Genomic DNA, 115343 nt, shown 5'->3' with positions numbered 1-115343 from the left:
TCGGCGAATTGGGCGGCATTGCTTCGCCTTGCGCCCGCAGTGGTGGTGGGCCTGCTGCTCGGTGTGGGGTTCTTGTATCTCGCGAACGACCTGTGGGTGAAGCGAACCATCGGCATCATTCTGCTCGCGGTGATCGCCATCACGTTGCTGCGCCGGCGAATGCAGTCCACGGTGTCAGATGCGGCCCCTCACCGCGTTGCGGCTGCGACATATGGCACTCTCGGCGGCTTCACCACTACGGTCGCCAATGCTGGCGGTCCGGTGATGTCGATGTACTTCCTCGCGGCACGGTTTTCGGTGAAGGAGTTCCTGGGCACGGCCGCTTGGTTCTTTGCTCTGGTGAACCTCGCGAAACTGCCGTTTTCGATCAGTCTGGGGCTGGTAACCCCCACGGGACTGCTGCTTGACCTCGTGCTGGTGCCGCTGGTGGTTGTCGGAGCCCTAGGCGGCCGCTGGCTCGCCAGCCGACTGAACCAGCAGGTCTTCGAACGCCTGGTGATCGGTTTCACGATCGCGGGCGCGCTTTACTTGCTGTTGTCTCCCTGAACAGTCCCCCGGGCCAGTACCGCCGTGGTGCGAGGCCCAAGTCCTAGGCGCTGCGCGAGGCCAAGATGCTCGGCCGTGTCGACATCGCGGCGAAGAGATGATTCGCCGGGCACATCGAGCGGGGCGTGGCGCATAGCAAGGTGCCTGGCGAACGAGCCCTCACCAAAAGCTGTCTTCCACGTCGCCCCTGCTTGCATCGTCACCAGCGTCGAACCGGTGCCATCCGCATCCGCGACTACGCCTTTATCAGCGGATGCTGCGCTGTTGAGCGCTCGCTCCAGATCACGCGGTTGCAGCGCCGGTAGATCTGCGAGCAGCGCTGCCCGCAGCATCCCTTCGGGCACGGTTTGGATACCGAGATCGATCGCGTCATTGAGCCCGTCGGCATCGCCCTCGTCAACGAATCGCAGCCGCGGGATATCGGCAGCGTGTATGGCCAGGGTGGGGTCGTCGGTGACCACGACGATGCGCGTGACCACGGTGCAGGCGGCAACGGCCGCGATCGTATCGAGCGCGATCGCGCGAGCGAGCGCAACGCGGTCGACGCCCGACACATCAAGGCGCGATTTGCCGCGCGTTGCAGCCTTCACCGGAATGACGACCGCCCACCCGTCGGGTGAGTGGTCGTGGGTCACGAGGTGAACCGGGCGCGCAATCTCGGCAGAATCTCAGCGCCGTACATGCGCAAGAACTCTTCTTGGTCGTGCCCAGGGTCGTGGAAGACGAGGTGACGGAACCCGAGGTCGACGTACTGGGCAATGCGCTCGACGTGCTCGTCGGGATCGGTCGAGACGATGAAGCGGGACGCGGCGCGTTCGACGGGCAATTCTGAGGCGAGCCGCTGCATCTCGATCGGGTCGTGCACGCCCATCTTCTCTTCTGGCGACAGGGCGAGCGGGGCCCAGAACCGCGTCTTCTCGAGCGCAGTGGCGTGATCGGGGTGGTATGACACCTTGACTTCCATCAGCGTGTCGATCGACCCAGCGTCGCGGTCAGCTTTCGAGAGACCGTCTTTGAGTGCGGGCAGAAGCGTCTCGGAGTAGAGGGCAGGGTCTTTGCCGCTGGTGGTGATGAACCCATCGGCGATACGGCCCGCTAGGCGCGTAGCGGCCGGGCCCGCTGCACCGATGTAGATCGGCACTTTGTTCTCAGGAGAAGGACGGTCGTAAACCGTGGCATCTTTCACCGAGTAGTAGGTGCCGTCAAAGGTGACGCGCTCGTCGTCCCAAAGCTTCTCGATCAGTGTGATGGCCTCTTTCAACCGCTGAAAGCGCTCTGGTGGCTCGGGCCACTCAAGGCCCAGCGTCACTTCGTTGAGCGCTTCGCCCGTGCCAACGCCGAGCACGATGCGACCCGGGTACATCACACCGAGAGTTGCGAAGGCCTGTGCGATGACGGCCGGGTGATAGCGGAACGTCGGGGTGAGCACCGAGGTGCCCAGCACCACTCGCGAGGTGCGCGCGCCGGCGGCGCCGAGCCAGGGGAGCGCGGCGGGCGCGTGGCCGCCGTCGTGCATCCACGGCTGAAAGTGGTCAGAGAGAAATACGGAGTCAAACCCCATCTCTTCAGCGAGAACGGTGAAGTCAACCAGCTCGCTCGGGCCGAACTGCTCGGCAGAGGCTTTGTACCCGAAGCGCAGGGGAATGGTCATGATGGTCCCTTCTCTGTGCGCACATCGGCGCGTGTGTTTACATCGACGAACTCTGAGCCATCTGCGCGGGCGAGTCGCGCGCGGAACGCGTCGACCGTGCCGGGCCAAAGCAGCGTAAGCCGCCCTGAGCGTTCGTCAACGTACCAGTTGCGGCAGCCGCCGACCATCCAGGGGGTGGATGCTGCGGCCTCGGAGATCTCTTCGCTATAGGCCCGCTCGGCATCCGGATCGACTCGCAAGACCCCGGAACGAGAGCGCACCAGCCCGCGCACCGCGTAGGCGGCCTGCTCTTCGATCATGAGCACTGACGACGAGTGACCAAGAGCGGCATTGGGGCCGTCGAGCACGAACATGTTGGGAAAACCTGCGACGACAGTCGACCCGAACGACGTCATGCCCATCGACCAGTGCTCGTCGAGGGTTTCGCCCTCTTCTCCCGTAACCAATTCCGCGTACGGCTGACTGGTCGTGGCGAAACCCGTAGCGAGCACCAGCGCGTCAGCCTCATATGACTCGCCGCTGGCTGAGACCAGAATGTTGCCGCGGATCGATGTGAGCGCGGACGCTTCGAGGGTGACCGCGTCTGAGGCGACGGCGGGATAGAACTCATCTGAGAGCAACACGCGTTTGCAGCCGAAGTCGTAGCCGGGGGTGAGCGCCTCCCGCAGTGCGGGGTCTGGCACCTGTGCTGCGAGGTGGGCCGTCGCAGTGGCCTGGGCGGCCGCGGCAGCTTCAGCATCCCCTGAGCGGGAGGCGAACCGGGCCTCGCCCTCGGCATACAGTTCCGCGCGCAGGCGAGCCAATTCTGCCGGACGAGATGCGAAGCGTGCGCGCTGATCGTCGGAGTAGGGTACCGCTCCGCGTGGCACGATCCACGCCGGCGAACGCTGAAACAGAGTGACGTGCGCCGCTGTGCGCGCGAGTTCTGGCACGAGCTGAATCGCGCTGGCTCCAGTGCCGACAACGGCGACGCGAAGGCCAGCGAGATCGGCGGAATGATCCCACCGTGAAGAGTGGAAGATCGGGCCCGCGAACGAGTCGAGGCCGTCGAGCTCGGGGATGGACGGCTCTGTCAGCCGACCGCAGGCTAGAACGAGGGCTCGCGCTGTGATTTCAGACGATTGAGTGGTGATGCGCCAAAGCTCTGCTTCAGCATCCCAGTTCGCCTGAAGCATGGCGGTGCGCAGGTGCAGACGCTCGCCGAGGCCCTCGTTGAGGGCGACTGTTTCGAGGTAGGCGCGAATCTCGCTGCCCTGAGCGTAAAGGCCCGACCAGTCGGGGTTGGGGTGGCTGGCGAAGCCGTAGAGATGCGCGGGCACGTCGCAGGCAACACCGGGGTAGGTGTTGTCGCGCCAGGTGCCTCCGACCGAGGCGGCACGCTCGAGCATGACGAAATCGTCGATCCCCGCGCGCCGAAGCGCAATCGCCATGCCCAGCCCCGCGAAGCCAGCGCCGATGATCGCCACGTCGTGGGTGCGCGTCATCGCCCCACCTCGCGGTAGTCGGTGGTGCGTTGGCGGAACGGCCGAAACAGGCGCGCGGTCATTGCCCTCGCGTCGTGCACCGGAAGCTCTTGACCGCACTCGATGCCAGCTTCGGGCTTCACCCTGCCATCGAGCAATGTGCCGCCCAGATCGTCGCCACCCGAGCGCAACAAGACGGCAGCGATTTCGCGGCCCACTCGGGTCCATGGAATCTGAATATGGGGGATGCTGCCAGAGAGCATCAGACGAGATACGGCGACCATCGCTCGATGCTCGTCAACAGGCGCACGGCCCGTGACCAGAGAAACTCCCCCGGCGGGCCCGGGCAGAGGGATCGGCACGAACTCGTTGAAGCCTCTCGTAGCGCCTTGAATCTCACGAAGCCCGCGCAGGTGTTCGACGCGCTCGACCGCCGTTTCGACGTGGCCGTAGAACAGCACCGATGTCGATTGGAATCCGGCGCGGTGTGCAGCGGTGATTCCTTCGATCCACCGGTCGATCTCGAGGTCGCCGGGTGCCACCAGAGCACGCACGCGCTCGCTCATGACCTTCACCCCGGTGCCCGGGACCGTGTTGACCCCGGCATCCCTCAGCGCGGCGAGCGCACCGTCAAGACCCAGACCCCCGCGGTCAGCCAGATCGAAGACGTCTTGGGGGCGATAGGCGTGCAGATGAACTTCGGGGGCCGCGTGTCGCAGCGATCGCACGAGAGCGAGGTAGTCGGCAGGGTCACTTTCGGCCGGCAGCAGACCCTGCACGCAGATTTCGGTGGCGCCGAGTTGCACGGCATCGAGGGCGATTGCTGCGGCGTCGTCAAGAGTGAAGGTTGCCGGGTCGTTCGACGCCACCGCGCGCAGTCCGCTCGAGGTGAGGTTGCGGTTGACCACGAGGCTCACCGCCTCACCCACGGTGTAGCGACGTACATCATCGGCGGTGGCCGTCAGCGCATCAAGGTCGGAGCCGGTGGCGCAAAGCAGCGTCTGCCACTCGGTGTTGTCAAGGGTCAGCGGCTCTGACGCCGCGGCCTCGGCGAGTTGGCGCACCGAGTTGCCTGACAGGGCCCGTCTCGGCTCTTGCGGCGCGGTCGCCCGAACTCCCTGCTGGGCCGCCGGGTTTTGCGCAAGCCCGGTTCGAGGATCAGCCAGCGCCGCCACCGGCTCGCGCATGGCCGGGTCGAGCCAGGTGTCACCTTCTCGAATGAACTCGGGGTGAGCGGTCAAGCGTTCATGCAGCGCGAACCCCAACTCGGCCGTGCGCGCCGCGAGATCGTCAAGGTGCGGCCACGGGCGCTCGGGATTGACGTGATCCGCTGTGAGCGGCGACACCCCGCCCCAATCGTCAGCCCCCGCCCGCACGAGCAGGTCGAATTCCGCCGTGTCAGAGAGGTTGGGCGGCACTTGGATGCGCATGTTCGGCCCCATCACGACGCGCGCTGTCGCCACGGCAGCGACGTACTCAACAAGCGCTGCATCGGGTGCAGCCTGCATGGCGGTGCGGGGTTTGGCGCGGAAGTTCTGCACGATCACTTCTTGCACGTGGCCCTGGCGACTCCCATCGTCACGAGTGACCATATGAGCCTCGTGTGCATCGCGGATCGCAATCAACGACTCCGCCCGATCGTGCAGCGTCTCGCCGATGCCGACAAGGATGCCGGTGGTGAACGGAACCCGCTCGCGCCCCGCGTCTGCGATGACCGCCAACCGCACGGCCGGGTCTTTATCCGGAGAGCCGTAATGCACCTGCCCCGGCTCCTCGAAGAGGCGGCGCGAGGTGGTCTCGAGCATCATGCCCATCGATGGCGCGGTGGAACGCAGCTTCTTGATCTCGTCCGCGGTCATCACGCCCGGATTCAGGTGCGCGAGCATTCCGGTTTCGGCAGTGATCAGGCGAGCGATGTGACCGACGTAGTCGATGGTCGAGGCGAAACCGTGTTCGTCGAGCCAGGCACGCGCCTCAGGCCAGCGGTCTTCTGGACGATCGCCGAGCGTGAGGAGTGCTTCTTTGCAGCCGAGGGCCTGCCCCTGCCGCACAACGGCGAGAACCTGTTCCGAAGACATGAACGCTGGTTTGCTCTTCTTCAGCAGTTGGCCCGGCGTGTCGACGAAGACACAGTAGTGGCAGCGGTCACGGCACAGAGTGGTGAGGGGAACGAAGACCTTGCGTGAATAGGTGATCACTGCGGCTCTGCCCGCGTCGCGCAGCCCCTGGTCGCGAAGTGAGCTCGCGAGCTCGAGCAGCGCGTCAAGGCTGTCGCCAGTAGCGGCGAGGAGAAGTTCAGTCTCGGCGGTGCTCAGGCGCTCGCCGTTGCGCGCGCGTTTGATCGCGTTATGGAACGACGCGGGTAGCGCCTGCGGTGGTTCGAGCAGGGTCACCGAACCAGTCTTGCACCGCCTGAGGCCATCGGGTTCGCACGATCGTTGTCTTCCTGAGAGCAAAATGCCTCAAATCTTTCGCGCGACGCTGGCAGGATAGGTGCATGGTGACTCTGTTCCTTGACTCAACGCGACTCGAAGTCGTGCTGAGCGGCGCGGAGCGCCTCATGGCCTTTTACAAAGGAAACGTGGCGATCGAGCGGTCGACGATCGTTAAAGTGCAGCTGATCGACGACGCCTGGATGTGGCTTCGCGGAGTACCCAGCCCTGGAACGCATCTGCGCGGGGTGGTTGCTATGGGCACCTGGCATTCGACTGCAGCCGATGACTTTGTGGTTGTGCGTCGGCACCGCCCGGGAGTGGTCATCGACCTCGAGGGGCACCCCGAGTTTCAGCGCGTCGTTCTCACCACTCGGCACGGGCTAGAGCTCGTTCAGTCGCTTCGCGTCGACGCCGGTGATGAGCGCACCGAGGTCACGGTGATTGCGGCTGAGACGGGAACGATACCGACCGTCGTCGAGAAGAAGCCCCGCGCTCGCAAAGCCAAAGCGTCGATCGCTGGTTCCGAGTCCTAGCCTGCAGCTCAGCGCAACTCAGCGCAGCTCAGCGCAGCTCAGCGCAGCTCAGCGCAGCTCAGCGCAGCTCAGCTCAGCTCAGCGCAGCTCAGCTCAGCTCACGTCACGACGCCAGCTGACTAGTGCGCCGAGCGCGAGCAGCGCGGCCGCGTACCCGAGCAGAACGAGCCCGCCAGCCCACCACTCGAGGCTTTCGCCCGTGCCGCCGGGGGATGCCATTGTCAAGATGCTGGCCCCGACGAGAGCATCGCTGGCGGCTCCCGGCAGATACTGCGTAACCGCCGTCATGCCCTCGACGAAAGCGGCCGCGGTACGCGCGATCGGCTCGATGAACTGGGTGAACACCAGAACTCCCACGATCGCACCCACCTGATTGCGCACAAGCGAGCCGACGCCGATTCCCACGAACACCCACAACAGGGTGGCGATCATCATGCGGCCGATCATCGCCCACGTGTCGGTCGAATCGAGCTCAGTGTCGAGGCCGTACGCGGCAAGAAGCGCGGCCGATGGCCCCACGGTGGCGAGTACTCCCAACGCTCCGTACAACACGCCCAGCGGAACACTCGCGATCAGCTTGGCCCAGAGCACGCGGCCGCGGCGCGGCACCGCGAGGAAAGTGGGGGTGAGTGTTTTGTGGCGAAACTCACCGGTGACCAGCAGCGTTCCGATCAGCAGCGGAAAGACATAGCCCAATGAGGTCGCGGCGCTGTAGAGAACGGGGGCGATCTCGGATGCGGGCAGCTGCGGCGCTTCACCGGGGAGCGAGCCCGACGCAGATGCCGCGAAAACGAATCCGAGTGCCCCCGCGCTCGAGCCGACATAGAGCACGAACACGATCGCGAGCACCCACCACATTGAGGTGGAGAACTGCTTTGTGGTTTCGGAGCGGGTGGCCGCGATGAGGCTCATCGGGTGGCCTCACCCTCGTCGTTGCGTGAGAGACGGCCCGCGTCGTCGAACGATGAGAAGAAGGCGTCAGCTTCTTCATCGGCATCGGTGCGAACGTAGTCTTCCCACGGGCGATCGTCGTCGGACGGTTCGGGTGGGTCGAGATCTGACTCGGGTTCGAGTTCAGGTTCGGGCGCTGACTCCCGTTCGGGTTCAGGGTCGGGCGCTGACTCCCGTTCGGGTTCGGGTTCGGGTGCTGACTCCCGTTCAGGCTCGGGCGCTGACTCCCGTTCGGGTTCAGGTTCGGGGTCTGCTTCGGCTTCGGCTTCGGGTTCTGGTTCTGGTTCTGGTTCTGGCGCTACTTCGCCTTCGGGCGCTGGTGGCGGCTCTGTGCCAGCCGAACGCTCTTCGGCTTCACCCGTCGCGACGGTTCCGTCAGCGCTCGGGTGCGTGCGAGTGCCGTTTGCGAGCTCGAGGAACACCTCTTCTAGCGCCGGGCCGCGCCGGTGCAGCGACGATAGAGCGATGCCCGCATTCGCGGCAACTTGGCCGACCTGAGAGCCATCGAGTCCAGAGACAGTCAAGCCGCTGCGCAACACGTCGAAACTCACATTCGCCGAACGCAGCGCATCTGTCAGTGCGGCACGATCGGGCGCGTCGACGACGGTCGTGTATTCCGCCGGGTCGGTGAGTTCGTCCAGTCGGCCCTGGAACACGAGCCTTCCCCGCGAGATCATCACCAGTGCATCGACGGTCTGCTGCACTTCGGCCAGCAGGTGTGACGAGACGAGCACCGTGCGCCCTTCGCGCGCGAGCTGTCGCAGAAATCCCCTGATCCACTTGATGCCCTCGGGGTCGAGGCCGTTGGTCGGCTCGTCCAATACCAGCACCCCCGGATCTCCCAGCAGCGCGGTCGCCAGCCCCAGCCGCTGCCTCATACCAAGGGAATACCCGCCCGCGCTGCGCCCTGCAGCATCCGAAAGTCCGACAAGGCCGAGCACCTCATCGACACGTTTCTTCGGTAGGCCAGCCGCACGGGCATAGACCAGCAGATGGTTTGCGCCCGAGCGTCCAGGGTGAAAACTCGATGCTTCGAGCACAGCGCCAACGGTCTGCAACGGATTCGCCAGCGACCGGTACGCACTGCCACCGATTGTGGCGGTGCCTTCACTGGCACGCACCAGGCCGAGCAGAATGCGCAAACTGGTGGTCTTTCCAGCCCCGTTCGGCCCGAGAAATCCGGTGACTTGGCCGGGCTCCACGCGAGCAGTCAGCCGCGAGACTGCGGCGATGGTTCCGAAACGCTTGGTGAGCCTCGAGAATTCGAGCACCTGTCCATCCGGCATGCGAACCCCCTCTTCGTCGCGAGTGCTTCACCATATCTTTGCGGAGAGTTCGCCATTCGTGCGCGAAAATGTTGTTCGACGCGTCTTCACTGTGCCATCGGCAGTCGATCCTGAACGTGCTCGCGCAAGCGACCAAGCTCCCGCGGGTAGGGTGGCGCTCGTGAGCGAAGCGTCCGAATCCACTGTGATCACCCATACTCGAGCCGGTGTGGGGCGTCTTACCCTCAATAGGCCAAAAGCCATCAACGCCGTCGATATCGGCATGGTTCGCGCCTTGGCGAAGGTTCTCGATGACTGGGAGAGTGACACCGACGTCGAACTGATCGTGATCGACGGCGCAGGTGATCGTGGCCTGTGTGCGGGCGGTGATATTCGCGATCTTTCCGCGCGGGTGAGCTCGGGAGCGATCGATGATGCGGCCGAGTTCTTCCGCGCTGAGTACGCACTGAACGCGCGTATTGCCGAGTACCCGAAGCCCATCGTCGCTTTCGCCGATGGAATCACGATGGGCGGAGGCGTGGGGTTGGCGGGCCATGCTCGCTTGCGCATCGTCACCGAGCGCTCGAAGCTGGCAATGCCTGAGACTCGCATCGGCTTCACTCCTGACGTAGGCGGCACGTGGCTGTTGTCGAAGGCTCCTGGGCGAATCGGTGAGTTCTTGGCCCTGACGAGTGGGGTAATGGATGCTGCTGACGCGCTGTATGCCGGGTTCGCTGACCAGCTGGTGCCCGCAGATCACTTGCACGCGCTCTACGACGCATTCGAAACCCGCGCCGATCCCGCGAGCCCCGCCGAACTGGTGTTGCTCTTTGACGAGACGGCTCCCCCCTCGAAGCTTGAAGCTGCGCGCGAGTGGATCGACGACACGTTCTCGGCTGACACCGTCGCTGAGATCATCGAGCGACTGCGCGAGCGCACCGAAGATCAGGCGGCAACGACTGCCGACCTTCTGGAAGAGCTCTCGCCGACTGCGCTCACCGTGACGCTGGCGTCTGTGAGGCGAGCACGCCAACTCGGCAGCCTGCGTGAGGCACTCGAAGCCGAATACGGACTTGTGCTTTGGTTCGCGTCGACTCAGCCAGACTTGGTCGAAGGAATCCGTGCGCAGGTCATCGACAAAGACCGCACCCCGCGCTGGCAACCGGCTTCGCTCGGCGAGATTCACCCTGACATGCTCGAATCCGCCCTCAACTATCGCCCGGCCGTGGCGCTGTGGAGCTGACGTGTTCGACAGTCCCCTTTCGGCTTCCGCCTATGAAGTTCTGCAAGTACCGCCCGACTGCGACGAAGAGACGCTGCGCAAGGCCTACCGTCTGAGGCTTCGCCAAACGCATCCAGACACCGGCGGCGACTCGGCACAGTTCATACAGGTGCAGCGCGCCTGGGAACTGGTGGGAACTGCCGCGGCACGCCAAAGCTACGATCGGGGCCACGGTTTCGGCGAGACACCCGCCCCGGAGTGGTCGGGATGGCGCCCAACGCAGACCGAAACCCGCGATACCAGACCTCGCGCCCGTTCCTTCGGCCAGCCGGGCGGATGGCGTCGCGAGCGATACCTCACACTGATCCGCGAGTGGGCGGGCAGAGGGGTCACTCTGACCGATCCCTACGACCCGGCTCTCGTGCGCTCGGCGCCGCACCACATCAGACGACTGCTCGCTGACGCGCTCGCCGAAGAAGCGACCGCGCGTATCGTTGGCGACCTCGGGATGGGATACACCGTCTGGCACGACGTCGACGCGTCGGGGCGTGACGCGAGACCCGACGTCAAGATCGACCACATCGTTCTCGGACCCAGCGGCCTGTACGGACTGCTGTCAGAGGACTTCGGCGGTGCGATCAAGATGCGGCGCGGCGAGATCATCGGCGACGCGGTGTCGGGAGCGCCGATCGGCGATCTGCTGGCACGTATGCGCACGGCCGCCCGCGCGGCCCGAGTGAAGTTCAGCGGTGCGATCGTTGTGCTGCCCGATGACGACGTGGTGCAGGTGATCGACGAGATAGGAAAGGTGCGGGGGCTGCCGGTGGCCGTCGTCGCCCAGTCAGGACTCTCGGCGGTGTTGCGCCGCGGAATCACCGGTGCTCGTTCGATGGGCGGCAACGAGGTTTTCGACGTGCGAACCCGACTGCAGCAGACCGTTCGGTTTGCCTGAGCTGATCAGTCAGCGAGTCCGAAGAGCTCGAGCGGGTGGGTGATTCTCCACCACGCTGTGGGTTCTTCGACGTCAGACTGCAAGACGAGCTCGACCGATGCGGAATCCAAGGGGCCGTCGACGCTCAGAGTGCCGACCGGCTCGCCCTCGATGCGCGAGTCGTCGAGCGCGTAGGTCGTGTTGACAGTGCCTGAGTCCCCGTTCCACAAGATCACGGCGGCATCGTCGTTTGTGATGATGTCGACCGGCTCAGCCCAGAGCGTGTGAACCTGCCCAGCGACGGTGCCCGCGGTGACCGACGGGACGAGCTGCAGTTCTGCCTCGGTTTGGTCGTATAGCGCGCGGGAGACGTCAAGTCGCTCGTCGTTGTCAGGCTGTCCGAGAACAGCGGCGTACATCGTCACCGATGTTTCACCAACTGTGACGGTCTTGGCTGAGAGCAGGTTCCACGCGGTGAGCGTTCCGGTTTTGATGCCCAGCACCCCGGGATCTGAGAGTAGATCGTTGGTGTTCTCGACCAATCCGGCTCCCGGCAGTTCGACCGATTGCTTGGCGACGATTTCAGCGATGACCGGGTCGGCAAGGGCCTTCTGCGCGAGGGCGATGAGGGCCGCAGGTGTGGCGACGTTGCCTTCGTCGATTCCGGTCGGCTCGACGATTGTGATGTCTTCGAGGCCATGAAGACTGAGCCAACTGTTCGCAGCGCTCGCAAACACTGCGTCGGACGGCCATAGGTTGCTGGCGAGAATGTCTGCGTAGTTGTTCGCTGAGCCGATGAGCATGCCTTCGAGCAGCTGATACTCGGTCAGGCTGCCGTCTACGGGCACATCAAGCGCTGATTCGCCCCGGTAGCGATATTGCCAATAGTCCGCACTGTCTGCGTAGCTGAACGAGAACGAAGGCCCCTCTTCGCCGACGTTCAAGGGCATCTCGTCAAGAACAACCAGCGCGGTGACGACTTTGGTGATGCTGGCGATCGAATCGAGCTCTCCCGTTGACTCGAGCACGCCGGGGATCCCCGCGACAGCGATCGACGCGCTGCCCTCGTTTGGCCATGCCGGCGCAGCGTTGGGTGCACCGGCCGGCTGAACCTCGCTTGCGGTGATCGTCGGGGTCACGGCGTACAGCGGCCAGAGCAAGGTTGTTGCGAGGTACCCGCCGACGACCAGAAACACCGCGAGGATCGGCACGAGAACGCTCGCCCGCAAGGGTGAGCGGCGCGGCGCATCAGCCAGCAGGTCGGCGCCCACCGGAAGGTAACCAGAGTTGGTTCCCGTGAGGTCGGCGGGTGGGTTGCCAGTGGCGATCGAGGATTCATCGACCCATGTGAGTGCCAGAGTCGTTGCGGCGGGCTCGGTGATTGGCGTCGATTCCACCCTGTCGAGCGCTTCGTTGGAGTGCACATCTGCGACGTCGGGCGAATCGTCGACAGCGCTTGACTCGTCGCTGGGAGTCGGATCATCGAGGGGCGCCGCCAGCACATCGTCGCGGTCGAATGACAGATTCTCGAACTCGGCGGTGCGACGGGAACGCCGCGTCGGGGCCGGAGCGTCATCCACAGTCACCCGATCAAGATACCTCGCCGCTGGACGCGTATACTCATCGACACAACCACGGGAGTCCACCGAGCTGGGCTGAGAGGGAGCGAATCGCGCTTCGACCGTCGAACCTGATCTGGGTAATGCCAGCGCAGGGAGGAGAGATAGATGGCTACGTCCACGTCCACATCAGCATCCAATTCTGCATCTCGCGGAACACCGAACGCACCCGAGCGGGTCTTGAAATGGCGCGTCGTCGATATCGTCGTCGCCAGCGTGATCGGTGTCGCATCCGGCCTGATCTTCTTGGCCTGGAATGTGCTCTACCAGGGACCTTCCGCGCTGCTTGAGCCGCTACTGCCAGGGTTGCAGGGGCTCTTGGATGGCCCCTGGCTGTTCGCCGGAGTGCTCGGCGCGCTCATCATCCGCAAACCCGGTGCCGCGCTTTACACCGAGCTTCTCGCCGCAGCGGTGTCAGCACTCACACTCGTGGGCAACACCTGGGGTGCGTTCCTCACGCTCGAGGCGGGCCTCATTCAGGGTCTGGGTGCCGAACTGATCTTCTTGGCATTCTTCTATCGGCGCTGGTCGCTGCCGGTGGCCATACTCGCAGGCATGGGCGCGGCTCTTGCCGGCGGCATCAACAATCTTGTGCTTTGGTACGCCGGTGCCGATCTGCAATTCGTTGTGGTGTACCTGATCAGCACTCTGATCTCGGGTGCAGTGATCGCGGGAGCGCTGTCGTGGGTTCTGGCCCGCGGTATCGCCGCGACCGGTGCGCTCGATCGATTCGCCTCGGGCCGCGAGACCCGCGAACGCGTCTAGCCGCATGAACGGGTCGGAGATTCGACCCGCCGCGGTGAGCGCGCGCGGCTGGGGATGGCGTCATGCCAGTCGCGCCGCGTGGGCACTGCGTGATGTCTCGTTTCGCATCGAACCTGGTGAGCGCGTGCTGCTGCTCGGAGCGTCGGGTGCTGGAAAATCCACACTCATGCACGCGCTCGCCGGAGTTCTCGGTGGTGACGACGAGGGAGAGGCCGAGGGCGACCTGCTCATCGACGGCGTGCCCGCGGCGGCAGCTCGCGGTCGAGCGGGGCTCGTGTTGCAAGACCCTGACTCTCAGGTGATCTTGGCGCGGGTGGGTGACGATGTCGCCTTCGGCTGCGAGAACCTGGGTGTACCGCGTGAAGAGATCTGGCAGCGCGTGGGCAGCGCCCTTGATCAGGTGGGCTTGAATGTATCGCTTGATCGCTCTACCGCGGCGCTGTCAGGCGGACAGAAGCAGCGATTGGCTCTAGCCGGAGTCCTCGCGATGCGCCCTGGGCTCGTGCTGCTGGACGAACCCACAGCCAATCTCGATCCCGCTGGCGTTGCCGAGGTGCAACGCTCGGTCGCCTCGATGCTAGAGAGCTCAGACGCCACCCTCGTGGTGGTCGAGCATCGGCTCGACGTGTGGCTGCCGCTGGTGACCCGCGTGATCGTGCTGGGCGAAGCGGGGGTTGTCGCCGACGGAACCCCGGGAGAGGTGCTCAGCGCGCGTGGGCGAGAACTGGCCGCGAGCGGCGTGTGGGTTCCCGGAATCCCCCCGGCTTTTCCGCCGGCGCCCACGCATGCACCCGGACCCGCTCTGCTGTCGGCTCACGATATGACCGTCGCGCGAGTGAAAGGGCGGGCGGTCGCGTCTGACATCTCGCTCGACCTTCGCGAGGGTGAGGCCCTGGCGATCACGGGACCCAACGGCGTCGGAAAGTCGACCCTGGGGCTCACTGTCGCCGGTCTGCTCGCTCCGAGTGCAGGTCGCCTAACAGCAGGTGCACTCCTTCGGCGCGAGGCTGCCCCCTCACCCATCAAGTGGTCATCGAAGCAACTGCTCACGCGTATCGGCACCGTGTTTCAGCATCCTGAACATCAGCTTCTCGAAAAAACCGTGCGAGCAGAACTCGAAGTCGGTCCGCGCGCGCTCGGCCTGCCAGAGGGCGAGATCGCCGTGCGCGTTGACGAAGTGCTGGCACGGTTGCGCCTCGAACAGCTCGCGCGCGCCAATCCGTACACGCTCTCGGGTGGTGAGAAGCGTCGCCTCACGGTCGCTGCAGCACTGGTGACCCGCCCCCGCGTGCTGGTGTTGGATGAACCCACATTCGGCCAGGACGCGAGAACGTGGGCCGAGCTGATCGCTCTGCTTGCGCGATTGCGCGACGAAGGCTCTGCGATCGTCACGATCACCCATGATGCCGACGTCGTCGCCGCGCTCGCGGCAACACGATTCGAGATGGCAACGGCGGTGAAGGCGCTATGACCCTGCTCGACGCCCGCGCGCGCACGAGCGCGGTCGCTCGCATAAACCCGGTGGCAAAGCTCGGCGCCGCAATGCTCATCACGGTGCCACTCGTGCTCACCCTCGACGTTGTCTCGGCCACAGTCGCGCTGGTTCTCGAGCTGATGCTTGCGCCGTTCGCCGGGCTCGGCTGGCGCGAGTTCTGGGCACGCACATGGTTGCTGTGGGTGCTTGCACCACTGACTGGCCTCACGATTGCGCTGTATGGCCGAACCGCCGGCGAGGTGTACTTCGAGTGGTTTGCCATCACCGTGAGTGATGGATCGCTCTACCTGGCGCTGGCGACCACCCTTCGCGTGCTCGCCATCGCGCTGCCGTCGGTCGTGCTGTTCGCGAGCGTCGATCCGACCGATCTAGCTGACGGCCTCGCCCAGATACTGAAGCTTCCATCGCGGTTTGTGCTGGGCGCCCTGGCTGGCCTGCGCATGGTGGGGCTGTTCATCGACGACTGGCGGTCGCTCGAACTCGCTCGACGGGCACGCGGGGTGGCCGATCGCGGAAGGTTGCGACGGTTCTTCGGCATGGCCTTCGCTCTGCTGGTGCTGTCTATTCGCCGTGGCGCCAAACTCGCCACCGCCATGGAGGCGCGCGGCTTCGGCTCGGATATCCCCCGAACCTGGGCGCGCACATCGACGTTCGGCGGGCGTGAGTGGGCGCTGATGGCGGTAGGCCTGGCGATTGCGGTCATCGCGGTGACGGCGGCGATTGCCACCGGCGCGTGGAACTTCATTCTCGGGCCAGAGTAGACGGCGCGACACGTGCAGAGGTCGCGGTGGCGGGCGAGAGTGATGGCTGCCCGCTCCGCCTTAGGCTGCTGAATGACACCCGAGGCTCGCCGTGAAACGCAGTGCCGCGTATGGTGGGATGCAGTCGCGGATTGCCCTGTAGACCGCGCGGTTCGAAGGAGAACGTATGCAGCTTTCGGGTGCTTCTGCCCTCATCACCGGTGGCGCGAGTGGGCTTGGCTTTGCCACCGCGACGCGGCTCGCAGCCGCGGGCGTTGCCGTCACGATCGTTGACCTCGCCTCATCTGCGGGTGACGAAGCCGCCGCGCAGATCGGCGGTATCTTCGCCCCCGCAGATGTGACCGACGTCGATCAGGTCGCCGCCGCGGTTGCCACCGCCTCGTCAGACGCGCCGCTTCGCATTGTCGTGAACTGCGCGGGTATCGCCCCGCCAGCGAAGGTGCTCGATCGTGAGGGCAACCCGACATCGTTGGCGGACTTCGAGCGCATCATCCGCATCAACCTGGTGGGCACCTTCAACGTCATCTCGCAGGCGTCCGCTGTCATGGCCCGCACCGAGCCGACCGCCAGCGGCGACCGCGGTGTGATTATCAACACCGCGAGCGTTGCTGCGTTCGACGGGCAGATCGGCCAGCCCGCCTACTCAGCGAGCAAGGGCGGGGTGCACGCGATGACCCTGCCGATCGCACGCGAGCTTGCTCGCTATGGCATCCGCGTGAACACGATTGCCCCCGGCATCATGGAGACCCCGATGCTGATGGGCTTGCCGCAGGCCGCTCAAGACTCGCTCGGTCAGCAGGTGCCGTACCCGCAGCGGCTTGGCCGACCTGATGAATACGCACGCTTGGCAGCATCCATCATCGACAACGACTATCTCAACGGCGAAACGATCCGTCTCGACGGCGCAATTCGCATGGCACCGAAGTAAGGGAACTCATGAGCGATTCGATCATTGTCCACATCGCCGACGGGCTTGCCCGCGTGACGTTCAATCGCCCCGCGTACCTCAATGCCATGGGGTTCGAGATGGGCACTCGGTGGCGTGAGGTTGCACACGAGATCACGACTGACTCTTCGGTCGGCGCCGTGATCCTCGACGCTGCGGGTCCGGCGTTCTGCGCCGGCGGTGACGTGTTCGAGATGGGCACCTCGGGAGCGACTGGCGCCGACGTCACCAAGATGGCGCACACCATTCATGACGGCATTCGCACGTTCGTCGAATCTGACAAACCCATCGTCGCCGCCGTGCAGAGCGCTGTCGCTGGTGGCGGTCTCGGCCTGATGCTCACTGCCGACTACATCGTCGCCGCAGATGCGTCGAAGTTCGTGTGCAAGTACGCCAACATCGGCCTTTCGCCCGACCTCGGTGTTTCGACGTTGCTCACCCAGGCTGTCGGGCAGCGCCGTGCGCTGCAACTGGTGTTGCAAGATCGTGCGCTGAGTGCGCAAGAGGCACTCGAGTGGGGACTCGTAGCCGAGGTGCTGCCTCAAGGCGAGATCGCGTCACGCGCTGAGGCGGTTGCGCAGTTCTGGCTCGACAACGCCACCGCAGCTTTCGGCCAAGCCAAGCGTCTGGTGCGCACGAGCAGCCAGCGCACGTTCCGCGAGAACCTCGATGACGAAGCAGCGTCGATCGGCGCGAGCTTCGACACCCCGGAATCGAAGGTACGTGTCGCCGGTTTCGTCGCAGCCACCGCCAAGAGCGCGGCAGGAGCAACGAAGGCGAGCTCTTGATGATGGATGCTGCGGCGCCGCAGCATCGCTAGTGGGCGCTGAAGAGCAGAATCACGCCGAGCAGGACCATCAAGCAGCCGCCGACCGCGGTGAGCGTTTCGATTCGCTTCGGCGACTTTCCGAACCACTCGCGCGCTGCCGCGGCGGTCAGCGCCCACGCGCCATCCGAGATCAACGCGATCATGAAGAAGACCATGCCGAGTTGCGCCATTTGCCAGGGCACTGAGCCCGCGTCAATGTCGACGAACTGGGGCAACACGGCGACGAAGAACGCGAGCGACTTCGGGTTCGTGATTCCCACGACGAAACCTTCCCCCAGCTGCCGCCAGGCGGAGCGAGGAATCGTGCCGCTGATCGTCGCAGACGTAGCCCGGGTGCGGTGTCGAAACGCCTGCACCCCGAGAAAGATCAAATAGCCAGCGCCGGCCAGTTTCACAATGGTGAAGAGAACCTCTGAACGCGCGACCACGCCACCCACGCCCAAAGCCACGAGCGCGATGATCGGGAGCAGGCCGAGCAGGGTACCGAGAACGCTCAGCAAGCCACCCCGTCTGCCGAGCGCAAGGGCACGCCCGATGGTGAACAGAACGCTGGGCCCCGGAATGACGATCAGCACGACCGACGCGAGCATAAACGCGAAGAGGTTATCGAGGGGGACCACCTAGCCACGATAGAGGTTGCGGGGGAAGAAACGACCCCACCAGCACCTCGACGACGCCGTTCTCACGCCACCAGAGACGCAACCGCTGATCATGATGACCGGTGAGGCTCGGTGGAATCGAGGCGGTCCTGCGCCACGCGTGCCGCCTACACGAGTTCCTGCCAGCCGCGTCGCCTACCCTGAAGGTATGACTGAGACCCGTCCGCCCAATCGCGGCATCCGCTCAACCGGCGCTTCCACGCCCCAGGTGCGTCCCGCGACCGAGGGCTGGACTCAGAAGAAGGATGCTGACGGCAAGCCGCTTCTGCAGTTCGCCTCACCCAAGCGCGGCAAACCGCCCGTGCACCTAGCCGACCTCTCACCTGAAGATCGGGTCGCCAAAGTCAAAGACCTCGGTCTTCCCGGCTTTCGCGCTGGCCAGCTTGAGAAGCACTATTTCACTCACTACACCTCTGACGCGTCGAAGATGAGCGACCTGCCTGCCGACAATCGCGAAGAGCTCGTTCACGGCATGTTGCCGCCGCTTCTCACCGAGGTGAAACGGCTTGAAACTGACCGCGGTGACACGATCAAATTCTTGTGGAAGCTGCACGACGGTGCCCTCGTAGAGTCGGTGCTCATGCGCTACCCCGGGCGAATCACTCTCTGTGTGTCGTCGCAGGCCGGCTGCGGCATGAACTGCCCGTTCTGCGCGACCGGCCAAGCCGGCCTCACCCGCAATATGTCAGCTGCCGAGATCGTTGAACAGATCGTGCGCGCCAATCGTCTTATCGCAGACGGTGGCCTTGGTGGCAAGAAGAGCACCGACCACAGCCTCGACCGAGTCTCGAACATCGTGTTCATGGGCATGGGAGAGCCGCTGGCCAACTATGCGCGGGTGATGCAGGCAATCCGTGTGATGACCGACAAGAAGCACGGCCTCGGCATGAGCGCTCGCGGCATCACGGTGTCGACAGTTGGACTTGTTCCCGCCATCAACAAGCTTGCTGCCGAAGAGATTCCGGTCACGTTCGCGCTGTCACTGCACGCGCCTGACGACACCCTTCGAGACGAGCTGATCCCGGTGAACTCGAAGTGGAAAGTGGATGAGGCGCTCGACGCCGCTCGTGCCTACTTCGACAAGACCGGCCGACGCGTGTCGATCGAGTACGCGCTCATCAAAGACATGAACGATCATGCCTGGCGTGCTGACCTGCTGGCGAAGAAACTCAACGACCGAGGACGCGGGTGGGTTCACGTGAACCCGATCCCGTTGAACCCGACCCCTGGCTCAATCTGGACGGCATCTGAGGTGCCCGTGCAGAACGAGTTCGTTCGCCGGCTGAACGAAGCCGGTATTCCGACAACGCTGCGCGACACCCGGGGCAAAGAGATCGATGGCGCCTGCGGCCAGCTCGTAGCCACCGAAGATGATCAGGCCGACGCTGAGGCAACGCCCGTTTCGGTCTAGCGCTAGCCGATCGCTACGCTGGCGCCCGCGGGCAACACGAGTGACAACAGCATGACCCACACGCAGATGAAGGCCAAGATGCCGAGGCTGTACTTGATGGTCGAGCGCAGAATCTCACCCTCGCGACCGATGAGCCCCACCGCGCCCGCGGCGATGGCAATCGACTGAGGCGAGACCAGCTTCGCAGCCGTGCCACCGGCGGTGTTCGCCGCGACGAGCAGGGTTGGATCGACCCCGATCTGCTGGGCCGTGACAGCCTGCAGGTGTGCGAAGAGCGTGTTGTTGTTGACCACCGAGCCGGTGATGAACACACCGAACCAACCAATGATCGGTGCGAACAGCGGGAAGATGAGGCCGACTCCGGCGAGCGCGTTGCCGATGCTGGCGGACCCGCCTGAGTAGTTGGCGATATTGGCGACGACGAGAATCAGAGCGATCAGCACGATCGGCTTCCACAGTTCACGGATCGTGCCGATGAACTGCTGACCAAGATCCTTCACGCTCAACTGCGGCGTGGTGAAGAAGGTGATCAAAATGGCGATCAGAATCGCCGTTCCCGTCGCATTGACGGGAGTGAACGCCCACGCCGCCGTCGTTGCCTCATCAGAGCCAGCGGGAACGATCACGCCGGTCACACCGGGGATCGGAACGGAGTACACGAGCCAAGCGAGCGGACCGTCTGCTGCGAACAGTGACTTGAACCACGGGATGCTCCACACGAAGATCACCGCGGTGAGAATGTAGAACGGGCTCCACGCGACAACGACATCGCCGAAGTCTTGCTTCACCGGCGTCGGGATCTCGCCGCCACCCTCGCGGTAGATGTTGCGGGGCTTCCACGAGCGGCACACCACAAAGACGATGACCATGGCGATCAAGCCAGGCAAGATGTCGGCAAGCTCAGGGCCGAGCGTCAACAGAATGCCCGCCTGCACGGCGCTGTAGCCGACACTCACTGCAAGAGTGATCGGCCAGGTCTCACGAACACCGCGCCAACCGTCGAGGATCATCACGAGCAAGAACGGCGTGGCCAAAGCAACCAGCTGCAACACGAGCACCATCTGGGCCGACAGCGCCATCAGCTCGACATCGCCCACCTGAGCGCCGACGATCACGGGAATACCGATGGCGCCGTAAGCGCCTGCAGCCACGTTGGCAACGAGTGACAGCATGGCCGCCTTGACCGGCTTGAAGCCGAGTTGCACCAGCAGAGCAGCACAGATCGCGATCGGCACGCCGAACCCTGCGGCGCCCTCAAGGAACGCCCCGAAGCCGAAGCTGATCAGCAGCACTTGAACGCGTTGATCGGGCGAAACCCCCGAGATGCTTGTGCGAATGATGTCGAAGCGCCCGCTGGCGACGGTGAGCTTGTAGAGCCACACCGCCATCACGATGATGTACGCGATAGGCCAGATCGCCGTGAGAATGCCGAGCAGCCCTGCGCCCGCAACAGAGGGGAGGGGCATGCCGAATGGCCAGATCGCAACGATGATCTCTAGGCCAACGGCAATGAGGGCAGCCGTGATGCCCTTCATCTTCACCACGACGAGGCACAGCAGAAAAACCATGATCGGAATGACAGCGATCAGGGCCGACAGCCACAGTTGGCCTACCGGATCAATGGTCTGGCTCCACACCGCATCTCCCCGTTCGTTCGCCTGTGCGCAGGATCAGGGTAGTGGTTGCAAGGAACAGATTGCGAGGGCAGTGCCGGATACGCTGGAGCAATGGTCAACTATCGCTATCTCGGCAACAGCGGCTTCAAAGTCACAGAGATCACCTATGGCAACTGGGTGACGCACGCATCACAGGTCGAGAACGACGCTGCCATCGCCACGGTGCACAAGGCGCTCGATCTCGGAATCACGAGCTTTGACACTGCCGACACCTATGCGAACACGGCGGCGGAATCTATTCTCGGCGAAGCGCTCAAAGGACAGCGGCGTGAGTCGCTTGAGATCTTCACGAAGGTCTATTGGCCGACCGGGCCCAAGGGCGCGAACGACACCGGCCTGTCGCGCAAGCACATCTTCGAGAGCATCAACGGCTCACTCAACCGCCTCGGATTGGACTACGTCGACCTCTATCAGGCGCACCGATACGACTACGAGACACCGATCGAAGAGACGATGCAGGCATTCGCCGATATTGTCCGTCAGGGCAAGGCGCTCTACATCGGGGTGTCGGAGTGGACAGCTGAGCAGTTGCGCGAAGGCCACGCACTCGCGAAGCAGATGAACTTTCAGCTGGTGTCGAACCAGCCGCAGTACTCGGCGCTATGGCGCGTCATCGAGAACAAGGTCGTGCCCACGTCAGAGGGCCTTGGCATGTCGCAAATCGTGTGGTCGCCGATGGCGCAGGGAGTGCTCAGCGGCAAGTACCTTCCCGGTCAGCCTCTTCCTGCAGGGTCACGTGCTACCGACGACAAAAGCGGCGCACAGTTCATCAAGAGTTTTCTGCGCGATGAAGTGCTTGAGGCGGTGCAGAAACTCAAGCCGCTCGCCGAGCAAGCGGGTCTCACCATGCCGCAGCTCGCGATCGCTTGGGTATTGCAGAACAAGAACGTCGCGGCAGCGCTCGTGGGTGCCTCACGCCCGGAGCAACTCGAAGACTCGGTCAAGGCATCGGGCGTGACCCTCGACGCTGACCTCCTCGAAGCGATGGATGCTGCGCTTGCGCCTGTCGCCATCACCGACCCCGAAGAAACCTACTCGGTGTCGCCCAAGACCCGCGTCTGAGCCAGTGGTCGCTTCGAGAGCATCATCGACGCGCTCGAAGCGACCATCGCTGCGGCCTGAGCGTCAGGGGCGCAGCAGCACCTTGCCCGCGCGGCCCGCTTCGCCATTTGCGGTGACAGCTTTCGCGATCTCGTCGAGCGAATAGATCGCCTCGACGGGCAACGTGAGCACACCCGATGCGATGCGCTCGTTGAGCTCGCCGAACAGCGCCTGACGCTTGTCTGCCGACAGCTTCGTGATGACCGTCGAGCCCCAGAATCCTCGCACGGTGAGATCGCGGAAGATGATGGGCCCTGAAGGCAGTTTCATCAGCGACGAGTCCATCGCCCCGAAGACCACCAGCGTGCCGCCTTCGCCGAGCAGCGTGAGCATCTTGCCGCTGGCTGAGCCGCCTACTGAGTCGACGGCCGCGATGATTGGCGCACCGCCGGTCACTTCGCGTGCCTGGTCAACCCAGTCGTCGGTGTCGGTAGCCACGACGCGGTGAATTCCCTGGGCGGCGAGTTCTGCGATGCCCGCTTCTCGGCGGACCAGGCCCAATACATTGATGCCGCGCGCGGAGGCGAGCTGAGCAACAAGACGCCCGACCGCTCCGTTCGCTGCATTCTGAACGAGCCAATCGCCTTCATTGAGGTTGAGGCTGTCGATGAGGCTGATGGCGCTGAAGGGCATCGCCACCAACTGCGCGGCCATTTCGTCGGGTACGCCATCGGGCACCGGAATGAGGCCGCTTGCGCGCGCGATCACGTATTCCGCCCACACTCCGAACGTGCCGGCGACCGCCACGCGCTGCCCGACTTCGAGGCTGTGCACACCCTCACCGATCGCATCGACGATTCCGACCGCTTCGGTGCCAGCCCGTGCTGGAAGGTCGGGAACGAAACCGTATTCCCCGCGTACAGTCCACAGATCATGGTTGTGAATAGGTGAGAGCACTACGCGCAGTCGCACTTCGCCCGATCCGGGTTCGATCTGCGGCACCTCCTCGACGGCGAGGACGTCTGCCGGGTTGCCGAACTGCTGCTGGACGATTGCGCGCATATGGAGCTCCTTAATTCGTTCTCCCGCCACTCTTTCACGCGCGCAGGCCCCGGGGCGCGAAAAAGGCGTTGTGAGCCGCCACTGGCTATTCCGACGGGGCGAGCTCCCGCCGACGCATCAATGACAGCGCCGCGAGTACTCCGATGGCGATGGCCGCCACGAGCCACCAGAGTCCTCGCACGTCAACGCCGTCGCCACTGACGATGGGGGCGACGCCGACCGGGGAGAGGTGCACCAACCATTCGGGCAAGCCGAAGATTGGCCCGAATAGGCCCAAGACAGCAGCAAGTGCAATGAAACTCCACCCGAGGGGAATCGTAAGGCGAGGCGCGAGCGTGAAGACAAGAGCAGTCGCCACGACGAACACGGACGCCGCAACTGCTTGTCCGCTTCCGGTCACCACAGCATCGCGCATCGCATTCCACGACGAGCCCTGCGAAGCGATGCCGACAGCAGCGCCCGCGAACGCGGCCCCCACAACGATCAGCACGACGGCAACCCCTACGGCCAGATACCCGGCGAGCCAGTGCACGCGAGCGACGGGCGAGGCGAGGACGATCTCGGCGGTGCCGCGAGTTTCTTCTTGTCGTGCCCGACACATCACCTGAACACCCGCGCATGCCGCAAGCACGCCGAGCATGGTGAAGAAGGTGGTCAAAGTCGCCTGCTCGATATCGCCGGCACCAGCAATCTGGTTGATCATCTCTTGCACCGACGGATTGTCGGCGCCGATCTCTTCGACGACGGTCGCGAGTGTTGTGGCCAGAATTCCCACCAGCAATCCGCCGACTGCCCAGCCGAGCGCGCCGCCGCGCGCGAGCCGCCAGGCGAGCCCGGTCGGCGTGGCAAGCGCCGCGGTGGCAGAGGCAGGGCCGAGCCGTTCAGCGACGAAGCTCTCGCCGAGATCGCGTCTTGATGCCAGCAGGATCGCAGCCGCTGAGAGGGCGCCCCCGAGCGCAAGGCACAGCAGCAAGGGCCAAAGGAGGTCGTCAGAGAACGGGCGCACATTCTCGCCCCAGCCGAATGGTGAAAGCCAGGTGAGCCACGAGCTTTCCATGCGGGTGAGGTCGTCACTCGGGGTTCCAATGGCGTTGCCGACCCCGCAGAGCAGAAAGGTCGTCAGCATGACCCACACTGCGACCGCATTGGCGCCGCGCGACGTGCGCATCAGCTGAGCGGCCATCAGCCCGACTCCGAGAAAGCTGATGCCGACGGCCCCGGCCGCTGCGCCAGCGATCAAAGATCCCATGGCGTCCAACCCCACGGCGATGAAGGCGACCGCGGTCAGCAACGCGAGTGCGATGTTGGCGAAGAAGCCATGAATAGCGGCCGCGAGCACCGGCCGGGTGCGGCCAGCGGGCGTAGCAGAAACCAGTTCGGCGCGCCCTTCCTCTTCATCGCCGCGGGTGTGCCGCACGGCGAGGAACAAGCTCATCATCGACGCGAGAATGGCCAGCCACGGAAAGATGAGAAAGACGATGAATGCCGCTTCGTCGGCGCCCGACGGCAATCCGCGAAATAGCAGTATGACCGGATTGGCAATGGCGGCAGCCAACAGCGCGGCGCGTTCTTGCTCGGTCGCAAAGGAGCTGACAACCCCGACGTAGCCAAGGCCTGCCATCGCGGCGGTGCCAATGACCCACATCAACAGCTGTCTAGCGTCACGTCTGGCTCGCTGCGCGAGCAGGGCGCCCATCATCGGGAGTCTGCTCGCACGTCGCCGGGGTGCGTCTCGGCTGTCGAACCATAGTGGCGCAGGAACAGCTCTTCCAGCGAGGGCGGAGTCACTCTGAGCCCGGCGACCTGCCACGAGGCCAAAGTGGGCAGCAGAGCGGTGATGCGATCGCTGTCGACGGTGAATGTGACGCGACCCTGGTCGGTGATCACGTTGTGCGCGTCAGCGAGAGCTGCTGCAGGTGCAGCATCCGAGCCTTCGAAAGAGACCTCGGTGCGGGTGAGATGACGCAGATCTGCGAGAGTGCCGCTTTCGACGATCCGCCCGGCGCGAATGATGCTCACCTGATCGCACAGCAGTTCGACTTCCGAGAGGATATGGCTCGACAACAGCACCGTGGCGCCTTCGGCTTTCACCCGAGCGATCTCTTGGCGAAAGACCACTTCCATCAGAGGGTCGAGGCCGCTCGTGGGCTCGTCGAGAATGTACAGATCGGCTGGTACCGCGAAAGCGGCGATCAGCGCGACCTTCTGCCGGTTTCCCTTGGAATAGGCTCGTCCCTTCTTGCGGGGGTCGAACTCGAGCGTGTTCATGAGTCGTTCTTTGCTCTCGAGGTAGCGGGTGCCTTTTCGGTCGGCTCCTCGCAGTCGCGCCAGGAAGTCGATCGCTTCACCACCCGAGAGGTTCGGCCACACGCTGACGTCTCCGGGAACGTAGGCGATGCGCGTGTGCAGAGATGCTGCTTGCCGCCACGGGTCGGCGCCGAAAACGTGCACTTCGCCGCCGCTCGCGCGGGCAAGCCCGAGCAGCACGCGGATGGCGGTCGACTTGCCAGCGCCGTTCGGGCCGAGAAAGCCATGCACCTGTCCTTCGCGCACCGCGAGGTCGAGACCGTCGAGAGCACGGACCTTGCCGTAGTGCTTGGTGAGTGCGCGCGTGCGGATGAGATCGCTCATGGTCGCTGACTTTACGCCGACCGCCGAGGTTTGTGAATACATGCCCTACCACGGCGCTTCAATTATGTATACGTTAAAGCAAAAAGCATTGAAGTCTGTGGCGCGCGGTGCTACTTGTGTATACACTAAATACCAGAGTCGTCCAGCGGAGGTGAGCATGCGGGCAAGTGATCGCGCCTACGCCATTCTGCTTGACGAGATTCAGTCCGGAGTGCTTGCTCCCGGCGCAGTTCTCGCAGAAGTTGAGCAGTCCACCCGCCTCGGTGTGAGTCGAACCCCGCTGCGAGAAGCGCTCAGCCGGCTGACCACTGACGGACTCGCCGTTCAGCAGTCGCCGCGAGTCACCGTGGTGAGCGATGTGGATACCAGCGACATTCGCGAACTCTTCGAACTGCGACGTGCGCTCGAAGAGACTGCAGCTCGCTTGGCGGCCGAGCGGGGCGATGCGTCCGCTTTCGCAGAGCTTGCTCTCGCTTTCGGGCAGGCGACTCTCACTCACGGTGACGACCTCGATGCCTACTACTCGCTGATTGCGCAGTTCGACGCGCAACTCGATGCGGCCGTAGTGAACGACTACCTCACTTCAGCGCTGCGCAACGTGCGCACTCATCTGGTTCGCGTGCGCCGGCTCGCGCGCGACAACCCCGACCGGCTTGCGGCATCCGTCGCCGAGCACCGCCTGATCGCGTCTGCAATCGCGGCGCGCGACGCCGACCTGGCTGCCCACGCAACCCACGTGCACCTGCACAACGCGCTGAGCAGCATCCTGACCGCTCTCGACTCGCCAACCGGCGGGTCGCCAGCAGCATCGCCATCGACCCAAGGAGCAGCATGACCGTCAACCACCATCTTCGCGCCCACCGCAGTGACGAGAATCTCGCGCGCGAGGGTCAGCTCGCTTGGCGCATCGCCGAGATCGCCGTCGACCCCGTAGAGGTTGAGCAAGCAGTGGTCGACATGATCATCAACCGCGTGATCGACAACGCCGCGGTCGCTGCCGCTTCGATCACACGTGCCCCGGTGAGCGCTGCCCGTCAGCAAGCGCTTGATCACCCGGTGTCGGTGGGGGGCAAGGGTGCGAGCATCTTCGGCTGCAACGTGGAACGTCGTACCTCTCCCGAATGGGCCGCATGGGCAAACGGCGTCGCCGTGCGCGAACTCGACTATCACGACACCTTCTTGGCGGCGGAGTACTCTCACCCGGGTGACAACATTCCGCCGATCGTGGCAGTAGCTCAGCACGTCGGCGCCGACGGTCATGCGCTCGTCCGAGGTCTCGCGACCGGCTATGAGATCCAGGTCGACCTGGTGAGGGCGATCTCGCTGCACAAGCACAAGATCGACCACGTCGCACACCTCGGACCATCAGCTGCGGCGGGTATCGGAACTCTGCTGGGCCTCGACACAGAGACGATCTACCAGGCCGTCGGTCAGGCGCTGCACACCACGACCGCCACGCGTCAATCGCGCAAGGGCGAGATCTCGACATGGAAGGCGCACGCCCCCGCCTTCGCCGGAAAGATGGCCGTTGAGGCTGTCGACCGCGCGATGCGCGGCGAGACTTCACCGTCGCCCATCTACGAGGGTGAAGACGGGGTCATCGCCTGGATGCTCGACGGACCCGACGCCTCGTACGAGGTGCCGTTGCCGACCGCAGGGGAGCCCAAGCGGGGCATTCTCGATACCTACACAAAAGAGCACTCTGCGGAGTACCAGGCGCAGGCGTGGATTGACCTTGCACGCAAGCTGCACAGCGAATCGCCCGCGGCGATGGACCCTGCCAACGTTGAGTCGATCGTGCTGCACACTTCGCACCACACGCACTACGTCATCGGCTCTGGCGCAAACGACCCGCAGAAGTACGACCCCACGGCATCGCGTGAGACCCTCGACCACTCGATTCCCTATATCTTCGCCGTCGCCCTTCAAGACGGCGGGTGGCACCACGTCGACTCGTATGCACCCTCGCGTGCGGGCCGCGAAGACACGGTGGCGCTGTGGCACAAGATCACCACCGCCGAAGACGCCGAATGGACACGTCGATACCACTCCGAAGACCCCAACGAGAAGGCATTCGGCGGACGCGTGGTGATCACGATGACCGACGGCACGGTGCTCGAAGACGAGATCGCGGTGGCCGACGCCCATCCGCTCGGCGCGCGGCCCTTCGTCCGCGAGGACTACATCCGCAAGTTCCGTCTGCTCGCAGAGCCGGTGCTCGAAGAAGCGGAGATCGAGCGGTTCCTCGATTTGGCCGAACGGTTGCCGGAACTCACCGTAGAAGAGGTGCGTGAACTGACCATCGTCGCAAAGCCCGGGGTGTTGGCGGCGGCGCCCGCGCCCAAGGGCCTGTTCTGATGCTGCATTCGACTGTTCCCGCGCACGAGAAGCGTCGCCTGTTCCGTGAGCGGCTGGCCTCTGGCGAGCTGCTGCGTTTTCCGGGCGCCTTCAACCCGCTGAGCGCCCGCATGATCGAACGCAAGGGTTTCGAGGGCGTCTACATCTCAGGCGCGGTGCTCTCAGCAGATCTTGGGTTGCCCGACATCGGGCTCACTACGCTGACCGAGGTCGCGGGCCGCGGGCAGCAGATCGCTCGCATGACTGATCTGCCTGCGATCATCGATGCCGACACCGGTTTCGGTGAGCCGATGAATGTCGCTCGCACGATTCAGACACTCGAAGACGCGGGGCTTGCGGGAACGCACATCGAAGACCAGATCAACCCCAAACGCTGCGGGCACCTTGACGGCAAAGCGGTGGTTGACGAAGGCACCGCCGTCAAGCGCATCCGTGCGGCGGTAGATGCGCGGCGAGACCCGAATTTCTTGATCATGGCTCGCACCGACATCGCGGCGGTCGACGGTATCGATGCCGCTATTGATCGGGCCAAGGCACTGGTGGATGCTGGCGCTGACGCGATCTTCCCCGAGGCGATGCGCAGCCTCGCCGAGTTCGAGGCGATGCGCACCGCTCTTGACGTGCCGATCCTCGCCAATATGACCGAGTTCGGCAAGAGTGAGCTGTTCTCAAGCGAGCAGCTTCGCAGCGCCGGAGTCAACATCGTCATCTGGCCGGTGTCGCTGTTGCGGATCGCTATGGGCGCAGCATCCCGAGCGCTCGATACTCTGCTTGATGAGGGGCATCTCACGAACAAGCTCGACGAGATGCAGCACCGGGCCGACCTTTACGAGCTGATCGACTACGAGCAGTACAACCACTTTGACCAAGACATCTTCAACTTTGAGATTGTGAAGGACTGAGATGACCGACATTAAGAAGGGACTCGCCGGGGTCGTCGTCGACTACACGGCAGTCTCGAAAGTGAATCCCGAGACGAACTCGCTGCTTTACCGCGGGTACCCGGTGCACGAGCTGGCGGCAACGCAACCGTTCGAAGCGGTGGCCTATCTGCTGTGGAACGGTGAGTTGCCCACGGATGCTGCGCTCGCCGACCTTCGCGCGACTGAGCGCGAGAACCGCGCGCTGCCCGCCGATGTGAAGGCAGCGATCGATCTCGTTCCCCTCGACGCGCACCCGATGGACGAGGTGCGCACCGCGGCGAGCCTCATCGGCGCACGTGACCTTGCCGGCAACGGCTCGGTGCTTGAAGCCGGCGGCAGCGTCGAAGACAATCTTGAGCGCAGCGTTCGGCTGTTCGCGGTGCTTCCGGCAATCGTCGCGTACGGCCAGCGTCGTCGCCGCGGCGAAGAAATCGTCGCCCCGCGCGATGACCTCGACTACGCGGCGAACTTCTTGTGGATGACGTTTGGTGAAGAAGCCGACGAACTTGTGGTCGACGCGTTCAACCAGTCGATGATCTTGTACGCAGAGCACTCGTTCAACGCCTCGACCTTCACAGCTCGGGTGATCACCTCGACCACGAGCGATCTCTACTCGGCCGTCGTCGGCGCCATCGGTGCCCTCAAGGGCGCACTGCACGGTGGTGCAAACGAAGCCGTGCTGCACATCTTCGACGAGATCGGCTCCGCCGAGAACGTCAACGCGTGGCTCGACACAGCCCTCGCTGAGAAGCGCAAGATCATGGGCTTCGGGCACCGCGTGTACAAGCGAGGTGATTCACGCGTACCGACGATGAAGGCTGCGCTCGACGCGCTCGTGGAGCACTACGACCGCCCGGAGGTTGCCGCGCTGTACGACACGCTCGAGAGCGAGTTCGTCTCACGCAAGGGCATTTACCCGAACCTCGACTATCCCTCGGGGCCCGCGTACAACCTGATCGGGTTCGACACGCTGACCTTCACCCCGCTGTTCGTGGCGGCGCGTGTCACAGGGTGGACTGCGCACATCATGGAGCAGGCTGCGGCCAACGCCCTCATTCGTCCGCTCAGCGAATACAACGGACCCGATGAGCGCCATATCGAGGGATACGTCGTGGATGCCGCGGTGCTGGCGGCCGCCGAGCGGCCCGCCGAAGCGCAGTAACCAGCGCGGCCGCGCGGCGCGCCGGTGCGCGCCGCGCGCCGGGAGGTGCGTGCGGGTGCCGCAGGTGTGTGCGGGCGGGTGTGTGCGGCGCGCGTGGGCGGGTGCCTGCCCGTTGCGGGCGACGAAACGGCCGGGGGTTTGGTGGATGCTGCGGGTTCCGGGCGACGCGCCCGGCGTGGCGTGCAATCGCCCGGCCGTTTTGCGCGTGGTAGCGCACCGCAGGGCGCGCGCCGGTGGCAGAATCGAACCATGCACACCGCCGTGATCGTCGATGTCGTTCGCACCCCTGCAGGCCGAGGCAAGCGAGGGGGAGCGCTCAGCGCGATGCACCCGGTCGACCTTGCGGCGGGAGTTCTCACGGCACTCCTCGAGCGAAACGGACTCGAATCCACGCAGATCGACGATGTGCTTTTTGGCTGTGTCAGCCAGATCGGCGATCAGTCGATGAACATCGGCAGGCAGGCCGTGCTCGCGGCAGGCTTTGACGAATCCGTTCCTGCCACCACCATCGACCGGCAGTGCGGGTCGAGCCAGCAGGCTGCTCACTTCGCCGCGCAGGGCGTCATTTCCGGTGCGTATGACGTCGCGATCGCGGGTGGGGTCGAGTCGATGTCGCGCGTGCCGCTCGGGTCTGCATGGGCTGACGCTTCACCCTCTGCCCTGATGCAAAAGCGCTACCCCGAGGGACTGGTGAACCAGGGGGTGTCGGCCGAGCTGATCGCGACGAAGTGGGGGTTCTCGCGCACCCAGCTCGACGAGTTCTCGGTCGAGTCTCACCGGCGCGCCGCATCCGCATGGGCCGATGGGCACTTTGCCTCGCAGGTTCTACCGGTGGGTGATGTCACGATCGACGAGACGGTCCGCGCCACCACAACGGCAGACAAGCTCGCTGGCCTGCCCACAGTGTTTCGAACCGACGAGCTCGCCGCGCGCTTTCCCGAGATCGACTGGGCCATCACGCCCGGCAACTCGTCGCCACTGACTGACGCAGCATCCGCTTCGTTGATCATGAGCGAAGCGAAGGCGAAAGAACTGGGCCTCACGCCACGCGCGCGCTTCCATTCATTCGCGGTTGTCGGCGACGACCCGCTGTACATGCTCACCGGGCCGATCCCCGCGACAAGACGGATTCTTGAGCGCAGCGGTCTCAGCATCGACGATATTGACGCCTACGAGGTCAATGAGGCGTTCGCGTCGGTGCCGCTCGCGTGGCTGCAGGAGCTTCACGCAGACCCGGCAAGGCTCAATCCCTGGGGTGGTGCGATCGCGCTGGGTCATGCCGTCGGCGCGTCGGGAACAAGACTGCTCGGCACGCTCGTTGCGCATCTTGAGGCCACTGGTGGACGCTTCGGGCTTCAAACCATGTGCGAGGGCGGCGGCATGGCCAACGCCACCATCATCGAGCGCCTCTAGCCCCGATCTCTCGCGACGCCAACCGCCCCGGGTGACGAGGTGGGTACCCGAGTGTGACCCGATCTGGCGACGCCGGGTGAACTGGGGGTGAGATTTGGTCTCTGACGGTCGATGACTGATTCTTCCGTGCCAGCATGCATTGAAAGTGTGAGGCAGGGTGCGGCAATGCCGACCGCGCAGAGTCACAAATCTGGATGATCGTCGGAGGGGCGAACGAATGCGCAACGTCTGGCGAATTCTCAAACGTGATGCGAGGCGACTTCTGCACGTGCCGCTGGCGATGGTGATCATCGGTGGCGCACTCATCACCCCGTCGCTGTACGCATGGTTCAACATTGCGGCGTTTTGGAATCCGTTCGACAACACAAAGAACCTCAGCGTCGCAGTCGTCAACCTCGATGAGGGGGCGTACAACGAGCTCGCCGGAGAAGTGAATGTCGGTGATCAACTCGTCGCCCAGCTCAAGGAAAATGACGACCTGGGCTGGCATTTCCTCTCGGAAGACGAGGGCATGGAATCCGTGCTCAGCGGTGAGAGCTACGCGATGTTCGTCGTTCCCGAAACGTTCTCAGCCGATCTGTTGAGCATCACATCTGGTGACTTCACGCAGCCCAAGCTGATCTACTACGTCAACGAGAAAGAGAACGGGGTCGCCCCCGAGATCACCGATACCGCGGCGACAACCCTGCAGACGCAGATCACTGACTCGTTCAACGAACAAGTGGCGCAGGCCGTCGTAACGGCGATTCAGGAGGGCGGGTCGACCGCAGAAGCCGACGCCGAGGCGGCGCAGGGCGAGATCATCGGCGACTTGCAGCAAGTCGCCGAGGTGATCGCGCAGACGCGCACCGACCTCGACGCGCTCGACGGTGAGATCGCAGACGCCAGGGCGGGGATTCAAAGCAGTGTGACAGTCATCGGGGGCATCGACGGGACGCTCGCTGATGCAAGGACGACGCTCGTCGACGTCAATAACCTCGCAGCTGAGGCGCAGGCTGAGTTGCTCCGGCTCGCCGGTGAGGCGGCGACCGGCCAAGTGATCGGGTCTACTGCAGTGGGTGAGGCGGTCGCAGGCACGCTGGAGGCCGTAGGTCGTGTGAGCGCCGCGAGCAGTTCGCTCTTGGCCGCGGTAGAGGCGCAGCAGACGATTCTCGGACAGTCCGAGGTGCTGCTGGAAGGTCTCGACTATCAACTCGAGCAGACCTCGGCCGCGCTGAGCAGCCTCGACGACAGCCTCGCCTTGCTTGAAGACGATCTGAATGTCGCGATCATCGATCTGCAGACCATTGGCAGCGCAGCGCTGTTCCAAGATCTCGCGGAGCTCACCGGGTTGAACGCTGACCAGATCGCGCAGTTCATGGCGACGCCCGTTGAAGTCGACCAGCACACAATCTTTCCGACCGCATCGTACGGCTCGCTGATGGGTGCGCTGTTCATCAACCTGTCGATGTGGATCGGCGCGTTCGTGCTCGTCGTCATCTTGAAGCTCGACGTAGACGATGAGGGCATTCCAGATGCCACCGAACGGCAGAAGTACCTGGGGCGGTTCTCGCTCTTCGCGTGCATCGTCTTGCTGCAGACGATCACGCTGAGCATCGGCAACCTGATCATCGGTGTTCAACACGTCAACGTGTTTGCGTTCGTCGTCACTCCGATGCTGATCGGGCTGGCATATCTCAGCGTGATCTACGCGCTCTCAGTCACGTTCGGATACATCGGAAAAGGACTCGCGATCATCCTCGTGATTCTGCAGATTCCAGGCGCATCCGGCATCTACCCGATCCAGCTCATGCCGGAGTTCTTCCAGTCGATGTATCCGTTCTTTCCCTTCACCTATGGCATCGACGCTATGCGTGAGGTGATCAGCGGGTTTGCCGGGTTCGCCTATTGGCGCTACCTCGGCATGTTGGCCGTGTTCGCTGCGCTGTCGTTCTTCCTCGGACTCGTGCTTCGCCCCCATGTGTCAAACGTCACGCGGCTGTTCACGAGTGAAGTACGCGACACCGAGCTCTTCGCGAGTGAGGATGGCGAACCCGCCGGCCGCGGATACCGCCTCAACCATGTGCTGCGCGCGCTCGCCGATCGCTCCGGCTACAACCAAAAGCTCAGGGAACGCTCGGTGCCGTTTGCACGGTCATACCGTGGCTATCGTCGAGCGATCGTCATCGTGGGGGTAGCGGGAGTGCTCGCGCTGACAGCACTCGGATTCATCTTCCCCGACGCGAAGCTCGAGTTCATCGGCCTCTGGGTTGTGTGGCTCTTCGTCGTCTTCATCGCGCTGATCACGCTGGAGTACATCCGTTTCAGCCTTCGTCTCTCCACTGAGGTCGGCGAGATGCCCGAAGCGGGATTGCGTGAGCAACTCGCAGAACTGGAGTCGAAGCGATGAAGGGAATCTTGCTGCAGTTTCGCTCGGATGTGCGTCGCGCGACGAGTAGCGTCATGGCGGTTGTGGTGCTGTGCGGACTGATTGCCATCCCCTCGGTGTTCACGTGGTTCAACGTGGTCGGCAGCTGGGAGCCGTTCGACAACACCAAGAACCTCAAGGTTGCCGTTGCGAGCGTCGATGAGGGTTACACCAGCCCGCTGATCCCCATCCACTTGAACGTCGGAAGCCTGGTCGAATCGGCACTTCGTGAGAACGACCAGATGGACTGGATCATCACCACAGAAGAAGATGCGATTGCTGGTACCGAATCGGGTGACTACTACGCCGCGATGGTGCTGCCAAAAGACTTCAGTGAGCGGATGCTGACGTTCTACCGAGACGGCTCGGAGCAGACCCACATCGACTACTACACGAACGACAAGTCGAACCCGCTTGCGCCGCTGATTACCAGCGAGGGCGCCGACGACCTCTCTGCCAAGATCAATTCCGAGTTCACCAAGGAACTCAGCAACATTGCACTGAGCCTGGTCTCTTCGATTGTGAAGAACTTGGACAGCGCCGATTCCCAGGCCGCGTTCCTGCGCGTAGAGGCTCATCTGAGTGATGTGGCCACGCAGTTGCGGGCGGCTTCAGGCACGGCGACGATGTTCACGGGGATTCTCGAGGCGAGTATTCCGTTGGTTGAAGGCGGGGCCAGTCTTCTTCAGAAGGTCGAGTCGGAGTTCTCGGTCGCGACTGGCAAGGTGCAAGAAGGGCTCGGCGCCGCTCAGGATGCAGATGCTGCCATCACCCAGGCGACGGCCGTGCTCGCCGAGGCTTTTGCAACGGGTTCGTCTCGTCTCGGCGTCTTCTCGTCTGAGCTCGATGAAGTGTTCTCTGGGCGTGCAAGCGACGCGGCGGCCAACATCGAACTGATCGACGACATGATTTCTGAGCTCGACGATCTCATCGCTCAGCAGGTTGAGTTGCGCGACCGCCTGATCGAAGAGATCGAGTCGCCCTCGCCCGAGGAAGAGCCCCAAGCGCCCGCAGATGATGACCCGGCTGATGATGATCCGGCTGACGATGACTCGGCTGAGGAACAATCTCAGGCTGTGGATTCAGACTCCGCCGATCTGCGCGCCGCACTGCAACTGGTCGTCGACAGCCTCAACGCCGCAATCGAGCGCGAGCAAGCTCTGCAGCTCAGTCTCGGCGAAGCAGCGGACGGCATCGCCGAGGGAAGCAGCGACATGCAGGAGTTTCACTCCGACATCGATCAGCGAATCACTGCGGCGCAGTCCTCGCTCGACAATGCCAGCGCCGTCTTCGAGAACGACCTCAAGCCTGTTCTCGATGAGCTTGCCGCAACGCTCGGCGGTCTGAGCGCTGGGCTCGGGGGTATCGCCGAAGACGTCGCTGGCCTCAGCACCTCGACGAGCGGCATCTCAGGCGTGATTGAGGATGCTGCGGTGCTCAACAGCGAACTTGCGACGACAATGGACGAGACTGCGACGGAGCTTGAGCGCGTTGTGGGTCTGCTTTCTTCAGCGATCGACACGGGCGATTTCGCCGAGGTCAGCAAAGTCATCGGCTCAGACCCTGAGCTGTTGGCCAACGCGCTGTCAGACCCCGTGGGCGTCGATCGTCGGCCCCTCTACCCGATCGTGAGCTTCGGAGCCGGCATGGCGCCGCTGTACTCGACGCTCGCGCTCTGGGTCGGCGCGTTGCTGCTCAGCGTGACCTTGCGTGTCGACCCGCCGTCACGGCCTTTCGGCAGCGGTGAAGAGCTCAAGCTGCATGAGCGCTTCCTTGGTCGATACGGCCTGTTTGCTGTGCTCGGCCTGGCGCAGAGCACACTCGTGTTCTTGGGGAACATCTTGATCGTGGGCCTGCAACCCGCACATCCGTTCCTGTTCATCCTGGTCGGCTGGGTGACGTCGACTGTATTCACGTTCATCATCTATACGCTCGTGGTGTCTTTCAGCGATGCCGGAAAAGCGCTGGCGGTGTTCCTGCTCGTCATTCAGGTTGCCGGCGCGGGCGGCGCTTACCCGCTCGTGCTTCTTCCTGAGTGGTTCCAGAACGTCAGTCCGTTCCTGCCAGCCACGCATGCGATCGATGCCTTCCGTGCCGCCATGGCAGGTATCTATCACGCCGACTATTGGATCTCGCTCGCTTGGCTGCTCGCATTTTTGCTCCCCATGCTGCTGCTCGGCTTGGTGTTGCGTAAGCCCCTGATCGGGGTCAACGAGAAGATGGAGAGCATGCTGCACTCGACAAAGCTCATGTAGCACGGCTGCCTCTCGGGTGCGCTAGTCGCACTTGCGTGGGTGCGTCAAGTCGCTGTGCGAAACCGCGATGACCAACAGAATGGGTTGGGGTGGTGATCGCATGATTCAACCGACGTCGAGTGTTGCGAGCTGGTGGCGGCAGCTGACCGATCGAGCGCGCCTTCTGCTTGCGGGTAAGGCGGCGCTCGCGGCGGCGATCGCCTGGGTGAGCGCGCCGTACGTGCCGTTCGCCGACGAGCAGTACTCCTACTATGCGCCACTGGGAGTGCTCGTCACCATGTACCCCACCGTGGCAGCCTCGGCAAAGTCGGGGGTGCAGGCGATTCTCGGGCTCGCACTGGGAATAGCGCTGGGCGTTTCGGGAGTGACGCTGGTGTTGTGGGGCGTGCCGGCGGTGATCGCCATGGCGCTGATCATCGGAGTCGGTGTTGCGCTGGGCGGTGTGCGCGCGCTCGGAGCTGGGCGCGAGTGGGTAGCGGTCGCAGCGCTGTTTGTGATGTTGCTCAGTGGGCGTGACGTCGATGGGTATTCGCTGTCGTACCTGATCACTATGGCGTGGGGGGTGCTCGTTGGTGTAGTAGTCAATCTCGTCATCGTTCCGCCGTTGTATCTCAAACGTGCCGACGCGCAGCTTTCGGTTTTGCGTGACGCCTTGCGTGGCGCGCTGGTAGAAGTGGCTGATGAGATCGAGCAACGCTCGGTGGATGCTGCCGTGCTCGTCGCCTCTGCGGAGCCGTTGAGCGGGTTGTTGCGTGAGGTTGACTCCGAAGTGCGCAGCGCTCAGGAGAGCAGCCGGGCCAACCCGCGGGCCCGTCGGCATAGAGGCGAGCAGCGCAGCAACGATCGCCGACTCAGATCGCTCGAACGCATGGCCTTCCATGCGCAGAACCTCATCGACGTGTTGGCGCGACTGGCCGAGTCGGGGGTGGTCTTTACCGACGCAGACACCCGTCGCTACTGTGCGGCGTCAGTTCGGTCTTGCGCCGACCTGATCGCGTCGTTTGACGGGACGGAAGCTGCTGAAGAACAGCGGCAGACCGCAGAGCAGATGCTGACCGAGTATCTCGACGCCCTCGGACGCGAGGAGGGTGGGCACATCACCTACCGCTCTGACCGATGGACGGCGGGATTGTCGCTGCGACGCATCATCGACGCCTCGATGCCTTTCAGCGGTGCCGAACAGACCTGACCTTGACGGCACACGCAAAGCGGCCTCGACCCGAAGGTCGAGGCCGCAAGGCGATCAATCAGTGGATGCTACGCAACCGGCCGACGACGTGCCATCAGTGCAATCGCACCCAAGGCCAGCATCAGGGCTGCCACCAACGCGATTCCCAGCGGTAGCTGCGAACCGGTCACGGCGAGAGCGCCCGGTGCCACCACAGTGACGGCTACCTCGATGTCTTGGAAGCCGTCGGACTCGATCACCAGCGTGTGTGCGCCGAGTTCGAGGTCGGTGGGAATGCTGACCACGAACGACACGGTGCCGTCGGTGCCTGCGGCGGGAATGCCGTCCACCACGATCGGGTCGCTGTAGAGAGTGGCGCCAACCTGCTGCCCCGCCTCGAGTCCCGAGATGTCAACCATCAGCGAGCCGCCCTGTTCGACCGAGCCCGATCCGATGTCGATCGTTGCCCAGTCGGTGCCGGTCGCCGGCAGCTCCGGGTCGGTCGGGTCGGTCGGGTCGACCGGGTCGGTCGGATCCACCGGCTCGGTCGAGTCGGCGAGTACCGCGCGGCCCAGCGGGGCGGGGTCAACCACATCGAACTCTTCGAAGTAGGCGATTGTCGCCTGCAGGTCGACCTGACCGGTGTCGGTGCGGTCAGTTCCCTCAGCAAAGGTGAAGAAGCTGTCGCCGCCACCCGCGAGGAACGAGTTGGTCACCACGGTGAACTCGTCATCGGCCATGATCGCGACTCCGTTGAGTGACATCGAAACGATGTGCTCACCGGCGGCCGCGTCTTCGATGTATTCATAGCTGAAGCCCTCAGAGATACCCAGATGCAGCTTGGGGCGCTCGGCGCCTGGCTGCCACTGCTCTTCGAGGATCTGCTCGAGCTGCGCACCCGTGAGAGTGACGGTGACGAGTGTGTTGGCGAACGGCTGCACGTTGGCGATCTGACGGTAGGTCAGGGTGCCGTCTTCACCGTAGAGCAGGTCATCGCGAAGCCCACCGGGGTTCATGATGCTGATCTGTGCAGGTGTGCCCGCATAGTCGTCGTTCGAGGTCGCCCAGAGGTACACATCGGCGACGGTGTTGCCGAGGGTTGACTCGACACCGCGGTCGCTACCCGATGGTGTTCCACCGCGCAGGATGTCAGCGCTGATCACGCCAGACTCAACATTCCCGAGCACGTCGGCTTCTTCTTTTGCCTCGGCCACGATTGCCGCAACGACTTCGTCTGCCGGGTAGGCGGCCGCGCCGTCAACGACGAGAGGAACCAGCGCAGTCTCGATCGAGACGAGCTCCTTGGTGTCGTTGTCAACAGTGAAGTCGAGCTTGCCCAGCGTCGTACCGTACTGGTGTGCCTGAATGACCGGGCGCTCGGCGCCTTCGCTGTCAGCAACCTCACACGTGTAGGTCTGGTGAGTGTGTCCCGAGACGATGGCGTCGATTTCGGGGGAAGCCCCGCGAATCAGCTCGCCGTACGCCGAGGCGTCAGCGGCAACCTCTGCGCACTCGCTGGTGGCCGAGCCGCTGTGGGTCAGAAGCACAATCACGTCGGCCATGTCGCCTTCGGTCAGTTCGTCTGCCACGCGGTTCGCGGCCTCGAGCTGGTCGCCGAACTCGATCGTCGCGATGCCCGTCGGGCTCACGATGTTCGCGGTGTCTTCGGTCACGGTGCCGATGAACGCTACGCGCACGCCGTCGATCGTCTCGATGGCGTACTCGTCGAGCGCGGGTTCGTTGGTTCCGATGTTGTAGACGTTTGCGCCCAAGCCCTGCGCCGTCGAGCCGAAGCGCGGCAGCACACGGTCGGTGATGTCGGCGTAGCCCTGGTCGAACTCGTGGTTACCCACGGCGCCGAGATCAAGTCCAGCGGCAACGAGTGCGTCGATGGTCGGGTTGTCTTGCGCCACGTTCGAGGTGAACGTGGACGCACCGATGTTGTCGCCGGCCGAGACGAACAGCGTGTTCGGGTTCTCGGCTTCGAAGGAGTCAACGGCACCGGCGAGCACAGCAGCACCGGCCTCGCCGCCAAAGAGGTTCTGCTCGATGCGGCCGTGGAAGTCGTTGATCGTCAACACCGTGACCTCGGTGGTCGTTGGTGCGAGCATGTCGGTGATCTCGAACAGCGTGGTCGTTCCCGACACCTCGTTGCCGACGGCGAGCAACGGTGTGCCCGTGGTCGACTCGGCAGCGGGGATGAACGCGATGCCCTCTGGGCCGAGGTCGCCAGCGGCTGCCAGATCGCCGCCATCTTCGACCGACTCAGCGAAGTCGCGGTTGTTGATGTAGGTGACGAACGTGGATGCTGCTGGGTCGGTGATGTCGTACGCGGCGATGCCGCCGACACGCTCGAAGCCGACGAACGCGTAGGTGCGGCCGCTCAGCTCGCCGATCGTGACGCTCTCAGCTTCGGGGCCCTTGTCTTCACTGCGTCCCTCGAGGTTCGACTCGGAGTGGTTCGAGTTGAAGAAATCGGGTGCGGCGGCGTAGGTGACTTCTTCAAACGAGGTACCGGAGTCCCAGACGAGGTCACCTGCGGTGGTCCAGATCGAAAATGAACGTGCTCCGAAGGCATACAGCGAGTCGTAGCATTCTGCGTCGGAGTCGAATCCGTTTTCAATCGTGACGTTCAAACGACCGAGGTCTTCGTCTTCGAGGTAGTCCGCAACGGCGCTGTCTTCACAGACCGGGCCGAACCCGTCTTCTTCGAGATCCTTGACGCGAACCGGCTCTTCGTAGTTGCCCCACTCGCGTGCGTCACCCTCGTTGGCTGTCACGAGGTAGGTCGTGTCGCCAGCGGTGTACGACGAGATCGCGTCGGGCATGTACATGCCGTACAGACCCGCGTAGGTGTCGATGTTGAACTCGGGGTTGTCTTCCGGATCGCGATCGCTCGCGTCAAGGCCGACAACGCCGTGGTCTTTGAAGCCCAAAGCTGTGACCGCGGTCACAGTGGCGGAAGCCAGGTCGACGACAGCGATCGCGTTTGCCTCTTGCAGGGTCACGTAGGCGGTGCCACCGACGACCGTTGCGTACTCGGGCTCGAGGTTGCGGCTGACGGGATAGTCATCGCCCACAGTGGGCCCGAAGACGCGCACGTCTTCGTCGAGTGCGCCGTCAGCCTCAAAAGCGTGGAAATCCGCGGTTTGCACGTCGCTCTGGGTGGGGGCAGTGAGCGTGGCCGGTACGGCAACGACGCTGACGCTTCCCTCAGGGTCAACCGCGAAGTCGTCGTCGGGTTCGCCCTCGTTCGCCGACACGACGTACGCGCCATCGGGTGAGAAGGTCACCATGTCGGGCAGAGCGCCCACGGTGACGATGCCGAGCGCGGCCGCTCCTGCATCGTCGGCGTTGGCGTCGAAGAAGAAGAGGTGGCCGGCGTCCGTCTTGGTCGGCGCCTCCATGGCGATGACGCCGAGGCCGTCTTCGCGAATAGCGACCGAGTTGGCGACTCCGGCAGAGCTGAGCGAGAAGAGCAGCTCCATCGCCTCAGGATCGGTGTAGTCGAGAACGTCGACCGAGCCAGCCTGAGCATTCACGACAAAGAGCCGGTCGCCGTAGGCCTGAACGATCTCAGCCGCCGATTCGTCGAAGATGCCCGTCTCGTAGCTGCCGATCGGAGCGAGGGAGAGTGCCGCGCCGTCGGCTGAGTACGTGGGCGGAGTGGCAACGATTGCCGCCGAAGCAGCGGAAGCGGTCGCGACCGCGAGCGAGCAGGTGAGCGCCGCCACAGCTGTCATCGCGACAGTGCGGCGGAAGGAATACAGGGGCATCGTGATCCTCGAGTTTGATGACGGAGGCGCGCGACTGCGCCCCTGAGTAATACCTGTGCATGGTGACCAGGGGGTGAACACCGAGCAACACCCGCGTGTTGTGCGCTGCGCTTGCCGCGTCCTGGCGCATTGGGCGAACGAGAGGCAAGATCGAGGAATGACGAGCAACTACGAAACCATCCTCACCGAAACCCGTGGGCGCGTCGGATGGATCACACTCAACCGCCCCGAGGCTCTGAACGCGCTCAACGCGCAGCTGATGCACGATGTGGTTCATGCCGCCACCACGTTCGACGCGAACCCCGCAATCGGCGCGATCGTTGTGACCGGATCAGAGCGAGCCTTTGCCGCAGGCGCAGACATCAAAGAGATGGAGTCGAAGTCTGGCCTCGACATGATCATGGACGATCATTTCGGACCATGGGCACGGTTCGCCGCGGTGCGCACCCCCGTGATCGCTGCCGTGTCTGGCTATGCGCTCGGTGGTGGTTGTGAACTCGCGATGATGTGCGACATCGTTCTGGCAGCTGACACTGCCAAGTTCGGTCAACCCGAGATCAATCTCGGGGTCATCCCCGGTATGGGCGGCACCCAAAGACTCCTCCGCGCCGTGGGGTATGCGAAGGCGGCGGAGCTCGTCTTGACGGGAAGAATGATGGGTGCCGAAGAAGCCGAACGCTGCGGCTTGGTGTCGCGGGTCGTTGCCGCATCCGATCTTCTTGAAGAAGCTGGCAAGGTCGCCGACACGATCGCCTCGAAGTCGCTGCCCTCGGTCTATGCGGCTAAGGCAGCGCTCGATGCGGCAATGGAAACCAGCCTCGCGGAAGGACTGCGGTTTGAGCGTCACGCTTTCGCACCGCTGTTTGACACTGCTGACCAGAAGGAAGGCATGGCCGCGTTCCGTGAGAAACGCGCACCCAATTTCGGAAACGCATAACCGAAGCGGCCATAACCTTCAGGTTCATGACCTGAAGTAACAACGCGTTTCGATCGAAAATTGTTGCGCGGTTAGTATCGACAGGACGAACGGAAGCGGAGCGCCATGAAGATTGTCGTCTTGGTCAAAGAGGTCCCGGATACGTATGGTGATCGCAAGCTCAGCCTTGAGACCGGCATTGCCGATCGTGAGGCGAGTGAGCGCGTCATTGACGAGATCGGCGAGCGTGCCCTTGAGGTGGCGTTGAGCTATGCCGACGCGAACGCGGGCACTGAGGTGGTTGTGTTGTCGATGACTTCTGAGGCGTCGGTGGCGACGGTGCGCAAGGGTCTCGCGATGGGTGCGGGCTCGGCAGTGCAGGTTGTTGATGAGGCGTTGCTGGGTGCTGATTTGGGGCTCACTGCTGAGGTGCTGGCTGCCGCGTTGACGCGCACGGGGTTTGATCTGGTGATTGCGGGCAATCAGTCGACGGATGGTTCGGGCGGGGTGTTGCCGGCGATGATCGCCGAGCTGCTTGATGTTCCGAACGCGACGTATCTGAGTTCGGTTCAGATTGCCGAGGGTTCGGTGACGGGTGAGCGTGCTGGTGATGGCGCGACGGCGCAGCTGAGTGCAGACTTTCCTGCGGTGATTTCGATCACCGAGGCGCTTCCTGACGCACGGTTCCCGAATTTCAAGGGCATCATGGCGGCGAAGAAGAAGCCGTTCGAGACGCTGTCGCTCGCGGATCTCGATCTCGACGCGAACGATCCTGAGGCGTCGCGGTCGATCATGACCGCTGTGAGCGAGAAGCCGCCGCGTGAAGCTGGCGTGAAGATTGTCGACGAGGGTGACGCGGGCACACAGCTCGCGGAGTTCCTCATTCAGAACCGGCTTGCATAGGTGGATGCCATGACTTTCGCTGAAGACTCAATTCTTGTTTTGCTTGACGTGACGCCCTCGGGCGAGCTCGCCAAGTCGGCTGCCGGTCTGTTGGGTGCGGCAGCCTCGGTGGGCACTCCGGTCGCGTTGGTGGTGTCGGATGCTGATGGTGTGGGCGCTGCGGCGGCTGAGCTGGGTGCCGAAGCGGTGCTTGTTGGCGCGCCGGGCGAGGGGCTGACGGTTCCGGTCGCAGACGCGCTGGCCGCAGCCGCTGACCTGGTGAAGCCTGACGCCGTGCTGGTGTCGCACTCGATCGAGGGTCGCGAGGCGGCCGGTCGGTTTGCGGCGCGCACGCGTTCGGGTATCGCGGTTGACGCGGTTGGTGTCTCGCGCGATGACATCGGTGTGGTCGCGCATCACTCGGTGTATGGCGGCGCGTACAACGTGGAGTCGGCTGTCACGTGGGGTGCCCCGGTGATCACGATTCGTCAGGGCGCTGTCGACGCACGTGCAGAAGCGGTTTCTGGCGCGGATGTTCAGAAGCTCGAGGTGACTGCTTCGGGTCGCCGCGTTGCGTCGGTGAGCAACGTTGACGAAGCCGTGGTGTCGTCGACTCGACCCGAGCTGCGTGGTGCGGTCAAGGTTGTGTCGGGCGGGCGTGGACTCGGCTCGGGTGACAAGTTCGAACTCGTCGAGCAACTCGCTGACGCCCTCGGAGCCGCTGTCGGCGCTTCGCGCGCCGCGGTTGATGCGGGCTACGTGCCCTACGCCGCGCAGGTCGGTCAGACCGGTGTCTCGGTTTCACCGCAACTGTATGTGGCTCTTGGAATCTCTGGTGCGATTCAGCACAAGGCCGGTATGCAGACGGCGAAGACGATCGTTGCGATCAACAAAGATGGCGACGCGCCGATCTTCGAGATCGCTGACTTCGGTGTGGTGGGCGATCTGTTCACTGTTGTGCCGCAGCTGATCGACGCGCTCAACGCGAAGAAGGCGTAACGGCGCATGGCGACGTACGGTCAACAGTTGCGGCGAGGACTGCCGCGCGTGGTGGGCGGCGAACCATGGCCTGCCGCCTCTGACGCACCCGCCGCAGCCGCGGTTGCCGAGCCTGAGGCGCCGAGCGCCGCAACTGACGCACCCGCCGCCCCGGCGGCGACAAGCGTGGCGACCGAAGCACCTTCGACTGCCGCAACAGCGCCCGTTGCTGCCTCGGCTGCGGCGGGGGCTAGCGCGGCAGCACCGACTGCGGGCCGCAGCGTGCGTCGTGGCCTGCCGCGCACGCCGGGCGGCGAGCCGTGGCCCCCCGCTTCGCTTGCCGCCCCTGCATCCGCCACTCTTGCAGAGCCCGCCGCGCCGAGCGGGTCTGCGCCCGGTCCCGCTGCGGGTACTGCCCAGGTGGCGCCCCCGGCTGCTGCCGCCCCCGAGGCACCCGACGCTGAGACACCCGCCCCGGCGCGACCGACCGCACCCGTCGCAGCTGCTCCTGCAGCCGCCGGTGCCGCAATTCGCCGCGGCTTGCCCCGTGTGGCTGGGGGAGAGCCGTGGCCGCCGGCGGGCTTCGCGCCGTCGATGGCTGAGGCCGACGACGTGGCCGGCGCGCCTCGCGAAGATGCGGTCGTGGCTGCATCCGACTCGCAGCCGGGCGACGTGAAAGCCGCTGTTGCCGAGCAACCGCGCACCGCAACCGGATACGACCTCGCAGCGCCGCTTCCGTTCACCCGCACGGTGTGGGAGGGGCGCTACGCCCGCACGCGCACCGCACCGAAGCCCGAAGCGGAGCGCGTCGGACCTTTCACGAAGATTCAGTGGGTCGGTTCGGTCATCGTCGGTGGCTTCGCACTGCTGTTCGCCGCCGCAATGGCCGTGTTTGCCGTCCGGTGGCTGCTCAGCCTCGAGGGCATGCAGAGCTTCATGGCGACGTACCCGGGCGAGTACCACCTTCCCGAAGGTGCGCCGGTTGGCTTTCCGGCATGGCTCGGCTGGCAGCACTTCTTCAACGTCTTCTTGATGGTGCTGATCATCCGATCAGGTCTCACCGTTCGCACCGAGAAACGCCCGACCGCGTTCTGGACGCCGAGAAACAACTCCAAAGGCAAGATCTCTCTCACCCTCTGGTTCCACCAGTCACTCGATATTCTGTGGCTCGTCAACGGCGTGATCTTCATCGTTCTGCTGTTCGTTTCTGGGCAGTGGATGCGCGTCATACCCACCAGCTGGGAAGTGTTCCCCAACGCCCTGTCAGCTGCACTGCAGTACGTCTCACTGGACTGGCCGACAGAGAACGGGTGGGTCAACTACAACAGCCTGCAGCAGATCGCCTACTTCGCAACGATCTTCATCGCAGCACCGCTCGCTGCAATCTCCGGCGCCCGCATGTCGAAGCTCTGGCCCGCTGATGCAAAGGGCCTCAACAAGGCGTACCCGATCGAGTGGGCACGCGCGGTGCATTTTCCGGTGATGCTCTACTTCGTCGCGTTCATCTTCGTGCACGTCGCTCTGGTGCTCTCCACCGGCGCGCTTCGCAACCTGAACCATATGTACGCCGCGCAAGGCTCGGTCGATCCGAACGCGTACGCCGACAACTGGCTCGGGTTCTGGCTCTTCGTCGCGTCACTCGTGGTGATTGCCGCAGCATGGGTGGCAGCACGCCCGCTGGTGCTCGCACCGATCGCGCGCGTGTTCGGCAAGGTCAGCGGCCGCTAGAGGCAGGTTCGCGTCGAGGTTCATTTCGGCGTGAAGCGACTTCGAGAGTCGAAGGCAACGCCCGGGGGCCGCTAGCTGTCGCGCTCGGCAACAGCCGCGGCGTAGCCATCGGCGTATGCTTCGTCAGCGCCGCGGCGAAACATATCCAACTCGGCGGGGCGCACGATTGATCGAGCCCCGGGCAGATCGAGTGGGCCCACCAGGTCGCTGCGCCCGCGCACGATCGCCACGGGCAACCCCGACGCCTTGCCTTTCACGAGCTCGGCTGCCGCGGCGATCTCGTCGGCGACGCACGGCTTGGTCACCACAAGAGGGCGCCCTTCGGCATCGGTCTGACCTCGAAGATCTTCAAATACGTGCACCCCTGCCGCGCCGATCGCGTGATCGGTCTGTCCGTCGCGCCAGGCGCGACCGAGCGTGTCTGTGATCAGCACGCCCACCTCGACGCCGAATCTCTCGCGCAGCTGTTGCGCGATTGCGCGCGCTGAAGCGTCGGGGTCAACCGGCAACAGCAGAATCGTGCCCTCAGGGGTGTTCGACGCGTCTACGCCGGCGGCCGCCGACACGATGCCGAGCTTGTTCTCGACGATGCGCGTGGTGCCAGCCGGCCCCGTGCGCCACGCCACCAGCCTGACAGTCTCTGCCGTGATCGCATCTTCGCGATCGGCGGCGACGACGAAGCGCCCCTCAGCTTTCGAGACGATCTTCGAGGTGATGACGACGATGTCGCCGTTTTCGAGCGACTCGCCGTCGGGGATCGATCCAGAACCGCTGACATCGCCCGAACCGGCGACCGCGCCGATAGCGTCGCCGATCAGCGCAGCCAGATTGGCGCCCGCATCAACTTCGGGCAGGCCAGAGAGCGCCCAAACCTGCAGCATGAAGAATCAGCGAACGAAGCGAACTTCGGTCAGCGTCTCGCCGAGGAACGGTTCGGTATGGGTGGCGCCATCGAGAGCGAAGCCATTGCGGCTATAGAAGGTGTGCGCGCGTGGGTTGTCTTCGGCGACCCACAGGTACATCTCTTCTTCGTCACCTGCCACAGCATCGAAGAGCTTCTTGCCGGTGCCGGTGCCGTGAAACGCATCGAGCAGATAGATGAAATACAGCTCACGGAATCGCGGAGCATCCTTATCGCGCGCGGGTCCCGAGCCGGCAAAGCCGACAATCTCGCCGTCAGCGAGAGCCGCGACCATCTTGAAATCGGGTCCCTGAGCAGCCCAGTGCGTCCAGAGCTCTGCGAGGCGCTTCGGTGATACAGCCTCAAGCGCCGCCTTGCTGATGAGGTGATCGTAGGTCTCGTGCCAGCATGTTGCGTGCACTCGTCCGAGCGCTTCAGCGTCGACGTCCCGCACAGGACGGACGACGATGTCGGTCTGCGTTTCAGCTTCCATGGCCAGACTCTACGCCGGGGTGGGCAAGAGCGGAAATCGAGTGGATGCAACGTGAATATCGTGTAACGAACGGGGTGAGAACCGTGAGTTTTCAGCCGCATCAAATCAACTTCCCGCCACGCTCAGCCCAGACTCCGAGCCGAGTCACGGCTGTCGAAACCCCACAACCGAATCGCGAATTCGCGCAAGCATCACTACGATCGCTCCTCGTGAACGTGATCTGGCGAACAATGCTGACCATCTTGCGCGCGAAAGCGCTGCTGCGTCGTCGCGGTCCGCTTGACCCCACGGTTGTGGGCCGCGTGAAGTTGCGCGTTCTGCCCACCGACATCGACCTGTTGCGGCACATGAACAATGGTCGGTACGCGTCATTGTTCGACCTCGGTCGCTTTGATCTGCTCATTCGCACCGGCGTCTGGGATGTCGTGAACTCTCACGCCTGGTACGCGGTAGTCGCCAGCGAGACAATCACGTTCCGCAAGTCCCTCCAACTGTGGCAGCGCTTCACCGTTGAGACGCGACTGCTCGCCCATGATGAGAAGTCGGTCTACATGGTGCATCGCGCGGTGGTGAAGGGTGAAATCTACGCAGAGATGATCGTGCGCGCACGATTCTTGCGGCGCTCAGGAGGCCTCGTGCCTCACGAGGAGCTGTTCGACGCGCTGCACCGGCCCGACACCCTGCCTCCCCTTGAGCCGTGGATGCTCGAGTGGGCCGCAGCCTCAGCGTTGCCCTCGACTCGCGCCGCGGCGCCCAGCGTCTGGAGCTAGCAAAACTCTCGCTGCGATGACCCGCACCCCGCGCAGCGGCGGACGTAGGCTGTCGACATGGCGAATGATCCTGACCGGCAAGATCCTGATCGGTCCGAACATGGCGACCAAGACGCCGACGCTCTAGAGCCGGCGGGTGCCACTGTTGACAGCGCGGTCGCGCTTGCGCGCCGATGGGTCGACGAAGCGGCAACTGCCGATGTCGACCCCGCCGCACAGCGGCTCGCCGGGGTGCTGAAAGACCCTAAAGGTCTGCCTTTCACACTCGGCTTCGTGGACGGCGTGATGCGACCGGAGTCACACTTCGCGGCAGCATCCCAACTGAACCGGATCGCGCCTTTGGTGCCCGACTTTCTGCCGTGGTATCTGCGCGGCGCCGTTCGTGCGGGCGGGGCAGTTGCCCCCGTGATCGCTACGCCGACGGTGCCAATAGCGCGGCGCGTGCTGCGCGAGATGGTTGGCCATCTCATCGTCGACGCGCGGCCCGAGAAGCTGGCCCCCGCACTCGCGCGAATTCGCGAATCGGGCGCGAGCGTCAACTTGAACCTGCTCGGTGAGGCCGTGCTGGGTGAGTCTGAAGCGAAACGTCGACTCGACGGAATTCACGAGCTTATTCGCCGTGATGATGTCGACTACGTGTCGGTGAAGGTCTCGGCGATCGTCAGCCATGTATCGATGTGGGCCTTCGACGAAGTCGTCAGCACCGTCATCGAGCGGCTGCTGCCGCTGTACCTCACCGCAGTCGACAACGGCACCTTCATCAATCTCGACATGGAGGAGTACCGCGACCTCGACCTGACCGTGGCTGTCTTCACCAGGCTGCTCGCTCACCCGCGGCTTCGGGCGATGGAAGCCGGCATCGTGCTGCAGGCATATCTGCCCGACGCGCAACCAGCCCTCGCCGCCCTCACTGCGTGGGCACGCGTGCGCGTCGACGCGGGCGGAGCACGTATCAAGGTGCGGCTAGTCAAGGGCGCGAATCTCGCAATGGAGAGAGTGGATGCCGCTGTTCACGGCTGGCCACTGGCGACGTTCGATTCGAAACTCGACACCGACGCGAATTATGTGCGCTGCCTCGACTTCGCGCTGCGGCCAGAGAACACCAGCGCAGTGCGAGTCGGGGTTGCCGGCCACAACCTGTTCGACATCGCATATGCCTGGCTGCTCGCCGGCGGCCGAGAAGTGCGAGAGGCTGTCGAGTTCGAGATGCTGCTCGGTATGGCGCAGGGACAAGTCGCTGCGATCTCACGTGACGTCGGAGCGGTGCGACTGTATGTGCCCGTAGTGAAGCCCGATGAGTTCGATGTCGCGATCAGCTACCTCGTTCGCCGCCTCGAAGAGAACGCCTCGAGCGACAACTTTCTCTCGGCAGCGTTCGACCTCGCCGATGATTCGGCCCTCTTCGATCGCGAGCGCGAGCGGTTTATCGCCTCCGTGGCGCGCGCGAACGATGAGAGCCTGCCAGTCGGAGCGCGCCGCATGCAGGATCGAGCGCGCGCTACACGTCTCACCGACACGTCAAAGCACGACAGCCCCAGTCTCTTTCGCGACACGCTCGCCGTTGATTCCGAAGTGATGGACGACGCGACGGTCGATGCTGGCCTGACACAGGCAGTGCTGGGCATCGCACGATCTGCGGCCACAGATGCCGATGAAACCGTTCCCGTGGTGCCACTCGCGGCCGAACAGCGCTTTGGCGCAGACAACTACGTCGAGACAGCGGTGTTCGCGTCGCGCCAAGGCAGCCAGACGGCAGCGGGCGCTCCGGGCTTTGTCAACACCGCCGACACCGATCCCGCGTTGCCGGCAAACCGAGCGTGGGGTCGCGAGATCATTGCCCGCATCGGCGACTCCACCGCCGGAGACGCGACGATCGCCGCCGCGCACGTCGCCGAAGCCGAGCAACTTGATCACATCGTCGCGCACGTCAGAGAAGCCGCCGAGCAGTGGGGTTCGCTTCCCGCCGCCGACCGCGGCGCCGTGCTGCGTGCCGCCGCAAGCGCACTTGAGAGCCGCCGTGCAGAGCTCATTGAAGTGGCCGCGTCTGAAACCGGCAAGGTGCTGGCCGAAGCGGACGTCGAGATCAGCGAGGCCGTCGACTTCGCTCGCTACTACGCCGCAAACGCTCGCGAGCTCGACAGCATGGGCGGCGCACTGTTCGTGCCTGATCGGGTCACCGTCGTGACCCCGCCGTGGAACTTTCCCATCGCGATTCCCGCCGGCGGTGTGCTCGCATCACTCGCAGCCGGATCGGGAGTGGTCTTCAAACCAGCGCCGCAAGCGCGCCGCTGCGCAGCTGTCGTCGCCGAAGCACTTTGGGAAGCGGGGGTGCCGCGAGACGTGCTGGCACTCGTCGACCTCGACGAAGACTCCCTCGGAAAGCAGCTGCTGTCGCACGCGGATGTTGATCGAGTCATTCTCACTGGAGGGTGGGAAACCGCGGCGCTATTCCGCTCCTGGCGGCGCGATCTGCCGATGCTGGCCGAAACCAGCGGCAAGAACGCGATGATCATCATGCCGAGCGCAGATATCGATCTCGCCGTGTCGGATGTGGTCAAGAGCGCTTTCGGTCACGCAGGGCAGAAGTGTTCGGCGGCCTCGCTCGTGATCGTGGTCGGTTCGGTCGGTCGCTCCAAGAGATTTGCGCGCCAGCTGGTGGATGCCACGAATTCCCTTCGCGTCGGGGTGCCCTCTGACCCACGCACCGAGGTCGGGCCGCTTGTAGAGCCGCCTCACGGCAAGCTCAAGTGGGCACTGACCACCCTTGGCACCGGAGAGAAGTGGCTTGTGGAGCCGCGAGAAGTGGCGACGAAAGACGATGCTGGTGACTATGAGGGTCGGGTCTGGTCTCCGGGCATCCGCACCGGCGTGCAACCGGGGTCTCGCTTTCACATGGAAGAGTTCTTCGGCCCGGTGCTCGGCATCATGCGTGTTTCGTCGCTCACTCGGGCCCTCGAACTGCAGAACGCCGTTGACTACGGACTGACGGCGGGCCTTCACACTCAAGACCCCGAAGATCTCGCGATGTGGTTGCGAGAGGTCGAGGCGGGCAACCTCTACGTCAACCGCGGCATCACGGGAGCGATCGTGCAACGCCAGCCATTTGGCGGGTGGAAACGTTCTTCGGTCGGTGCGGGCGCCAAAGCTGGTGGTCCAAACTATCTGCTCGGGCTCGGGTCATGGCGGGCGACATCGGGCGCGGCGACCTCGGCAACCCTGCACTTGCGCGGGCTGGACTCGCGGATTACCTCGGTGATCGAAGCAGCCCAGGCGACGCTCGACTACGAGGCTTTCGAATGGTTGCGACGCGCTGCGCTGTCTGATGCGATCGCATGGGACCGCGAGTTCGGCCGAGTGAAAGATGTCTCGAACTTGGGTGTTGAGCGCAATCTCTTTCGATACCGGCCGGTTCACGACGTCGATGTGCGCGCCACCGCGGATGCATCGTGGCAGGCGCTGCTGCGCATTGCGCTGGCGGGAATTCGAGCGGGCACGCGACTGACAATCAGTGCTCCGGTCGGCCTGCCAGCTGCGGTGCGCCGCGCGCTCAGCGACGAGGATGTTGTCGTTTTCGTTGAGACCCAGGAGCAGTGGCTCGAACGGATGATTGCCAAGCCGAGCAGCGACACTGACGCGTTGAGCGGCATAGCGCCGCGACCGTCGCGCGTGCGCCTGGTCGGAGCCCGAGAGACCGTTTCGGTGTTGCGGCGTGCATTGGCAGACGCAATCGAGGGTGACCCTGATGTTGCGATCTACGACAATGAGGTCACGACCGCAGGGCGCCTTGAGCTGCTCACTTTTCTGCGAGAACAGTCGATCACCATCACAGCGCATCGCTTCGGCAATCCCGACGACTGGTCCGCTGACGTGATCTGATCTACTCGGTGTCAAGAATTCTTGACACCGAGCCGATTGCCCGGTAGCTTTCTTGATGTCAAACATTCCTGACATCAAGGAGTTACTCATGGTTTACGAAGAACGCAACGTCTGGGCGGGCCTCGGCGTCACTGCCATCGCTATGACGGTCTACGTATTCGTCGTCTTTCAGCAGGCTGCCGGCGGTCCGCTCGTCGAGGTCGACTGGTGGCCGATCATGGCGTGGACGATCGGTGCGAGCATCGCAGCATCCATTGTCGTCAGCGTCGTATGGGGCATCTTCGCCGGAATGCGCGACCCCGACGGGGTCGGCAAGTCCGACCAGCGCGACCGCGACATCGCGCACATGGGCGGCAGAGTCGGCCAAGCGTTCATGGTCGTCGCGGGTCTCGGCGTCATCGTGCTGAGCGCGTTCGAAGCTGACTGGTTTTGGATCGCGAACACCATGTTCTTCGGCTTCGCGCTCTCGGCCTTCGTCGGCGGGGTCGCGCAAGTCATTGCGTACCGCCGGGGACTCATCTGATGGTCAAGCCCACCAAGGTCACCAATTCCATTCGCGCGCTTCGCGAGCGATCGAGCATGACCCAGGCAGACCTTGCTCGCCACATCGGCGTGACGCGTCAAACCCTGATCGCGATCGAGCAGGGCAAGTACTCACCAACCCTCGAGCTTGCATTCCAGATCTCGCGTGTGTTCGGCGTGGGACTCGACGATCTGTTTCAGTACCCCGAGGCGGAGGAACAATGAACCCGTTGCCCACGACCATGTCGGCATGGTGTCAAGAGCGGTACGGCGGCCCGGAAGTTGTCGTCCAAGCCCAGATCGACGTTCCGCAGGTGGGGCGTGACGAAGTGCTTGTTCGCACGCACGCTACATCGCTGAACGCGGGTGACATCTATGTCATGCGCGGTGAGCCGCTGGTCTTGCGTGTCGCCTTTGGACTTCGTCGACCGAAACAGCGCGTGCGAGGAATGGATGCTGCCGCGACAGTGGTGGCCTTAGGTGAGCGAGTGACCCAATTCAAGGTCGGTGATGAGGTGGTCGGCGAACTCGCGGGAGGGGCGCTCGCGGAGTATGCCGTGTCAACAGCCTCGCGGCTTGTGCACCGCCCGTCTGAACTCGATGTCACCGTCGCGGCGGCGTTGCCGGTCGCTGGGGGTACCGCGCTGCAGGCTGTCGATCGCGCCGGTGTCGCGACGGGGCAGCGGGTGCTGGTGATCGGGGCCTCAGGCGGGGTCGGAACCTTCGCCGTGCAACTGTGTGCCCAGCGCGGCGCGGAGGTCTGGGCGCTTTGTGGTGAGCGCAATCGCCCTCTGGTCGAGTCCCTCGGCGCGGCCGCCACCTTCGACTACAAGAAGGTGCAACCGGGGGCCACCGAGCTCGGCGAGGCTGAGTTCGACGTGGTTATCGACATCGCGGGCACAGCCAGGTTGCGCGCGCTTCAGCGTCTCGTGCGAGACGGCGGCAAAGTCGTGCTGGTGTCGGGCCAGGGAGGACGTATGCTGGGGCCGCTCGCGCGGTTGACAGCAGCATCCATCATCTCGGTGGGGTCAAAGCGCAAGCTGCTTCCCCTGGCAGCGACTGCAAACCAAGACACGTTGAACAGCCTGGTGGCGCTAGCGACGGCGGGCTCGCTCGCACCCGTGATCGAGCACGTGTCGTCGTTCGATGAAGCCGATGCTGCGTTGGCGCGCGCCGCTGACGGTCATGTGGTCGGCAAGATCGTGGTCACCGTCACGGGTTGACTACCGTGACCCCATACGCGAGTGCTTCTTGGCATCGGGAGTTTCACGACTGTGCGACTCGGCAGCCACGGGCGGCGCGATCGTTCGCTGTACCCGTTGGCCGGTGCGCACAATAGCCCGCAACGGCACACCGATCACCAGGGCGAAAAAGCCGGCAGCCGACCTGTCGAAACTGCCCAGTACGAGCTTTCGCTCCCAGGCATCGCGAATGACGCCACCTCGGCGACGCAGCGGTGGTTTCGGCGCCAGCACACCCTGGTGTCGCAGTGCAACGAGTTCGACGACGCGCGCGGCCCAGTTGTCGTCACGGGCATCATGGAGGTAGTTCTCGCGGGTCCAAAGCCGATTCGGCTGCCGAAAGCGCCGGTGCACGACGTCATCATCACTCCCGTAGAGCCCGCTTCCGTCGAAGACCTCGTTGATGAGTTCGGGTGAGACGCCAAACGAGTCGAGCGCGATCACCGGAACCCCGAGCGCAATCGCCTCGATCGCCGCGGTTGAGCTGACGGTCACCAGCCCCTCTGCAGTCGAGAGGGCGCGACGCATCGGGCCAGTCGATATGACCAGGTTCTCGGGCGCCCCACCCAGTTCGTCAATGAGGTCAGCCAGCGGCAGAGATTCCGAGTGCGTCTGGTGTTCCCCCTTCGCGCCACGGAGCTTGAGCACTACCTGTCGCGAGGGGTTCGCTTTCGCCGCTCGGATGAGCAGTGCGGCGACCTCAAGACGATCGTGGCGCTCGAGCGGAACGATTGCCTGCGCGGCAAAGACCAGATCCGTTCCGCGCGGGTGCGACGTGTCAGCAACTCGCGCTCGTGCCGCGAACGGCAACGAGGCGAGAGCGAATCTGGAATCGAAGTTCTGGGACGACGCCAAGTGAGTGAAGCTGGCGATCTCGCGGTGGGAGTGCAACACGAACAGATCGCATTGTGCGCGAAACAGCAAGGCCTTTCGCGTCGCGGGAATCGAGATGCCGGGAAGCCCCGTGACGATCACCGGACGCGGCTCGATGGTCGCTACCAACCGTGCGATGACCCGCGCAAGGGGCCCACGCGCCGCAACGAGCACGGCATCGGGGGGATCACCGGTGAGTTGCTGGTGAAACGCGTCGAGCGTGAGGCGAGACACCGCGTGTGCAGGCAGACCACTGCCGGCAAGGGCGGCACGTTGTTGCCCGGCACTGACCGCGAGAGGTGTTTCGAGCACGACGAAGCTGCTCGAGAACTGAGCGGGTGCGCCGCCTAGGAGCGCCGCGCCCCACTTGACGTATGAGTCGGTGTCGCCGACGCCGACGACCCGTATTTCAGCCTTGGTGGCGGACGCAGCCCACGTGCTCACGCCGGAACGCGGCGGAGTTTTGCCATGGGAGCAAGTTCGCCGGGGTAGACCCGCTTCACACCATCACCCAGCGCCTCTTCAATGACACGAATGTCGCGCACCAGGTGCTCAAGACCGGTCGGTTCAAGCGACGCAGCGTGATCTGATCCCCACATCGTGCGGTCGAGTGTGATGTGGCGCTCGACGGCGACAGCCCCCAGTGCCACGGCCGCCAGGGAGATCTGCAGGCCGCGCTCATGACCCGAATAGCCCACCGGAACACCGGCAAACCGATCATGCAGAGCCGGAATCATGCGCAGGTTCGCCTCGTTCGGCTCCATCGGATACGTGGAAGTGGCGTGCATGAGGAGCAGGCGACCGGTTCCGAGCACATCGACTGCCGCATCGATCTCGCGGATCGTTGACATTCCGGTCGATAGGATCACCGTCTTGCCCGTGTCTCGCAGCGCACTCAACAGGGCGTGATCGGTCAGGCTGGCCGAGGCGACCTTGTGCGCGGTGACGCCTAGGTCTTCAAGAAAAGCGACGCTCGGTTCGTCCCAGGGAGATGCGAACCACTCGAGGCCGCGCAGCATGGCGTAGTCCGAGATCTCGATGTATTCGTCGCGGCCGAACTCGACGCGGCGGCGATAGTCGAGGTACGACATTGTTCCCCACGGCGTCTCCCGCGGAATGGTTCGCATGTGCTCGGGGGTCGCGAGCTCGGGCGTGCGCTTTTGGAACTTCACGGCGTCAGCGCCGGCGTTCGCGGCAACGTCGATGAGCTGCTTGGCGATCTCGACATCGCCGTTGTGGTTGAGGCCGATCTCGGCGATGACATAGACGGGGCGGCCGCTGCCGACGACACGGTTTCCGATGGTGACAGTCACGAGGTGGACCTTTCGCTGTGGATGGATGCTGACGCTTCGCGCCCGCTCAGTGTGAGATCGGCCAGCTCGCGAACCGCGCCGGATCCTCCCGTGCTCGCAAGAGTGACGCGAGCTGCCGCCAAGACCGCGGGGTGAGCGTCGCGCACGGCAACAGGCCACCCCACGATCTCAAGACAACCGAGATCGTTGACGTCATTGCCGAGGTAGGCAACGCGAGACAAGGCGACACCCGTGGATTCTGCCCACGAGCGCAATGCCGCCGCTTTGTCATCAAGTGCCTGACGCACATCGATGTTCAGCTTTGCCGCGCGAGCCGACACGACCGGATTCTTCTCGGTCGACAGAATCACCATCGGCACGTTCGCGCGGCGCAGCAACGCCACGCCCATCCCGTCAGAGCGACTGACGCGCACCGATTCTTCACCGCGGTCATTCACCACGACGGTGTCGTCGGTGTGCACGCCATCGAAATCGGTAGCGACGGCATCGACATCCATCGGTTCGTTTGCGTCGATGCGCGCGGCGAGCAGACAAGCCATCTCGAGCTCAGCGAGGGTGTCGATCTCGATCGCGGTCTGCTCAGGCACTTCGATGATGCCGATGCTGCCGTAGAAGCGATGGCCGACCGCGACGAATGCGCGCGCGCGCATGACGTAGAACGCTCCGGTCTCGCGGTAGTGCGGCTCCCGATCCTGTCGCCTCGGGCGTGAGTCGACGTCGTGGCCCAGGGCTACAGCGCAGCCGCCATCGCCGCGGTGCCACATGAAGGCGAAACTCTCAACCGCAGAGAAGGCGACGTCGCGCCGGCGTGAGCTCACCACCCGCACAGCCTCGGCAAGCGAGGTCGAGTCGATGAATGGCGACGTGGCCTGCAGAAAGGCCAGAATCTGAACTCCGATACCGCGCGCCTCGAGTTCCGCGAGCGCGTGCAGAAGCGCACTCTCACTCGATGCCTCGTCGCCGGCGATATCGGCGGAGCGCATAACGACGTCCGCGCCCCATTCCCGTGCCACGTCAGCAATCTCGTCGTTGTCAGTAGACACGACAACACGATCAATCTCTGTGCATCGCTGCGCGGCGAGGATTGCGCGCGCGACGAGCGGGATTCCCCCGACTCGGCGAAGGTTCTTTCGCTCGATGCCCTTTGATCCGCCTCGCGCCGGAATGACTGCGACTGTTTCGCTCACGTGTTTATGCCAATCTCGGGGCCTGGGGCGCTGCTGTGCACCCTTGATCCGCTGCCGCGCAGAACGAGCGGCAGGGTCGTGTTGGTGCTGGAGGGCTGACTGAACACATCGAGAGCAGTCGGATGCCCTGCCAGGATGAGTTCGATCGGCAGCGACGTCTGCACGACTGTTACACCTGCGATGGCTTTGACGGCGTCGAGCTGGCCGGGCGTCTCACGGCGGTGGGGAAAGTACTCCACAGCGCCTGCCGCGGCGATGTGGTCGACCCAGCGGATGTAGTGCTCAATGGGCATGCGTCCGTCTACCGGGCGGGCGCTTCCGAGCACGATGCGGTTCTCACGGTGCTGCGCCGAACCCGCGCTCGAGCGCGTCCATTCGAATGAGTGATGACAAACCGAAAAGCCCAAGTTCGTGAGGGCATTCTCGCGGGCGGCCCCCAGATCGAACGCGGTGAAGATCGACGCTCGGCGATCGCGCGCGACTCGTCGCACCGTTTCAAGTGCGAAGGGACGCAGTCGAGTGGTGAGCCCGCGTTCTGCGATACCCGGGCGCGCATAGGGACGCGAGCCGGTGAGACTGTCGGCGAGCGACGTCGTGTTGGCACCGTCATCGAGAAACGTGATCTGTCGCGGACGCAATACTGACGCGGCAAGGCGAAACTGGCCGGAGAAGCCATCGCCGATGAGCCAGTGCCCATGCTGTGACAGCAGCTTCCAAGGAATTCCGAGGTACGGCGCCATCTCGCCGAACCAGGCGCGACGCGCGAGCAGCTCGTCGGCTGTCTCTGACATCTGCGCGGTGAGGCGACCAGCTACGGTCACCGCTCTGCGGTGAGCGGCACCCCACTCGGCGGCGCCGACGAGTTGCAGGGGTGACTCGACCCAAGCCAGCACTGCGTTGGTATCCATTTGTTCCTCCGGTCTCTCGACGATGCGCGATGACGGTGGCGTAGGAGAACCGATGAGGTGTCTTGTCGGCAACGAAACAGTGAACTGCTGACTTTTGGCGCGTTCGCCGCCCGCTGCCGATAGAACGAGACGGGCCACCTTCCCGTGGCAGAATGAACGTGGCGTGCCCGAATCGTTCCCTTCGCTCTTGCCTTGTTACTGAGTGCAATGCGTCGAAGGCCGTCGGGCCCCAGGACAGCGTCCGCCGCCCTTTCGCAAGGAGCACTCATGTCTACGCAGAACGCAGTGTCAGCGCCCGCTGTCGATACCCACGCTTCTCGAGTTCAGCAGCGTCGTACGTATCTGATGTGTCGTCCCGATCACTTCACCGTGAGCTACTCGATCAATCCGTGGATGGAACCGGCTAACCCGACTGACACTGCGCTCGCCGTCAGTCAGTGGCAGAAGCTTCACGACACGTACATCGCTCTCGGTCATGAGGTTCACCTGATTGACCCAATCGCATCGCTGCCCGACATGGTCTACACCGCCAACGGCGGTTTCATCATCGACGGTGTTGCGTACGGGGCGAAGTTTCGTTTCGCTGAGCGGCAGCCCGAAGGCCCCGCCTTCATGGAGTGGTTCGCTGCCAATGGGTTCGCCGTTGCCGACCCGGTTGAGGTGAACGAGGGTGAGGGTGACTTTCTGCTGGTCGGTGATGTGATCCTTGCCGGAACCGGCTTTCGTTCGACCGGCGACAGCCACGGCGAGCTTGGGCGAGTCTTCGGCAAAGAGGTCATCTCACTCAACCTGGTCGACCCGCGGTTCTATCACCTCGACACCGCCATCTCGGTGCTCGACCCCGTTGAAGGGCCGAACGGTGTTGAGAAGGCGAACATCGCCTATCTGCCCGGTGCATTCGATGCCGAAGGGCAGCGCATTCTCGCCGAGCGCTTTCCCGATGCGATCAAGGTGTCAGACGACGACGGTGCGGTGTTCGGCCTGAACTCATCGAGCGACGGTCTCAATGTCATCATCTCGCCACGCGCTAAGGGCTTTGAGAAGCAGCTTCGTGAGCGCGGCTATAACCCGGTGCTCGTCGATCTGTCAGAACTCCTGCTCGGTGGAGGCGGCATCAAATGCTGCACCCTGGAACTGCGACGCTGAACGGAAACGCCATGACTACTCCCTCATTTCACACCGAGGCCCTCCGTGTGATCGACACCGCAGAGACTCACCTCGCCAACAACTACAACCCCCTCGAGGTTGTCGTTTCACGCGGCGAAGGTTCCTGGGTCACCGACATCGAGGGCAAGCGCTACCTTGATCTGCTCTCGGCCTATTCGGCGTTGAACTTCGGACATGGTCACCCGGCAATTCTTGCCGTCGCACAAGAGCAGCTGAATCGACTCACGCTCACGAGCCGAGCTTTTCACAACGACAAGCTCGGCATCTTCGCCCAGGCGCTCGCCGCTTTGTGCGGCAAAGATCTGGTGCTGCCGATGAACACCGGCGCCGAGGCTGTCGAGTCGGGCATCAAGGTTGCACGCGCGTGGGGGTATCGGGTCAAGGGCATCCCTGCGGATGCTGCAACGGTTGTCGTCGCGCACGGAAACTTTCATGGCCGCACGACGACGATCGTCGGGTTCAGCGATGACGCGAGTGCGCGCGATGACTTCGGCCCGTTCGCGCCCGGTTTCGTGCAGGTTCCGTTCGCAGATGCTGCCGCGATCGAAGCCGCGATCGACGACAACACCGCGGCGGTGCTCATCGAGCCGATTCAAGGCGAGGCGGGAGTCATCATTCCTCCCGAGGGCTACCTGCGCGCGGTGCGCGAGATCTGCACCCGTCGCGGCGTGCTCATGATCGCCGATGAGATTCAGGCCGGCCTCGGCCGCGTCGGCACCACCTTCGCGTGCGATCGCGAGCAGGTCGTTCCTGACATGTATCTGCTCGGCAAGGCGCTGGGCGGCGGCATCGTTCCGCTCTCGGCCGTGGTCGCGAACCGGGATGTGCTGGGAGTGATTCAGCCGGGCCAACATGGCTCAACGTTCGGCGGCAATCCGCTTGCGGCGGCGGTTGGGCTGCGCGTGGTCGAGATGCTCGAGTCGGGCGAGTTCCAGACCCGTGCGGCCGCACTTGGTGAACATCTCGAAACCGGCTTGAACGCCCTGATCGGCCAAGGCGTCACCGATGTACGAGTTGCGGGCCTGTGGGCGGGCATCGACATCGACCCCGCGCTGGGCACCGGTCGCGAGATCGCTGAGAAGATGCTTGCTCGCGGCGTGCTGGTGAAAGACACGCACGGCCAGACGATTCGCATTGCGCCGCCGCTGGTGATTCGCGCGACCGAGATCGACTGGGCTATCGAGCAGCTGAGAGTCGTGCTCGCAGGCTGATCAGGTGTGGTTGCCGAATGCTAGGCGACGTTGATGCTGATCTGCTGCCACCCCGTGGCTCCATCGGGCGCGGGCGGCGCGATCGCATCGGTCTGCGTCTCGCCATTGACGTTCGTGGCGCGGCAGCTGATCGTGTGGGAACCGCTCGTGGCCGTCCACGGCATGCTCCACTGCACCCAGGTGTCATCCGAGATCGCGGTAGCAAGTGTCGTTTCGACCCACTCGCCGCCGTCGATCTGCACCTCGACCTTTGAGACCCCCACGTGAGGCTGCCAGGCGACACCAGCAATGACGGTCTCGCCCGCGGGCACACTCTGATTGCGGGTCGGAACGTCAATGCGCGACTGCAGCTTGATCGGCCCGAGTTCTGACCATCCGCGGGTAGACCAGTACGCCTTGTCTTGTTCGAACGTGGTGACCTTCAGCTCGGTCACCCATTTTGTTGCCGACACATAGCCGTAAAGGCCCGGCACCACCATGCGCACCGGAAACCCGTGTTCGATAGGCAGCGGTTCATCGTTCATGCCGATCGCGAGAATGGAGTCGCGGTCGTCGGTGAGAACGCTCAGCGGGGTGGAGGCAGTGAAGCCATCAATCGATTGCGAAAGCACCATGTCAGCGTCCGCCGTCGGCTCGGCACGCGCGAGCAGTTCGCGAATCGGATAGCCGAGCCACTTGGCGTTGCCGATCAGATCGCCTCCCACCGAGTTCGAGACGCACGACAGTGTCGTATAGCTCTCTTCGAGGGGGAGCGCGACAAGGTCGTCCCACGTGATGGTGACCTCTTGCTTCACCATTCCGTGAATGCGCAGACTCCAGCCAGAGGTATCAACCTGCGGAACGATCAGCGCGGTGTCGATGCGGTAGAACTCGGTGTTCGGTGTGATCACCGGTGCCAATCCGCTGATGGCGAGCTCAGCGCTCGTCGAAACCGCAGCGGCGGGAACCGCGGCTGCGGGCAGACCGATGGCTTGGCGCACGGCACTGACGGTGCGTGAACCTGCGCGCACCGCCGAGCCCGCGATGGTTGCGAGCACGCCAGCCGCCGTGGCGGCACCCGCCCAGACGAAGAAGGTGCGGCGATCGGGGTTCTGATCCGCCGTCGCCGGTGTCGCCGCCGTTGCCGCCGCCGTTGCAGAGGTGCCTTGCGAAACCACCGACGGCGCACCGGCGCGTGACGCACGTGCAGCAGGGCTGAGCAGGCGAGTGAGCAGGTGCAGCGCGAGCGCCGCGACTACGCCTGCCACCAGCGACGGCACCCAGGCAAACGGGCCAGCGTCTGCGCGGGTCATCGCTGCGACGACGCCCGTGGCGCCGAAGGCCCCTACCACCACGAGGCCCCACGGCGGAGTGCGTGACTGCAGCCAGCCCGCGAGAGCCGCGAGGGCGACGGCGACGATCGCGATTCCCACGAACAGCGCGACCTTGTCAGCGGTGCCGAACAGAGCGATGGCCGCGTCTTTCGCCCACGAAGGCGCAGCATCCACCAGAGCATCGCCGACCACCGCGAAAGGCGACGACTCTGGGGCGAGCACCCCGGCAGTCAATTCGCCGAGGCCCGCTCCGAGAGTGATTGACGCGATACCCGCGACCCAGGTCAGCGGGTAGGCGGGGCGATCCGCCGGTTGCTTGATTGCCACGTTCACAGCGTAGGTCGGCCAGTAGCGGCTCGCGGCGTGATCGGCCGATTCGTAAGGGTTTCACAAGGTTGCCTACCAGGTCAGATCGATACGTCAAGTGGAAACACATCGGCAACACCTTCGGACTAGGCTCGGCCCATGGGTGATCTCTTCGACGGTTACGGCTCGACTCTCGCGCCGCGCAAGACGCCCTCGGGTGTTCCCGCGTTCGATGAAATGTTTGGCGGTCCGGCGCAGCCGGGCGGCCCAGACCAATCACGCGAGGCCTACCGAGAGCTACATCAGGCGCTCGCACAGATGACACAGGAAGAACTGCGCGGGCGAACTGACTCGCTCGCCAGTTCGTATCTTGCGCAGGGGGTGACGTTCGACTTCGCCGGTGAAGAGCGTCCGTTCCCGCTCGATGCGGTGCCGAGAGTGATCGCGTACGACGAGTGGAAACGCGTCGAAGCAGGTGTGAAGCAGCGGGTGCAGGCACTCGAGGCTTTTCTCGACGACGCCTATGGTCGCCAGCACTGCGTTCGCGACGATGTCTTGCCCGCGGCGCTGATCGCTTCGTCGCAGTATTTCTACCGCCAGGCGGCGGGCATCCAATCCGCCAACGGCGTGCGCATTCACGTGTCGGGTATCGACTTGATTCGAGACGAGAACGGCGAGATGCGCGTTCTCGAAGACAATGTGCGCGTGCCCTCGGGGGTCAGCTACGTCATCTCGAACCGCCGCGTGATGGCACAGACGCTGCCCGAGTTGTTCGTCTCGATGCGGGTGCAGCCGGTGGGCGATTACCCCAACAAGCTGCTCGCCGCGCTTCGCGCCTCGGCGCCGGCTGGCATCGAAGACCCGAACGTCGTCGTTCTCACCCCCGGTGTCTACAACTCGGCATACTTCGAGCACACTCTGCTCGCCCGCTTGATGGGTGTTGAGCTCGTTGAGGGCCGTGACCTCATGTGCATCGGCGGCAAGGTGTTCATGCGCACCACTCGCGGGCCCAAGCGCGTTGATGTGATCTATCGCCGGGTTGACGATGACTTCATCGACCCGTTGCAGTTCCGCGCTGACTCGATGCTCGGCGCTCCGGGCATCATGCTCGCGGCCCGCCTCGGCAATGTGACGATTGCCAACGCGGTCGGCAACGGAGTCGCTGACGACAAGCTGCTCTACACGTACGTGCCCGACCTCATTCGCTACTACCTCTCAGAAGAGCCGATCCTCAAGAACGTAGACACCTGGCGTCTGGAAGACCCGCTGGCCCTCGAAGAAGTGCTCGACCGCCTGCCTGAACTGGTCGTCAAGCCGGTAGACGGTTCGGGCGGCAAGGGGCTCGTCGTCGGGCCGGATGCGTCACCGAAGGAGCTCGACGAGTTGCGCAAACGTCTGATCGCCGACCCGCGTGGATGGATCGCCCAACCCGTCGTGATGCTCTCGACTATCCCGACCCTCGTCGAAGACGGGATGCGGCCGCGTCACGCCGACCTTCGACCCTTCGCTGTCAACGATGGCGATGACATCTGGGTTCTGCCCGGCGGCCTCACTCGCGTGGCTTTGCCCGAAGGGCAGCTGGTCGTCAACTCGAGCCAGGGTGGTGGATCGAAAGACACGTGGATCGTGGGCGGCTCGGCTCCCGGAAGCGTGCAGTATGGGCAAGAGACCACGGCGCCGGATGTGAGCTCGGAGCCGGCGCCACAGACATCGGCGATTTCGATCATCTACCCAGAAGACGTGGCGCAGCACACGTCATCGATCCCGGTCATCTACGACGATCAGCCCGCGGTGAGTCACTCGCCGCAAGACCCATCGCCCGCTACTTCGCAGCAGCAAGAGCAGCAGCAAGAGCAACAGCAGCAACAGCGGCTCGATGCTCGGGCAGAGAGTGGTGAATCATGCTGAGTCGCATCGCCGAAAGCCTGTTCTGGATCGGGCGATACATTGAGCGCAGCGATGGAACAGCACGCATCCTCGACGTGCATCTGCAGCTTCTGCTGGAAGACCCGTGGATTGACGAAGATACCGCGTGCCGATCACTGCTGAACGTGATGGGGTCGGCACCTCCCGCTGGCGTGCAGAAGGTTAACCGCAACGATGTGCTGCAGCGCCTCGCCGTCGATGCAGGAAACCCCGCCAGCATCGCGTACGCCCTCACCGCTTCTCGTGAGAACGCACGCCGCGCACGTGAAATCGTGTCGACCGATCTCTGGGAGACGCTCAACACTACGAACGCTCGCATGCCGCGCCGCTTGCAGATCGATCAGGTGCACGACTTCTTCAAATGGGTGCGCGAGCGCTCAGCCCTTTCGGTGGGACTGGTGGATGCGTCAACCAGCCGCGACGAATCGTGGCAGTTCTTTACGCTCGGCCGAGCCATTGAGCGCACCGACATGACCGCGCGCATGCTGTCGACTCGGTCGTTGACAGAGGTGTCGGGGCCATCGTGGACGACGATTCTTCGCTCGTGCGGTGCATACGAGGCGTATTTGCGTACGTACCGGGGTATTCCGAGCGCGCGCAACGCGGCCGAGTTCTTGTTGCTTGACCGGTTGTTCCCTCGTTCGATCATCTACTCGATTCAGCAAGCCGAGCAGTGCATGCACGCGATCGACCCTCGCAACGATCGTGTTGGCCACTCGAACACGGTGTTGCGTGCACTCGGGCAGATCCGCAATGAGCTGGAGTACCGGCCCATTTCTGAGATCCTCGACGAGGTGCCGCATCACATGCAGCGAGTGCAGACGGTCACCCGCGAAGCATCCGAAGCTGTTCGCGATCGGTTCTTCCCCACGCAAGCTCAGCCGAGCTGGATCGGAGAAATCTCATGAAACGCCTCCGTATCGAGCACGAGACCGGGTTCACCTATCAAGGTGACGTGTCAGCGTCGTACAACGAGGCGCGCATGCTGCCCAGTTCAACCGACAGCCAGTTCGTGCTCACGTCTGCGCTCGATATCGAGCCGTCGACGTCGGTCAACCAGTATGTCGACTACTTCGGCACCCGTGTGGCGTCGTTCGACGTGCTGAACCCGCACAACACGCTCACGCTCACCGCGCGTTCTCTCGTAGAGGTGCGACCCCGACCTCTCGAAGAGCCGGAGATGACGTGGGATGAGCTCAAGCGCGAAGCGTCGCGCCTGATCGAGTCGGTCGAACAGCTGGATCAGACGCCGCGCACGAAGCCTCACCCTGAGGTCGCTGAAATTGCACGCTCGATTGCGTCGCAGCACGAGCGTCCGGGCGATGCCGCCCGTGCGATCGCGGTCGCCATCGGCAACGCGATGAAGTACGTGGGCGGCATCACGGGCGTGCACTCGACTGCTGTCGAAGCATGGGATGCGCGCAAGGGCGTGTGCCAAGACATCGCACACATCACTCTGGGCGCACTCCGCGAGGTGGGCATTCCCGCTCGATACGTTTCTGGCTATCTGCACTCGCGACCCGAAGCGGAGATCGGTGTTCCGGTGGCGGGTGAATCCCATGCGTGGATCGAGTGGTTCGCGGGGGACTGGCAAGGTTTCGACCCGACCAACAACCTTGAGATCACTGACAGTCACGTGCTCGTCGGCCGTGGCCGCGACTACGGTGATGTGCCGCCGTTGCGCGGCGTATACGCTGGCCCCTTCAAGGGCACTCTCCACGTGAAGGTGACCATCACCCGCGAGGCGTGAAGGTGCGCAACTCAGGCGGGGGAGTCGTCAGGGTCTAGCGCCGCGACAGTGGCCTCTTCCGCCGCGTTGTCGGCGTCGAGCTGTCCTTCGGTAGTGTCGTCGCCACCCTTGGGGGAATCGTTCTCGGGGGTTCGGCTCTCATCGCGTCGCTCGTCCATGCACCCACCGTAGGTTGCGTTGAGTCGATGCGACAGGGGCTTGCGCGAGATCAACCAGGCGTATCTAGGAGTTGGATGCTGGCATCGCGGGCGCGGCCAATCGTGTCTGCGCCAGCGCCTGACTTCATCGCGATCATTGCGCCGTCATAAAGAGCGAGGATCAGCTCGGCCTTCGACTCGTGACCGCCGACCATCTGGCTGATCTGTTCGAGCTGCATTGCGCGGTGCTTGCGCACCTGCACCATCGCAGCCTTGCTCTGTGGCACCTCGACCGCAGCGCTCGCAAACGGGCAGCCATGGAAACGTCCGAGCCGCACGTCGTCGGCGAGCTGTTCGAACATTGCGCTCAACCGACGTTGTGGAGTGGGTTCGTCTCGGTTGATCTGTTCCATCCACGCGGTGGCGGCCGTCAGGCCCAACGAAAGATACTCCGCGATGAGCTCGTCTTTGCTGCGGAAGTTGTTGTACAGCGTGGCCTTCGTCACTTGGGCCTGCGATGCCACCCGCTCGACTCCGGTGGCGTTGATGCCGTCTTCGTAGAAAAGCTCGCTCGCGGCTCGAAGCAGACGGTCGCGGGCGGGAACGCGAGGCGCTGTTGCTGTTGGCGAAGTCATGGATTTGATTGTACCGATCGGTTCAGTTATCGTCTAGCTATACCGACCGGTATGGCAAATACTTTTGGGAAATGAGTCTTCATGTCTGAGCAGAACAAGATCGCCGTTGTCATCTACGAACCCGCCTCAGGAGACATCTCCCGCGTTTACCGCGGTCTGAAAACGGCCGCTGAGTTCGTCGAGGCCGGCGACGATGTCGCCATCGTCTTCGATGGATCTGGTGTCGAGGCGCTCGCTGCCCTTACCGACACCTCCAACCCGCTGCACGCCTTGCTCACCTCGCTCAAAGACGACGTTCGCGGTGCGTGCGCCTACTGCGCTACCGGACACAAGGTCAAGGACCAGCTCGTTGCGGGTGGATGGCCGCTACTCGATCAGGCCGCTGGCGAGGCCAGCATTCGTGACCTCGTCAACGAGGGTCGCCAGGTTCTCAACTACTGAGGCGCGTACCTGCTGTCAGGGTGAAGTGACTGAGGGGTGGATGCTGCGGCATCCACCCCTCAGTCTTTGGGTACCTCGGCGTCGTGCGAGCGGGCCAGATTGGCTGTTTGGTCTGCGCCCTGTCGCCGGGCTATCGAGTTGTACCGCCTCCAACTACTCGCCCCAGTTTTTGCACATCTGCTTCCCACGCCGCTTGGCATGTTCCGTCCCACGGTTCGCTTGATGCCTTGGCGTTTTCTCTTGCGCGCTCCGGGCTCCCCATGCCGACAATGACCGAGAGTGCGCTGTACTGCGCCAGCATCCCACGCAGTATGAGTCTCTGCGCGGTGGCACCTCGTGCCGTCGCGAGTGCGGAGAGAGCGGGAAAACGAGACGGTATTGCACCTGCTTGCGATGGGCCGCCGAGGGGTGAGTAGGCAAAGAAGACCAAGCCGAGGTCTTCGGCGCGGCGCACCTCGTTTGCAGAGTCGCCCGCGACGAAGCGGTTCTGAACAGCAGTCAGCTGGCAGACAGTCGACGCGTCGTCGACCTGCGTCATCGACGCGTTGGATATCCCGATCGAACCAATTTTGCCCTCGACGCGGAGCTCTTCGAGTGTGCCGAATGCGTCGACGAGATCGAGCGGCCCATCTGCGCGGTGAAGAAAATAGAGGTCGAGCCGCTCTCGACCTAGCGCGCGAAGACTGCCGTCAACATCTTTACGGAGTCGCGCTGGGGAGTTGTCGACGCCCCAGCTGTTGTCGCCGGTGCGGAAGTGCCCTCCCTTGGTCATGATGAAAGCGTCCTCGCGTCCGCGTAGCGCCGACGCGATCAGCGACTCATTGTGAAAAGGATCGTTGACTGTAGCGTAGGCGCGAGCGGAATCGAACACTCGAATGCCCGCCTCGTACGCTGCGCTCACAGTCGCGCTCGCGTTGGCGTCATCTCGAACGGCTGCGGTCGAGAATCTACCGCAGCCTTCTGCCACTTGCTGTCGAAGTTCAGGGGCGTATGTCGTTGCCATTCTTGAATTCCATTCCAGTCATTCGGGCCCGACTACCGGGGGAGTGCACCACGAGTGACGCCGCTCTTCTCGCGCATCAGAGTGATAGGCGGCTCTGTGTCGGATCCAACGAACGACCACAGCTCGTGTTGGTTGGGAAAGGGATCTTCGAAGTAGGCCAGCCACTCCTCGAGCTTCGAGTGCAGCTTGTCTTGGATTTCACCGGTCCCAGGCCGCCCTGGAAGCGAGGTGTGGCCAAAGAGGTTGTCTAGTTGATTGGGGTCATCGACTCGATGGAAGAGCGTGTCCATCCGGCGAAGAAGAACGGTGCGGCCGACGTCGGACTCGGGGTGCGGTTCGGTGCCGTCGGATCTATCGATGTTCTCAGTCGAGTAGGTCCACTCTTTCGTGTAGACGCCGCGCCAAGGTGTGGTGAAGTAAAACAGTGGAGCTGATTCCACGGCGTCATCATCGCCCTCAAGAATCTCCGCCGAGAGGTTCTTGCCGTGCACGTGCTCTGGAACCTCAAGACCCATCAGGCCCAGGAGGGTGGGCATGAGGTCGATTGTTCCGACGATCAAGTCGGAGCGCCGCGGTTCGACGCGTCCGGACGGCAGCGTAACGATCAACGGCACTCGCGCCGAGACATCTTCGGGACTCGACTTGTGCCAATGGTTGTTGAAGGCGCCAAAGGTCTCGCCGTGGTCACTCGTGTAGACCAGGATGGTGTTTTCGCGTAGCCCCTGCTCATCGAGAGCTGCCAGGATGCGCCCGACGTTAGCGTCAACTTCGCTACACAGTGCGAGGTAACCCTGCGTCATCAGACGAGTGCGCTCATTTACGGGCACTGTTGGGCGCAGCGTCAGCGCGTCGCGATCATAGATGTCCTTAAACTCTTCCGGCGCGTCGAACGACGTGTACTTCGCATCGTCTCCGCCGTTGTGGTTGTGGGGCGCGTGAAACGATACGAAGAGTGTGAAGGGTTCATCAGGTGTCTGCTCATGAATGAACTGCACGGCCTGATCGGTCTGGCCTTCAACCTCCCAGCCGCCGAAGAGGACCTTCTCATCGCCGTCCCAATAGAAGGCATTGTCGGGGTCGTAGTTGACCGCGCAGTTGTTGGACAGGAACGTGTCGTCGAATCCGTGGCGATCAGGCCCCGCGGGGATGGGGCGGTTTCTGTCGCCGCCGTACAGATGCCACTTGCCGACGTAGCCGTTTCGGTACCCAGCGTCACGAGTGACTTCGGCGAATGAGTCACCGAGGTTGGTCGCAAGACGACGATCGTTCGTGAAGCAGTTGTTCCAGAGCGGATGCTGCCCCGAGATCAGCATGCTGCGGGCAGGGGTGCATACGGGTGAGTTCGACACTGCGTGATCGAACAGCAGACCTTCTGCTGCGAGCTGATCGAGATAGGGCGTCTTCACGTCGCTGAGGCCGTACGCGCCGAGCATGTCGCGCGATTGTTGATCGGAGAAAATGAACACGAGGTTCGGTCGTTGCGGAGATACCGCACTGGATGTGGGTGCTTGTTGTTCAGCAGTGAACCGGTTCATATGCCTGATTCTGGCACAGGAAAACCTGCGGAGACAAGCAAAGTTGTTGGTATTGCTGGAAGATACTGATCAAAATAGATGCGAACACTCTTGGGGCTACCGCGAGCACGGGTGAGCCTGATACGCTCTCGTGAATCGGTTCATTCCGATGGATTCCCTGTCCCAAGCAAAGAAGGTTGTCACAGTGGCTACTTCACCAAAATTCCCTCGTCGGCTTCTCGCCGGCAGCGGCGCGGTTATCCTCGCCGTCTCGCTCGCCGCCTGCTCGTCCGGAGAAGAGTCGTCGGGCGACGACACCACGGACTCGTCAACGGCAAGCGGCGACATTCGTGTCGGCATGATCGCATCTCTCGTTCCTCAGTTCGAGGAATATGCTGCCGTGTTCGAAGAATCGAACCCCGACATCAACGTCACAGTTCAAGCCGTGGCTGAGTCGCCGGCTGACTACACTCAGCAACTCGCGACCGAGAACCTTAGCGGCTCCGTGCCGGACGTGCTTTTCAACACGGGTGGACTCAACCAGACCCTCGACGCCAACGGGCTGCTCTGGGACATGTCCGAGTGGCTCGACGAAGGACGCTCCGGACTCGATTCTGCGGAGTTCTCACCGAACTTCCTAGGGTTGTTCGAGGGCGAAGACGGCCGCATCACTGGTCTTCCTGTGTCTGCTGACAGCGGTGTCATTGTCTACAACATCGAGCAGTTCGAAGAATACGGCGCTGAACTCCCGTCTGAAGACTGGACGTACGACGAGATGTATGACGCTGCACGCACCATCTACGAAGGCTCGGGCGGCGACGTTTTCGGTATTGTCACACCCCTCGGTGTCGCGGAGACTCCTTTCCAGTGGTACCCAGTGATTCGTGCGTACGGAAGCGACATGTATGACACGAACGCCGGGGAGTTCGTGTTCGCGAACCCCGCCGGCCTCGAAGCGTGGACGACTTTGCTCGAGCCGTACACAGATGATTTCGGCGTCCCTTACTCGACGCTGGCAAACGACCCGGGCAAGAATCTCTTTCCGAGCGAGCAAGCCGCGATGGAAGTCGCGTCGACGGCTCGCATCGCCGCATTGCGCGAGCAGATGCAAAGCGAGTGGGATGTCGCTGCGATGCCTGTCATCGACGGCACACGCACGACCGGTGGTGGCGCATACTCGCTGTCGATCGGCGAAAAATCTGAGAACAAGAGCGCAGCGTGGGAGTTCCTCGCCTGGTTCTACTCGGTTGACGGCGGTCTTGAGGTCGCGAAGGACGACGGCGTGATCCCCGCGACAACCGACGGAATTGAGAATGGCACCTGGCAGCAGAACCCGCCAGCTGTTCCGGCGAACTTCGTACCTGCTGTGCAAACCTCCATCGAGGACGCGATTCTTCAGCAGCCGTATCCCGCCGACGTCGCACCCGAGGTGTTGCCGGCGCTTCAAGAGGCGATTCAGCTGGTGATGTTGCGCGATGAATCGATTGAGTCCGCGTTCACTGCAGCTCAGGACTCGCTCAACGCGCTTCTGAAGTAATGACTGATACACGCGCTACACAGCGCATCGTCACCGGTTCGGGCGCGGGGAAATCCCCGCGCCCGGCGGGTGGCCGAGCGCGCCGACTGGACCTTCTCGCAGGCTGGGGCATGCTCACGCCCGCCGTCGTGATGTTCACCGTCTTTGTGATCATTCCGGCGATCGTAGGCATCGCCTTGAGCTTCATGCAGTGGGACTTCTTTCGTCCTCCGACTTTCGTCGGATTCGACAACTACGCCCGACTGATCGCTGATCCTGACGTATGGCAAGCGCTGGGCGTAACTATTCAGTACGTCGTGCTCGGTGTGATCCCTACGGTGCTACTCGGCTTCATGATCGCAGTGCTGATCAACGTGAACATGCCTGGTGTGCCCGTCTGGCGTGTGCTGTACTTCATTCCAGTCGTCCTGTCGGTGGCTGTTTCCGCCGTCCTTTGGTCGTTCATGTACGACCCTCGACAGGGTCCGATCGCAGCCTTGTTGCGCGCGTTTGGGCTACCGCCAGTCGATTTCCTCAACAGCGAAGCACTCGCGCTGCCGTCACTGGTGTTGATGATGGTCTGGCTCGCTCTGCCGATCGTGATCATTTTCTACCTGGCCGGGTTGCAACGAGTGCCCGAAGATATCTACTCCGCAGCAGCCTTGGACGGCGCGGGTGCGTGGCGCACGCTCTGGTCAATGACCTGGCCGAATGTGATGCCGACGACTCTTGTGGTAGTCGTTCTTCAAATCATCAACTTCGTCGCCAACTCGCTCGACGTGGCGCTCATTATGACCGGTGGCGGGCCCCTTGGGGCGACCCGCAGCCTGGCACTGTACGCGTACGAACAGGCATTCAGCTTTCAGGACGTCGGTTACGCCAGCGCGCTGTCGATCTTCCAACTTCTACTCATCGTCGGAATCGTTGCTCTCGGGCGCGTTCTGGGATCGAGGGCAAACCGATGAACTCCACGAAAACCCGTTTCGGGCGCTACACGACCATTGTCGTGCTCGGCCTCATCACGGCATTCCCACTGTTGTACTTGCTGTCTGGTTCGCTCATGTCGTTCCAGGAAATTTCGCAGTATCCGCCCAAGTTGGTGCCCACTGAGCTTGTTTGGGAGAACTACGCCGAGGCGTGGCGGTATCTCACTCCACGCACGGTGCTGAACACTTTCATCTTCGTCGTGTCGGTACTTGTCCTTCAGTTGGCCATCTGCCTTCCGGCAGGATTCGCCCTCGCCAAGATGCCACTCAAATGGACCGGATTCCTTCTGGCGATGTTCGTAGTTCCGATCTTCCTGCCCGCAAACCTGACTCTTATTCCGACCTTCATCGTCACGCTCGAATTGGGTCTCATCGGCTCATTCGCAGGTCTGATTCTTCCTGTCGTCGGCCATGCCTCTCTTGGTATTTTGCTGTTTCGCCAGTTCTTCGTGACCTTCCCAGGAGGACTCATCGAGGCGGCACGGCTGGACGGCGCGGGTTGGTTCCGCACTTTCTTCTCCATTGCGTTGCCTCTGGCGAAGCCGGTGATTGCGTCTTACTCGGTCGTGACATTTCTCACCGCGTGGAATATGTACATTTGGCCCCTTGTGGCCGCTCCGGGACCCGATACCAGAGTTCTCACGCTTGCTCTCGCGCCGCTAGCGCAGGGCGAATTCAGCAATATCTCGCCATCGGTTGGATTCGCTGCGGCCGTGGTTGCCATGGTGCCAGTCCTGCTCGTCTTCGTGCTCTTCCAGCGCTGGTTCACCCGCGGAATCGTGGGCTCCGGCCTCGAGTGATCTGCGCCGCGATCGACGCGCAGGCTCGTGCAAGCGCACCGTCTTTTTTGAAAGGTATCCACGATGACCGCGGATGACAGACCCAACATCATCTTCCTGATGACCGACCAACAGCGTTGGGACGCCCTTGGCGCACACAATCCCCTCATCAAGACCCCGAACCTCGATCGTTTGATCCAGAGCGGGATTCGCTTTCCGCAGGCAACGTGCCAAGCACCAATGTGTGTGCCCAGCCGTCACTCGCTCATGACGGGGATGTACCCGTCACAGAACGGTGTGCGCTCGAACGAAGCGGCTACTCCGGGCGACGACGCGATCGCGGCGCCGGTGATCGCTGAAGCTATGCGCGACGCCGGCTATTTGACCGCAGGGTTCGGCAAGACCCACTGGGGGCGCACCCCCGACACCCCCTCGACGCGGGGATTTGAGGTGCGGGTCGTTGGCACCCGAGACCTCGGGCTGGAGGTCGGCGCTGCCGGTTGGCAAGAAGAAGAAGATCCTGACGGTCGTGCCGCGTATTTGCAGATGACGCGCGACTACGGGCCAGGGGAGGAAGAACCGGTGGGCTACTTTGGTGCCACCTCGCCTATTCCCATGCGCAATCATCCAGACGGTTGGATCGCGGAGAAGGCTCTTGAGTGGCTCGACGGACCGGATCTCGATACTGACAAGCCGCTCTTCTTCTATCTCAGTTTCGTCAAGCCGCACGCTGGGCACAACCCGTCCGCAGAGTTCGAGGATCTGTATGACATAGACGAGATTCCCGATCTGGAGGTCCCGCCCTGGGACGAATCGCGTTACGACCATATCCGCGTGCGGGACGAGAACTCTCCGTTCCTCGGGGCCCGCAGTAAACGATGGCGTGACGCGTGGCGTGCGATGCCCCTCCGCGAACGACGCCGGGCAACACTGCGCTACTGGGCGAACTGCAGTTGGCTGGATTCGCTGTTCGGTCAGGCGCTCGACAGGCTCGCAGCGCGTGGGCGGCTCGCCAACGCACTTGTTGTTTTTGCCAGCGACCACGGTGAACTGCTCGGCGAGCGTAACTTTCAGTTCTCCAAGTATTGCCTCTACGACAGCAGCGTGCGCGTGCCGCTGGTGCTGTCGGGCTCAGCGATCGCGCCGCACCTGCGCGGGACCATCGACGAGAGGCCCGCCGCATTGGTAGACGTGTATCCCACCATCACCGAAACCGCTGGATTCGACATCCATGCTCGCGCTGTCGGAACGTCGCTGTTAAGGCGGGCTCGCCGGTCCGGTTCGTTCGCCGAAATGCACGAGCCAGCGCCCGCGTGGATGTGGCGTACCCCTCGCTACAAGCTCATCATGTTCGTCGATCCGAAAAAGGCCGGCGCGCAAGGCGAGCTGTACGATCTCGAGGCCGACCCTCGCGAGTGGCGCAACGTATTCGAGGACCCGGCCCACTTGGCCGTGCGAGCGGAACTCATGGCGGAGCTCATTGCTCATACCGCGACGAGTTTCGCAACCTTCACCCATGGTGCGCCCGGCAGCCCGCCCGTCCTTGAGCAGTCGGGTGCTCCTGTAGACCCCCAGAATGACAGCGAGATCAGCCATGAGTGACGTCGAAACGCGACAGATCATCCGTCCCCAAGACAGCCCTCGCAGCATCCACGCACTTGTCGAAGGTGTTCAGATCGAGCCGCACGGCTATTCGGGCCTCGACGGACGGCCCGCCGGTGCCGTGCGCCGTGCTCTTGAGCCGACCTTTCCTGGCGCCTTTTGGCTTAGGGACGCGCGCCCCGACCAACACGTGGGGTTCGTCGCTGACGTGGTTGTGCCTGCCGACGGCACGTATCGACTTGCTGTGCAGGCATCAGGAGCATTCCGGCTTCGTATTGACGCCGAGACCGTCGTTCACGGTCCGCTACGTTACGCGCCATCGCTCCCGGAGTATCACGAACAACAGATCGACCTGCCTGCGGGGCGTCATCGGTTCGCGCTGCACGCGCAGGCCGAGCTTCTCACGACCCGCATGTCGGCCGCGCTGCCGCCTTTCGGCTGGGTGCGCCTGATAGCCAGCGATGACGTTGAGGTGCCACTCGTGTGGCGGGGCAGGGAGTTGGAGGAGTATCACGCCACAGGCTTGCGCGTCAGCCCGCTGCTCGGCTGGGTTGAGTGGCAGGCGGTTCCTTTCACCGGCGCCTGGTGGGATGATGACCTGCACGCCGGATGGTCAGAGCCGGCGGTAGTCGATCTATCGGTGCTTGGATCCGAAGCCACACGCGCGGACATTGCTCTTCCCGCTTGGCGCTCGCGCCCTCTTACACCGCACGCATCAGGAACGTATCGCGACACGTACGTGGGGTACGAGTTTGATGACATCGCCACCCAGTTTCTGCTCGCGGACGACAATCCCGATCCGCTAGATGACTTAGACGGACAGTGGTTTCGCTACGACCTGGGGCGCGTTCGAGTGGGGTCAGTCGCATTGAAGGTCGCCTCCTCCGCGAGGGCGGAGGTCACGGTAGGTTTCGCCGAAAGACTGACACCCGACGGCCGCCCCTCGCCAGTCGTCGCGCTCTCTGCAGGCCCCACGCGCATGCTCCAACACTTCACCGTCGACTCGGGCGAGACCACTATTGAACCGTTGCAGTCCTTGGGTGGCCGATACGTCGAAGTAAGGGTGAGAGGTGGTCTCGATTGTGAAGTCACCGACGCCCGCTTCATCGAAAGAGATTTTCTCGGAGCACCCACCGGCCGATTCGAGTCCGGTGACCCACTCCTTGATCGCATTTGGATGACGGGGCTCGAGACACTGCGAGCAACCGCAGAAGATAGCCTGATCGACTCGGTCCGCGAGCGCGGCGAGTGGGTCGGTGACGTGGTCTCGAGTGCGCTGCATTTGCTGAGCGCGGGGTGGGGTGATGTGCGTCTCGTGCGTCGCGCACTGCTGCATTCTGCCGCGGGGGCTCGTGACGATGGCCTGGTCTCGGGATGCGGACCAGGGGAAGTGCTGTATCTCGGGACGTACGCTGCCCAGTGGGTCACCGCCTGCATCAACGTGGCTCGGGTTGAAGGTGACCTCTCGATTCTTCGCGAACTCGAGGAGAGCGCGAAAGCGAACATCGGCGCTCTTCTCGCGTGCGTTGATGTCGACGGAAAACATCATCTTCCTTGGTCGTTCGTCGACTGGGGCTACGGCGTCCCGAACGACCAACCGAACCTCGCCGTTATCGCTCATGTGCATCAGGCAGTGCGCAGCTGGCGGCGCTGGCTGGAACTGCTGGACAAGCCCGAGCAGGCGGCGCGATACGCGGCCGAAGAAGAGCGACTCGCGCAAGTGCTGACGCGATGGATGGTCGACCCGGCAAACCCCTACCACTCATGGACGCTCGGCGTGCACAGCGGCATCGTTGACCCGGAAGGCGCCGCGCAGTACATCCAGGAGCACGTCTCAAGGGCTTTTCCCTTCGACTCCAAAGCAGCCCGACTTCGCGATGGGACTCAGGTGCGCCCAGGTGCTGCCACGCCGTACTTCACGAACTACTCCTTCCCCATTTTGCTTGACACCGGCCGAGGCCAAGAAGTCGCAGATATGTGGCGCACGGGCTGGGGATGGATGCTGGACCGCGGTGCCACGACGTGGTGGGAGGTCTTCGACGAGCGCTGGAGCCAATGCCACTATTGGGGTGGCGCACCGACGTGGCAGATGTCGCGTTGGGGGCTCGGTCTGCACCTTGATATCGATGACCGCGGGCCCGTCGCGGACCTGAGGGTCAACGACCTTGGACGAGAAAGGATCTCAGGACTGGCGAATCTCGCCGGAGCCGCTACCGCAGAGGTCGAGTGGGAGAAGGTCGGAAATGAGTTCATTCGTTATCGGGTGAACCTGTCGGATGCCGCTCGTGTGCGTGTGCGCGGAGAGATTCACGAACTCTCCCGCGGCGGGCACGAATTCGAGCTCCGACGCCAGGGCGGCGGCGCGCTCTACCGATGAACACCCACGGACGTGGGCAACGACGTGTGGCGCACCACGAGCTCGGGCGAATAGACGCGTCGAGCATGCTCCTCTGCGGTGCCTGCTGCGATCTCGGAGACGGTGATGTCGACGGCGGCCTGCGCCATCAGCTCGACGGGCTGTCGCACGGTGGTCAACGGCACTTGAGCGGTGGCGGCGAACTCGATGTCATCGTGACCAATGAGGCTCAGGTCGTCGGGGATTCGGATTGCGCCTGCTCTGGTGATCTCATGCATCAAGCCGATGGCCAACAGGTCGTTGGCGGCGAAGATCCCATCCGGGCGTCGCTCAGGCGGGGTCTCGAGAATCCGTGCGCCCACGCGGCGACCCTCGTCGATGGTGAGGGTGACCGTGGAAAGGTAGTCCATCCGCACACCGGGGGATTCGGCGACGGCGCGAGTCGCACCATCCACACGCCCGCGCACCTGATGCATCGGACCACCGGCCACGAGAATGCGGTTGCGTCCCTGTTCGATAAGGTGGCGCACGGCGAGGTAACCGCCACGTTCGGCGTCCGACTGAACGACGCTGAAGTTCGGTTCGGCTTCCGAAACGCCGAGCAGGACGATCGGGGTGCCCCCAGCTTGTATGGACCGCATGCGAGGTGTCACTCCGTCGATCGGCGCAAGCATGATCCCGCCGACTCGCTGCGATTCGAACAGATCGAGATAGCGGGTTTCGCGCTCAGCTCGCTGCGAACTGCCTCCGAGAAGCACCGAGAAACCTGCCTTCTCAGCGGCGTCCTCTGCGACTTCGGCGAGCGTATTGAAGAACGAGTCGTAGCTACTGAGAACGAGCAAGCCGAGCGTCCTGCTGGCGCCCGACGAAAGTTGCCGCGCGTGACTGTTCGGCACGTAGTCGAGGTCTCGCATCGCCGTATGCACACGAGCGACAAGTTCGGGCTTCACGCTCGTGCGTCCATTGAGCACGTTCGACACAGTGCCGACCGATACGCCAGCGATGCGGGCAACGTCTCTGATGTGAACTCGCCCCCGCGACATCGACCACTACCTCCCGTGATGCCCGCTACTGCATCGCTCTACGCGGGCGCACCTAATTATGTCGCGTTCGACGGCGGCTGTGCGCCTCGACAGGCCCGCTTGGCTGCAGGTTAGACACCAGACAGAGCGACCCGCCCGGCCTCGTCTATAGGAAAGAAGGAATACATGTCTTCGACAACAACCCAAATGAGCACCTTGCTCCCTCCCGCCTCGCGCCGCAAGCCGCGGATCGGGCTGGTCGCTGGGGGACTCGGAACCTATTGGCCACAGTTCCCGAACTTGTTGCCGCAGCTGCAGGAATCTGCCCGGTATGTGTCAGAACGCTTCGCGGAGATGGACGCCGAAGTCACAGACGTGGGATTCATCTCGGACGCGCAGGAGGGTGCGACCGCGGCTGAAGCCCTTCGCAGGGCCGACTGCGACCTTATCGTGCTCTTCCTCACCACATATCTGACCAGTTCGATGGTGCTACCGATCGCGCAGCGCTCGGGCGCGCCCGTGCTCGTCATCGACTTGCAGCCGACCGAGAAGATGGACCACGCCTCGTTCGACACCGGTAGTTGGCTGGCATATTGCGGTCAGTGCCCGGTTCCCGAGGTGGGGAATGTTTTCATGCGCGCGGGCATCCCTTTCCGGTCTGTGTCGGGATACCTGCGCCAGGAGTCCGCGTGGCGGCGCATTGAGCAGTGGATCGCGGCTGCACATGTGCGCGCGGCGCTCAGGCACGCACGTCACGGCTTGATGGGACATGTGTACCCGGGAATGCTTGATGTCTCGACCGATCTGACCTTGCTTCCGGCGACCTTCGGATCCCACGTTGAGGTGCTTGAGTTTGACGACCTACGGGTGCGTGTTGACGCGGTCACCGAGCAAGAGGTAGCCGAGCGGATGGCGCTTGCTCGTAGCATCTTCACTCTCGACGAGACTGTGGTCGAAGAAGACTTCGCCTGGGGGGCGCGAGTGTCAGTGGGGCTGGACCGGTTAGTCGAAGACTTCGATCTTGACTCACTTGCCTACTACCATCGCGGGCTCGACGGCGAACAGCACGAGCGCCTTGGCGCGGGGATGATTCTCGGCGCGTCTCTTCTCACCGCCCGTGGCATCCCGACGACCGGAGAGTATGAACTACGGACGACGCTGGCGCAGCTTGCCACCCAGGTCGTCGGCGCGGGCGGGTCATTCTGTGAGATTCAGTCGCTGAACTTCGAAGACGATGTTGTCGAGATGGGCCATGACGGACCGGCGCACCTCGCGGTGTCGGCCCGTGATCCGCTTCTTCGCGGCCTCGGTGTTTACCACGGCAAGCGTGGATGGGGTGTCTCGGTGGAATTCGACGTGCAACATGGTCCGGTGACTCTTCTTGGCCTGGGTCAGGACCGCGATGGCTCGTTGTCGTTCATCGCCTCAGAGGGCAAAGTCGTTCCGGGCCCGCTGTTGGAGATCGGAAACACCACGAGTCGCGTGGACTTCGGTCGAGACCCGGGTGAGTGGGTCGATGCGTGGTCGGCGACCGGTGTCGGGCACCACTGGAGCCTGTCGACAGGACACCGCGCCGCGACATATCGTGCGGCGGCATCCGTTCTCGGTATCGACTTTCGGCTGGTCTGACTGATGTCAGTCACTGTTGTCGCCGTGCTCACTCCGAAACACGGCAACGGCCCGGCTCCGATCGAGGCCTTTCGCGAAGTGTCGCCACCCGTTCCGCTCGGTGATGCCACGAAGGGCATCATTCGAGACGGTCTCGATCGAAGATGAGTCGACTTCCATCCCGTCTTCCTGACGCAAAGACCTTCTCACGTGACAGCGCTCCGTCGTTGCGATGGGGCGTGCTTGCTCCTGGCGGAATTGCCTCCGCGTTCGTCGAGGCGTTGCATCGCTTCACCGACCAGAGGATGGTGGCCGTCGGCTCGCGTTCTTTTCAGCGGGCTCTGGAGTTCGCGGCACGCTTTGACATTCCACACGCGGCGAGGTCTTACGAGGAGCTGGTCTCGCGCGGCGACATCGACGTGGTGTACGTAGCTTCCCCGGCGTCAGAGCACGTGAGACTCGGGTTGCTGGCGATCGCGGCGGGCAAACACGTGCTCATCGAAAAGCCGCTCGCGACCAACGCCGAGGACGCGACAACTCTTCTCGCCGCTGCGCGCAAAGCGGGCGTGCTCGCAATGGAGGCGATGTGGACCCGCTATTTGCCGCAGTCAAGCGTCATCCGCGGCCTTGTCGCCGAGGGAGTGCTCGGCGATGTCGAGATGGTCCTCGCCGATCACGGACAGGCTGTCCCACGCGACCCTTCGCGCCGACTTTGGAGGCCCGAACTCGGCGGTGGTGCCCTCGGCGACATGGGCATCTATCCGATCGCGTTCGCTTCTGAAGTCTTGGGGGCCCCGACCGAGGTCGTGGCACAGGGTTTTCTGACTTCCACCGGAGTGGATGCGTATGCGACGCTTGCTTGCACCTACGAGGGCGCGCGGCGCTCGGTACTCAGCGCCGGAATGTTGACTCGTACACCGATCACCGCGGTCGTCGCCGGCAGCGAGGCCCGTGTCGAACTTTCCGCACCTTTCTTCGCGCCCAGCTCTTTCAGGCTCTTGGACACTGCCGTCTTCGGCAGCGAGTCACGTGCGTGGAGAGACCAGACCGGACTGGCCGGCTTCGACGGACTCTCCTGGGAGGCGACAGCATTGGCTCGCTTTGTAGATGAGGGGCGGGTGGAATCGCCGCTGCACACCCACGCGGAAACAGTTTCGATTCTGGAGACAATCGACGAGGCACGCCGACAGATCCACGCGGCAAGCAAGGTCTTCGACTGAAGCGTGCGAACTTTGTGAAAGCTAAGCGTCACCGCGCGGCTCGTAGCGCACCGGCGAGAACTCGCTCGCTATCGCCGCGCGAAGTGTCTCGAGCGTTGCATCTGGGCCGAACCAGCCATGAGCGCGTGCCTGCACCAGAACGTTGCCAATTGCCGTCGCTTCGACAGGTCCTGCCAGAACCGGCATTCCCGCACGGTCGGCCGTCGTCTGACACAGCAGGCGGTTGAGTGAACCGCCACCCACGACGTGCACGACGTCGATGGCGCGTTCGGTGAGGGCAGCTGCAGTGTGCACTGCGTCGGCGAAGGCCTTGGCGATGCTCTCGACGATCGTGCGGGTGAAGGCCTCGCGAGTTTTCGGCACTGTCTGGCCACCCTCGCGCAATAGCTCGGCGATACGTGAGGGCATGTCGCCGGGCGCAGCGAGCCGCGGATCGTTCGCGTCGAAAGTGGGCACGTCTGTGGTCGCGAATGAGGCAGCATCCAAGAGTTCAGGAAGGTGGATGCTGCTGCCGTCCTCCTGCTCCCAGGTGCGCACGGCTTCGCTCAAGAGCCAGAGACCGGTGACGTTGTGCAGAAATCGTACGCGGCCATCGACACCGCCCTCGTTGGTGAAATTGGCGGCGCGAGCGGCGTCACTGATGACCGGGTGATCTAATTCGACACCAACCAGCCCCCAGGTGCCGCAAGAGATATACGCGGCGTTGGGCGAGGTCATCGGCACGGCAACGATCGCCGAGGCAGTGTCGTGCGAGCCCACAGCGATGACCTCGAGTGGCGCGCCGACTCGCTCTTCGGCATCGCCGCGCAACCTGCCCACGCTCGCTCCCGGTTCGACGAGAGCGGGCAGCAGCTCGGCGGAGATGTTCAGCCGTTCGAGCAGATCAGCATCCCACTCGCCGATGCGAACATTCACGAGACCCGTCGTTGACGCATTGGTGCGTTCGGCGATCTGAGCACCAGTGAGCAGGTAGGCCACAAGATCAGGAATCAGCAATGCTCGGTCAGCGCCTGCAACTTTGCTATCCGCGGCGAACTGGTACAGCGTGTTGAACGGCAGAAACTGCAGGCCGTTGCGGCGGTAGAGGTCAGCGAACGGCAGCTCGTCGTGCACTCTTTCGACCCCGACCGCGGTGCGGTCGTCGCGATAGTGGAAAGGCTCGGTCACCATTTCGCCATCGCGGAGCAGGCCGTAATCGACCGCCCATGAATCGATGCCGATGCTGGCGATGCTCGGCTCGCGACGCAACGCCTCGGCGAGGCCTGCGACGATGTGCTCGTAAAGCGCAGTGAAATCCCAGTGCAGGCCGTCGTTGTGCTGCACCGGTCCATTCGGAAAACGTGCCACTTGTTCCAGTTCGAGCGCCCCCGCACTGACGCGACCGATCATCACGCGTCCGCTGGTCGCACCAAGATCGACGGCAGCGACCGCGCCCCCCGCTGTGTGTGTCATCGCAGGAATGCCGCCGCGACACCAGAGTCGACCGGAATGTGCAGACCGGTGGTGCGGCTGAGCTCCGGACCGGTTAGCACATAGACCGCGTCGGCGACGTTCTCAGGAACGACCTCGCGCTTGAGGATCGTGCGGTTCGCGTAGTACTGGCCGAGGTCTTCTTCTTTGACACCGTAGGTTGCAGCCCGGTTGGCGCCCCATCCGGCGGCGAAGATGCCCGAGCCGCGCACCACACCGTCGGGGTTGATGCCGTTCACACGCACACCGTGCTCACCCAGTTCGACGGCAAGCAGTCGCACCTGGTGAGCCTGGTCTGCCTTCGTCGCGGAGTACGCGATGTTGTTGGGGCCGGCGAACACTGAGTTCTTTGACGAGATGTAGATGACGTCCCCGCCCATTCCCTGTTCGACGAGCGACTTGGCGGCGGCCTTGGTTACGAGGAAGGAACCCTTCGCCATCACGTCGTGCTGCAGATCCCAATCCTTCTCCGTGGTTTCGAGCAGCGGCTTTGACAGGGACAGGCCCGCATTGTTGACGACGAGGTCGATACCGCCGAACGCAAGCAATGTCTCATTGATCGCGGACTGCACACCGTCGGCGTCGGCGACATTCGCGGCGACGCCGATGGCGACATCGGTGCTGCCGAGCTCAGCAGCAGCCGCACGAGCCTTTTCGAGGTCAAGGTCTGCAATAACAACGCAAGCCCCTTCTGCGGCAAGACGGGTCGCGATCGCCTTGCCGATGCCGGATGCAGCGCCGGTGACGAAAGCAATGCGTCCCTGGTGGGTTTTCGGCTTCGGTGCGCGCAGCAGCTTGGCCTCTTCGAGAGCCCAGTACTCGATGTTGAACTTCTCAGCGTCTGAGATCGGGGTATAGGTCGACAGCGCCTCGGCGCCGCGCATGACGTTGATCGCATTCAAGTAGAACTCGCCGGCGACGCGTGCGGTCTGCTTGTTTGCTCCGTACGAAAACATCCCCACCCCGGGGACGAGCACGATCAGCGGGTCGGCGCCGCGGATCGCCGGGCTCGAGTCGGTGGCGTGCGCCTCGTAGTAGGCCGTGTAGTCGGCACGGTAGGCCTCGTGCAGTTCACTCAGCCGCGCGACGGACTCCTCGACAGACGCGTGTGCTGGCAGGTCGAGCAGCATCGGCTTCACTTTGGTGCGCAAGAAGTGGTCGGGGCAACTCGTGCCGAGTTCGGCGAGCTCGGGCGCTTTGGCTGAGGCAAGAAACTCCAGCACGCGCTCGTCGTCGGTGAAGTGTCCGACCATCGGCTTGTCGCGGCTGGCGAGCCCGCGAATCGTCGCTGCAAGGGCAGCCGCCTTGGTCAGGCGCTCAGCATCAGCGAGCGCGCCAAAACCTTCGCGGGCTGCGCCGAAGGGCTGCGACTCGCCGTGACTGTCGATGTAGGTTTGCGCGGTCTCGATGATCCACAGCGAGTTCTGCTCAGACTCCGCTGAGGTGTCGCCCCACGCCGTAATACCGTGCCCACCGAGAATGCACCCGATCGCCTGGGGATTCTTCGCCTTGATCTCAGCGATGTCGAGGCCGAGCTGAAAGCCAGGCCGACGCCACGGCACCCAGACGACCTTGTCGCCGAAGATCTTCGATGTCAGTGCTTCGCCGTCGGCGGCGGTTGCAATGGCGATGCCCGAGTCGGGGTGCAGGTGGTCAACGTGCGCGGCATCCACGAGGCCGTGCATCGCGGTGTCGATCGAGGGAGCTGCACCACCTTTGCCATGCAGGCAGTAGTCGAACGCCGCGACCATTTCATCTTCACGATCAAGCCCGGGGTACACCTTCACCAGTGCGCGCATGCGGTCGAGGCGCAGCACGGCGAGGCCCTTCTCCTGCAGGGTGCCGAGGTCTCCGCCGGAGCCCTTCACCCACATTAGTTCGACCGGCTCGCCCGTGACCGGGTCGATGTCGGTGCCCTTGGCGGAGGTGTTGCCGCCGGCGTAGTTCGTGTTCTTGGGGTCGGAGCCGAGGCTGTTGGAACGGGCGATCAGATCAGCAGCAGTGGGGTTCGTCATTGCGATTCCTTGGGTTGGCGATTGAATTTGGGGCCGAGCGGCAGGTGCGGTGGCGGTGATGAGCGCGACGCGACGCGGGCTAGGCGCCCCAGCCCGCCTGTGTTCCGCCGACGCGGTCGGCAGCGATCTGCTGCTGGTAGCCCGATGCCGCATAGGCAGCCATCGGATCGGCGGCGAGCCCCCGAGACTCACGCCACTCGGCAAGAGCTGGGCGAACATCAGTGTAGAACGCGTCCATAAGCAGCGCGTTGGCTGCCAACACGTCGTTCGACTGCTGAGCGGCGTCGAGCGCCGTGCGATCGACGAGCAATGCGCGCGCCGTCATTTCTTGCACGTTCAGCACCGAGCGGATCTGGCCGGGGATCTTGTCTTCGACGTTGTGGCACTGGTCGAGCATGAATGCCACATCGGGGTTGTTGAGTCCACCGCCGCGCACGACCTCGAGAATGATGCGGAACAGCTGGAACGGGTCGGCCGCGCCGACGATGAGGTCATCGTCGGCGTAGAAGCGGGAGTTGAAGTCGAACGAACCGAGCTTGCCGAGGCGCAACAGTTGCATGACGATGAACTCGATGTTGGTGCCGGGGGCATGGTGGCCGGTGTCGAGGCAGACCGATGCTTTCTCGCCCAAGCTGGCAACGTGCGCGTACGACGTACCCCAGTCGGGAACATCCGTGTGGTAGAAGGACGGCTCGAAGAATTTGTATTCGAGCACGAGGCGCTGTTCGTCTCCGAGGCGCGCGTAGATTTGCTGCAACGAGTTCTGCAGTCGATCCTGACGTGAGCGCATGTCGTTCTGGCCGGGATAGTTCGAACCCTCGGCCAACCAGATCTTCAGGTCGCGTGAGCCCGTCGCATCCATGATGTCGATGCACTCGAGGTGGTGATCGATCGCCTTCTGGCGAATGCGGGGGTCATGGTGCGTCAGCGCACCCCATTTGTAGTCCTCGTCCTGAAAGGTATTCGAGTTGACGGTGCCCAGCTGTACACCGAGGTCTTCGGCATAGCTGCGCAACGACGCGTAATCGTCGACCTTGTCCCAAGGAATGTGCAGGGCAACGCTCGGCGCCAGCGCCGTGTATTTGTTCACCTGCGCTGCATCGGCGATCTTCTCGCGGGGGTCGCGCGGGGTTCCCTCCGTGGTCCACACGCGAAAGCGGGTGCCCGAGTTGCCGAATGCCCACGAGGGCAGCTCGATGCCCTGCTTTTCAAGGGTGGAAAGGATTTCAGGGGTGAGAATGCTCACGATGCATCGCTCTCTTTCGTGGCTGCGGTTAGTTGGTTGTCAAGATTGAAGACTTCGGTGAGAGGTTGCGCTGCCTGGTCAGGGCGACCGTCGAGGGCGACGAAGAACTGGCCCATTTGCGATTCCCATCGGGCGGCCACGGCTGAAGCGGCGAGATACGCCTGCGCGGCTGCATCGTCGTCGGTCTCGTAGTAGCCGATTAGCCGGCCAGACTCACCGACAAAGAGTGAATAGTTTCTTCGGCCGGATGCCGCGATCTCAGCGAGCATCTCGGGCCAGACCGGAGTATGGCGGGCGATGTATTCGTCAAGCAGTTCCGGCTTCACCTGTAATTCGAAGCAGTGCCGCGTTGCGCTCGATCGCGCGAAGTTCGAAGGTGTGACGGGGCTCGTCATCGAGGCATCCTTAGCTGGGAGATAATGAATCGTTTCAAGGATACGTCACACCGGGAACGTTTGACAAGATGAAGATGCTCACCTCTTGATCAGGGAGAAAAACATGGCAGTCAGCGTCAAAGACGTCGCAGCGCTGGCACGCGTCTCGGTGGGAACGGTGTCGAACGTTCTCAATCAGCCTGACAAGGTGGCCCCGGCGACGGTCAGCCGGGTGCAGGCGGCGATTGACGAACTCGGTTTCGTGCGCAACGACGCCGCTAGACAACTGCGCGCCGGTCGCAGCCGCAGCATCGGCCTTGTTGTGCTCGACGTGCGCAACCCCTTCTTCACTGACATCGCGCGCGGTGCAGAACAGCGAGCGGCCGAGAACAATCTGTCGGTGCTGCTTGGCAACAGTGACGATGATGCTTCACGTGAGGCCAGCTACCTCGACCTGTTCGAGCAGCAGCGCGTTCACGGAGTGCTCATCAGCCCGGTGGACGACCCGACCGAGCGACTGGAACGCCTGCGCGAGCACGGCATCACCGCCGTGCTCGTCGACCGGCCCAGTGACGGCAGCGGCTTCTCATCGGTATCGGTAGACGACGTTTCGGGCGGCTACATGGCAGTGCGACACTTGCTCGACACCGGGCGACGACGGATCGCGTTCATCGGTGGTCCCGACAGCGTGCGTCAGGTGGCCGACCGACTCAGCGGCGCAAAGCGGGCGATTGCGGAACAGCCCGATGCTTCTCTTGAGCTGGTGCCCACCACGGCGCTCACCGTGCTCGCGGGGCGGGCGGCCGGCGAGTCTCTGCGCGAGCGTGCTTCAGATGAACGGCCCGATGCCGTCTTCGCCGCGAACGACCTTCTTGCCGTGGGCGTGCTGCAGGCGCTGGTCATGCTGGGTGAAGTCAGCGTTCCCGAAGACATTGCCATCATCGGATACGACGATATTGATTTCTCATCAGCAGCGGTCGTGCCGCTATCGTCGATTCGACAGCCAAGTGAGCTCATCGGCCTGCGAGCTGTCGAGCTGCTCATCGCCGAAGTCAGCGGCGCCGGCGCCACCGAGCAGATTGTCTTTCAGCCAGAACTCGTCGTGCGTGACTCCACACGGCCGCGAGCCTGAACCCTTCGATCGATCCGAGGTACCGCAACATGTCAACGCGCTCAGCACTTATCGTCCGTGGTGGATGGGAGGGGCACCATCCCGTCGAAGCAACGAATCTTTTCATCCCGTTTCTCGAGAGCAATGGGTTCGACGTCAGCATCGAAGATTCGACCGCCGTCTATGCAGACAGTGAGGTGATGGCTGACACCGATCTCATCGTGCAGTCGGTCACGATGGCCGAGATCAGCGCAGACGAGATCGCCGGCCTTCGCAAAGCGGTCGCGGCCGGTACTGGCATGGCTGGCTGGCACGGCGGCATTGCTGACTCATTCCGAGCGGAGTCCAACTACCTGCAGCTCATCGGCGGGCAGTTCGCCTGCCATCCGAGCAAGCATCCTGACGATGTCGTCGGAGTAGAAGAAGACAGCTATCTGCCGCACGTCATTGAAATCAGCGACCTCGGGCGTCAGCATCCGATCACCGCAGGCCTCGATGACTTCTCACTCACCACCGAGCAGTATTGGGTGCTGAGCGACGACCTCAATGACGTGCTGGCGACCACCACCCACCCGGCGCAACCGTGGCAGGAGTGGCATCGCCCCCACGTGTCGCCGGCGGTGTGGACGCGACAGTGGGGTTCAGGTCGCATCATGGTGGCGACACCGGGCCACAACGTCGAGGTTCTCGAGAACCCGAACGTACGAACCATCATTGAACGGGGGATGCTGTGGGCCAGCCGCACCGCATAGGAATCATCGGACTAGGGGTCATCTCGGCTGCATATCTCGATACACTGCGTGATGCTCCGGCCATCGTGATCACCGCGGTCGCCGACCTCAACGAAGAGCGCGCCGCAGACGTGGCGGCGACGCTGCCGACGGCGACAGCGATGAAGGTCGCTGAACTGCTCGCCAGTGATCAGGTCGATACGGTGCTCAACTTGACGATCCCCGCCGCGCACGCCGAGATTGCGCTCGGCGCTATCGCAGCGGGCAAGAACGTCTTCACAGAGAAGCCTCTCGCCGTCACCATGGATGAAGCCCGCGCGATCATCGATGCCGCGCAGGCCGCCGGTGTGCATGTGGGATCGGCGCCCGACACCGTGCTCGGCACAGGAACCCAGACCGCGCGTGCGGCAATCGACGCCGGACTCATCGGTCGCCCGATGGCGGCAACCGCCACGATGGTCACGCCAGGTCACGAGGCATGGCATCCACATCCCGATTTCTACTACCTGCCCGGCGGCGGGCCGTTGCTTGATATGGGCCCCTACTATGTGGCGGCGCTCATTCACCTGCTGGGCCCCGTGCAATCGGTGATCGGTGCCGCGAGCAAGCTGCGTGATCAACGCACGATCGCCACCGGTCCCCGCGCCGGCGAGACTGTTGCCGTCTCGGTCTACACCCACGTCTCGGGAGTGCTGGAGCACCAGAGCGGAGTGCTCACGACGATTACGACCAGCTTCGATTCGCGCGCGACGACGGCCGCCCACCTCGAGGTGCACGGTGATGTCGTCTCTCTTGTGGCGCCCGACCCCAATCAGTTCTCAGGCGAAGTGCTCGTCAATGACCCCGAGACGCAACGGTGGAATCCGCTCGCCGCCTCGGCGGGCTACGTGGATGCGGCGCGCGGCGCCGGTCTGCTCGACTTCGTAGCCGCGATCGCCGAGGGGCGCGAGCCTCGCGCGAACGGCGCCGTTGCGCTGCATTCGCTCGACGTGATGACAGCGCTGCTGCGATCCGCTGATATTGGTGCGCGCGTCGAGGTGTCGTCGAGCGTCGAGCGACCAGAAGTTGTGCCGCTGACTGAGAAGTCGGAGTGGAGAGGCGACACCAGTAGCGTGTGAGCATGACACGCAACTGGGCGGGAACGCACGACTACGCCGCCGCTCACATCATCTCTACCTCAACCGAAGCTGAGGTGCGCCGGGTTTTGGCGGCGACGACAGGGCCGGTGCACGCCCTCGGCACCCGCCATTCCTTCACCGACCTACCCGACACCACGGGGACTCTGCTTGACCTGTCCGGGCTGAGCGGAGACTTCTCGCTGAGCGCCGGCGCCGTTCGTGTAGCTGCGGGGACCCGCTATGGTGTGCTCGCTTCCTGGCTCGATGAGCAGGGCTTGGCGCTGCACAACCTCGGTTCGCTGCCGCATATCTCAGTGGCTGGTGCAACAGCCACGGGAACGCACGGCTCAGGTGACGGCAACGGCGTTCTGACGACTGCTGTGCGCAGCATCCGTTTCATCACCTTCGACGGCGACGTGCGCGAAGTGCGTCGGGGTGAACCGGAGTTCGCAGCTCTTGCTGTCGGTGTCGGCGCGTTCGGAGTCGTCGTATCGCTGGAGCTCGAGACCCAGGCGAACTATCGCATGCGCCAAGACATCTACACCGGGGTCTCTTGGGGCGCCGCTCTCGACGCCCTCGACGACCTGACCGGCGCCGGCTACAGCGTTTCGGTGTTTACCCGGTGGCTCGGCAAGTCAATCGGCGCGGTTTGGGTGAAGACTCGACTCGCCACCGACGGCGACCCTGTCGCGGGCGCTTTGCTCGACGGGGTGCTGGATGCTGAGGCTGCGCCACTCGGCGAGCTGGCCGACGTTACCGAGATCGGGGGCGTTCCAGGGCCATGGATGCTGCGTCTGCCCCACTTTCGGCTCGATGGGACTCCCTCGTTCGGCGATGAGATTCAGAGCGAGTACTTCGTCGCTCGCGAGGATGCTGCCGCGGCGCTCGCCGCAGTTCGTGAGCTAGGACCGCTCATCGAGCCGCTGCTGTTCGTGAGCGAACTGCGCACCATGTCGGCCGACGAGTTGTGGCTGAGCCCCGCGTTCGGCAGGGACAGCCTCGCGATTCATTTCACGTGGCGCAACGAGCCGCGAGCCGTGCACGAAGTCTTGCCCAAGATCGAGGCGGCGCTCGCTCCCTTTGGCGCGCGCCCGCACTGGGGCAAACTGCACGGGCTCACTCGAGCAGATGTCGAAAGAGTGCATCCGCGCCTCGCTGACGCGCGCGCAGTCTTTCAGCGTTACGATCCTGAAGAGCGTTTCGTCAACGATCATCTTGTTCGCGTCGGTGTGCGCTAGCTTCGCTCGCGCTCCGCGCGCAGGTCTGCTTCGGTGGGCAGGGGGATCGGTGTCGTCTGCGCCATCTGGTCGCTGAATTGCTCGGGAGTCACGACACTCAGCGGGCGAGTCTCATCGATCGTGAGACGGAATCGCTTCTTGTCATGGCGGTGAAGCCTGCCCGACACCAGCAGCCAGGTCGCGCCGATCACGAAGGCGCCCAGCGCCGACCCTGCTCCCAGCAGGATGGCCATGCGGGGGCCGAAGGTGTCGGCGACCCAGCCCACGATCGGCGCGCCGACCGGCGTGCCACCCAGCAGGATGGCCATGTACAGCGCCAGCACCCGACCGCGAAGAGCAGGGTCGGTGGTGGTCTGCACATAGCCGTTCGCGGTGGTGAGCATGGTGACGACCGCGAAGCCGGTGAACATCAGCGTGACCGCATACAGCCAATACGAGGGCATGAAAGCTGACACGGTGGCGGCGGTCGCAAACAGCAGCGTCGCCCCGATCACCACTCTGATGCGTGCCTTGTCGCGGCGGGCCGCAAGAAGCGCGCCGAAAAGAGAGCCGATCGCGAGAATCGAGCTGAGCAGACCATAGCCGTCAGCGTCTTGGCCGAACTCGATCGCCATCGTCGACGCGAAGATCGGAAAGTTCATGCCGAAGGCGCCGATGAGAAACACCATCGAGAAGGTCACGATCAAGTCGGGACGATGTGCCACATAGCGAAAGCCGTCGGCTAGGCGCCCGGCGCCGTTGGCTCTCGAGCGTGGGATCAGCTCGTCGGAGCGAATCAACAGCAGGGCGCCGAGCATCGCGAGGAAGGTCACCGCATTGACCACAAACACCCAACCTGTGCCCACCGCGACGATGACGACACCCGCGACCGCCGGGCCGATCATGCGCGCGCCATTGAATGAGGCAGCGTTGAGGGCTACCGCGTTCGATGCGTTCTCGCGCGTCACAAGATCCGACACGAACGCCTGACGCGCTGGGTTGTCGAACGCAGCGATGACGCCAAGACCGAGCGCGAACGCGTACATCATGGGCAAGGTCATCGCGTCGTTCAGCAGCAAGATGCCGATCGCGAGTCCGAGCAGCAGCAAGAGGCCTTGCGTCACGAACAGCAGATGGCGGCGGTCAAAGCGGTCAGCCACGAAGCCGGTGACGCCGACGAGCACGAGGGGTGGGGCGAACTGCAGGCCCATCGTGATGCCCATCGCGCCGGCATCGTTTGCAGTCAATTCAGTCAGCACTACCCAGCTGATCGCGGTCGCTTGCATCCATGCACCGGTATTCGATACCAGTGCGCCGATGAACCAGACGCGGTAGTTGAAGACGGAGAACGAGCGGAACATCGCCGGAGCCTTGCGGGGGATGACGCCGGTAGTCGGCGGGCGCGTCACCGATCCACCATCCGCTGCATCAGCACCGCGGCGGCGGCGAGCACATCACGCTGGGACGCGTCTAGATCATCGAGCGCCTCTTCGATCCAGGCATCTCGGCGGCGTGCGGTCTCTTTGACGACAGCGCGTCCTTCGTCGGTGAGCGAGATGACCACCTTGCGGCCGTCAGACTCGTCAGCGTTGCGTGAGAGGTAGCCAGATTTCTCGAGGCAGTTCACTGTGCGATTCATTGCGGGTGGCGAGATTCGTTCGCGCTCGGCGAGCTCGCTGAGCGCGTGATCGCCAAAGGTCCACAAGACCGCCAGCACGGCAAACTGCCCGTCACTCATCGAGTCGACTGCCCGCTGCGTGCGCATGCGCCTTGCAAGTCGGAATGTCGCGATACGCAGGTTCGACGCTTCGGACGTGAGGTCGCCGGAGGCAGGGGCGTCAGGAGGAGATTCGTTTGTCATCGGTTTACTTAACATAGGTCATTACCCATGTTAAGTAAACTCACTCGTTGCTCTGACGCTCGGTCGTTTCGGTGGTTTTCACCTCATCGTCTTCGGGGCGCTTGCTTGAACCGAGCGAGATTGTTGCTAGCAGGCCGACGGTGAGAAAGCCGGCGGCGGTGAACGCGCTCAACTGGGTGCCCAAGGAGAATGCGGCTGCCGCATCTTCGCCGATCTCTTCGGTGTCAGGATCTTCTTCGAGACCGGCTATCGCTGCGCCAGCGCTTTCGACGACCGTAGACACCACCGCATCGCTCTGCTCGTTCGAGATGCCGCGATCGTCGAGCTTGGCCGCAAGCGAGTTCGCGGTGGTGGTGAACAGCACGGTGCCCAAGATCGCGATGCCGAGCGCTGCGCCGACCTGGCGCGCGGTGGACTGCGTGCCCGAGCCCTGACCTGACAGTTCTACGGGCACGTCTTGCAACACCACACCCGTGAGCTGTGCGGTCGCCAGCCCGACGCCGAAGCCATAGACGAAGAGCGCGGGCACAAGCCAGCCCCACGAGGCATCCGGTGCGACAATCAGCCCAATCCAGACAATGCCGAGGATCTCGGCGAGAATTCCGCCACGCACGACGATCACCGGGCGCACGCGTCCACTCAGCGCGCCGGCAAAGCCGCTCGCCACGAACGAGCCGCCGGCCAGCGCGAGCAGGATGAAGCCCGTCTGCAGCGCGTCGAAGCCGAGCACGAACTGCAGCCAAAGTGGCAGTGAGAGAATGATGCCGAACTCGCCAAGCGACACTACGAGGGCGGCTATATTCCCGTTTCGGAATGATCCGATCGAGAAGAGCGACAGTTCGAGGAGCGTCGAGCGGCCAGCGCGTGCTCGGCGCACCTCCCATGCGAGAAAGCCGACGAGCGAGAATGCTGCGATCGCGAACGCGATTGGCACCGGTGAGAGCTCGAACGGCCATTCCACATCGCCGAAGCTGATCGTTTCGTTGGTCGTCCACCAGCCGTAGGTGCGACCTTCGATAAGCCCGAACACGAGGGTTCCGAACAGCAGTACCGAGAGAGCTGCGCCAACGACGTCGAGTTTCGCCTTGGTCGCCGAGCGCGACTCGGCGACCGTGATCAGCACCCCGATGATGATCACGATTGCGAGCGGAATGTTGATGCCGAATGCCCACCGCCACGAGAAATAAGTCGTGAGCCAGCCGCCGAGCAGCGGCCCGACGGCAGCCATGCCGCCGATCGTCGAACCCCACACGGCAAAGGCGATGCCACGCTCTTTGCCTCTGAAGGTGGCGTTGATGAGTGAGAGTGTGGTCGGCAAGATCATTGCCCCGCCGACGCCCTGAATCAGGCGTGCGAAGATCAGCAGTTCTCCCGTAGGGGCGAGGGCCGCCAGCACCGACGAAGCGGCAAAGATCACCACGCCGATGATCAGCATCCGTCTGCGCCCAATGCGGTCGGCGAGGCTGCCGAACAAGAGAAGGAGCGCGGCGAACACGAGAGTGTAGGCCTCTTGCACCCACTGCACCTGTGTCGAGGTGATGTCGAGGTCTTCGACGATCGACGGGATCGCGACGTTCACGATCGTCGAATCAACGATGATCAGCGAAACCGCGATGCTGATGAAGACGAGGCCGTACCAACGGCGAGGATTTGCGTGCGTCACAATTCGCTAGCTTATCTAGCAATATTCTCTCACGCTAGTCAGAGCAATGGTGTTTAGACTTCTCGTCATGCCTGAGTTCATTGATGCGCACGGCATCGCGATCGTTTACGACGTCTACCCCGCCGCGACCGAACCGCGCGCTGTTGTGCAGCTTCTTCATGGCGTCGGCGAGCATGCCGGGCGCTATCACGGGGTGATCAACGATCTCGTGGCCAACGGCTACACCGTGTATGTCAATGATCACCGCGGTCACGGGCGCACTGGCATGAAGCAGCATGGCGGCGATGCATCCAAGCTCGGCCGCCTCGGTGTCGGCGGCCTGCCCGCGACACTCGCCAGTGTGTGGCAGTTCACTCAGCTCATTCGCGATGAGAACCCTTCGCTTCCGCTCGTGATCCTTGGTCACTCGTGGGGGTCGTTCATGGCGCAGATGCTCATCAATCAGCATCCGGAGGCATACGACGCTCTCGTGCTCAGTGGTTCTGCGCTGCGCACCCCCACCGCGCTCAACGGCGGCGACCTGAACGCTCGGTGGAAGGCCAAAGATGCCATGGGCACCGAGTGGCTGTCTGCCGACCTGCGTGTGGGCCAAGACTTCATCGACGACCCGCTCACCACCAGCACACCGCTGCTCAAACTGTTCGGTGTTGCGGATGCCGCCCGACTGTATGGGCGCCCGCGCAAAGACCTGGGATACGACATTCCCGCGCTGCTGATGGTGGGCCGCGAAGATTCGGTCGGCGGGCCCAAGAGCGTGCATAAACTCGCCGCGGAATACCGCGAACGTTCGGGACTCACTGACGTCACCACCCTGGTCTACCCCGATGCGCGCCACGAGATCTTCAACGACTTCGCCAAGGGAGACGTGAACGCTGACCTGATCGCGTGGCTCAACAAGCGATTCGTTTCACGCGACTGATGTCCGCGTAGCGGCTGAGCCGCCCGGGCATCGTTAAGCTGAATTCATGCACGGTGAATATAAAGTCCCGGGCGGCAAACTCGTCGTCGTCGATCTGGAAGTGCGCGACGGCCGCATCGTTGACTTTCGGCTGGCCGGCGACTTCTTTCTCGAACCCGATGACGCTCTTGCAGACATCGATGCTGCAGTCAGCGGGCTGAGCTCGGAATCCGACGTGACGACCATCGCGGCCGCGGTGCGTGCGGCCTTGCCCGAAGGGTCGCAACTGCTGGGCTTCACGCCCGAATCTGTAGCAACGGCGGTACGTCGTGCGCTGGTCACGGCGCCGGGCTGGAGCGACTTCGACTGGGAAGTTGTGCATGACAAGCCGGTATCGCCGCGAATGAACCTCGCGCTTGACGAGGTGCTCACCACTCGCGTGGGTGCGGGCCTGCGCAAACCAACGCTGCGCATCTGGGAAGGGAACGAGAACGCGGTGGTGATCGGATCGTTCCAGTCGTTGCGCAACGAGGTCGACCCCGAAGGCGCAACGCGGCACGGATTCGATGTGGTTCGCCGCATCTCTGGCGGTGGGGCGATGCTCATGGCGGCAAACGCCATCGTCACCTACTCGCTGTATGTGCCCGCCGCCCTCGTACAGGGCCTGACCTTCGCCGACTCCTACGCCTTTCTCGACGACTGGGTGTTGCACGCACTGCGATCGCTCGGCATCGAAGCCACCTACCAGCCCCTCAACGACATCGCCTCGCCCCAGGGCAAGATCGGCGGTGCCGCGCAGAAACGCCTCGCCAACGGGGGAGTGCTGCACCACGCCACGCTCAGCTACGACATGGATGGTCAGATGATGACCGAAGTGCTGCGCATCGGTCGCGAGAAGCTGAGCGACAAGGGAACCACTTCAGCAGCGAAGCGGGTTGACCCGCTTCGCCGACAGAGTGGATTGCCGCGCGCCGCCATCATCGAGCGCTTCATCGAAACGTTCACTCGCCTCTATGGTGCTGCGCCGGGATCGATCACCGACGAGGAGTACGCCGAAGCCGAAGCGCTGGTTGAGTCGAAGTTCTCAACCGACGCATGGCTGCGACGGGTGCCGTGAGCGAGTCGACGTCACCCCCCGAGCGTGGCGCGGTCAAGATCTATCACGGTGAGAACCTCGCGGTGATCCGTGAGCTACCTGATGCAGCTTTCACGCTGATCTACCTCGACCCTCCCTTCAACACCGGCCGGCAGCAGTCGCGAGCGGTCGAGACGGCGCGCTCAGCGCACGCAGCTGCCGAGCACACTCCGCCGCGAGACGAGCCCGCCATCGTGCGCAGAGGATTCCACGGTCGAGAGTACGAGCGACTGCGCGGCGACCTTCGCACCTACGACGACACCTTCGACGATTACTGGAGCTTTCTCGAGCCGCGCCTGATCGAAGCATGGCGGTTGCTCGCCGACGACGGCACTCTTTACGTGCACCTTGACTACCGCGAGGTGCATTACGCGAAGGTGATGCTCGACGCGCTGTTCGGCCGCGAGAGATTTCTCAACGAGCTCATTTGGGCGTATGACTACGGGGCGAAAACCCGCAAGCGCTGGCCAACGAAGCACGACACGATCTTGGTGTACGTCAAAGACCGGTCGCGCTACTGGTTCAATTCCGACGAAGTTGACCGCGAGCCGTATATGGCGCCTGGACTGGTCACGGCCGAGAAAGCGGCACGAGGAAAGCTCCCCACCGACGTGTGGTGGCACACCATCGTTCCCACCACTGGGCGTGAGAAAACCGGCTATCCAACGCAGAAACCCGAGGGTATCCTGCGGCGAATCGTGCAGGCATCGACCAGGCCCGGCGACAGCGTGCTCGACTTTTTCGCAGGTAGCGGTACGACCGGAGCGGTCGCGTCGGCGCTGGGGCGAGACGCCGTGCTCGTCGATGAGAACCCTGACGCGGTTGAGGTGATGCGTCGTCGAATGCCGCATGCAGTCGTCACAGATGAGAGCGCTCCCGATATGCTGGCGCGATGCGATTCGGAACCTTCATCCCCCAGGGCTGGCGCCTAGATCTCGTCGATATTGAACCTGCTGACCAATGGCGGGTTATGGCGACCGTCGCGGGTCGCGCCGATGAAGGACCATGGGAATCCCTCTGGGTCTACGACCATTTCCACACCGTTCCGGTAGCGACCGAGCAAGCCACGCACGAGGCGTGGACGCTGATGGCAGCATTCGCGGCGTCAACCCGACGCATCCGACTGGGGCAGATGTGCACCTGCATGGCGTATCGGAATCCCGCATACCTCGCGAAGGTTGCGGCAACCGTTGACATCATCTCGGGCGGCCGCACCGAGATGGGCATTGGTGCGGGGTGGTACGAGCACGAGTGGAAAGCCTACGGCTATGGATTTCCGCCGATTTCTGAACGGCTGGGGATGCTGCGCGAAGGCGTTGACATCATGTCGCAGGCGTGGGCAACAGGTCGGGCATCGCTCGATGGCAAGTACTACCAGGTGAAAGATGCAATCGTGCAGCCGACGCCGCTGCAGGCGAACGGTGTGCCTCTGTGGATCGCGGGCGGCGGCGAGAAAGTGACGCTCAAGATCGCCGCGCAGTACGCCCAGTACACGAACTTCACGGGCACGCTTGAGGAGTTCGATCACAAGAGCGAAGTTCTGCGCGGCCATTGTGAGGCGATCGGCCGGGACTTTTCGACGATCACGCGCTCGTCGAACTTCAACACCATCGTCGGCGCCACCGAGGCCGATGCGTTGGAACGTCTCGCCGCTGTGAAAGAACGCATGCTGCCGCACGTTGGCGAAGAGCGCGCGAACGACATCGAGCGTCAATACCTCGACTCCCCGGGATTCGGCGCGGTAGAGCAGGTCATCGAGCGTCTCGCCGAGCGAGAGCGCCGGGGCCTCGGCTATGCGATTCACTATTTTCCCGAAGCGGCCTACGACACCACGGGCATTCAGCTGTTCGAGCGCGAGGTCATCGGCGCGCTGGCGTGACGATGCCGCGGCGGTGAGCCGCGCGTTAGGGCTTTCGCGTGTCGCCGTTGCGCTCGGCGGCCAGACGCGTTCGCACGTCTCGCGTTGTGGGCCCGCGGCCTCGCAGCATGTAGACGCCGGTGGTTGCAAGCGCAACCGGAATCAGGATCGCGGCGACGAGATAGCCGGCAGCCTGAGTGTCGCTGTACGCTCCCAGGCCGATCGGAACCCACATCGCGGCCATCGCGAGCACGAGGTAGCCCATCCATCCGGTGCCGAACGGAGCCGCGAAGCGGCGGCGTGCTGGGCGCTTGTCGCCTGACCACCGCGAACCATCCCAGTACTTTGATCCGCCCGTGCGGGTGTCTGCATACCAACCAGGGATCGTAGGGACGGGCTCGATCATCTTCTCCTCGTTTCGGCTCAGGCGAACGCCGCGGGCTCACCCTAGCGCGCGTGCCGCCCAGAATCGGAGGCGGTGATGCCGGACCCGAGATGGGGCATCATGAATTCTTGCTGCCCGCGCTGGCCAGCGCGCCCAGCAGCTGCTCGATGATGTCAGCCATATCGATGTCGGGTTCGAGGAGCCATTGCAGCTGCAGACCGTCGGCGACTGCCTGCAGGATTCGAGCGAACGTCTCTGGGTCGAGGTGTTGAGTGACGCCGTCCAGCGTGGGGTTGTCAGCAGCCGCGTCGGCGACGCCCTCACGCAGCCCGCGGCTGCGCGCGAGAAAGTAGTCGTGTGCGGGATGGCTGGGGTCGGTCGCTTCGACAGAGAGACGCGCGTACAACTGCACCAGGCCAGGAACCTCGGCGTTGTGTTTCATCACTTCGATGAATCCGTCGCGGATGTCGCCCGCACCACTGTCGGTTGCTTCGTGGCTGTACGTCGCCACATCTACGGCGTCGCGCTTGCGCAGAATTTCGACGAAGAGTTCTTCCTTGGAGTCGAAATAGTGAAGCAGACCGGCCTGGCTGAGCCCCACCGAATCGGCAATCACTTTCACAGACGCACCGCGGTAGCCCTCGCGAGCGATCACCTCTAGAGCGCTCTGAAGAATCTCTTCTCGCTTCGCGATGCCTTTTGCATAAGAGCCGCGGGGGGCTGCAGTTCGTTCTGCCATACATGAAGTAAACCCGATGACGCTTGTATCTCAAAACCAAATGGCATAAGGTTTTGACATGCTCGGTGGAGAGCGCAGGAAAAACAGGCAAAGGAGCACAATGAACGACGAGATCTCAGTCGCGGATCTGACCCTTGAAGAGAAGGCGTCGCTCACGAGCGGGTCGACCTTCTGGAACACCCAAGCCGTGGAGCGCGCTGGCGTTCCGGCCGTCATGGTGACCGATGGCCCCCACGGTCTTCGCAAGCAGCGCGAAGGCGGCGACCACCTGGGTATGGGTGACAGCGTGCTCGCTACCTGCTTTCCGCCCGCTGTCGGGCTCGGCTCGTCGTGGGATGTCGACCTGGTTGAGCGTGTCGGCGAGGCGCTCGGCACCGAAACCTCGATCGAGAACGTTGCGGTTCTGCTCGGACCGGGCATCAACATCAAGCGCTCCCCGTTGTGTGGCCGCAACTTCGAGTACGTCTCTGAAGACCCCATCGTCTCAGGGGTGATCGGTGCGGCGCTGGTTCGCGGCATTCAGTCGATGGGTGTTGGCACATCGCTCAAGCACTTCGCCGCGAACAACCAAGAAGATGACCGCATGCGCGCGTCGAGCGATGTTGACGAGCGTCCGCTGCGCGAGATCTATCTGCGAGGCTTCCAGCGCGTCGTCGAAGACGCCCAGCCGTGGACGGTCATGTGCTCGTACAACCGCATCAACGGCGTATACGCCTCGGAAGACCCGTGGCTGCTGACAAAGGTGCTGCGGGATGAGTGGGGCTTTGAGGGCCTCGTCGTTTCGGACTGGGGTGCGGTCAACGACCGCGTACCGGGGCTCGCAGCAGGTATGGATCTCGAAATGCCGGCCAATGGCGGTGTCACCGATGCTCAGATCGTCGCTGCGGTTCACGACGGCTCACTGGCCGAGAGTGTCGTCGACGTCGCGGCAGGCCGAGTGCTCGACCTCGTCGCCAAGTCGCAGGCGGGCGCGGGAGCGGCTAGCGGTCCGCTCGATGTTGAGGCGCATCACGCTCTGGCGCGTGAGGCCGCGGGTCGCTCGATCGTGCTGCTCAAGAACGACGACGCCGTGCTGCCGCTGAGCAAGGATTCGAACCTCGCCGTCATCGGCGCCTTCGCCGAGACCGCGCGCTACCAGGGTGCGGGTTCGTCGATGATCACGCCGACCAAACTCGACAACGCGCTCGATGAGATTCGCGCGCTTTCACACGCCGAGGTCGTATACGCGGCGGGCTTCAGCACCGCGGTCGACGTTTCAAGCGAACAGGCCGCAGCGCTGCGTGAAGAGGCCGTTGCCGCGGCGTCCGCCGCCGACGTCGCCGTCGTGTTCGCGGGTCTGCCCGCACGACTCGAGTCAGAGGGATATGACCGCGATGACCTCGATCTGCCCGCGGATCAGCTCGCACTGATCAATGCGGTGGTCGCCGCTAACCCGCAGACGGTAGTCGTGCTGTCGAACGGCGGCGTCGTGGCATTGCCGTTCGCTGATGCGGTGCCCGCGATTCTTGAGGGCTGGCTGCTCGGCCAGGCTGGTGGCGGCGCCACCGCCGATGTGCTGTTCGGCGACGTCAACCCGTCGGCCAAGCTGACCGAGACGATCCCGCACCGTCTCGAGGACACCCCGGCGTATCTCGATTTCCCCGGCGACTTCTCGCACGTTCGCTACAGCGAGGGCCTCTTCGTGGGCTACCGCTGGTACGACGCGCGCCGCTTCGACGTCGCCTACCCGTTCGGACACGGTCTCTCGTACACGACGTTCGAGTATGGGGATGCGACGGCGGCGGTCACGGCAGATGGCGACATCGAAGTGCGGGTGAGCGTCACCAACACCGGCGAGCGCGATGGGCGCGAGGTCGTGCAGGTTTACACCGGCCTTCCCGCGGGAGCCGTGCAGCGACCGGAACGCGAACTGAAGGCGTTTGCTGTGCTGAGCCTTGCCGCGGGCGAGAGCCAGCAAGCAGTCATCACGGTGCGCCGCCAAGACCTCGCCTATTGGGACATTCGCGTCGACCAGTGGATTGTCGAGGGCGGCGAATACGTCGTCGACGTGGCAGCGTCGAGCCGCGACATTCGCTCAACGGCGACGGTCACGCTGGAGGGCGACCCGGTCAGCTTGCCGCTGACGCGCACGACTTCGCTCAGCGAGGCGTTCGCGCACCCGGTCGCGGGGCCCATCTTGCAGGCCACGATGGCTCAGATGATGGGCGGCATGGAGGGTGCGTCCTCGGTTATGCCCGAGGGGGTAGACATGATGAAGATGATCGGCTCATTCCCGATCGGTCGCCTCGGAATGATGATGTCGATGGCCGGTGGTGAGGCAGACCCCTCGATGATCGATGGACTCATCGCGGCGGCCAACGCCCCGCAGTAGTCTTCACGGCACGAACGCCCCGATGCGAACGCTCGCACCGGGGCGTTCGTGCGTGCAGCGACTTCTCGGCCTCCGCTCGCGGCGGCCGACGCGCGGAGCTGCCGCTACGCTGGGCCGCGTGGACCCCGTCATAACGACACTCATCGTTCTCGTGATCGCGATCATCGCGTTCGTGAGCAACCGGGTGCCGTTGGAGATCGTCGCGGTCGGCGTTGCTCTCGCGCTGTGGGCAACGGGCATCCTCACGCTGCCCGAGGCGCTGTCAGGGTTCGGCGATCCCACCGTCATCTTCATCGCGACGCTCTTCATCGTGAGCGAGTCCCTCGATTCTTCGGGGGTGATGGCCTGGGCCGGCCAATGGGTGATCGGACGAGCCGGAACGAAGCGCAGCAAGATCGTCGTCGTGATCAGTCTTCTGGTAGCCGTGGTTTCGGCGTTCATCAGCATCAACGGTGCCGTCGCCGCGCTGTTGCCTCTCGTTGTGGTTGTGGCTGCGCGGGCAGGGATCGCAGCATCCAAACTGCTCATTCCCCTTGCCTTTGCCGCGTCGGCGGGCTCGATGCTTACGCTCACGGGCACACCCGTCAACATCGTCGTGTCAGACCTTGCCGCATCGAGTGGTGGTCGAGCATTCGGCTACTTCGAGTTTGCGCTGGTCGGCATTCCGCTGCTGATGGGCACCATCGCTATCGTGCTGTTGCTCGGGCCACGGCTGCTGCCCGATCGCCCGGCGGTCGCCGTGCCGGTCGATCTTGTGCGTCACGCCCGACTGCTGCGCAGCCACTATGAAGTGACTCTCGACACCGCAGCGATCATCAATGCAACCGATGGCGTGAGCGAGATTGTGGTGCCACCTCGTTCGCCGTTGATCGGCCAGCGGGTGGCGCCCGGAATGGCGGTGCCCGGCGAGGCACTGGTCGTGCTGGCGGTGCGGCGCGGAGACGACGTCATCAAAGACAAAGAGGTCATCGTGCGCGCTGGGGATGCGTTGCTGATGCAGGGCACCTGGGATGAACTCGTGCGCAATTCAGAACAGCCAGGAGTTCTCAGCGTTGACCCACCGCGTGCGCTGCGCCGCTCGGTGCCGCTGGGCAGAGGTGCGCGCCGTGCTCTGCTGGTTCTTGCTGGCATGGTGGTGCTTCTTGCGACAGGTTGGGTGCCGCCAGCAGTGGCGGGCCTGCTCGCGGTGGGCATGCTGATCCTTACCCGCACCATCACGTTTCCCCAGGCATATCGCTCGGTGTCTTGGACCACGGTTGTGCTGATCGCCGGCATGATGCCACTTGCTGCCGCCGTCACGGTCACCGGCACGGCTGACCTCGTCGCCGACTCGCTCATCAGCTGGCTGGGCGGGGCCAACCCGTACCTGTCGCTGCTGGTGCTGTGTCTGCTGACTCTCGTGCTCGGTCAGCTGATCAGCAATATGGCGACGGTGCTGATCGTTGCGCCGATCGCGGTCGCGCTGGCGGGCATTCTCGACCTGTCGGTCATGCCCTACATGATGGCGCTCACGGTCGCGGGCGCGGCTGCGTTCTTCACGCCCATCGCCACCCCCGCGAACCTGATGGTGATGGAACCCGGCGGCTACCGCTTTGGTGACTACTGGAAGCTAGGGCTTCCACTCGCCATCTTCTTCATCGCGATGGCTGTGCTCTATGTGCCACTGATCTGGCCCTTCTAGCTGCTGTCTTCGCCTGTCGTCGGGTTCCACGCCTCACACGCGCTTTCGTAGTCACGCATCGAGAGATCTGCGTATGCCCGTGACCACGCCACGATTGCTGCGCTCGCCGACTCGGGGTTGCCGATATAGCCGACGACACGCCCCGCGGTGAAGCTCTGCGCGTGCGACCTGCCGAGCACGGCTGCGCAGCCGAGCACGTAGTCGTGAAACGCCTCGTACGAGAGCCCTTCAAGCTCGATGGAGCCTTTCATATCGTGAAACTGCCGCACGTAGTAGTCGCGATTCGGTCCGCCGAGATAGCCGAGGAACGGGTCGGAGACGGCCTGCAGAATGCGCTGCAGGCCGACGACGCGAAAGCCGTGCCCATGCGTCGCGACACCTCGGGTGAGGCGTTCGGGTTGCTTCATCAGGCCGTGCAGGCTCAGCACCGATTCGCCCGCCTCTTTGATCTGCAAGACGATCGCGTCATCGTCGGCGCCCACGAGAAGTTGCAGATAGCACCGTGTGCCGACGCTCCCCACGCCGACAACGCGGCGCGCGAGGTCTCGGGGAAGATACTGCGACAGCACGATGTCGATGTCGATCGGCACGCTATCGCGGTACTGCCGAAACAGATAGCCGACTTCGTGGTCGGAGTGCGCGCTGCCTCCAGCAGCCTGTGCGTCGTCAAGACTGATTCGCTTCATCGTGGGTGGCTGATCGCGAAACCTCAGCGTGCCGTCTTCGGCGTGTTCGGTCAGTCGCTCCAGCGCCCGCGATCCGGTTCGCCGCTCGGCTGACGCAATGGCTGCCTTCGCCGCACGTTTGCCCTGTTTGCTCATGTGCTGGTTGGCGAACTCGCTGTTGAGGTGCATGAAATAGCGTTCCAGCGCACTCATGCTGTTGCTCGCGCGCAGCGAGCTGACGTAGGCGCGCACCGCGGCGTCTGCCGTGACTGTGATGAGTTGGTCGTCGTAGTTTGCGTGCCGGCCACCGATGACCACGCTCGTCACCAATCGCTTCACGTCCCATTCCCACGGCGCGATCGCTGCTTCGTCGAAATCGTTGAGATCGAATACCAGTCGCCGTTCGGGGGAGGCATAGAAACCAAAGTTGGTGATGTGCGCGTCTCCGCAGGCAGCAACCGGAATGTTCGAGCTGGGAGCATTGGCGAGGTCGGCGGCCATCAGAGCTGCCGTCCCCCGATAGAACGCGAAGGGGTTCGCGAGCATTCGTTGCATGCGCAGCGGAACGAGCTCTGCGACGCGATCAGCGTTCTGCTCACGAAGGTGGGCGACTGCGTCACGGCGGGGCAGATCAGTCAAGACGCCGAGCGATCGCCGTGGCACAGCTTTGCGCTGCTTTTGACCGAGTGCGCGAGCGTCAGCGCGCGAGACGATCGGCAGATCCCATGCGGGACGAAGATCATGAACGGCCATGATCAGATCATGGCCGACAACCGGTGGTTCCGCCACGCCTCGCCGAGAGGTCGACTACGAAAAGTCAGCGGCCACAGCGTTTCGGTGGTACTCGAAGATCATGCTCGTGCGGGTGGATGCGACACTCGCCCGCGCAGAAAGGTGATCGACGACGAAGCGACGCACCCCCGACGAGTCTTGTACCGCGATGTGCACCAAGAAGTCGTCGGTGCCGCCCACGAAAAAGAGTTGGATGACATCGGGGAGGCCTCGCACCTCGTCGGCAAACAGCCGGATGTTCTCTTGCCGAGCGCCAGGGCGAAGCGTCACGCCGATCATCGCCTGCAGCCCGCGACCGAGTGCCGCGTAATTCTGTGCCGCGTGTACTCCGGTGATGAGCTTTCTGTCGATCAACGCGCGCACGCGCGTGTGTGCGGTAGACGGCGCGATGTTGAGCGATGAAGCGATGTGGGCGATGGTCGCACGCCCGTCGGCTGACAAGATCTCGATGATCTGTTGATCTAGCTCGGTGAGCTCGGCAGGCATAGCGAAGATCCTTCATGCAGGGGCCTCGCGGTAGAGGCCGCAGTGACTATTCATTGGAGAAAAGACCTATTTGCCGATGAATCTATCAAGGTATGACGCACTAGCGAATGAATCTGGAAATGTGGGCCCTCTCAACACAATGAAAGAGTGCCCCATGCGTATTGGCGTCCCCACCGAGATCAAGAACAACGAGAATCGCGTCGGAATGACCCCCGCCGGAGTAGACACGCTCGTGCAGGCAGGCCATGAGCTGATCATTCAATCCGGTGCGGGGCTCGGCAGCAACATCACCGACGAGAGTTTTCGCCGCGCGGGGGCCGAGATTGTGACCACCGCAGACGAGACATGGGCGCGCGCCGAAATGGTGGTGAAGGTGAAAGAACCCATCGCCGCCGAGTACGCCCGACTGCGCTCAGATCTGACGCTCTTCACATACCTGCACCTGGCCGCAGACCGCCCGCTCACCGAGGCGCTGATGGCCGCGGGAACAACCGCGATCGCATATGAAACGGTGCAGACGCCCGACCGCGCGCTGCCGCTGCTCGCGCCGATGAGCGAGGTCGCCGGGCGCCTCTCGATCGTGGTCGGCTCACACGCGTTGCTGAAGGCGCAGGGCGGTCGCGGGATGCTCATGGGTGGCGTTCCCGGTACCCCGAAAGCCAAGGTGCTGGTGATCGGCGGCGGCGTTGCGGGAGAGCACGCTGCGGCAAACGCGCTGGGTCTGGGAGCAGACGTCGCAATCGTTGATGTGTCTCTGCCTCGCCTGCGTCAACTGGAGACTCGTTTTGCCGGCGCTGTGCAGACCCGAGCCTCAACCCGATACGAGATAGCCGAACAGCTCGCTGACGCTGACCTGGTGATCGGATCGGTACTCATCCCAGGGGCTGCTGCCCCCAAACTCGTTACGAAAGAGATGGTCGAAGCGATGAAGCCGGGTTCGGTTCTGGTCGATATCGCTATCGATCAGGGTGGATGCTTCGAAGGCTCGCGCCCGACGACGCACGATGACCCGACGTTCGCCGTGCACGACTCGCTGTACTACTGCGTCGCGAATATGCCTGGAGCCGTACCGCACACCTCAACCCGCGCGCTCAGCAACGCCACACTGCCTTACATCGCGTCGATCGCGAATCTGGGATGGGATGCCGCGGCCGAGGGCAACCCCGCGCTCGCCTCGGGGCTGAACGTTCGAGACGGTGTCGTGACCAACGCAGGTGTGAAAGCCGCACTCAGCCTGTAGAGACGATAAACGCGCGGGATCGCATGAGTAGTGCGATCCCGCGCGTGTGCCGTTGCGTGCGGCTACAGCTGGTTGGAGGCTTCGGTGAGGACGCTGCGGAGGATCTGTTCGATCTCGGTGAACTCGGCTGGTCCGATCGTCAGCGGGGGAGCGAGTTGGATGACGGGGTCGCCGCGGTCGTCGGCGCGGCAGTAGAGGCCAGCGTCGAACAGTGCCTTCGAAAGGAACCCACGCAGCAGTCGTTCGGCTTCGTCGTCGTTGAAGGTCTCTTTGGTCGACTTGTCTTTGACGAGTTCGATTCCGAAGAAGTACCCGTCGCCGCGAACATCGCCGACGATGGGAAGATCGGTGAGCTTCTCGAGTTCAGACCGGAAGATGGGCGAGTTCTCTTTCACACGTGCGAGCAGTCCCTCTTCTTCGAAGATGTCGAGGTTCTCGAGCGCGACGGCGGCAGAGACAGGGTGTCCGCCGAACGTGTAGCCGTGGTAGAACGCGGTGTCTCCGTGAGCGAACGGTTCGTAGATCTTGTCGCTGACGACGGTTCCACCCAGGGGGGAGTAACCGCTGGTGACAGCCTTCGCGAAAGTGATCATGTCGGGCTTATAGCCATATGCGTCGCAAGCGAACATGTGGCCTACGCGGCCGAATGCGCAGATGACCTCGTCAGAGACGAGCAGCACGTCATACTTGTCGCAGATCTCTCGTACCCGCTGAAAGTAGCCGGGGGGAGGGGGGAAACAGCCACCTGAGTTCTGCACCGGCTCGAGGAAGACCGCGGCGACAGTGTCGGGGCCCTCGAACTGGATCATCTCCTCGATGCGGTCGGCCGCCCAGACACCGAACTCCTCGAGGCTTTCGGTGGGGCCGCCCATTTCAGCCGCGCGGTAGAAGTTCGTATTCGGCACGCGAAACCCGCCGGGAGTGACCGGTTCGAACATCGACTTCATCGCGGGGATGCCGGTGATCGCCAGCGCGCCTTGCGGGGTGCCGTGGTACGCGACCGCGCGAGAGATGACCTTGTGCTTGGTCGGCTGCCCCTGAAGCTTCCAGTAGTACTTCGCAAGCTTGAACGCCGTCTCGACGGCTTCGCCGCCGCCGGTCGAGAAGAAGACCTTGTTCAAATCTCCTGGCGCATAGCTGGCGATGCGATCGGCGAGCTCAATGGCCGCGGGGTGCGCGTACGACCAGATCGGAAAAAACGCGAGCTGTTCAGCCTGCTTTGCCGCGGCCTGCGCGAGGCGCTTGCGGCCGTGGCCCGCGGCGACGACAAACAGCCCAGAGAGACCGTCGATGTATTTTTTGCCCTGTGAGTCCCAGATGTGGTGGCCTTCACCCTTGGTGATGATGGGCACTCCTGGCCCCTCTGTCATCACCGACTGGCGCGCGAAGTGCATCCACAGATGGTCTTTCGCCATCTCCTGCAGTTCAGTTTCGGTGCGCGCGGCGCGCTCGGACGATGTCGACATGGAAACTCCGCTCTAGGCCTTCTGATCGACATTACTCGCGAGACGCTCCGCCGAACCACGGCGGTTCGTCCGATTCAGCGGCCGCGAGCGCCGGACCGTCCGGAGCAGATGCGGGCGAAGGATACGTCCCCAGTTTTTCGCATCCTGCGCCCGCAAGATCAACCGGCGCCTCATGGCCCTGCTGCGGATCACACCCACTCTGTCTGAGCCGCCCGGTCCGCGCTATAGACCTAGGTCTATAGCCGCAACAAGACTGCGCGAAGATAGTGGTCACAACGGTGAAAGCGAGAGGCATGCGAGCGCAGCAACGGCAAGCAGCGCCGCGCGTTGCGCGTGCAGCATCCTTCGTTCGAGCTCTGTGGCTGATTGGCCTGATCGGCATTTTCGGGGGGCTCATCGAGCTGGTACTGGTATTCCCAGGCGCTGAGTATCCCGGCGTGATGGTGCTCTACACCGCGGTGTTCTGGGTGTACCTCGCGGCGGGCCTGGTCGCCTGGTACCGCCGGCCCAGCAACCCGATGGCTGCCCTGATCCTGGCGGGTGCTCTGGTCGTGTACCTGTCAAACCTGGGCAACGCGTCGCAGCCGATACTGGTGGGGATCGGGTCAGTATTCGCCACCACGATCTTGGCGGTGATCGTTCACCTGCTGCTCGCCTTTCCGTCTGGGCGACTTGGGAACAACGTTGCTCGTGGGGTTGTCGCCGGCGCCTACTTCGTCGCGGTAGTGCTGCAGACGCCGCTGTACCTCGCGACGTCTGAGACGGTGCTCGAGACGGCCATCACTACGCAGCGCGTGTGCGGCTTCGCGGTGATGGGAGCAACGTCGTTGATGCTCGCATTGCGCGTGCGTGCGGCTGACCCCGCGCACCGCAGGGTGCTCTTGCCGCTGTTCTCCTACGGGATGTTCGTGGTGCTGGGCGTTCCGTTCGCGTCGCTGCTGTTCGACGCGTTTGCCCCGCCGACGCGCGAAGTGGTGCAACTCGTATTGCTGATGGGCCTCCCCGTCGCTTTTGTATTCGGGATGCTGCGCGGTGGTTTCACGCACACCGGTGAGCTCACCGACCTGGGGGCGTGGCTGAGCGTCGATGTGGCGACAGGATCGCTCCAAGACGCGCTGGCGCTGACTCTCGGCGATGACACCGTGCGCCTTGGGCTCCGCGGCGGCGCCCCAGGAGAGTTCGTTGATGAGACTGGCGCGGCAATGAACGTCGCCGCGCGAGCATCCGGCCGCGAAGTTGTTGAAGTGACGGTGGCGGGGGAGAGCATCGCCGTCATCGAATATGACTCCCGCATGAACGGCAACGCCGAGCACGTGCGCCGGGCGGGTCAGGTGCTCGCCGTCGCGCTGGATCGCACGCGGCTGTCAGCAGAACTTCTCAGCAGCCAGCGCAAGTTGCGCGAGTCCCGAACTCGCATCGTTGATGCGGCCGATCACGAACGACTGCGCATCGCTCAAGACTTGCACGATGGATTGCAGGTGCAATTGGTGCTGCTGGCCCTTGAAGCCCAACAGATCGCGGGCATTGCTGACTCCTCGCCAGCGACCAAGGCTGCCGCGACCACACTGCGAAAGCGCATCGACTCGGCGGCAGCTGATCTTCGGCGACTCGTGCACGACGTCTTGCCCCTTACTCTGACAGATCGAGGCCTGAGCGATGCGGTCGAAGACCTGGTCGACCGCATGCCGATCCCGACCACCTTCGAGGTGCACCCGCCCGATCTGCACCTGTCAGAGCCGGTGAGCAACACTGCATACTTTGTCGTCGCTGAAGCTTTGGCCAATACCGTCAAGCATGCTGATGCAAGCTCGGCGCGGGTGACGCTTGTTCAGACTGCGCACGCACTGCACATTGACGTTACCGACAGTGGGCGCGGCGGTGCGATTGTTGCGGGTCGTGGGTTGCGGGGGCTTGCTGACCGCGTCGATGCGCTCGGTGGAACCATAGAACTGCGTTCAACCGATCGTGCAGGACTGACCCTTTCGGTGGAGTTGCCATGCGAGTCGTGATTGCAGAAGATGAAGCGCTGCTGAGGCAGGGTCTCGACCTGGTCTTGGCGCAGGATGGCTTCGACGTGGTAGCGGTCGTTGCCGACGCCGTGCAGCTTGACGCTGCCGTCGTTCAGCATGAGCCCGAACTGGTCGTCACCGACATTCGCATGCCACCGACGTTCACTGACGAGGGGCTTGCCGCCGCGGTGCGCATCAGGAAGCGCTGGCCCCAGACCGCGGTCGTGGTGCTCTCGCAGCATGTGCAACGTCGCTACGCCGAAGAGCTTCTCGGCGATGGGCGCGGAGGGGTGGGCTACCTGCTGAAACAGCGGATCGCCGATGTCGAAACCTTTACTCAGGATCTCTGGCGGGTCGCCGCTGGAGGCACCGCTCTCGATCCTGATGTGGTCGAGATCTTGGTTTCTCGTGCGCAAATGCTCGGAGGCGGCGTCGAGCGCCTCACGCAGCGGCAGCGAGAGGTGCTCGCGCTGATGGCCGAGGGTCGCAGCAACACCTGGATTGCTGCGAGCCTAGGCTGCTCAGATAAAGCAGTGGTGCAGCACACCTCTCGCATCTACGACGCCCTTGGCCTTCCTGTCGATGCCGATGATCACCGTCGGGTGCTTGCGGTGCTGCACTATCTCACTGAGTGACCCGCCTCACTGAGTGACCCGACTCACTGAGTGATCCGCGCGGCCGCGCGGATCGACCGGCTCGGTCCGACAGTCAGCAGTTAGCGCTGCTGAGCAGGATATTTTGTGGCGCCTTCCCCCAAATATCCGGATCTTCGCGCTGCCGGGGGTAGTCAGGGTGAGAAATGCAGCAATTAAATCTTGACAAACAACAAACAGGGTCTCTACTCTCGCAAGAGTAGAGAACCGTCGCGACGAGGTGGCGGTTGTGCAATCCGAGCAAGGTCGCATAGTTGCGACGCGCCGAGAGGATTCCCGTGTACAAAGCAGTACGAAGCGGCCGATCGAAAGCCCTCGCGCTTTTGACCAGCGCCGCAATCGCCCTCCCACTGACCATGATGTCGGTCGCGCCCGCACAGGCCGATGAGGTGACACTCGTGGGCGTAGGCGATGCGCTCACCGCCGCCGTCGAGGAAACGCCCGAATTCAGTGCGCTCCTCTTCACCAAGACCGCCGCCTTCCGGCACGGGAATATCCCGACCGCGGTTGCGGCGGTCGAGCAACTTGGAGCCGAGAACAACTTCACCGTTGAGGCCACCGAAGACGCGGCGGCCTTCACCGATGAGAACCTCGAGCAGTACGACGTCGTCATATGGCTCTCCACGACCGGAGACGTTCTCGACACGACCCAACAGGCCGCTTTCGAGCGCTACATTCAGGCGGGCGGTGGCTACGCAGGCATTCACGCGGCAAGCGACACCGAGTATGGCTGGGAGTGGTACGAGGGTCTCGTCGGCGCATACTTCGAAGGCCACCCCGCACAGCAGAATGGGGTCATCGAGGTCGAAGACCACGCGCACGAATCCACCTCTCACCTCGGAGACACCTGGGCGCGCTTCGATGAGTGGTACGACTTCCAGACCAACCCGCGCGACGACGTGCACGTGCTGCTCTCGCTGGACGAGTCGTCGTATAGCAACGGCGGCATGGGTGAGGACCACCCCATCGCGTGGTGCAACGTCTACGACGGTGGCAGGTCCTGGTACACCGCCGGCGGTCACACCGACGCAGCCTTCGCGGAGCCGGACTTCCTCACGCACGTGCTCGAGGGCGTGCGCACCGCGGCCGGTGTCGTCGACTCAGACTGCAGCGCATCGCAGTCTGACAGCTATGAGCTGGTGACGCTTGCGGACGACACCGGAAACCCGATGTCACTTGAGATCGCAGACGACGGCACCGTGTTCTACGTCGAGCGCAACGGTCGCATTCAGCGGATTGACGCCGACACTCAGCAGCGCACCACAGCGCTGACCCTGAGCGTGACTCTCGGCAACGAAGATGGCCTGCTCGGCGCGGTGCTCGACCCCGACTTCGCCGAGAACGGCTGGATGTACGTCTACTGGTCGCCGTCTTCGGTGTCGGCAGAAGATGGCCCGCACAACCGTATCTCGCGCTTCACCTATGACGCTGCGATCGACGCTTTCGATCCCACCTCGGAGCAGACGCTGCTGAAGATCACGACGCAGCGCGACGAATGCTGCCACGCCGGTGGCGACATGGTCTTCGATCTCGACGGCAACCTCGTGCTGGCGACGGGCGACAACACCAACCCATTCGCTTCGAACGGCTTCTCGCCCATTGATGGGCGCGACGGGCGCTCGGCGTGGGATGCCCAGCGCACCTCGGGAAACACCAACGATCTTCGAGGCAAGGTCATCCGCATCACCCCGCAAGACGATGGAACCTACACGATTCCGGCGGGGAACCTGTTCGATGAGGCCGCTGATACCAACGATCAGACTCGCCCCGAGGTCTATGCGATGGGTTTCCGCAACCCGTTCCGCATCGGACTGGACCCCTTCAGCGGCAACATTCTCGTCGCTGACTATGGCCCCGACTCGGGCAGTTCGAACGCCAGCCGCGGGCCAGCTGCAACGACGGAATGGAACATTGTCGATGAGCCCGGCAACTATGGCTGGCCGTACTGCACGGGTGAGACCTGCTACATCGACTACGACTTTGAGACATCTACGTCTGGCGAACGGTTCGACCCCAACGCGCTCGTCAACGACAGCCCGGGCAACACTGGCCTCAGTGAGCTGCCCCCGGTGATCACCCCTGAGTACTGGGGTGTGCGCAACGCCAACGACAACCCGTTCCCCGAGATTGGCGCGGCCGGCTACACCGGTGCTCCCATGGGCGGACCGGTTTACGCCTACGATCCTGAGCTCGACTCCGACACGAAGTGGCCCGAGTACTGGGATGGCAAAGCATTCTTCGGCGACTGGAACCTCGGTGAGGCCTTCAGCATCACGATGAATGAAGACACCGCCGATGCGCCGCTGCACTCCGAAATCGTCGGCGTCACGCGGATGCTTCCCGGGATCCTCGATCCTGACCATGGGTTCTATCGCGTCATGGACGCACAATGGGGACCCGACGGCTCGCTATACGTGATCGACTGGGGCCAGGGATTCGGCGGCAACAACTCGAGCTCGGGCGTGTACCGAATCGACTATGTCAAGGGCAACCCGTCGCCGATCGCTCGCGCAACGGCCGACAAGACAAACGGGTCGGAAGAGACGCTCACCGTGCAGTTCTCGTCGGAAGGCTCACGCCACCCCTCAGGCGAAGCGATCACGTACCTCTGGGACTTTGGTGACGGAAGCGCCACGACTGACGAGCAGAACCCGCAGCACACCTACACCGGCTACGGCGAGTACACCGCGTCGCTGACAGTGTCGGATGCTGAAGGCCAGTCTGCGATCGCTTCGATCAACCTCGTGGTCGGGAACGTTGAACCGACGGTGAACATCGTGTTCCCCGAGAACGGCGGATTCTTCGAATGGGGCGACGAAGTCGCGTACCAGGTCGTCGTTGACGATCCTGACGGCAGTGGCGAGATCGACTGCTCGCAGATCGAAGTGCTGCCGGCACTGGGGCACGACTCTCACCAGCACCCGATGGGCCAGCTCAGCGGCTGTGAGGGAAGCATCCCGACAGGTCGCGATGGTGGCCACGGCATCACCGAGAAACTGTTCTGGGTCGTCGACGTGCGCTACACCGACGACGGTGGCGCAGCGAATGTTCCGCTGACCGGGTATGGCACCAACCTGCTGACGCCCAAGTACCTCGAGGCTGAGTTCTTCGCAGATACCGCAAACCTCGACGGCAGCGACGGTGTTCGTACCGAGACGACCGAAGATACCGGCGGCGGAATGAACCTTTCCTACGTCGATGTCGGCGACTGGTGGTCGTACGAGCCGATCAACTTCAAGGGCATTGACTCCGTGCGCGCACGGTTGGCTATTCCCAACGGTTCGGGCAGCATCTCGATGCGCTGGAACGCCCCTGATGGCGAAGAGCTCGCGACGATTCCGTTCACTTCGACAGGCGGATGGCAGAGCTACCGCTACTTCGACGTCGACCTTGAAGACCTGCCGACTGAGACGGGCACGCTGTACTTCGTGCTCACAGCAGGCAAGGTGAATGTCAACTACTTCGAGTGGGTGGGCGCTGGGGTTGACGCCAATGGTCTGCCCGTCATCACCCTTGACGCAGATCAGACCACCGGCAGTTCGCCGCTGACCGTCAATGCGACGGCTTCAGCGATTGACCCTGAAGGTGGTGAGGTCACGCTCGAGTGGAACGCAGGACTCGGCGACGGTTTCTTCGAAGGTGACGGCGAGCAGCAGTTCGTCTACACGCAGGCCGGACAGTACGTTCTGACCGTTCGGGCAACCGACGACACGGGGGCCACCAGCGAAGAGTCGGTGACGATCACCGTTGAGCAACCTGCAGTGGGCGTATGTTTCTCGGGCCGCTCGGATGACTTCCTCGGTGAAGCGCTCGACACCGATCGGTGGGACAGCAACGTTCGCCTCAACCAGGAAGCGGTTGTTGAAGACGGGCACTTGGTCATCCCCGCGACGAAGACCGATATCAACGGGGCAGGCGGAGACGCATCGAACATCATCCTGCAGGAGCTGCCTGACGGCGCTTGGCAGGCGACCGCCAAGGTCACCTTCGAGGCTACGGCGCAGTACCAGCAGGCTGGCCTGATCGTCTACGGCGACGATGACAACTACGCGAAGATGGTGCTTCAAGCCCGAAACACCACCGGCACGCGCATCTTCCAGTTCATTCGGGAAGAGGCGGGCGTGACCAACGAGGTCGCAGCGTCCAACACAGGCAACCTTGGTGCGGCGTTCCCCGAGACCTACTTCGTGCGGTTCACGAGTGACGGCACCAGCCTTAACGCGTGGTACTCGGCAGACGGCATCGACTTCACGATGATGTCGCAGACGAAGCAGTTGGCGGGCATCGAGAATCCGCGCATCGGCCTCGCCGCGTTTGCAAACTCGAACTCGCCACGCGAGGTCGTCGACGCACACTTCGACTGGTTCCACATCACCCCCGACGACACCGCAAGCGCAGCCACACCGAACGACGAGTTCGACGGCGACGCACTTGACACGTGCCGCTGGACAGTGGTGGATCCGGAGCCCGAGGGGTTCCGAGTCTCGGATGGACACCTGGAGATCGACACCACGCCGGAAGACATCTACACCAGCGCAACCGGCGCGCCGAACTTCATCGTGCAGGATCAGCCGGGTGAGGAATGGACGGTTGAGACGAAGGTTGATGCTTCGGCACTCGACCGCCGGTATCAGCAGGCAGGATTGATCGTCCTCGGCGATGACGACAACTACGTCAAGATCGACCTCGTGTCGACCAACGCTGGTGGTTCGGCAGTCGTGCGCAATCTAGAGATGCGAAGCGAGATCGGCGGCGCGATTCAGACCCCGCAGGCTACTGTCACCGGCTTGTCCACTGACGGAAACGTGTGGCTTCGACTCTCGAAGGCAGGCGACACGTTCAGCGGCTCGTACAGCACCGACGGAGACACCTGGATCGCGATGTCAAATGTCATGACCAACGCTCCCGCAGCGGAAGGACAGGTCGGCGTATACGCGCTGGGCAACTCCAGCCAGGGAACAGTGTCGCGCACTGCACGCTTCGACTACTTCCACGTAGTCGAGGATGCTGCGATCGACCCGCTGGAGATCAGTTCGACGCTCGCGCCGGCTGAGGCTGGCGGCGCTGACGGATGGTACACCGGGCCCGTGACGGTTGAAGTGTCTGTCACTGGCGGCGGCGAGAGCAGCGTCTACCGCGAGGTGAACGTCAACGGCTCGGGCTGGGTGGAATACACCGCTCCCATCGAGGTCACGGATGACGGCGAGCACACCGTCGAATACCGCGCATCGAGCCCCGAAGTCGACCCGGTCGACGATGAGGTCTCGTTCAAGATCGACGCGACGTCTCCCGAGATCGAAGCGTCAACGGATCTTGATGCGCAACCGCGCACTATCGGTCTCGTTGCTGAAGATGCCACCAGCGGCATCGCCTCGATCCAATACCGCCTCGACGATGGCGAATGGATCGAGTATGACGCAGTCGTGGAACTCAGCGATGACGCGCAGACGATCACCTACCGCGCCACGGACGAGGCTGGAAACACCTCAGACGAGGGCTCGATCGAGGTGCCAGAGGTCGCCGAGGTTGATACTGAGCGTCCGGTGGTGGTGTTGGTGTCGCCTTCGACGGCTGGTCCGTTCCAGGCGTTGTCGGTGAAGGTGGATGCGACCGATAACGCGGGGCTGCATCGTGTGGTGGCGAACATCTATAAGGATGGGTTGCTGGTGAAGAGCACGCAGTCTGTGGCGGATGGGGCGACGGAGTTCTCGCACTCGGCGACGGT

General features: G+C 63.4%; 93 protein-coding genes and 1 riboswitch (1 of these 94 running past the window's edge). Of the genes, 56 read left to right on the top strand and 37 right to left on the bottom strand.

Annotated elements, in window-relative coordinates; genetic code table 11:
* Positions 1-546, top strand: the 3' portion of a protein-coding gene (locus WDU96_RS00465) for a sulfite exporter TauE/SafE family protein (RefSeq protein ID WP_337336521.1). Its footprint begins 201 nt before the window's first position; the window shows 546 of its 747 coding nt (coding positions 202-747); its start codon lies beyond the left edge, outside the window; the stop codon is at positions 544-546.
* Here WDU96_RS00465 and cofC read toward each other — a convergent pair.
* From cofC to cofG, 4 genes are read right to left on the bottom strand one after another with little or no spacing between them, the layout of a single operon-like run.
* Positions 525-1181 carry a 2-phospho-L-lactate guanylyltransferase gene (cofC, locus tag WDU96_RS00460; protein ID WP_337336520.1) on the bottom strand — a complete coding sequence of 219 codons (657 nt, stop codon included), beginning with the start codon at positions 1179-1181 and terminating at the stop codon, positions 525-527. The genes WDU96_RS00465 and cofC overlap by 22 nt on opposite strands.
* Complete coding sequence (gene fgd / locus WDU96_RS00455) at positions 1178-2197, bottom strand: glucose-6-phosphate dehydrogenase (coenzyme-F420) (RefSeq protein ID WP_337336519.1); 1020 nt, start codon at positions 2195-2197, stop codon at positions 1178-1180. The genes cofC and fgd overlap by 4 nt, the downstream gene beginning before the upstream one ends.
* Positions 2194-3681: a flavin-containing monooxygenase gene (locus WDU96_RS00450; protein ID WP_337336518.1), complete on the bottom strand. Its 1488-nt coding sequence runs from the start codon at positions 3679-3681 to the stop codon at positions 2194-2196. The genes fgd and WDU96_RS00450 overlap by 4 nt, the downstream gene beginning before the upstream one ends.
* The gene (cofG, locus tag WDU96_RS00445; RefSeq protein WP_337336517.1) at positions 3678-6053 is read right to left on the bottom strand and encodes a 7,8-didemethyl-8-hydroxy-5-deazariboflavin synthase CofG; all 2376 of its coding nucleotides are present in this window, start codon (positions 6051-6053) and stop codon (positions 3678-3680) included. The genes WDU96_RS00450 and cofG overlap by 4 nt, the downstream gene beginning before the upstream one ends.
* Positions 6054-6157: 104 nt before the next feature.
* Here cofG and WDU96_RS00440 point away from each other — a divergent pair, with 104 nt between their 5' ends.
* The gene (locus WDU96_RS00440; RefSeq protein ID WP_337336516.1) at positions 6158-6628 is read left to right on the top strand and encodes a hypothetical protein; all 471 of its coding nucleotides are present in this window, start codon (positions 6158-6160) and stop codon (positions 6626-6628) included.
* Between the two features lie 93 nt (positions 6629-6721).
* On the opposite strand, the gene WDU96_RS00435 is transcribed toward WDU96_RS00440, so the two are convergent.
* Positions 6722-7540 carry an ABC transporter permease gene (locus tag WDU96_RS00435; protein ID WP_337336515.1) on the bottom strand — a complete coding sequence of 273 codons (819 nt, stop codon included), beginning with the start codon at positions 7538-7540 and terminating at the stop codon, positions 6722-6724.
* Positions 7537-8865 (bottom strand): ATP-binding cassette domain-containing protein, encoded by a 1329-nt coding sequence (locus WDU96_RS00430; RefSeq protein WP_337336514.1) that lies wholly within the window; start codon positions 8863-8865, stop codon positions 7537-7539. Before WDU96_RS00430 ends, WDU96_RS00435 begins: the two co-directional genes overlap by 4 nt.
* Before the next feature lie 160 nt (positions 8866-9025).
* Here WDU96_RS00430 and WDU96_RS00425 point away from each other — a divergent pair, with 160 nt between their 5' ends.
* Together WDU96_RS00425 and WDU96_RS00420 are read left to right on the top strand one after the other, a co-directional pair.
* Complete coding sequence (locus WDU96_RS00425) at positions 9026-10087, top strand: enoyl-CoA hydratase/isomerase family protein (RefSeq protein ID WP_337336513.1); 1062 nt, start codon at positions 9026-9028, stop codon at positions 10085-10087.
* Position 10088: 1 nt separating this feature from the next.
* Positions 10089-11018, top strand: a complete 930-nt coding sequence (locus tag WDU96_RS00420; protein WP_337336512.1) for a J domain-containing protein — start codon at positions 10089-10091, stop codon at positions 11016-11018.
* 5 nt (positions 11019-11023) lie between these two features.
* On the opposite strand, the gene WDU96_RS00415 is transcribed toward WDU96_RS00420, so the two are convergent.
* Complete coding sequence (locus WDU96_RS00415; protein WP_337336511.1) at positions 11024-12583, bottom strand: D-alanyl-D-alanine carboxypeptidase family protein; 1560 nt, start codon at positions 12581-12583, stop codon at positions 11024-11026.
* A gap of 38 nt (positions 12584-12621) precedes the next feature.
* Positions 12622-12731: riboswitch (TPP riboswitch) on the top strand.
* Between WDU96_RS00415 and WDU96_RS00410 the strand changes: the two genes are divergently transcribed.
* The 5 genes from WDU96_RS00410 (at position 12725) to WDU96_RS00390 (ending at position 17371) form a co-directional block, all read left to right on the top strand.
* Positions 12725-13381 (top strand): ECF transporter S component, encoded by a 657-nt coding sequence (locus WDU96_RS00410; protein WP_337336510.1) that lies wholly within the window; start codon positions 12725-12727, stop codon positions 13379-13381. It overlaps the preceding riboswitch by 7 nt.
* A 4-nt stretch (positions 13382-13385) precedes the next feature.
* Positions 13386-14852, top strand: coding sequence for an ABC transporter ATP-binding protein (locus WDU96_RS00405; RefSeq protein WP_337336509.1), 1467 nt, complete (start codon positions 13386-13388; stop codon positions 14850-14852).
* Positions 14849-15637 carry an energy-coupling factor transporter transmembrane component T family protein gene (locus WDU96_RS00400; RefSeq protein ID WP_337336508.1) on the top strand — a complete coding sequence of 263 codons (789 nt, stop codon included), beginning with the start codon at positions 14849-14851 and terminating at the stop codon, positions 15635-15637. Before WDU96_RS00405 ends, WDU96_RS00400 begins: the two co-directional genes overlap by 4 nt.
* Positions 15638-15803: 166 nt before the next feature.
* The gene (locus WDU96_RS00395; RefSeq protein WP_337336507.1) at positions 15804-16565 is read left to right on the top strand and encodes an SDR family NAD(P)-dependent oxidoreductase; all 762 of its coding nucleotides are present in this window, start codon (positions 15804-15806) and stop codon (positions 16563-16565) included.
* Positions 16566-16573: 8 nt separating this feature from the next.
* On the top strand, positions 16574-17371 hold the full coding sequence (locus tag WDU96_RS00390; RefSeq protein WP_337336506.1) for an enoyl-CoA hydratase/isomerase family protein: 798 nt from the start codon (positions 16574-16576) through the stop codon (positions 17369-17371).
* A gap of 28 nt (positions 17372-17399) precedes the next feature.
* On the opposite strand, the gene WDU96_RS00385 is transcribed toward WDU96_RS00390, so the two are convergent.
* Positions 17400-18032 (bottom strand): LysE family translocator, encoded by a 633-nt coding sequence (locus WDU96_RS00385; protein WP_337336505.1) that lies wholly within the window; start codon positions 18030-18032, stop codon positions 17400-17402.
* A 187-nt stretch (positions 18033-18219) separates the two neighbouring features.
* Between WDU96_RS00385 and rlmN the strand changes: the two genes are divergently transcribed.
* The gene (rlmN, locus tag WDU96_RS00380) at positions 18220-19482 is read left to right on the top strand and encodes a dual-specificity RNA methyltransferase RlmN (protein WP_337336504.1); all 1263 of its coding nucleotides are present in this window, start codon (positions 18220-18222) and stop codon (positions 19480-19482) included.
* A gap of 2 nt (positions 19483-19484) precedes the next feature.
* Here the strand turns inward: rlmN and WDU96_RS00375 are convergent, their stop codons facing one another.
* A complete protein-coding gene (locus WDU96_RS00375; protein ID WP_337336503.1) occupies positions 19485-21119 on the bottom strand; it encodes an L-lactate permease in 1635 nt (544 codons plus the stop codon).
* A 90-nt stretch (positions 21120-21209) separates the two neighbouring features.
* Here WDU96_RS00375 and WDU96_RS00370 point away from each other — a divergent pair, with 90 nt between their 5' ends.
* Complete coding sequence (locus WDU96_RS00370; RefSeq protein WP_337336502.1) at positions 21210-22220, top strand: aldo/keto reductase family protein; 1011 nt, start codon at positions 21210-21212, stop codon at positions 22218-22220.
* Between the two features lie 63 nt (positions 22221-22283).
* Here WDU96_RS00370 and WDU96_RS00365 read toward each other — a convergent pair whose 3' ends face one another.
* The 3 genes from WDU96_RS00365 to WDU96_RS00355 form a co-directional block, all read right to left on the bottom strand.
* The gene (locus WDU96_RS00365; RefSeq protein ID WP_337336501.1) at positions 22284-23261 is read right to left on the bottom strand and encodes a zinc-binding dehydrogenase; all 978 of its coding nucleotides are present in this window, start codon (positions 23259-23261) and stop codon (positions 22284-22286) included.
* A gap of 85 nt (positions 23262-23346) precedes the next feature.
* Entirely contained in the window at positions 23347-24957 is a 1611-nt protein-coding gene (locus WDU96_RS00360) for an ABC transporter permease (protein ID WP_337336500.1), read from the bottom strand.
* Entirely contained in the window at positions 24957-25892 is a 936-nt protein-coding gene (locus tag WDU96_RS00355; RefSeq protein ID WP_337336499.1) for an ABC transporter ATP-binding protein, read from the bottom strand. The genes WDU96_RS00360 and WDU96_RS00355 overlap by 1 nt, the downstream gene beginning before the upstream one ends.
* Before the next feature lie 157 nt (positions 25893-26049).
* On the opposite strand from WDU96_RS00355, the gene WDU96_RS00350 reads away from it, so the two are divergent.
* The 8 genes from WDU96_RS00350 to WDU96_RS00315 all read left to right on the top strand — a co-directional run bounded on the left by WDU96_RS00350 (position 26050) and on the right by WDU96_RS00315 (position 37599).
* Entirely contained in the window at positions 26050-26727 is a 678-nt protein-coding gene (locus WDU96_RS00350) for a GntR family transcriptional regulator (RefSeq protein WP_337336498.1), read from the top strand.
* Positions 26724-28250 (top strand): MmgE/PrpD family protein, encoded by a 1527-nt coding sequence (locus WDU96_RS00345; RefSeq protein ID WP_337336497.1) that lies wholly within the window; start codon positions 26724-26726, stop codon positions 28248-28250. Before WDU96_RS00350 ends, WDU96_RS00345 begins: the two co-directional genes overlap by 4 nt.
* A complete protein-coding gene (gene prpB / locus WDU96_RS00340; protein WP_337336496.1) occupies positions 28250-29152 on the top strand; it encodes a methylisocitrate lyase in 903 nt (300 codons plus the stop codon). The genes WDU96_RS00345 and prpB overlap by 1 nt, the downstream gene beginning before the upstream one ends.
* Before the next feature lies 1 nt (position 29153).
* Positions 29154-30335 carry a bifunctional 2-methylcitrate synthase/citrate synthase gene (locus WDU96_RS00335; protein ID WP_337336495.1) on the top strand — a complete coding sequence of 394 codons (1182 nt, stop codon included), beginning with the start codon at positions 29154-29156 and terminating at the stop codon, positions 30333-30335.
* A gap of 249 nt (positions 30336-30584) precedes the next feature.
* Positions 30585-31748, top strand: a complete 1164-nt coding sequence (locus WDU96_RS00330) for a thiolase family protein (protein ID WP_337336494.1) — start codon at positions 30585-30587, stop codon at positions 31746-31748.
* A gap of 217 nt (positions 31749-31965) precedes the next feature.
* Positions 31966-34137, top strand: a complete 2172-nt coding sequence (locus WDU96_RS00325; protein ID WP_337336493.1) for a YhgE/Pip domain-containing protein — start codon at positions 31966-31968, stop codon at positions 34135-34137.
* A complete protein-coding gene (locus tag WDU96_RS00320; RefSeq protein WP_337336492.1) occupies positions 34134-36410 on the top strand; it encodes a YhgE/Pip domain-containing protein in 2277 nt (758 codons plus the stop codon). The genes WDU96_RS00325 and WDU96_RS00320 overlap by 4 nt, the downstream gene beginning before the upstream one ends.
* Before the next feature lie 100 nt (positions 36411-36510).
* Positions 36511-37599 (top strand): FUSC family protein, encoded by a 1089-nt coding sequence (locus WDU96_RS00315; protein WP_337336491.1) that lies wholly within the window; start codon positions 36511-36513, stop codon positions 37597-37599.
* A gap of 68 nt (positions 37600-37667) precedes the next feature.
* On the opposite strand, the gene WDU96_RS00310 is transcribed toward WDU96_RS00315, so the two are convergent.
* Entirely contained in the window at positions 37668-41354 is a 3687-nt protein-coding gene (locus WDU96_RS00310) for a choice-of-anchor I family protein (RefSeq protein ID WP_337336490.1), read from the bottom strand.
* Positions 41355-41511: 157 nt separating this feature from the next.
* On the opposite strand from WDU96_RS00310, the gene WDU96_RS00305 reads away from it, so the two are divergent.
* From WDU96_RS00305 to WDU96_RS00290, 4 genes are all read left to right on the top strand, one after another.
* Positions 41512-42291, top strand: a complete 780-nt coding sequence (locus WDU96_RS00305; protein ID WP_337336489.1) for an enoyl-CoA hydratase — start codon at positions 41512-41514, stop codon at positions 42289-42291.
* A 105-nt stretch (positions 42292-42396) separates the two neighbouring features.
* On the top strand, positions 42397-43173 hold the full coding sequence (locus WDU96_RS00300) for an electron transfer flavoprotein subunit beta/FixA family protein (protein WP_337336488.1): 777 nt from the start codon (positions 42397-42399) through the stop codon (positions 43171-43173).
* A gap of 9 nt (positions 43174-43182) precedes the next feature.
* Positions 43183-44151 (top strand): electron transfer flavoprotein subunit alpha/FixB family protein, encoded by a 969-nt coding sequence (locus WDU96_RS00295; protein ID WP_337336487.1) that lies wholly within the window; start codon positions 43183-43185, stop codon positions 44149-44151.
* Between the two features lie 6 nt (positions 44152-44157).
* Positions 44158-45858: a cytochrome b/b6 domain-containing protein gene (locus WDU96_RS00290; protein WP_337336486.1), complete on the top strand. Its 1701-nt coding sequence runs from the start codon at positions 44158-44160 to the stop codon at positions 45856-45858.
* A 71-nt stretch (positions 45859-45929) separates the two neighbouring features.
* On the opposite strand, the gene cofE is transcribed toward WDU96_RS00290, so the two are convergent.
* A complete protein-coding gene (gene cofE, locus WDU96_RS00285; protein ID WP_337336485.1) occupies positions 45930-46739 on the bottom strand; it encodes a coenzyme F420-0:L-glutamate ligase in 810 nt (269 codons plus the stop codon).
* Positions 46740-46745: 6 nt separating this feature from the next.
* Entirely contained in the window at positions 46746-47252 is a 507-nt protein-coding gene (locus WDU96_RS00280) for a GNAT family N-acetyltransferase (RefSeq protein WP_337336484.1), read from the bottom strand.
* Positions 47253-47461: 209 nt separating this feature from the next.
* On the opposite strand from WDU96_RS00280, the gene WDU96_RS00275 reads away from it, so the two are divergent.
* From WDU96_RS00275 to WDU96_RS00255, 5 genes are read left to right on the top strand one after another with little or no spacing between them, the layout of a single operon-like run.
* Positions 47462-48022 carry a thioesterase family protein gene (locus WDU96_RS00275; RefSeq protein ID WP_337336483.1) on the top strand — a complete coding sequence of 187 codons (561 nt, stop codon included), beginning with the start codon at positions 47462-47464 and terminating at the stop codon, positions 48020-48022.
* Between the two features lie 57 nt (positions 48023-48079).
* Positions 48080-51898, top strand: a complete 3819-nt coding sequence (locus WDU96_RS00270; protein ID WP_337336482.1) for a proline dehydrogenase family protein — start codon at positions 48080-48082, stop codon at positions 51896-51898.
* 55 nt (positions 51899-51953) lie between these two features.
* Positions 51954-52421: a hypothetical protein gene (locus WDU96_RS00265; RefSeq protein WP_337336481.1), complete on the top strand. Its 468-nt coding sequence runs from the start codon at positions 51954-51956 to the stop codon at positions 52419-52421.
* A complete protein-coding gene (locus WDU96_RS00260; RefSeq protein ID WP_337336480.1) occupies positions 52421-52645 on the top strand; it encodes a helix-turn-helix transcriptional regulator in 225 nt (74 codons plus the stop codon). Before WDU96_RS00265 ends, WDU96_RS00260 begins: the two co-directional genes overlap by 1 nt.
* Entirely contained in the window at positions 52642-53643 is a 1002-nt protein-coding gene (locus WDU96_RS00255; protein ID WP_337336479.1) for an NAD(P)-dependent alcohol dehydrogenase, read from the top strand. Before WDU96_RS00260 ends, WDU96_RS00255 begins: the two co-directional genes overlap by 4 nt.
* Here the strand turns inward: WDU96_RS00255 and WDU96_RS00250 are convergent, their stop codons facing one another.
* The 4 genes from WDU96_RS00250 to WDU96_RS00235 are packed head-to-tail and all read right to left on the bottom strand — an operon-like array spanning position 53644 to position 57942.
* Positions 53644-54978, bottom strand: coding sequence for a DUF6716 putative glycosyltransferase (locus WDU96_RS00250; protein WP_337336478.1), 1335 nt, complete (start codon positions 54976-54978; stop codon positions 53644-53646).
* Entirely contained in the window at positions 54975-55847 is an 873-nt protein-coding gene (locus tag WDU96_RS00245; protein ID WP_337336477.1) for an N-acetylneuraminate synthase family protein, read from the bottom strand. The genes WDU96_RS00250 and WDU96_RS00245 overlap by 4 nt, the downstream gene beginning before the upstream one ends.
* Positions 55844-57034, bottom strand: a complete 1191-nt coding sequence (locus WDU96_RS00240) for an acylneuraminate cytidylyltransferase (protein ID WP_337336476.1) — start codon at positions 57032-57034, stop codon at positions 55844-55846. The genes WDU96_RS00245 and WDU96_RS00240 overlap by 4 nt, the downstream gene beginning before the upstream one ends.
* Positions 57031-57942, bottom strand: coding sequence for a hypothetical protein (locus WDU96_RS00235; protein WP_337336475.1), 912 nt, complete (start codon positions 57940-57942; stop codon positions 57031-57033). Before WDU96_RS00235 ends, WDU96_RS00240 begins: the two co-directional genes overlap by 4 nt.
* Positions 57943-58209: 267 nt before the next feature.
* Between WDU96_RS00235 and ddaH the strand changes: the two genes are divergently transcribed.
* Positions 58210-59088: a dimethylargininase gene (gene ddaH / locus WDU96_RS00230; RefSeq protein ID WP_337336474.1), complete on the top strand. Its 879-nt coding sequence runs from the start codon at positions 58210-58212 to the stop codon at positions 59086-59088.
* 11 nt (positions 59089-59099) lie between these two features.
* On the top strand, positions 59100-60320 hold the full coding sequence (gene rocD / locus WDU96_RS00225; RefSeq protein ID WP_337336473.1) for an ornithine--oxo-acid transaminase: 1221 nt from the start codon (positions 59100-59102) through the stop codon (positions 60318-60320).
* 20 nt (positions 60321-60340) lie between these two features.
* On the opposite strand, the gene WDU96_RS00220 is transcribed toward rocD, so the two are convergent.
* The gene (locus tag WDU96_RS00220; protein ID WP_337336472.1) at positions 60341-61960 is read right to left on the bottom strand and encodes a molybdopterin-dependent oxidoreductase; all 1620 of its coding nucleotides are present in this window, start codon (positions 61958-61960) and stop codon (positions 60341-60343) included.
* A 138-nt stretch (positions 61961-62098) separates the two neighbouring features.
* Here WDU96_RS00220 and WDU96_RS00215 point away from each other — a divergent pair, with 138 nt between their 5' ends.
* Genes WDU96_RS00215 through WDU96_RS00205 form a run of 3 tightly spaced genes read left to right on the top strand, consistent with a single transcriptional unit; the run spans position 62099 to position 65615 of the window.
* On the top strand, positions 62099-63847 hold the full coding sequence (locus tag WDU96_RS00215) for a circularly permuted type 2 ATP-grasp protein (RefSeq protein ID WP_337336471.1): 1749 nt from the start codon (positions 62099-62101) through the stop codon (positions 63845-63847).
* The gene (locus WDU96_RS00210; RefSeq protein WP_337336470.1) at positions 63841-64773 is read left to right on the top strand and encodes an alpha-E domain-containing protein; all 933 of its coding nucleotides are present in this window, start codon (positions 63841-63843) and stop codon (positions 64771-64773) included. The genes WDU96_RS00215 and WDU96_RS00210 overlap by 7 nt, the downstream gene beginning before the upstream one ends.
* Positions 64770-65615: a transglutaminase family protein gene (locus WDU96_RS00205; protein WP_337336469.1), complete on the top strand. Its 846-nt coding sequence runs from the start codon at positions 64770-64772 to the stop codon at positions 65613-65615. Before WDU96_RS00210 ends, WDU96_RS00205 begins: the two co-directional genes overlap by 4 nt.
* A gap of 11 nt (positions 65616-65626) precedes the next feature.
* On the opposite strand, the gene WDU96_RS00200 is transcribed toward WDU96_RS00205, so the two are convergent.
* A complete protein-coding gene (locus WDU96_RS00200; RefSeq protein ID WP_337336468.1) occupies positions 65627-65773 on the bottom strand; it encodes a hypothetical protein in 147 nt (48 codons plus the stop codon).
* A gap of 50 nt (positions 65774-65823) precedes the next feature.
* Positions 65824-66387, bottom strand: a complete 564-nt coding sequence (locus tag WDU96_RS00195) for a TetR/AcrR family transcriptional regulator (RefSeq protein ID WP_337336467.1) — start codon at positions 66385-66387, stop codon at positions 65824-65826.
* Positions 66388-66468: 81 nt separating this feature from the next.
* On the opposite strand from WDU96_RS00195, the gene WDU96_RS00190 reads away from it, so the two are divergent.
* Positions 66469-66828, top strand: a complete 360-nt coding sequence (locus WDU96_RS00190) for a DsrE family protein (protein WP_337336466.1) — start codon at positions 66469-66471, stop codon at positions 66826-66828.
* Positions 66829-66958: 130 nt separating this feature from the next.
* On the opposite strand, the gene WDU96_RS00185 is transcribed toward WDU96_RS00190, so the two are convergent.
* On the bottom strand, positions 66959-67831 hold the full coding sequence (locus WDU96_RS00185) for an aldo/keto reductase (RefSeq protein WP_337336465.1): 873 nt from the start codon (positions 67829-67831) through the stop codon (positions 66959-66961).
* 32 nt (positions 67832-67863) lie between these two features.
* A complete protein-coding gene (locus tag WDU96_RS00180; RefSeq protein ID WP_337336464.1) occupies positions 67864-69366 on the bottom strand; it encodes a sulfatase family protein in 1503 nt (500 codons plus the stop codon).
* Positions 69367-69550: 184 nt separating this feature from the next.
* Here WDU96_RS00180 and WDU96_RS00175 point away from each other — a divergent pair, with 184 nt between their 5' ends.
* The 5 genes from WDU96_RS00175 to WDU96_RS00155 all read left to right on the top strand — a co-directional run bounded on the left by WDU96_RS00175 (position 69551) and on the right by WDU96_RS00155 (position 76605).
* Positions 69551-70882 (top strand): ABC transporter substrate-binding protein, encoded by a 1332-nt coding sequence (locus WDU96_RS00175; RefSeq protein WP_337336463.1) that lies wholly within the window; start codon positions 69551-69553, stop codon positions 70880-70882.
* Positions 70882-71826 (top strand): carbohydrate ABC transporter permease, encoded by a 945-nt coding sequence (locus WDU96_RS00170; RefSeq protein WP_337336462.1) that lies wholly within the window; start codon positions 70882-70884, stop codon positions 71824-71826. Before WDU96_RS00175 ends, WDU96_RS00170 begins: the two co-directional genes overlap by 1 nt.
* Complete coding sequence (locus tag WDU96_RS00165; protein ID WP_337336461.1) at positions 71823-72647, top strand: carbohydrate ABC transporter permease; 825 nt, start codon at positions 71823-71825, stop codon at positions 72645-72647. The genes WDU96_RS00170 and WDU96_RS00165 overlap by 4 nt, the downstream gene beginning before the upstream one ends.
* Before the next feature lie 63 nt (positions 72648-72710).
* Positions 72711-74228, top strand: coding sequence for a sulfatase family protein (locus WDU96_RS00160; RefSeq protein ID WP_337336460.1), 1518 nt, complete (start codon positions 72711-72713; stop codon positions 74226-74228).
* On the top strand, positions 74203-76605 hold the full coding sequence (locus tag WDU96_RS00155; RefSeq protein WP_337336459.1) for a family 78 glycoside hydrolase catalytic domain: 2403 nt from the start codon (positions 74203-74205) through the stop codon (positions 76603-76605). The genes WDU96_RS00160 and WDU96_RS00155 overlap by 26 nt, the downstream gene beginning before the upstream one ends.
* Here the strand turns inward: WDU96_RS00155 and WDU96_RS00150 are convergent.
* Positions 76596-77627, bottom strand: coding sequence for a LacI family DNA-binding transcriptional regulator (locus tag WDU96_RS00150; protein WP_337336458.1), 1032 nt, complete (start codon positions 77625-77627; stop codon positions 76596-76598). The two genes, WDU96_RS00155 and WDU96_RS00150, sit on opposite strands and share 10 nt — an antisense overlap.
* Positions 77628-77792: 165 nt before the next feature.
* On the opposite strand from WDU96_RS00150, the gene WDU96_RS00145 reads away from it, so the two are divergent.
* The 3 genes from WDU96_RS00145 to WDU96_RS00135 are packed head-to-tail and all read left to right on the top strand — an operon-like array spanning position 77793 to position 80434.
* Positions 77793-79235 carry an L-fucose/L-arabinose isomerase family protein gene (locus WDU96_RS00145; protein WP_337336457.1) on the top strand — a complete coding sequence of 481 codons (1443 nt, stop codon included), beginning with the start codon at positions 77793-77795 and terminating at the stop codon, positions 79233-79235.
* Positions 79236-79238: 3 nt separating this feature from the next.
* On the top strand, positions 79239-79382 hold the full coding sequence (locus WDU96_RS00140) for a hypothetical protein (RefSeq protein WP_337336456.1): 144 nt from the start codon (positions 79239-79241) through the stop codon (positions 79380-79382).
* Positions 79379-80434 carry a Gfo/Idh/MocA family protein gene (locus WDU96_RS00135; RefSeq protein ID WP_337336455.1) on the top strand — a complete coding sequence of 352 codons (1056 nt, stop codon included), beginning with the start codon at positions 79379-79381 and terminating at the stop codon, positions 80432-80434. The genes WDU96_RS00140 and WDU96_RS00135 overlap by 4 nt, the downstream gene beginning before the upstream one ends.
* A gap of 21 nt (positions 80435-80455) precedes the next feature.
* On the opposite strand, the gene WDU96_RS00130 is transcribed toward WDU96_RS00135, so the two are convergent.
* The 4 genes from WDU96_RS00130 to WDU96_RS00115 form a co-directional block, all read right to left on the bottom strand.
* Complete coding sequence (locus WDU96_RS00130; RefSeq protein ID WP_337336454.1) at positions 80456-81886, bottom strand: rhamnulokinase; 1431 nt, start codon at positions 81884-81886, stop codon at positions 80456-80458.
* Positions 81883-83919, bottom strand: coding sequence for a bifunctional aldolase/short-chain dehydrogenase (locus WDU96_RS00125; RefSeq protein WP_337336453.1), 2037 nt, complete (start codon positions 83917-83919; stop codon positions 81883-81885). Before WDU96_RS00125 ends, WDU96_RS00130 begins: the two co-directional genes overlap by 4 nt.
* A gap of 79 nt (positions 83920-83998) precedes the next feature.
* Positions 83999-85165, bottom strand: coding sequence for an L-rhamnose isomerase (rhaI, locus tag WDU96_RS00120; RefSeq protein WP_337336452.1), 1167 nt, complete (start codon positions 85163-85165; stop codon positions 83999-84001).
* Entirely contained in the window at positions 85162-85560 is a 399-nt protein-coding gene (locus tag WDU96_RS00115; RefSeq protein ID WP_337336451.1) for an L-rhamnose mutarotase, read from the bottom strand. Before WDU96_RS00115 ends, rhaI begins: the two co-directional genes overlap by 4 nt.
* Positions 85561-85663: 103 nt before the next feature.
* On the opposite strand from WDU96_RS00115, the gene WDU96_RS00110 reads away from it, so the two are divergent.
* Genes WDU96_RS00110 through WDU96_RS00095 form a run of 4 tightly spaced genes read left to right on the top strand, consistent with a single transcriptional unit; the run spans position 85664 to position 89737 of the window.
* On the top strand, positions 85664-86671 hold the full coding sequence (locus WDU96_RS00110; protein WP_337336450.1) for a LacI family DNA-binding transcriptional regulator: 1008 nt from the start codon (positions 85664-85666) through the stop codon (positions 86669-86671).
* Between the two features lie 29 nt (positions 86672-86700).
* On the top strand, positions 86701-87402 hold the full coding sequence (locus tag WDU96_RS00105; protein ID WP_337336449.1) for a ThuA domain-containing protein: 702 nt from the start codon (positions 86701-86703) through the stop codon (positions 87400-87402).
* A complete protein-coding gene (locus WDU96_RS00100; protein ID WP_337336448.1) occupies positions 87381-88499 on the top strand; it encodes a Gfo/Idh/MocA family protein in 1119 nt (372 codons plus the stop codon). The genes WDU96_RS00105 and WDU96_RS00100 overlap by 22 nt, the downstream gene beginning before the upstream one ends.
* Positions 88500-88501: 2 nt before the next feature.
* Positions 88502-89737: a D-arabinono-1,4-lactone oxidase gene (locus WDU96_RS00095; RefSeq protein ID WP_337336447.1), complete on the top strand. Its 1236-nt coding sequence runs from the start codon at positions 88502-88504 to the stop codon at positions 89735-89737.
* Here the strand turns inward: WDU96_RS00095 and WDU96_RS00090 are convergent.
* The 3 genes from WDU96_RS00090 to WDU96_RS00080 are packed head-to-tail and all read right to left on the bottom strand — an operon-like array spanning position 89734 to position 93240.
* On the bottom strand, positions 89734-91077 hold the full coding sequence (locus WDU96_RS00090) for an MFS transporter (protein WP_337337625.1): 1344 nt from the start codon (positions 91075-91077) through the stop codon (positions 89734-89736). The two genes, WDU96_RS00095 and WDU96_RS00090, sit on opposite strands and share 4 nt — an antisense overlap.
* A 44-nt stretch (positions 91078-91121) precedes the next feature.
* A complete protein-coding gene (locus WDU96_RS00085; protein WP_337336446.1) occupies positions 91122-91577 on the bottom strand; it encodes a MarR family winged helix-turn-helix transcriptional regulator in 456 nt (151 codons plus the stop codon).
* Positions 91578-91617: 40 nt separating this feature from the next.
* Positions 91618-93240, bottom strand: coding sequence for a DHA2 family efflux MFS transporter permease subunit (locus WDU96_RS00080; protein WP_337336445.1), 1623 nt, complete (start codon positions 93238-93240; stop codon positions 91618-91620).
* 67 nt (positions 93241-93307) lie between these two features.
* Here WDU96_RS00080 and WDU96_RS00075 point away from each other — a divergent pair, with 67 nt between their 5' ends.
* Genes WDU96_RS00075 through WDU96_RS00060 form a run of 4 tightly spaced genes read left to right on the top strand, consistent with a single transcriptional unit; the run spans position 93308 to position 97152 of the window.
* Complete coding sequence (locus WDU96_RS00075; protein WP_337336444.1) at positions 93308-94159, top strand: alpha/beta hydrolase; 852 nt, start codon at positions 93308-93310, stop codon at positions 94157-94159.
* 46 nt (positions 94160-94205) lie between these two features.
* A complete protein-coding gene (locus WDU96_RS00070; protein ID WP_337336443.1) occupies positions 94206-95255 on the top strand; it encodes a lipoate-protein ligase LplAB in 1050 nt (349 codons plus the stop codon).
* Positions 95234-96205 (top strand): DNA-methyltransferase, encoded by a 972-nt coding sequence (locus WDU96_RS00065; protein ID WP_337336442.1) that lies wholly within the window; start codon positions 95234-95236, stop codon positions 96203-96205. Before WDU96_RS00070 ends, WDU96_RS00065 begins: the two co-directional genes overlap by 22 nt.
* Positions 96166-97152 carry an LLM class F420-dependent oxidoreductase gene (locus tag WDU96_RS00060; protein WP_337336441.1) on the top strand — a complete coding sequence of 329 codons (987 nt, stop codon included), beginning with the start codon at positions 96166-96168 and terminating at the stop codon, positions 97150-97152. The genes WDU96_RS00065 and WDU96_RS00060 overlap by 40 nt, the downstream gene beginning before the upstream one ends.
* A gap of 25 nt (positions 97153-97177) precedes the next feature.
* Here WDU96_RS00060 and WDU96_RS00055 read toward each other — a convergent pair whose 3' ends face one another.
* Both WDU96_RS00055 and WDU96_RS00050 read right to left on the bottom strand, forming a co-directional pair.
* Positions 97178-97537: a hypothetical protein gene (locus WDU96_RS00055; protein ID WP_337336440.1), complete on the bottom strand. Its 360-nt coding sequence runs from the start codon at positions 97535-97537 to the stop codon at positions 97178-97180.
* 97 nt (positions 97538-97634) lie between these two features.
* A complete protein-coding gene (locus WDU96_RS00050; protein WP_337336439.1) occupies positions 97635-98255 on the bottom strand; it encodes a TetR/AcrR family transcriptional regulator in 621 nt (206 codons plus the stop codon).
* 100 nt (positions 98256-98355) lie between these two features.
* On the opposite strand from WDU96_RS00050, the gene WDU96_RS00045 reads away from it, so the two are divergent.
* Both WDU96_RS00045 and WDU96_RS00040 read left to right on the top strand, forming a co-directional pair.
* Positions 98356-100626 carry a glycoside hydrolase family 3 C-terminal domain-containing protein gene (locus tag WDU96_RS00045; RefSeq protein ID WP_337336438.1) on the top strand — a complete coding sequence of 757 codons (2271 nt, stop codon included), beginning with the start codon at positions 98356-98358 and terminating at the stop codon, positions 100624-100626.
* Positions 100627-100744: 118 nt separating this feature from the next.
* Complete coding sequence (locus WDU96_RS00040; protein ID WP_337336437.1) at positions 100745-102307, top strand: SLC13 family permease; 1563 nt, start codon at positions 100745-100747, stop codon at positions 102305-102307.
* Here WDU96_RS00040 and WDU96_RS00035 read toward each other — a convergent pair.
* Positions 102304-103761 (bottom strand): DUF2252 domain-containing protein, encoded by a 1458-nt coding sequence (locus tag WDU96_RS00035; RefSeq protein ID WP_337336436.1) that lies wholly within the window; start codon positions 103759-103761, stop codon positions 102304-102306. The genes WDU96_RS00040 and WDU96_RS00035 overlap by 4 nt on opposite strands.
* An 18-nt stretch (positions 103762-103779) precedes the next feature.
* A complete protein-coding gene (locus tag WDU96_RS00030; RefSeq protein WP_337336435.1) occupies positions 103780-104250 on the bottom strand; it encodes an Lrp/AsnC family transcriptional regulator in 471 nt (156 codons plus the stop codon).
* A gap of 154 nt (positions 104251-104404) precedes the next feature.
* Here WDU96_RS00030 and ald point away from each other — a divergent pair, with 154 nt between their 5' ends.
* Positions 104405-105490: an alanine dehydrogenase gene (gene ald, locus WDU96_RS00025; protein WP_337336434.1), complete on the top strand. Its 1086-nt coding sequence runs from the start codon at positions 104405-104407 to the stop codon at positions 105488-105490.
* A gap of 62 nt (positions 105491-105552) precedes the next feature.
* On the opposite strand, the gene WDU96_RS00020 is transcribed toward ald, so the two are convergent.
* Positions 105553-106956 (bottom strand): aspartate aminotransferase family protein, encoded by a 1404-nt coding sequence (locus tag WDU96_RS00020; protein WP_337336433.1) that lies wholly within the window; start codon positions 106954-106956, stop codon positions 105553-105555.
* A 293-nt stretch (positions 106957-107249) separates the two neighbouring features.
* Here WDU96_RS00020 and WDU96_RS00015 point away from each other — a divergent pair, with 293 nt between their 5' ends.
* The 3 genes from WDU96_RS00015 to WDU96_RS00005 form a co-directional block, all read left to right on the top strand.
* Positions 107250-108965: a sensor histidine kinase gene (locus WDU96_RS00015; protein WP_337336432.1), complete on the top strand. Its 1716-nt coding sequence runs from the start codon at positions 107250-107252 to the stop codon at positions 108963-108965.
* Positions 108953-109600 carry a response regulator transcription factor gene (locus tag WDU96_RS00010; RefSeq protein WP_337336431.1) on the top strand — a complete coding sequence of 216 codons (648 nt, stop codon included), beginning with the start codon at positions 108953-108955 and terminating at the stop codon, positions 109598-109600. The genes WDU96_RS00015 and WDU96_RS00010 overlap by 13 nt, the downstream gene beginning before the upstream one ends.
* A gap of 296 nt (positions 109601-109896) precedes the next feature.
* The coding region (locus WDU96_RS00005; protein ID WP_337336430.1) for a ThuA domain-containing protein at positions 109897-115343 on the top strand (5447 nt) is incomplete at its 3' end.

The sequence above is a fragment of the Microbacterium marmarense genome (assembly GCF_037204165.1).
GTDB classification, from domain to species: domain Bacteria; phylum Actinomycetota; class Actinomycetes; order Actinomycetales; family Microbacteriaceae; genus Microbacterium; species Microbacterium marmarense.
This window is presented reverse-complemented; position numbering and strand designations above follow the sequence as displayed.

Bases quoted from the DNA above. Each gene is read 5' to 3' on its own strand.
- fgd (WP_337336519.1), bottom strand. From the start codon at position 2,197: ATGACCATTCCCCTGCGCTTCGGGTACAAAGCCTCTGCCGAGCAGTTC.
- WDU96_RS00450 (WP_337336518.1), bottom strand. From the start codon at position 3,681: ATGACGCGCACCCACGACGTGGCGATCATCGGCGCTGGCTTCGCGGGG.
- WDU96_RS00440 (WP_337336516.1), top strand. From the start codon at position 6,158: ATGGTGACTCTGTTCCTTGACTCAACGCGACTCGAAGTCGTGCTGAGC.
- WDU96_RS00435 (WP_337336515.1), bottom strand. From the start codon at position 7,540: ATGAGCCTCATCGCGGCCACCCGCTCCGAAACCACAAAGCAGTTCTCC.
- WDU96_RS00430 (WP_337336514.1), bottom strand. From the start codon at position 8,865: ATGCCGGATGGACAGGTGCTCGAATTCTCGAGGCTCACCAAGCGTTTC.
- WDU96_RS00410 (WP_337336510.1), top strand. From the start codon at position 12,725: ATGGCTACGTCCACGTCCACATCAGCATCCAATTCTGCATCTCGCGGA.
- WDU96_RS00405 (WP_337336509.1), top strand. From the start codon at position 13,386: ATGAACGGGTCGGAGATTCGACCCGCCGCGGTGAGCGCGCGCGGCTGG.
- WDU96_RS00400 (WP_337336508.1), top strand. From the start codon at position 14,849: ATGACCCTGCTCGACGCCCGCGCGCGCACGAGCGCGGTCGCTCGCATA.
- WDU96_RS00395 (WP_337336507.1), top strand. From the start codon at position 15,804: ATGCAGCTTTCGGGTGCTTCTGCCCTCATCACCGGTGGCGCGAGTGGG.
- WDU96_RS00390 (WP_337336506.1), top strand. From the start codon at position 16,574: ATGAGCGATTCGATCATTGTCCACATCGCCGACGGGCTTGCCCGCGTG.
- rlmN (WP_337336504.1), top strand. From the start codon at position 18,220: ATGACTGAGACCCGTCCGCCCAATCGCGGCATCCGCTCAACCGGCGCT.
- WDU96_RS00370 (WP_337336502.1), top strand. From the start codon at position 21,210: ATGGTCAACTATCGCTATCTCGGCAACAGCGGCTTCAAAGTCACAGAG.
- WDU96_RS00365 (WP_337336501.1), bottom strand. From the start codon at position 23,261: ATGCGCGCAATCGTCCAGCAGCAGTTCGGCAACCCGGCAGACGTCCTC.
- WDU96_RS00360 (WP_337336500.1), bottom strand. From the start codon at position 24,957: ATGGGCGCCCTGCTCGCGCAGCGAGCCAGACGTGACGCTAGACAGCTG.
- WDU96_RS00355 (WP_337336499.1), bottom strand. From the start codon at position 25,892: ATGAGCGATCTCATCCGCACGCGCGCACTCACCAAGCACTACGGCAAG.
- WDU96_RS00350 (WP_337336498.1), top strand. From the start codon at position 26,050: ATGCGGGCAAGTGATCGCGCCTACGCCATTCTGCTTGACGAGATTCAG.
- WDU96_RS00345 (WP_337336497.1), top strand. From the start codon at position 26,724: ATGACCGTCAACCACCATCTTCGCGCCCACCGCAGTGACGAGAATCTC.
- prpB (WP_337336496.1), top strand. From the start codon at position 28,250: ATGCTGCATTCGACTGTTCCCGCGCACGAGAAGCGTCGCCTGTTCCGT.
- WDU96_RS00335 (WP_337336495.1), top strand. From the start codon at position 29,154: ATGACCGACATTAAGAAGGGACTCGCCGGGGTCGTCGTCGACTACACG.
- WDU96_RS00330 (WP_337336494.1), top strand. From the start codon at position 30,585: ATGCACACCGCCGTGATCGTCGATGTCGTTCGCACCCCTGCAGGCCGA.
- WDU96_RS00325 (WP_337336493.1), top strand. From the start codon at position 31,966: ATGCGCAACGTCTGGCGAATTCTCAAACGTGATGCGAGGCGACTTCTG.
- WDU96_RS00320 (WP_337336492.1), top strand. From the start codon at position 34,134: ATGAAGGGAATCTTGCTGCAGTTTCGCTCGGATGTGCGTCGCGCGACG.
- WDU96_RS00315 (WP_337336491.1), top strand. From the start codon at position 36,511: ATGATTCAACCGACGTCGAGTGTTGCGAGCTGGTGGCGGCAGCTGACC.
- WDU96_RS00310 (WP_337336490.1), bottom strand. From the start codon at position 41,354: ATGCCCCTGTATTCCTTCCGCCGCACTGTCGCGATGACAGCTGTGGCG.
- WDU96_RS00305 (WP_337336489.1), top strand. From the start codon at position 41,512: ATGACGAGCAACTACGAAACCATCCTCACCGAAACCCGTGGGCGCGTC.
- WDU96_RS00300 (WP_337336488.1), top strand. From the start codon at position 42,397: ATGAAGATTGTCGTCTTGGTCAAAGAGGTCCCGGATACGTATGGTGAT.
- WDU96_RS00295 (WP_337336487.1), top strand. From the start codon at position 43,183: ATGACTTTCGCTGAAGACTCAATTCTTGTTTTGCTTGACGTGACGCCC.
- WDU96_RS00290 (WP_337336486.1), top strand. From the start codon at position 44,158: ATGGCGACGTACGGTCAACAGTTGCGGCGAGGACTGCCGCGCGTGGTG.
- cofE (WP_337336485.1), bottom strand. From the start codon at position 46,739: ATGCTGCAGGTTTGGGCGCTCTCTGGCCTGCCCGAAGTTGATGCGGGC.
- WDU96_RS00280 (WP_337336484.1), bottom strand. From the start codon at position 47,252: ATGGAAGCTGAAACGCAGACCGACATCGTCGTCCGTCCTGTGCGGGAC.
- WDU96_RS00270 (WP_337336482.1), top strand. From the start codon at position 48,080: ATGGCGAATGATCCTGACCGGCAAGATCCTGATCGGTCCGAACATGGC.
- WDU96_RS00265 (WP_337336481.1), top strand. From the start codon at position 51,954: ATGTCAAACATTCCTGACATCAAGGAGTTACTCATGGTTTACGAAGAA.
- WDU96_RS00260 (WP_337336480.1), top strand. From the start codon at position 52,421: ATGGTCAAGCCCACCAAGGTCACCAATTCCATTCGCGCGCTTCGCGAG.
- WDU96_RS00255 (WP_337336479.1), top strand. From the start codon at position 52,642: ATGAACCCGTTGCCCACGACCATGTCGGCATGGTGTCAAGAGCGGTAC.
- WDU96_RS00235 (WP_337336475.1), bottom strand. From the start codon at position 57,942: ATGGATACCAACGCAGTGCTGGCTTGGGTCGAGTCACCCCTGCAACTC.
- ddaH (WP_337336474.1), top strand. From the start codon at position 58,210: ATGTCTACGCAGAACGCAGTGTCAGCGCCCGCTGTCGATACCCACGCT.
- rocD (WP_337336473.1), top strand. From the start codon at position 59,100: ATGACTACTCCCTCATTTCACACCGAGGCCCTCCGTGTGATCGACACC.
- WDU96_RS00215 (WP_337336471.1), top strand. From the start codon at position 62,099: ATGGGTGATCTCTTCGACGGTTACGGCTCGACTCTCGCGCCGCGCAAG.
- WDU96_RS00210 (WP_337336470.1), top strand. From the start codon at position 63,841: ATGCTGAGTCGCATCGCCGAAAGCCTGTTCTGGATCGGGCGATACATT.
- WDU96_RS00205 (WP_337336469.1), top strand. From the start codon at position 64,770: ATGAAACGCCTCCGTATCGAGCACGAGACCGGGTTCACCTATCAAGGT.
- WDU96_RS00200 (WP_337336468.1), bottom strand. From the start codon at position 65,773: ATGGACGAGCGACGCGATGAGAGCCGAACCCCCGAGAACGATTCCCCC.
- WDU96_RS00195 (WP_337336467.1), bottom strand. From the start codon at position 66,387: ATGACTTCGCCAACAGCAACAGCGCCTCGCGTTCCCGCCCGCGACCGT.
- WDU96_RS00190 (WP_337336466.1), top strand. From the start codon at position 66,469: ATGTCTGAGCAGAACAAGATCGCCGTTGTCATCTACGAACCCGCCTCA.
- WDU96_RS00185 (WP_337336465.1), bottom strand. From the start codon at position 67,831: ATGGCAACGACATACGCCCCTGAACTTCGACAGCAAGTGGCAGAAGGC.
- WDU96_RS00180 (WP_337336464.1), bottom strand. From the start codon at position 69,366: ATGAACCGGTTCACTGCTGAACAACAAGCACCCACATCCAGTGCGGTA.
- WDU96_RS00170 (WP_337336462.1), top strand. From the start codon at position 70,882: ATGACTGATACACGCGCTACACAGCGCATCGTCACCGGTTCGGGCGCG.
- WDU96_RS00165 (WP_337336461.1), top strand. From the start codon at position 71,823: ATGAACTCCACGAAAACCCGTTTCGGGCGCTACACGACCATTGTCGTG.
- WDU96_RS00160 (WP_337336460.1), top strand. From the start codon at position 72,711: ATGACCGCGGATGACAGACCCAACATCATCTTCCTGATGACCGACCAA.
- WDU96_RS00155 (WP_337336459.1), top strand. From the start codon at position 74,203: ATGACAGCGAGATCAGCCATGAGTGACGTCGAAACGCGACAGATCATC.
- WDU96_RS00150 (WP_337336458.1), bottom strand. From the start codon at position 77,627: ATGTCGCGGGGGCGAGTTCACATCAGAGACGTTGCCCGCATCGCTGGC.
- WDU96_RS00145 (WP_337336457.1), top strand. From the start codon at position 77,793: ATGTCTTCGACAACAACCCAAATGAGCACCTTGCTCCCTCCCGCCTCG.
- WDU96_RS00140 (WP_337336456.1), top strand. From the start codon at position 79,239: ATGTCAGTCACTGTTGTCGCCGTGCTCACTCCGAAACACGGCAACGGC.
- WDU96_RS00135 (WP_337336455.1), top strand. From the start codon at position 79,379: ATGAGTCGACTTCCATCCCGTCTTCCTGACGCAAAGACCTTCTCACGT.
- WDU96_RS00130 (WP_337336454.1), bottom strand. From the start codon at position 81,886: ATGACACACACAGCGGGGGGCGCGGTCGCTGCCGTCGATCTTGGTGCG.
- WDU96_RS00125 (WP_337336453.1), bottom strand. From the start codon at position 83,919: ATGACGAACCCCACTGCTGCTGATCTGATCGCCCGTTCCAACAGCCTC.
- WDU96_RS00115 (WP_337336451.1), bottom strand. From the start codon at position 85,560: ATGACGAGCCCCGTCACACCTTCGAACTTCGCGCGATCGAGCGCAACG.
- WDU96_RS00110 (WP_337336450.1), top strand. From the start codon at position 85,664: ATGGCAGTCAGCGTCAAAGACGTCGCAGCGCTGGCACGCGTCTCGGTG.
- WDU96_RS00105 (WP_337336449.1), top strand. From the start codon at position 86,701: ATGTCAACGCGCTCAGCACTTATCGTCCGTGGTGGATGGGAGGGGCAC.
- WDU96_RS00095 (WP_337336447.1), top strand. From the start codon at position 88,502: ATGACACGCAACTGGGCGGGAACGCACGACTACGCCGCCGCTCACATC.
- WDU96_RS00090 (WP_337337625.1), bottom strand. From the start codon at position 91,077: ATGTTCCGCTCGTTCTCCGTCTTCAACTACCGCGTCTGGTTCATCGGC.
- WDU96_RS00085 (WP_337336446.1), bottom strand. From the start codon at position 91,577: ATGACAAACGAATCTCCTCCTGACGCCCCTGCCTCCGGCGACCTCACG.
- WDU96_RS00075 (WP_337336444.1), top strand. From the start codon at position 93,308: ATGCCTGAGTTCATTGATGCGCACGGCATCGCGATCGTTTACGACGTC.
- WDU96_RS00070 (WP_337336443.1), top strand. From the start codon at position 94,206: ATGCACGGTGAATATAAAGTCCCGGGCGGCAAACTCGTCGTCGTCGAT.
- WDU96_RS00065 (WP_337336442.1), top strand. From the start codon at position 95,234: ATGGCTGCGACGGGTGCCGTGAGCGAGTCGACGTCACCCCCCGAGCGT.
- WDU96_RS00060 (WP_337336441.1), top strand. From the start codon at position 96,166: ATGCGATTCGGAACCTTCATCCCCCAGGGCTGGCGCCTAGATCTCGTC.
- WDU96_RS00055 (WP_337336440.1), bottom strand. From the start codon at position 97,537: ATGATCGAGCCCGTCCCTACGATCCCTGGTTGGTATGCAGACACCCGC.
- WDU96_RS00050 (WP_337336439.1), bottom strand. From the start codon at position 98,255: ATGGCAGAACGAACTGCAGCCCCCCGCGGCTCTTATGCAAAAGGCATC.
- WDU96_RS00045 (WP_337336438.1), top strand. From the start codon at position 98,356: ATGAACGACGAGATCTCAGTCGCGGATCTGACCCTTGAAGAGAAGGCG.
- WDU96_RS00030 (WP_337336435.1), bottom strand. From the start codon at position 104,250: ATGCCTGCCGAGCTCACCGAGCTAGATCAACAGATCATCGAGATCTTG.
- ald (WP_337336434.1), top strand. From the start codon at position 104,405: ATGCGTATTGGCGTCCCCACCGAGATCAAGAACAACGAGAATCGCGTC.
- WDU96_RS00020 (WP_337336433.1), bottom strand. From the start codon at position 106,956: ATGTCGACATCGTCCGAGCGCGCCGCGCGCACCGAAACTGAACTGCAG.
- WDU96_RS00015 (WP_337336432.1), top strand. From the start codon at position 107,250: ATGCGAGCGCAGCAACGGCAAGCAGCGCCGCGCGTTGCGCGTGCAGCA.
- WDU96_RS00010 (WP_337336431.1), top strand. From the start codon at position 108,953: ATGCGAGTCGTGATTGCAGAAGATGAAGCGCTGCTGAGGCAGGGTCTC.